The following is a 115,343-nucleotide window of genomic DNA, read 5'->3' on the forward strand; positions in this document are numbered from 1 at the left end:
GGGCGGGGGCGGGGCCGCTGGGCGGGGGGGGGTGGCTGGCGCGCGGGGCTGGGGGGGGGCGGCGGGCGGCGACGACCCGCGGGGGCGGCGGGTGGGGTGGTGGGGTGCGGGCGGTGGGCGGTGGAAAAGGGTGGCCCAGTCGTGGGGGCCGGGGGGGGGGGGGGGGGGGGGGGGGGGGCGCGGGGGGCGCGTGGGGGGCCGCGGGGGGGGGGGGCGGCGGCCGAGGTGGCGGCGTGCGTCGGGCGTCCGGGTCGCTGCCACGGTGAGGAGCCGTGGCCCCCGGGCCGCGAGAGGGCGCGGCGTCGGGTCTGCCACCCGTGGCTCGGAATGGGGCGGGTCGCCGCTCCGCGCCGCCTGGCGAGCGCCTGCCGCCGGGCTGGAGCTGGAGGGCGTTCCAGGCCAGGAGAGGCCTGAGTTGTGGGCGTCGGGGTGGGCGTGGGGTGTGTGCGCGTCCGTCGGCGTGTGGGCGGTTTGGCTTCGTGGGTGGGGTGGTGGCTGGGTGGGGGGGTGGCGTGGTGGCGCTGGTGGGGTGGCGGGGCCGCGGGTGGGCCGGCGGGGGTGGGGGGCTGGGTGGGGCGTGGGGGCGCGGTGGGGCGGGGCGGGGGGCCGTGTGGGGCGTGGCGGGAGGGCGGGGCGGTGGGTTGGCGGCGGTGTGGGGGGGGGGGGGGGGGGGGGGGGGGGGGTGGGTGGGGGGGGGCGCGGCGGGGGGGGGGGGGGGCGGGGGGGGGGGGGGGGGCGGCGGCCCGGGGGGGGGGGGCGGGGGGGGGGGGGCGGCGGCTGGGCGGTCGGCGGTGGGGGGAGGTGCGGGCGAGGTGGGGGGGGGGGGCGGGGGGGGGCGGGGGGCGGGCGGGCGGGCGGAGGGGGGGCGGATGGCGGGGGGGGGGGGGGGGGGGGGGGGGGCGGGCGGGCGGGGGGGGCCGGGGCCGGGGGGGGGGGGGGGTGGGGGGGGCGCGGGTCGATCAGGAGGCCCGCCTTGCGCGCGGCGACCTGCCCCGGCTGTGTCCTGGCCGCTCGGTGCGTTGGGCCGGTGGCCTGGCCGGGGCTGGCGTCGCGGCACGGGCGCGCTGTGCGCGTGGAGGCGCTGTTCGGCCGTGTGGGCGCGGTGGGGAGAGATGGCGCGGTGTGGGCGGCGTGGGGCGGTGGCTGGGTGGTGATGGACAGGGCGGCGGCGGCAGCGCTGGGGTGCTGGCCGTGCTGCTGGCCCGGCCGCCGGGGTGCGGCACCCTGTCGCGCGCCCGGCCGGGCGCCCGGGCAGGTGGTGCTGGGAAGGCGTGTGGGTGCTGCGCCCGCTGCTGGCCGGGTCCGTGCCCGTGCCCGATGGGGTGCGTGGCCTGTGGGGTGGGCGCCCCGGCTCGGGCTGGCGCGCTCCGTGGGCGGCTGGGGGCGGGCTCGGTGTCGGTGCCCCCGTCGGCGGGCCGGCCTGCGTGGGCGCGGGGCGCTGGGCCTGGCGGCGGGCGGTGTGCTGTGGTGCTGGGCGTGCTGGCCCTGGCCGTGCCGGCCACGAGCACCAGCACGAGGCCATGGGCACGAGACGCCCCCGCCACGATGACGGGCACCACACCACAGCCATGCGGTGATGCCGCAGGGGCCGCACGCCATGCGCACGCGCATGAGCCGCTGCGCCACGTGCACGCCCATGTGCCGGATGCGCACCACCGGCACGCACATGCGTAGATCCAGGCCTTTTCATGGCAAGGTCTTGGTGATCGGATACGCTGTGCATCCTGAATTTCGAAGGGAATCCGCCATGGGCACTGAAACGCATTGGGAATCGGTCTACGGCACGAAGTCGCCTGACGCGGTGAGCTGGTATGCGCCGCACCTGCTGCAGTCCCTGCACTATGTCAGCAGGGCGGCCCACTCGAAGCAGGCGTCCATCATCGACGTGGGCGGGGGCGAGTCCACGCTGGTCGATGATCTTCTGGCCGATGGCTACCAGGGCATCACGGTGCTGGACCTGTCGCGCACGGCGCTGGAGGTCACGCAGCAGCGGCTGGGCCCCAGGGCCGCCGAGGTGGCGTGGCTTGCGGCCGATATCCTGGAGGTGGGCCTGCCTGCGGCGTCCGTGGATGTGTGGCACGACCGCGCAGTGTTCCACTTTCTCACCAGCGATGCGCATCGCGAGCGCTATGTGGCGCAGGTGATGCACGCTCTGAGGCCCGGTGGCTTTGCGATCGTCGGCACATTCGGGCCGCAGGGGCCTGAGAGGTGCAGCGGTCTGGAGGTTTCCCGCTACGCACCCGACGAACTGCACGGCAGGTTTGGCGCACCCTTCGAACTGATCGACAGCCACACCGAGATCCACACCACGCCCTGGGGTGCGCCGCAGCAGTTCGTGTACTGCTTTTGCCGGCACCGTGCGCAGTAGGCGGGCCCTGCGAGAAACTGCGCCGGGCAGCAGCCCCGCTATCCCACAGGGCACCAGCGCATTTGGACACTTGGTTCTTGTCAAACCGGCCAAGGTGCGGGATAGTGGTGCCAGCGAGAGGCCTATGACAAGAGGGGGCGGGCGATGCCAGAAGCACCGGGAGACGCGCTGCGTCCGTTGATACTTGCCGTCGATGACTCATCCGACAATCTGTGGGTGCTGTCCGGCCTGCTCAAGGACCAGTACCGCGTGAAGCTGGCGGGTTCGGGCGAGAAGGCCCTGCAGATCGCCCGTGGCAGCCCTGCACCCGACCTGATCCTGCTGGACGTGATGATGCCCGGCATGTCGGGCCACGAGGTGTGCCGCCAACTCAAGGCGGAGCCCGCCACGCGGCACATTCCCATCATCTTCCTGACCGCCATGACCGGGACGGAAGACGAGAAGGTGGGGCTGGCCCTGGGCGCGGCCGACTTCATCACCAAGCCCATCAACCCGCCCATCGTGCTGGCGCGCGTGGTCACCCAGCTGCAGGCCAAGGCGGGCGCCGACTTCCTGCGCGACCAGAACCAGTTCCTGCAGACCGAGGTGCAAAAACGCACGCGCGAACTGGCGGCCATCCAGGACGTCACCATCCTGGCCATGGCCTCGCTGGCCGAAACGCGCGACAACGAGACCGGCAACCACATCCGCCGCACCCAGCACTATGTGCGGGCGCTGGCTACGGCGCTCAAAGACCACCCGCGCTTCAGCGCGGCGCTGAGCGAGCATGTGATCGACATGCTCTACAAGTCGGCGCCCCTGCACGACATCGGCAAGGTCGGCATCCCGGACCGCATCCTGCTCAAGCCCGGGCGCTTCGAGCCGCACGAGTTCGAGGTGATGAAGACGCACACCACCCTGGGCCGCGATGCCATCCAGCATGCCGAGGACCAGCTGGGCATGCCGGTGGAGTTTCTGCAGTACGCGAAAGAGATCGCCTACGGCCACCAGGAGAAGTGGGACGGCAGCGGCTACCCGCAGGGCCTGGCGGGCGAGGCGATTCCGCTGTCGGCGCGCATCATGGCCGTGGCCGATGTCTACGACGCACTGATCAGCCGCCGCGTCTACAAGGAGGGCATGCCCCACGCCAAGGCGGTGGACATCATGCGCGAGGGCCGGGGCTCGCACTTCGACCCCGACATCCTGGACGCCTTCCTCGGCATGCTCGACGAGTTCCAGCGCATTGCGCAGAAGTTTGCCGACAGCGATGCGGACATGGCCGAGAAGGCCCGGCACCTGGAACTGGCGACCACCCCGGCCAGCCCACCCAGTCCATCCAGCCCCCCCACGCCGTGAGCCAGTCCGGTCCCTGCGCCCTCCATGCCCTGCGCCGGGGTCGGCGGGGCAGCACCACCTGGCTCCTCGACAGAGAGGACCGCGTTTCATGAATGCGCTTGTTCAGCACTACCACCGGTCTTCGCTCACTGCGAAGCTGGCGTTTGCCTTCTTCGTGGTCCTCGTCATGGCCATCGTGCTCAGCGTGCAGGGCATGCTGGCCGTGGGCCGTGTCAACAAGGAAATCCAGGAGATGTACGAAAGGGATCTGCAGGGCGTCTCCAACGCCCGGGCGATCCAGTTCCACTACGCCAGCATGGGGCGCCATCTGCGCAATGCCCTGCTCACCACGGACACCGCAGACCGGGCCAAGGCGCTCGCGGAGCTGGACCGCTCGCACCAGGACATCGTCCGTGAAGTCGGCGAGCTGCGCCGGCGCATCGACCAGGAGGACAACCGGCGCAACCTGCTGACCTTCGACGAAAACTATGCCGCGTACCGCAAGAACGTGGAGCAGTTGCTGGAGCTTGCCAGGCAAGGGCAGCTGGAAGAAGCGCGGCGCCGCGGCGCGAGCCGCGAGTTCACGGTGGCCGGCGACACCGTGGCGCAGGCCATGGAAGCCGTGGCCGCCACCAAGGAGGACAGCGCCCGGTACACGCTCCGCTCGGTGCAGGAGCTGGCGCAGCAGACACGGATGCGCGGCGGCACGCTGCTGGCCATCGGTGCGCTGTTCAGCGTGCTCTTTGCCTGGCTGATCGCCCGCTCCATCCGCGTGCCGGCCTTCGAGCTGCGCACGGCGGTGGAGCGCATTGCCGAGGGGGATCTGCAGCAGGAGGTGCCCCATACCTCCTACCTCAATGATCTGGGGGCGCTGGCGCGCGCCGTGGCCGTGCTGCAGCAGGGGGCGCGCGAGCTGGAGGTGCAGCGCTGGGTGAAGACCCACACCGCCTCCGTCTCGGTCGAGCTGCAATCGACGCGCTCCTTCGTGGAGCTGGCGCAACGCTTCTTCGCGCTCTCGGCACCGCTGCTCGACATGGGGCACGGCGTCCTCTACATCTACGAGAAGAACCAGCGCCGCCTGCGCCTGTTGACCGGCTTTGCGCACCGCGAGCGCAAGTCGCTGGAGCAGTACATCCAGCTCGGCCAGGGCCTGGTGGGGCAGTGTGCGCTGGAGCGCGCCGCCATCACGCTCAGAGAGCCGCCTGCCGACTACGTGCGCATCGGCTCGGCGCTCGGCGATGCGGCGCCCAAGTGCATCTGCGTGCTGCCCATCCAGCGCGGCGACGACTTGCTGGGCGTTCTGGAGATTGCCAGCTTCGAGGACCTGTCGCCCGCACGCCAGGCCCTGCTGGATGCGCTGATGCCCGCGCTGGCCGCCAACCTGGAGATCCTGGAGCGCAACGTGGCCACACACCGGCTGCTGGAGGAGACGCAGGCCCAGGCGAAGACCCTGGAGCAGCAGGCGCTGGAGCTTGCCGCGCAAAAGGATTCCATCGCCGCCACCGAGGCCTGGTACCACGGCATCATCGAATCCGCCCCCGATGGCCTCATGGTGACCGACGAGCATGGCACGGTGATCATGGTCAATCCGCGCATGCTCGATCTGTTCGGCTATGCACAGCACGAGCTGGTGGGCCAGCCCATGGAGATCCTGGTGCCGCACGCCATTCGCGGCCACCATCCGGGCCTGCGCCAGGGCTTTCTGGCGGTCGGGCTGCCGCGCAACATGGGGGGCACGAATTCCAGCCTGAAAGGCGTGCGCAAGGATGGCAGCGAGTTTCCGGTAGAGGTCGGCCTGTCGCGCCTGCCGGCCATCGGCGGCCATGGCGTCTGCGTATGCGCCTCGGTGCGCGACGTGACCGATCGCAACCGGGTGGAACAGGAGGTGCGCAACAGCCAGCGCCAGATCCGCACCCTGGTGGACGGCATCGGCTCCATCATCACCCTCAAGGACCGCGAAGGCCGCTACCAGCTGCTCAACGCCACCTATGCGAAATACGTGGGCACCGGCGAGAGCGAGGTGCTGGGCAAAAGCGCGCACGACCTGTGGCCCAGGGAGATGGCAGACAAGATCGTCGAGGTGGAAAACCGGGTGCTGGAGACGGGCGAGGCCATCACCTACGAGGAGATCATCCCCACGGCCGACGGCTCGGAGCAGCGCTCGTTCATGACCACCAAGACACCGCTGGTCAACGAGGCCGGGGAGATCTATGGCATCTGCGGCATCGCCACCGACATCACCGAGCACAAGAAGTCCCAGGAGGCCATGCGCCTGGCCAACGCCGAGCAGACGGCCATGTTCGAGGCCACCACGCTAGGCATCGCCTTCATCCGGGAGCGTGTGGTCGTGCGCGGCAACAGCCAGCTCGACGCGCTGTTCGGCACCGCGCAACTGGGCCAGTCCCCCCGTGCCTGGTATGCGACCGAAGAAGCCTTCAACCAGGGGCTCAGCGAAATCTACGAGCAGCTGTCGCGCGGTGAAAAGCACCACCGCGAAGAGGAACTGGTGCGGGCCGACGGCACGCGCTTCTGGTGCCAGCTCAGCGGTGCGGCCATCGACCCGGGCGACCTGGGCAAGGGCACGGTGTGGATGCTGCTGGACGTGACCGCACGCAAGCAGGCCGAGCAGGAGGTGCAGCGCAGCCGCCAGTTCATGGAGGCCGTGCTGGAGAACATCAACTCCGCCATCTACGTCAAGGATGTGCAGGGGGCCTACACCTATGTCAACTCCGACTGGGAGCGTGCGACCGGCCTGGAACGCGCGCAGGTGCTGGGGCACTCGGCCCTCGACGTGCACCCGCGCGGGCGCGGCGAGGCCTACCATGCCATGGACCTGCAGGCCCTGGAGGCGGGGCAGCTCTTGGTCACCGAGGAGGTGGCGGGCCAGGAGGGCGAGGAGCGGCACTTTCAGGTCACCAAGGTGCCGATGCGCCAGGGCGACGAGATCTCGGGCCTGTGCAGCATTGCCTTCGACGTGACGGACCGCAAGAAGTCGGAGGAAGACATCCGCCGGGCCAAGGAGATGGCGGAGGACGCCACCCGGGCCAAGAGCGAGTTCCTGGCCAACATGAGCCACGAGATCCGCACGCCGATGAACGCCATCATCGGCATGTCGCACCTGGCCCTGCAGACGGCGCTGGACAACAAGCAGCGCAACTACATCGAGAAGGTCAACCGGGCGGCCGAGAGCCTGCTGGGCATCATCAACGACATCCTCGACTTCTCCAAGATCGAGGCCGGCAAGATGTCCATGGAGCAGGTCGACTTCCGCCTGGAGGATGTGCTGGACCACGTGGCCAACCTGATCGGCATGAAGGCCGAGGACAAGGGGCTGGAGCTGCTGTTCAGCACGGCGGACGAGGTGCCCACCGCGCTGGTCGGCGACCCGCTGCGCCTGGGCCAGATCCTGGCCAACCTGGGCAGCAATGCCGTGAAATTCGCGGAGCAGGGGGAGATCGTGCTGGGGATCGAGGTGGCTGGCCAGCACAGTGAAGGGGTGGAACTGCACTTCTGGGTCAAGGACTCGGGCATCGGCATGACGCCCGAGCAGTGCGAGCGGCTGTTCCAGTCGTTCAGCCAGGCCGACAGCTCCACCACCCGCCGCTATGGGGGCACGGGCCTGGGCCTGGCCATCTCCAAGACCCTGGTGGAAATGATGCAGGGGCGCATCTGGGTGGAGAGTGCCGTGGGGCAGGGATCGACCTTCCACTTCCATGTGCGTTTCGGCCTGCAAGCGCAGCCCATGCCCCGGCGCATGTTCGATGCCCATGAGCTGCTGGGCCTCAGGGTGCTGGTGGTGGATGACAACGCTGCGGCCCGGGAGATCCTGTCGACCATGGCGCGCCGTTTCGGCCTGGAGGTGGACATGGCCCGCGATGGCGACGAGGGCCTGCGCATGGTGGAGGGCGCCGAGAGCCGCTCGCTGGCCTACGACCTGGTGCTGATGGACTGGAAGATGCCGCGCATGGACGGTGCCGAAGCCGTGCGCCGCATGCAGGCGCTCAAGGGGGGCGCCGCCCCGGCGGTGATCATGGTGACCGCCTTCGGCCGCGAAGAGGCCATGAACGCGGTGCACAGCCAGGGCGCCCGGGTGAACGCGGTGCTCACCAAGCCGGTCACGGCCTCGACGCTGCTGGAGGCCGTGGGCGAGGCGCTGGGGCGCGGCCGCGTCGTGCCCGATCGGGTGGCGACCCGGGCCCAGGGGCAGACCGAGCACCTGCAGCAGCTGCAGGGCGCGCGCGTGCTGCTGGTCGAAGACAATGCCCTGAACCAGGAGCTGGCCATGGAGCTGCTGCGCCAGGCGGGCATGGAGGTGGTGCTGGCCAACCACGGCCAGGAGGCGCTGGACCTGCTCGCCGCCGACCCCCGCTTCGACGGTGTGCTCATGGACTGCCAGATGCCCGTGATGGACGGCTACACGGCCACCCGCCACCTGCGCTCGCTGCCGCAGTTCGCCAACCTGCCCATCATTGCCATGACGGCCAATGCCATGGCCGGCGACCGCGAGAAGGTGATCGCGGCCGGCATGGTGGACCACATCCCCAAGCCCCTGCGGGTGGAGGAGATGTTTGCCTGCATGGCGCGTTGGATCCGGCCGGCCGCGCCTGCTGCTGCCCCTGCTGTTGCGGCGCTCGACAAGGCTCCGCGCCCGGGTGCCAGCGCTGGCGCCAAGGTAGCCAAGGCGGCCAAGGCGGTCGATGTGGACCTGCCGCCCTTGCCCGGCGTGGACCAGGCCGTCGGGCTCGGCGTTGTGCTGAACGACCGGCGGCTCTACCGGCGCCTGCTGGGCATGTTCCTTGAGGAGTACCCGGGCTTCGAGCAGGCCGTCGCCGATGCCGTGCAGCAGGGCGACTGGCCGCTGGCCACGCGGCTGGCCCACACCCTCAAGGGCGCGGCGGGCACCATCGGCGCCAGGCAGCTCGCCGCGGCCGCAGGGGCGCTGGAGGCAGAAGGCGCCCATGAGGCCCGTGCGCCGGAGGCCGCACAGCTGCTGGCCGAGGTGGGGGCGCTGCTGCGCCCCCTGATCGAGGCGCTGCAGGCGAGTGGCCTGGACACCGGTGGCGGCGCCGCGCAGGCCGCGCCGCCACCGGCCGCCGCCGTGGCGCGCTCCGCCGAGGCCGAGGCCCTGCTGGCGCGCCTGCGCAAGCTGTTGGGGGACAGCGATGCGGACGCGGGCGACGTGCTGGAAGCCCTGGTGGCGCGGCTGGCTGCGGATGGCGACCCGCTCGCCGACGCCCTGTCCGCCGTGAACCGAGCCATCGAGCGCATCGATTTCGACCGCGCGCTGGAGGCGCTGGGGGCCCTGGCCCCCGCGCACCCCGGTTGAATGCCGCCGAAGGCCCGCGCATGCGATCCATCGCCTGGTTTCTGGCACTGGCTCTGGCGGCAGGCAGCGCCTGCGGCCGCACGCTGGCGGAGATCGAAAGCAGCCGCGAGCTGCGCATCTGCGTGGCGGGCTCCAGCGCCGACTACTACCGCGCGAACGGCGCAGACTTTGCCCGCTACCTGGGCGTGCAGGCCCGCACGATCACGCTGGGGCAGTGGGATCAGCAGTTCCACAACGCGCGGGGCGTGACCGTGCAGGACGAGCGCTACGAGGCGGCGCCGCTGGCCACCGGCAAGTGCGACCTGTACCCCAACGACCTGCACATCCTCGAATGGCGCAAGAGCAAGATGACCCTGGTGCCGTACTTCGCCACGCGCAATGTCGTCGTGGCGCGGCCAGAGATGCGCCCCATGTTGCGCAGCGAGGCCGATCTTGCAGGGCGCAAGGCATCGGTCCAGGCGGGGACGGCCTATGAAGGGTGGCTGCGGAATTTCAACGCCGGATTGGGGGCGAACGCACCCGTCGCCATCGAGACCGCGCCCACCGCGAAGTCCATGCAGGCGGTGGTGCAGGGCCGCGCGGACTTCACCGTGATCGCGGCCGAATCGGCCTTCCACTGGGTGCGCAACGACCTCGACAACCTGGACATGCTGTTCCAGGTGGGCGAGGTCACCCCGGCGGGTTGGGGCATTGCCTTCGGCGCCGCCGACCTGGAGCGGGCGCTGCAGCGCTATTTCGAGGACAGCCGGCGCGTGGGATCGGAGCTCGACCAGTCCTGGCGCCGCAAGTACGGTGTGTCGCTGATGGAGTACCAGCTGTTCTCCGCGTCTTTCGACGACAGCGGCAAATGGCAGCAAATGTGGCTGGCCTGGGGCATCCCCGTGGGGGCGGGCCTGGCGGGCGTGCTGCTGGCCATGCTGTTCTGGGCCACGCGGCTGCGGCGCGAGGCCGGCCGCCACCAGCTCACGCTCAAGGCCCTGCAGCACAGCCATGAGCAGTTGACCAGCGAGGCCAAGCGGCGGCAGGCCGTGTCCGACCTGTTGCTGGCGCTGCAGCAGGTGGACAGCTTGCAGGCCTTTGCGCACATCGTGCTGCGGGAGCTGGCGCGGCAACTGCCCATGGGGCAGGCGCTGATGGTGCTGGTGGACGACGACCGCTGCGTGCGCGCGCTCGCGCACTATGCGGGGTCGGGATCGACAGCGCAGCAGACGCTGTCGGACTGGCCGACGACGGCCGGCATGGCCGAGCGCTGCGCCGCCACGGGCGAGCCCGTGCTCATCGAAGCCCCGGGGGCGGACTACCTGCGCATCCAGTCGGGCCTGGGGCATTGCAGTCCCGCCGCGATCTACCTGCTGCCCATCAAGCACGCGGGGCGCGTCTCGGCCATCATCGAGCTGGCCCTGACCGCGCCGTTCAGGCAGGAGCACCAGTGGTTGCTGACGGACATGGAGCCCATCGTGGCCGTGGGCATCCAGCGTTTCGCGGGTGAAGAAACCGCAGGGGCCGCGGGCGCCGGCCCTGCCCGAACCATCCAGGAGGTGCAGGCACCATGAGCATTTTTCCGACTTCCAGTGCGTCCCCCATCGGCCAGGGCGCGCGCTGCCTGGTGGTGGACGATTTCGAGGCCATGCGCAAGGTCACCATCAACCAGCTGCGGCAGTTGGGGGTGGAGCGCATCGAGTCGGCGCGCAACGGGGCCGAGGCGCTGCGCATGCTCAAGGGCCAGCACTTCGACGTGGTGCTGTCGGACTGGAACATGCCCGTGATGACCGGCGTGGAGCTGCTGCAGGCCATGCGCGCGGACGAAAAGCTGTTTGCCATACCGTTCGTGCTGATCACCGCCGAGGCGGAGCGCAAGCGCGTGGAGGAGGCCATCGCGCTGGGGGTCACCTCCATGCTGCTCAAGCCCTACTCGCCCAAGCAGCTGGCCCAGCGCCTGGAAAAGGCCTTGCAGTGGAAGCCGCGCGGCCCGGGCAACTTCGCGGGGGAGGAGCTGCCGGCGCAGGCCTTGCCGGCGCAAGGCGCAGCCGCCGCGCCATCGGCCGAGCCGCAGGAGGCCGCCCGACCGACGATACTGATCGTGGACGACACCCCCGACAACCTGCTGCTGCTGTCCCAACTGTTCAAGGGCGAGTACCGGGTGCGGCTGGCGCAGACGGGCGCCAAGGCGATGGAGGTGCTGACCTCCAACGATCCGCCCGACCTGGTGCTGCTGGACATCATGATGCCCGGCATGGACGGCTTCGAGGTCGCCCGGCTGATGCGCGAGCACCCCACGTCGGAGACCATCCCCATCATCTTCGTCACCGCCATGGCCTCGGCCGACGCGCGCCTGCGGGGGCTGGACCTGGGGGCGGTGGACTTCATCACCAAGCCCATCGACCCCGAGACGCTCAAGCCGCGCGTGCGCAATTTCATGCGCTACGTGCAGCTGCGCAAGGACCTGCAGGACGAGTTCGACGGCATGGTCGAGACCGCCCAGCTGCGCGAGGACGTCGAGCGTATCACCCGCCACGACATCAAGGCGCCGCTGGCCGGGGCGCTGGGCCTGGTGCAGGCGCTGATCGAGGACGACTCGGTCGGGCGCCGCCAGGTCGAGCAACTGCGCCTGATGGAAGAGAGCGTGATGCAGGTGCTCAACATGATCAACCTGTCGTCCGAGCTGTACAAGATCGAATCCGGGCGCTTCGTGCTGCATGCGCAGCCCGTGCGCATCGGCGAGCTGCTGCGCCGCATTGCCGAGATGAACCGCGTGACCTTTGCCGAGAAGGGCCTGTCCATCGCGGTGGACACGGACGTGGCCGTGGGTGCAGAGCCGCCCCGGGCGCTGGCCGATGCCACGCTGTGCTACTCGGTCTTCCAGAACCTGCTGAAGAACGCCTGCGAGGCCGCGCCGGCCGACTCCCGCGTGTCCGTGCAGCTGCAGGACCAGGACCCCTTGCGCATCGCCATCAGCAACACCGGCGCGGTGCCGGCGGCCATCCGCAGCCGCTTTTTCGACAAGTTCGTGACCTCGGGCAAGGCCGATGGTACGGGCCTGGGCACCTACTCCGCGCGGCTGCTGGTGCAGGCCCAGAACGGCAGCATCGAACTCGATGTGTCGGACGAGACCAACACGACGCGCATCACCGTGGTGCTGCCGCGGGCTGCCGATTGAGCATGCGCTGTACGGTCAGAACGCCCAGCGCGCACTGAGCCGTGCGCTGCGCGGCTCCATGGGGTGCACGTGGCGCCCCTCGATGCCTCCGCCCCCGCAGTCTCCGCGGGCGCTTTCGCCCGCCGTGCACGATGCATAGAGGTACTCGATGCCGTTGCCCTTCTTGCCGGCCAGATTGAACACATCCAGGCCCAGCGTGAGCTGCTTGCTTACCGCATAGCGCACGCCGGCATTGAGCACCGTGTTGGTACGCGAGCGCACGGAGTTGAGTGTGTCCAGCGCGCGCGGGCCCAGGTAGCGCAGGCGCAGCGAGGCGGTCAGCGGGCCCTGGGTATAGACCGCGCCCAGGGCCAGCACGCGCTCCACCGCGTTGTCCACGAAGTTGCCTTCGCCCTCGGGTGCAGCACCGCGAAAGCGCGCACGCGACACGGCGGCATCGGCTTCCAGGCGCCAGCGGGCGTGGGGCTTCCAGCGCACGGTGGTCTCGATGCCGCGCCGGTAGCTGGCGCGGCCCGGCTCGGTGCTGCCGGCGTCGCCCACATACACCAGCTCGGAATCGAGCTTGAGCTGCCACAGCGCCGTGGTGATGGTCAGGTCGTCGCCAGGCTGGTAACGCCAGCCGATCTCGCTGCCCAGGCCCTTGACCAGCGCGGGCACGCGGTCTGCGGGCAGGCCGCTTTGCGGGTCGGTCTGGATGGTGGCGCCGCGCACGTCGTTGCTGTGCGAGCCCACGCCCGTGTTCAGGTACAGCTCATGCACGGGAGTGATGGCCCAGGCCAGCCCGGCCTTGGGGCTCACCAGCGCATCGTGGCCACTGCCGCTGTTGGCTGCGCCGTAGACGGCCTCGCGGCCCTGCACGTCGTAGCGCAGCAAGTCGCCGCGCAAGCCCGCATAGCCGCGCAGGCGCTCGGTGAAGCCCACGAACTGCTGCGCGTGCACCGACAGCATGTCCTGCGACACCTGGTCGTTGCGCACGGTGGACAGGCGCTGGCGGGCCGCCGTGTTGTACAGGCCCACCTCGGCGATGCGGTCGCCGCGCCACTGTGCGCCCACGCTGAGCACGCCGTCCAGCCCGGCGATCCGGTTGGGCAGGCTGTGCGAGGCCTGGGCACCGAATACGCGGCGCCGGTCCGACTGCTCGAACTGGTCACCGTTGACCGGGTCGCGCAGGAAGTAGGTGAAGTCGGAGAACAGGTCGAACCGGTAGTCGATGGCATAGGCGCTGATCTGGGTCTGGCCCTCGGGGCCCTTGTCGAACCATTTGCCTGACAGGCTCAGGCGCCGGGTGCTGCCGCCGTCGCTGGGGTTGAGCGAGCCGAAGCGCGGCAGCTCGCCGCTGTCGATCAGGCGCTCGGGGATCTGGTCGGTGGCGTTCCAGCGGTTGCGGTAGGCCATGCCCGTCACGCTGAAGCCCCGGCTGGGCGAGCCCTGCGCATAGCGCACCACGGCGTTGATCTTGCGCAGGCGCTCGGGCACGTCCCAGGGGCCGTCGTTGCCTTCGAGCTCGATGGCGCCCAGCCAGGTCTGGTCGTCCCGGGTGCGCGAGCCGGCCGCCAGCAGGCGGCGCAGCTGATGGGGGCCCAGGGTCACCTCGGCGAATGGTGCATCGAGTGCGCTCACGTAGTCGAGCGAGGCGCTGCCTGCCGCAGAGAAGTCGCCGCTGTCGGCGAAGTAAGGGCCCTTGCGGTAGCGCACGCCCGAGACCAGGTCGGGGATCAGAAAGTTCAGGTCGGCAAAGCCCTGGCCGTGGCCGTGCGTCGGCATGTTGACCGGCATGCCATCCACCGTGACCGAGAAGTCGGTGCCATGGTCCAGGTTGAAGCCGCGCAGAAAATACTGGTTGGCCTTGCCGTCGCCCGAGTGCTGGGTGGCCACGACCCCGGGCACGGCCTCGACGATGTCGCCGGGGCGCAGCTTGGGGCGCGCCTGGAACGACTCGCGCTCCACCGCGCCCTCGCTGGCGCTGTCGGCCAGGCCGATGGTGGCGTCCTTGGGGCCGCGCACATCGACCTCGGGCAGGTGCGTGGCCTGTTGGGCCCAGGCCGCCGTGGTGGCCATGCCGGCCACCAGAATGCCGAGTGCCAGGGAGCGCGGCGCTGAGAGCTCTTTCTTCTTCATGTCTGCCTTTTTCATTGTCCAGAAGTCTTGCCGCGCAGGCTGCCGGCCCACCCTCATGCGGATTTGCATTCAATCGGATAACTAGGCGGGGAGCCGCAGACAGTGCTTCAGCACGGCAAGGCGACTCAACGAAGTTATACGGTTGAAGGCAAATCCGTATCAGCCAGAGAACGCCACGCGCTGCACCGTCCAGTACAGCGACAGCACGACCAGTGCCACCGAGCCGCCCTTGACCACCACGGTGCGGTAGCCCGCCCAGCGGGCCAGCAGCAGGGAGACGGCGCACCACACGGCAACCACCATGAGCTGGCCGGCCTCCACCCCCAGGTTGAACCCCGCCAGCGCCCAGACCAGCAGGCCGCTTGAAACGCCAGCCTCGACCAGCGCGCCCGAGAACCCGAGCCCGTGCACCAGGCCAAAGCACAGCGCCAGCAGATCGCTGCGCAGCCCCTTCACCGGGAACAGGTTGAGCAGCGCCGAGATGCCGATGCTGATGGCAATTGCCGGCTCGACCCAGTTGCCCGAGACGGTGACCCAGCCCAGGCCCGCCAGCACCAGCGTGACCGAATGGCCCACGGTGAAGCTGGTCACGGTGATCAGCAGGGCCTTGACGCCGCCGCCCCATGGCCCGGCCGTGGCCTGCGCCGCGCCCTGGCGGCGCAGCAGCGTGATCGGCAGCAGCAGGGCCAGCAAAAAGGCCAGGTGGTCGTAGCCTTCGAGGATGTGGTGCACCCCCTCCGAGACAAAGTGCGCCAGCGTGGCCGGGCCGCTGCGGGCCGTTGCGGCCTCGGGTGCGGTGGTGCTGCCGCCCACCGCGCGCAGGTCGGTGCGCGAGCGGCCGTCGGGTGCCAGCACGGCGGCCAGCGGCTGGCCACCCAGTTGCCCGCTGACCAGCAGGCGGTGCGTGGGGTCGATGCCCTGCATCAGGCGGTAGTCGAGCGCCAGCGCTTGCGCGGCGGCGCAGTCGAGTGCCGCCGCCATGCGGATGTAGCGCCCGTCCGTGCGCTGCTCCAGCGCCTCGAAGCGCCAGGCCGGGGCCAGCACGGCATCGCCGCACTGCCAGCGCAGGCCTTGGCCCACCCAGGCGGCCACCGCAGGCGTGGCCTGCTGGATCTCGCCCCAGGTGAGCTGGCGGTCGCCGTCGGCATCGAGCAGGTCCAGCGCGGCATCCACGTCCTTGAGCGCCAGCGAAAGCTGCAGCGCCACGGCGTCGGCGCGGGCGGGGTCGGCCTCAGCGGCGCCGGCCACCCGCAGGTAGGCGTCGCTGGCCTTGTGCGCCCAGGCGCTGGGCGCTGCAGCGCAGGCGGCGGCCAGGGCCCCGGCCATTGCCAGCCAACGCAGAGCGCTGGCCGTTCGTTGAAAAAGCGACGGCTGCATCACTGGTCTCCCCGTGCTTGCCAGCGGGCCAGGCGCGCGTCCTGCAGGCCCGTGCGCTGAAAGCTCTGCACCACCGCGCGGTGGGCGGCGGCGTCACCGGATTGCTCGGACGTCTGCAGCGCCAGCCACCAGTCGAGCGGCTCTTTCTGCAGGGCCAGGTTGGCCTGTGCAGCCTGCCAGGCATCCCGGGGCTGGCCCTGCAGCCACAGCGCCAGCAGCGAGCGCTCGCGGGCATGGGCATCGAGCGCTTCGCCGCGCGCCGCAAGGGCTGCGAACCGGGCCTGCAGTTCGGTGGCCAGGGCCTGCGACTGCACGGTCTTGCCCATGAGCCGCAGGGCCTGGGCGCGGCGCAGCAGCACGGCATCGCTGGCGGGCTGGGCCTTGAGCACATCCACGGCGGCGGCCGGGCGGCCCAGGCGCAGCAGCAGGTCGGCATGGGCCAGGGCGGTGTAGCCGTCGGGCGCCGCAGCCAGGCTGCTGCGGTAGGCGGCATCGGCTGCGTCGTCGCGCCCGGCGCGTTCCTCGTTCTCGGCCAGCAGCGACAGCAGCCAGGCCCGGCCTGCCGGGTCTGCCGCCTGCCCGATGAGGGCGGTCAAGCCGCTGCGTGCCGCGTCGCTCTGGCCCTGCAGCGAGCGGCTTTCGAGCAGGCAGGCCGTGGCGTGCAGCGCAGCCCCATGGCGCGCCACGTTGCGGCAGGCGGTCTCGGATTCGGCATAGCGGGCGGCCACCCGCTCCAGCGTGGCCAGGGTCAGCCAGCCCTGCACCTGCGCAGGGTCGGCCTGCAGGGCACGCTTCAGGGTGGCGCGCGCAGCGTCGAATTCATGGCGGCCTTGCTCCACCGTGGCCTGCAGCACCGCCAGTTCGGCGGGCGCGTCGGGCTTGCCCCACCACAGGGCCAGCACGGCCTGGGCGCGGCCCAGGTAGCGGGGGTCGGCGGTCTCGCGGGCCAGGGTGATCCAGCGGCGCGCAGCGGTCGCTGCGGCCTGCGGCGTGGCCGGTGCAAGGCTGACCCGCTCGGGCAGCACCTCGATCACCTCGGTGTCCGACGCGGGTCGCAGCTCTTGCACGGCGGCGGCCGGGCCCAGGCAGCACAGGGCAAGGCCGATGCCCCAGAAAAGGCGGGCAGGGTGGGTCATGGGAGTCCGCAGGGTTGAAGGGATGGGCGGGCAGCGGGCGGGCGGCGAGAAACAGGCCGCAGGCCCGCGCAGTCAGCAGGCGGTGGCCGCACGCACGGGCATGCGGCCACTGCCCAGGGCGAGGTCACAGACGGGTGTCTGGCTCGTCGGTGTCGCTGGTGGACAGCACCAACTGGTCCACGGCCACGGGTTCCGCCGTGTCCTGCACGCTGGCCGCAATCGGCTGGGTGTAGGCAAAGGCATTCACCGCTCCGGCACCGCCGTCGGGCCCGGCGTTGTCGCTGCCGCCACCGCCGCAGGCGGTCAGCGCCATCGCTCCCACGGCCACCAGGGCGGCCTTTTGCATCGTGATGTTGGGCATGGTGTGCATCCTTCGCATCAGAAGTTCTTGGCGCCAGGCAGCGGCGTGTTCACGTACGGGAAGGCGGTGCGGTAGTCGGTGGCCTTGGTGCGCGCGCCGTCCACGAACTCGACCGCGCCGGCAGGCGCATCGCCGGGCTTGCAACCCACCTTGAGCGCATCGCCCGCACCGGTCAAGGTGCACAGCGCACCCATGGCCACGCGCAGCGAGACGTCGACCACGTCATCACCCAGGCGGCGCCCGTTGGGGAAGCCGGCGGCGTCGCCCGCCACCACGCCCAGCGGGTTCTGCGCGCTGGCCGGCGTGGCGGCAATGCCGGTGTTCAGGCGCAGCATTTCCGCCAGCGGCCCGCCGGTGCCCAGTGCCGTGATGTTGCCCGGGCGGTTGACGGTGGGCAGGCCCGTGAGGAACGCCGTCATCAGGTCGGTGCGCGGGAAGTTGGTGGGCGCCTGCGCGCCGAACAGCACCTGGACCAGGGCTGGCAGCGTGGGGTGGGTCACATAGTCCGCGAAGTTGGCCGCGTCGTCCTTGGGCTTGGACGCATTGAACTTGTCCTTGTCCTTGAGGCCGATGACGACTTCATTCACCAGGGGCATGCCCAGGCGCGAGACCTGGGTCCAGGCGCCGCCGGCCTTCTCGCTGGCCTGCAGTCCGGAGTCGGGCTTGCCGTTGAGCACGCGCGCCTGGCGCAGGCTGGCCGTGGTCCAGCCGCCAATGACCTTCTCGCCCGATGCAGCGGTCAGGCAAGCGGTGGGCATCTCGACGGCGAGCGAGGTGACGTTCTTGCTGGCGATCTGGCCTGCGCCGAAGGCCGCGGCATTCGATTCGCTGGTGATCACGGCGGCAGGGGCGTTGACCAGGTCGAAGATGGTGCCCAGCGACACCGGGAAGGGGTCCTGCCGCTGGCCCACGAACACCTTGCCCGGCGTGGCGCAGCCGGGCACGTTGATGCCGTACACATACTTGCCGGCATAGGCGTCGTAGGCGGCGGCGTTGCCCAGCGACTTCTCGCCGATGTAGTCGATGGGCTTGGTGAAGGTGGCTCCGCCACCGGCCATGGTGATCTGCTCGCGCTTGCCGGTGCGCCGGTCGCCACGCACGATGAACATTTCATACTCTTCACGGTACGACACCGGGTCTGCCGCAGCGCCCGTGATCCCGCCCGCATTGCGCAGCGGTATGGCCACCTTCTTGCGGGCGCCGTCCGGGCCGATGTCCAGCGTGATACCGGCCCCGCCGTTGTTCAGCGTGTTCTTGAAGCGGAACTGCAGGGTGATGTCTTCTGCCGCATCGCCGTTGTTGTCGATGTGGATCTCGTACAGCGCATTCGGGTCCAGGCTGAAGTAGTTGGGCCCGCCATAGGGGTCCTGCAGGGGCAGGTAGTTGGCGATCATGGTGACGAAGCCGTTGCGCCCCGCCTCATAGCTGCTGAAGAGGTAAAAGTCCGCACCATCGACCTTGGGCTGGGTCGTGATGAAGGGCGCCTCTCGGTGGCTGGATGCCAGACTGACGCCGGCCGTGCAGGCGGCAAGCGCCGCAAGCGCTACCAGACTGATTTTCCTGATGTGCATGGAGATCTCCTCGTGGGTGTTCGGCAGTGAGCGCAATAGCTCGCCTGCTGATACGCCCGAGGGCTCCGGGTGGATGCATCTATCTGCGGGTGCAAGGGTTAACACCTAAATGCAGATCCCTGGCCTGTACTTCACGCAGTCTTTTGCAGCGCCGACGGACCGCACCGAACGACGTCAGGACTTCGATGCCGAAGTTCCGCCCAGTATCTCCAGCGCCTCCTTCGATATCGCCAGCGACAGCTCCTCCTGCAGGATGCCGGCCTTGAGCACCAGGTGCTGCAGGCGGCGCTCGCGGCTCGGCTCCTTGCCCACAAAGTCGCGCTGCTCGATGCGCTGGTAGACGGCCAGCTTCTCCTGGTGCAGGGCCATGAGGCGGGCGATTTCCTTGTCCAGTCCGGTGGGGCCTATGGCGGCCTCGGCGCGCAGGCGCACCATGAGTTCGTTGCGCAGCGGCGTGGGGTCGTGCTGCTCGGCGATCCAGCGGCGCAGCTCCTTGCGGCCGGCGGGCAGCAGGCGGAACTGGCGCTTGCGTCCGCGGCCCGTCTCGGCCGGCAGGGCCTCGATCCACAGCGCCTCTTCAAGCCGCGCGAGCTCACGGTAGATCTGCTGGTGCGTGGCGTGCCAGAAGTAGCCGATGGACTTGTCGAAGCGCTCGGCGAGTTCCGAGCCCGAGCAGGGGTGCTCGACCAGGGCGGTGAGGAGGGCATGGGGCAGGGACATCGGGCGGAAGGAGGCGGCCAGGAATTCGGAATCTCCGATCTTGCCTGAATCGCGGAGGGCTTCATTTGTTTCTGCAACCAGTTGCATAAACAGCGCGTCGGGGCTATATTTGTGCAACTGGTTGCATAAACAAAAAGGAGACCCACGATGAACGCCGTTCTCGCACCGACCCGGGAGCCGTCCATGGCTTCCCCCTATCCCCACCTGCACGCCCCGCTGGACCTGGGCTTCACCATGCTCAAGAACCGCGTGCTCATGGGCTCCATGCACGTGGGGCTGGAAGAGGTGGCCAACGGCTTCGAGCGCATGGCCGCCTTCTATGCCGAGCGGGCGCGTGGCGAGGTGGGGCTCATCGTGACCGGCGGCATTGCGCCCAACGAGCGCGGCCGGCCCATGCAGGGCGGGGCCATGCTGGTCAACGAGCACGAGGCCGAGCAGCACCGCAAGGTGACTGCCGCCGTGCATGCCGAGGGCGGCAAGATCGCGATGCAGATCCTGCACTTCGGCCGCTATGCCTACCACCGCGACCTGGTGGCGCCGAGCGCGCTGCGCGCACCCATCAACCCCCACGTGCCGCATGCGCTCACGGCGGAAGAGGTGGAGCAGACCATCGAAGACTTTGCCCGCTGCGCCGCGCTGGCCCAGCATGCGGGGTATGACGGCGTGGAGGTCATGGGCTCCGAGGGCTATTTGATCAACGAGTTCATCGCAGCGCGCAGCAACCAGCGCGATGACGCATGGGGCGGCAGCTACGCCAACCGCATGCGCTTTCCCGTAGAGATCGTGCGGCGCACGCGCGAGCGGGTGGGGCCGAACTTCATCATCATCTACCGCCTGTCCATGCTCGACCTGGTGGAGGGCGGCTCCACGCTGGCCGAGGTGATCGAGCTGGCCCAGGCCATCGAGGCGGCGGGCGCCACCATCCTCAACACCGGCATTGGCTGGCACGAGGCGCGCATCCCCACAATAGCCACCAAGGTGCCGCGCGCGGCCTATGCGTGGGTGACCAAGCAGGTGATGGGGCAGGTGGGCATACCGTTGATCACCTCCAACCGCATCAACACGCCCGAGGTGGCCGAGCGCCTGCTGGCCGAGGGCTGCGCCGACATGGTCTCCATGGCACGGCCGCTGCTGGCCGATGCCGATTTCGTGCGCAAGGCACGCCAGGGCCGGGCCGACGAGATCAACACCTGCATCGCCTGCAACCAGGCCTGCCTGGACCACACCTTTGGCGGCAAGATCACCAGTTGCCTGGTCAACCCCCGGGCCTGCCACGAGACCGAGCTGGTCATCGCCCCCGCCATTGCCAAGAAGCGCATCGCCGTGGTCGGTGCCGGCCCCGCGGGGCTGAGCTTTGCCGTCACCGCCGCGCAACGCGGCCATGCGGTGGTGTTGTTCGACGCGGGCAGCGAGATCGGCGGCCAGCTCAACATCGCCAAGCAGGTGCCGGGCAAGGAAGAGTTCTACGAAACCCTGCGCTACTACCGCCGCCAGCTGGAGCTGCATGGCGTGGACGTGCGCCTCAATACCCGCGTGGCCGCGCAGGAGCTGGCGGGCCAGGGCTATGACGAGGTGGTGGTGGCCACAGGCATCCGCCCACGCACGCCGGACATCGAGGGCATCGCCCACCCCAAGGTGCTGAGCTACCTCGATGTGCTGCGCGACAAGCAGCCCGTGGGCCAGCGCGTGGCCGTGATCGGCGCCGGCGGCATCGGCTTTGACGTGGGCGAGTACCTCACGCACGAAGGCGAGAGCGGGGCGCTGGCGCCCGCCAAGTTCAACGATGAATGGGGCATTGACACCGGCTATGCCCAGGCCGGCGGCCTGCGCGCTGCCCAGGTGGAGCCACCTGCCCGCCAGGTGCACCTGCTGCAGCGCAAGGCGAGCAAGGTGGGCGACCAATTGGGCAAGACCACGGGCTGGATCCACCGCACATCGCTGAAGGCGCGCAACGTGGGCATGAGCTCGGGCGTGGCCTACGAGCGGGTGGACGACGCCGGCCTGCACATCACCATCGACGGCCAGCCGCGCGTGCTCGACGTGGACCACATCGTGGTTTGCGCCGGCCAGGAACCGCTGCGGGAGCTGTACGACGCGCTGCTGGCCACGGGCCAGAGCGCGCACCTGATCGGCGGTGCCGACGTGGCCGCCGAGCTCGATGCCAAGCGCGCCATCCTGCAGGGCACCACGCTCGCCGCCGCCATCTGATCCACCCACGAAAACCCAGGAGACATCCCATGACCGAAGCCTTGAAGAACATCCACCCCGCCGTCGCCCGCTCGCTCGACACCTGGCACCACATGGTGGCCAGCCGCGACCTGTCGAACCTGCTGTCCATCGTGCACCCCGATGCGGTGTTCCGCTCGCCCATGGCCAACACGGCCTACACCTCGGCCCCGGCGCTGATGCTGGCCCTGTCCACGGTGATCCAGGTGTTCGAGGACTTCACCTACCACCGCCAGCTGGCCACCGACGACGGCCTGAACATCGTGCTGGAGTTCAGCGCGCGCGTGGGCGACAAACAGCTCAAGGGGATCGATCTGGTGCGCTTCAATGAAGCCGGGCAGATCACGGAGTTCGAGGTCATGGTGCGGCCGTTGAGCGGTTTGCAGGCGCTGGGGGCGGAAATGGGGGCGCGGCTGGGGGACAAGTTGCCGGCGTTCAAGGCCAAGGCGTGAACCTGGCCCCGCAGCCCACAAGCGGCTTCAATCAGAACTCCAGCTGTGCGCAAGGCACTGCCGCCCTACGATGGCGGATGTGAGGAGCATCCTGGCTGCAAGGACCTGGGCCGCGGTGGCGTGCTCAAGCCGCTGCAAACGGCTCGATGGTCTCCAGGTCCGCAGCGATGGCTGCCCGCGCTGTGTCGGCATCGTACTGGCTCTGCAGGTTTAGCCAGAACTCCACGGTGGTCCCGAAAAAGCGTGCCAGACGCAGGGCAGTGTCTGCAGTGATCGACCGGCCCTCCTTGACGATGGCCGCGATACGCGTCTGCGGCACATGGATGGCCTGGGCCAGACGGTATTGGGTGATTCCCATGGGCTCCAAGAACTCCGTGGCGAGGATCTCGCCCGGGGTGGGGAGGGTGAGAGACTTGGTCATATTCGCACTCCTTGCTATGACGTTGGCGCTTTCGCGTCAGTGGTAATCGACGATCTCGACGTCCTTCGGTCCTTCTGGGGTCCACACGAAGCAGATTCGCCACTGATCGTTGATGCGGATGCTGTGCTGGCCCTGGCGGTTGCCAACCAGAGCTTCAAGCCGGTTGCCCGGCGGAACCCGCAGGTCGAGCAATTGAGCGGCGGCGTGGAGCATTCGCAGCTTCCGCAGTGCGGGGCCTTCGATGTTCACCCAGCGAGGAATGCGCTGCTGATGGAACAGGTCCTGTGTCTCGCTGCACTTGAAGGATTGGATCGACATAGGTAATAATAACGTGACGCGTTATTAACGTCAAACGTTATCAAAAGAGGCTGAGCAAGTCTTCCAATGGCACGTGCCTTGGTTTGGGATGGGCTGCCAGGCGCAAAGAGCGGCCAGAGCCCGCGCCATAGCGGGCATTTGCCTGACGGTCCTTGGCGCAGGTTGGCGCAGCCAAAAAAAAGGACCGGGCCTCAAAGGCGCGGTCCTCTTTTTTTAATCGTGCGCAAAAGCAGGCGTTCTACACCTTGTCCTCCGCCCGCCGGCGTGGCAACTGCCGCTTGACGGCAGGCCGCTGCAGGCGCTGCTTGGGGTCCACGCCATCAGGCAGCTCGCTGGCGCGCTGCAGCTGGATGTGGGCCACCAGGCCGCCGGTGCTGCTGTTGGCCAGCGCGAAGATGCCGCCCATGCGCTGCACCGTCTTGTCCACGATGGACAGGCCCAGCCCTGCGCCGGCAGCGGCGGTGCGGGCCGAGTCGCCGCGGAAGAAGGGCTTGGTGAGGTTGGACAGCTGCTCGGGCGGCACGCCCAGGCCGTGGTCGCGGATCTTCACCAGCACCCAGTTCTCGCGGCCCTTGGCGACGATGTCGACGTTGGCCACGCCGGTGTCGTCGCCCTTGCCGTAGCGGCGCGCGTTCTCCAGCAGGTTGGAGATCACGCGGGCCAGCTCCACCTCGTCGGCCAGCACATTCAGGTCCTCGGGGATGGCCATGGTGATCTGCAGCTCGCGGTGGTCCTGCACGGCGTACACGCACGACGAGACCACGGCATGCAGGTTGACGGGCGTGAGGGTCACGTGGTCGGGCCGCGCATAGTCGAGGAACTTGTCGATGGTGGCGTCAAGCTGCACGATGTCGGCCACCATGTGCTCGCGCGCCACGTCGTCGTTCACGCTCATCTCGGTTTCCAGGCGCAGGCGCGCCAGCGGCGTGCGCAGGTCGTGCGAAATGCCGGCCAGCATGACCGCGCGGTCCTGCTCCAGCTTGGCGAGCTTTTGCGCCATGCGGTTGAAGCCGATGTTCACCTCGCGGATCTCGCTGGTGACCACCTCTTCATCGAGGTGGCTGGCGGCGAAGTCGCCGTCGCGCACGCGGTTGGCCGCATACGACAGCTGTTTGAGCGGCCGGTTGATCAGCCGGGCAATGGCGGCCGCGCCCGCCAGCGACAGCGCGCCTGCGGTGATGAGCCAGATGAGCCAGGTGCGCCCGCCTGCGGGGCTGAAGCGCGAGCGGTCCATCAGCAGCCAGTTGGGGTCGCCGTTGATGTTGAAGCCCACCCACAGGCCGGGCTCGCCGTTGACGCTCTGGGCCACGATGGTGTCGGGCCCCAGGCGCTGGGTGAGTTCATCCGTCAGGCGGTTGCCCAGGGCCGTGCCGTCGAGCAGGGCGAACTGGTCCTTGGGTTCGCGCGGGAGGATGCGCACACCCTCCTGGTCGGCCATGGTCTTGATGAGCGATACGCGCGCAATCGCGTCCGAGTGCACCAGCGCCGCGCGGCTCAGGTTGACCAGGGATGCGATCTGCTGCGCGGTGTGCAGGGTGCGCGGCTCGAATTCGAGCGCGCGCAGCGTCTGCAGCCACGCCAGGATGCTGCCCACCAGCAGCAATGCCAGCAGGAAGAAGGTGCGCCAGAAGAGGTTGAGCCCCACGCGCGCCTTTTGCTCGCGCGCCAGGCGCACCGCTTCGAGCGGGGCCGGGCTGGTGGCATCGGTCGGCGCGGTCACGGAGGGAGAAGGGTGCGGTGCAGACCGCCCCTTGGCGCCGGAAATGGACATATCCCTCGATTATCAGCTCGTGCCGTCCGGCACGAACACGTAGCCCACACCCCACACGGTCTGGATGTAGCGCGGCGCGGCGGCGTCCACCTCGACCAGCTTGCGCAGGCGCGAGACCTGCACATCGAGGCTGCGGTCAAAGGGCTCGAACTCGCGGCCACGGGCCAGCAGGGCCAGCTTTTCGCGCGACAGCGGCTGGCGCGGGTGGCGCACCAGGGCCTTGAGCATGGCGAACTCGCCGGTGGTCAGGGGCAGCTCTTCGCCGCTGCGCTGCAGGGCACGGGTGCCCAGGTCGAACGTGAAGGGGCCGAAGTTGACCACCTCGTTGTCGCCCGAGGGTGCGCCCGGCGCCTCTTGCGCGGGGCGGCGGCGCAGCACGGCGTGCACGCGGGCCAGCAACTCACGGGGGTTGAATGGCTTGCCCAGGTAGTCGTCGGCGCCCACTTCCAGGCCCACGATGCGGTCCACGTCCTCGCCCTTGGCGGTGAGCATGATGATGGGCGTGCGGTCGTTGGCGGCGCGCAGGCGCCGGCAGATGGACAGGCCGTCTTCGCCGGGCATCATCAGGTCGAGCACGATGAGGTCCACCGTTTCGCGCAGCAGCAGGCGGTTGAGGGCCTTGCCGTCTTCGGCGACCATCACCTCGAAGCCTTCCTGCGTGAGGTAGCGGCGCAGCAAGTCCCGGATGCGTGCGTCGTCGTCCACGACGAGAATCTTGTCGGTGCGGTTGGTTGTTGTGGCCATGTTGATCCCAAGTCCAATTTGTAACAGAGCCGATTCTGACTACTTGGAACGCCAAAGTTCGGTTTTTGGGGTCATCTTTGACCAACTGTTACAAGTTTTGCGGAGCTTCGCACAGTTGCCACCCCCTGTTCACCGGGCGTGATGCCGCAGCGGTTATGGTGGCGGCCTGCGTGGCCGGTTGCCGGCCGCGCCCCATCTATCGACGAAGGTTTACCCATGAAAAAAATCGCCATCCGCCTGATCACCACCGCCGCCTTGCTGGCCTGCGCCGGCACCGCCATGGCCCAGGCCACGGCGCCGCAGGAGCTGCGCAACGTGGTGCAGCTGTCGGCCACGGGCACCGTGGAGGCGCAGCAGGACCTGCTGGTGGTCACCCTGGCCACCAGCAAGGAGGGCGCCGATGCCAGCGCCGTGCAGGCCCAGCTCAAGCAGGCGCTGGATGCCGCGCTGGCCGAAGCCAAACGCAATGCCCAGCCGGGCCAGCTCGATGTGCGCACGGGCCCCTTCGGGCTGTACCCGCGCTATGCCAAGGACGGCAAGATCAACGGCTGGCAGGGCCGCGCCGAGCTGGTGCTGGAGGGGCGTGACTTCTCGCGCATCACGACCACCGCCGGCAAGGTGCAGACCATGGCCATCAGCCAGGTGGCGTTTGCCCTGTCGCGCGAGGCCCGCGCCAAGGTCGAGGGCGAGGCCCAGACCCAGGCCATCGAGCAGTTCAAGTCGCGCGCGGCCGAGCTGGCCAAGGGCTTCGGCTTTGCCAACTACAGCCTGCGCGAGGTGGCGGTGAACAGCAACGAGATGTCCCCCGGCCCGCGCCCGCGCATGATGGCGATGGAGGCCAAGGGATCGTCGTTCTCCGACTCGGCCGTGCCGGTCGAGGCCGGCAAGGCGCAGGTTGTGGTCACCGTCTCCGGCTCCGTTCAGATGCGTTGAGGCAGCCGGTGGTCAGAGTGCCTGGCCGCCGGAGACTTCAATGCGCTGGGCGGTGACCCAGCGGTTGCCGGGTGCCAGCAGCCCGGCCACCATGGGGCCGATGTCGTCGGGCACGCCCACGCGGCCCAGGGCCGTCATCTGGGCGAGCTGCTGGTTCAGCGCGGGGTTGTCGCGCACCACGCCGCCGCCAAAGTCGGTCTCGATGGCCCCGGGCGCCACGGTGTTCACCGCAATGCCGCGTGCGCCCAGCTCCTTGGCCAGGTAGCGCGTGAGCACTTCCACGGCACCCTTGGCCGCCGCGTAGGCGGCATAGCCCGGCAGGGACAGGCGCGTGAGCCCGGACGAGAAGTTCACGATGCGCCCGCCGTCGGCGACCAGCGGCAGCAGCGCCTGCGTGAGGAAGAACACCCCCTTGAAGTGCACGTTGACCAGACGGTCGAACTGGGCCTCGCTCGTCTCGGCAAACGCGGCGTAGTCGCCATGGCCGGCGTTGTTCACCAGGTGGTCGATGGTGCCGCGCGACCAAGTGGCCTGCAGCGCGGCGCGCAGGCGCTCGGTGAAGCCGGCGAAGCTGGCCACGTCGCCCGTGTCCAGCTGCAGGGCCACGGCCTTGCGGCCCAGGGCGGTGATTTCGGCAACCACGGCCTGGGCTTCGTCGGCCTTGCTGTGGTAGGTGACGACCACGTCGCCGCCGGTGCGCGCAATGCTCAGCGCGGTGTTGCGGCCCAGGCCCCGGCTGGCGCCGGTGACGAGGGTGATGGTGGGGGTTGCGGTGGTGGTGGATGTCATGGGGTGGCTCCTGTGTGTGACGGGATTCAGTGTCTGGCGTGAGCCCCTGCCGGTGTTGCCGAAACCCCTTCAATCCTTGCCTGATTCTCCAAAACCAGTGCCAAATCTCCTACAAAGCGTTACGCTTGGCAGCATGACGTCACCTTTGCTCTTCGAGGCCGTGGGCCGCTATGCCGATGCCCATGCACGCCAGCCCGGTGTGCTGGCCACCGCCATCCCGGGCCTGACCCTGGTGCGCGCCACCGAGCCCAGCGGGCTGCTGCATGCCATCTCGCACCCGCTCATCTGCCTGGTGCTGCAGGGCAGCAAGCAGGTGAGCATGGGGCCTCAGACCTTCGAGTTCACGGTGGGCGAGTCGCTGCTGATCACGGCCGACGTGCCCACGGTGAGCCAGATCACGCGCGCCAGCGCGGCAGCGCCCTACCTGTCGATCGCGCTGGAGCTGAACCTGCCGGTGATCGCCGACCTCTCGGCCCAGATGGGCGCAGCGCCCCTGGGCGACCACGCCCCGGTGCGCGTAGACCCCACGGACGACGAGGTGGCCGACGTGGCCCTGCGCCTCATGCGCCTGCTGGAGCGGCCCGAGGCCGTGCCCCTGCTGCACGCCCCCCTGGTGCGCGAGCTGCATTACTGGCTGCTGGCGGGCCGCCACGGTGCCGCCATCCGCCGCCTGGGCTGGCCCGGCAGCCACGCCCAGCGCGTGGCCCGCGCCGTGGCCGTGCTGCGCACCGACTTCGCCCAGCCCCTGCCGGTGGAAAGCCTGGCCGCATTGGCGGACATGAGCCCCTCGTCCTTTCACCAGCATTTCAAGGCCGTCACCTCGCTGTCGCCCCTGCAGTTCCAAAAGCAGCTGCGCCTGATCGAGGCGCGCCGGCTCATGCTGTCCGAGGGCGCCAGCGCCAGCAGCGCGGCGTTTGCCGTGGGCTACGAGAGCGTGCCCCAGTTCACGCGCGAGTACGGGCGGCTGTTCGGCCTGCCGCCAGTGCGCGACACGCAGGCCGCGCGGGGCAGGGTGCGCGAGGCGGCGTGAGCCACTTTTCGCGCATGCGCAAGCGGCCGCCCTTTGGCGCCTTTACAGCCTGTGGCGCAAAAGCGCCTGCGTTACAGTGCGGTGCGCGCAATGTGGTCGTGCACCCAACGGGCCTGCTGCCATGAAACGGATACCCTTGATTGCCTTTCTCGTGGTCCTGCTGGCCGCATGTGCCACCTTGCTGTGTGTGGCAGCGCTCAAGCCCGTCAGCGCGTTGGCGTTTGCCGCCTTCGCCGCCTGGCTGCTGGCCCCCTATGGCCTGATGGCCATGGCGCTCGCCGCCTTGCGCCGCCAGCAGGCCACAGAGCTCCATGGCTACCTCGTGGCCGTGCTGGTGTCTCTGGGCGGCATTGCCTGGCTGGCCGTGATCCTCTTCTGGCGCCCGGATGCCCAGGGCGCACTCGCCGTGCTGATGGTGCCGGTGTACCAGGGGGTGGCGCTGGTGCTGCTGGCGCCGCTGGCGGCCTGGCTGGGGAGAAGCGGGAGCCGAGGGTAGGCGCATCGCCTGCGCCCTGTGTCAGGGCGGTTCCGGCACCTTCGTGCTGCGCTGCGGATGGATCGTCTCTCCGCGTGCCAGCATGTCGACGAAGACCGCTATCTTCCTCCTGCGCCCCGCCTCGGTCTTGAGGTTGTGGACCCGAAACGCCAGCGCAAAGCGGTTCTGCTCGGTCAGCGTGGCCAGCATCTTGCGCGCCTCGGGGTTGGCGTCGATGGCGGCCTGCAGGTCGTCGGGGATCTTCAGGCCCTTGCCGCTGCCGTAGGCCCGGTCCCATCGGCCGTCCGCCTTGGCTGCAGCGACGTGGGCCAGGCCGTGCGGCGTCATGCGCTTTTCCTTGACCAGGCGCGCCACGTTGTCGACGTTGATCTTGCTCCACACGCTCTTCTTGCCGCGCGGGGTGTAGCGCTGCAGGTAGCTGGTGTCGTCCAGCCCTTTGCGGATGGCGTCGATCCAGCCCCAGCAGAGCACCACGTCGATGGCTTCCTTCGGGGTGATGGAGGGCAGACCTGAAGCCACTTTGTGGATCTTGATCCAGACCTCGGTCTCCTGGTCATGGTGGCGGCCGAGCCAGGTGTGGAAGGCCTGGGCGTCGGCGAATTCATGCACCTTGGTGGGGTCGACGATGACGGCTGCCATCAGCGATTGCGCCCAGGGGGCTGCGTCCTGTCGAGGGCCATGGGAACCTTTCGCGATGCCGGCTTGCGCCAATGCAGAAATCCTAGCATTGCAAGTTATGACTGGCAAGTGATGTATTTTTTGGGTAATATGCAAGTCATGACTGACAAAATCAGGCTGCCAGACGAACTGGGTGCGCAATTGCGCGAGCGCCGGGAAGCTTTGGGCATGAGCAAGTCTGCATTGGCCGACAAGGCGGGCAAGGTGCGCGAGGTGGTCTACCGGCTGGAGGCGGGCGAGGACACCACCGTGTCTTCCCTTCTGGCCGTGCTGGGAGCCCTGGGCCTGGCGATGCGCATCGAAAGCGCGGGCCTGCCTTCTGCGCACGAGGTAGCTCGCCGTTTCATGGACGACGATGGCGATGCTCCCTGAAAAGATCCGCCTGCTGGATGTCTCGGTCGGTGGCCACCTCAACGCGGGCCAGTTGCTCAAGGCCTCCACGTATGAGTTTCGCTATCTCGCGCCGGACCCGGGCCAGCCGGCCGTGGCCCTGCTGATGCCACCCGCCGAGCAACTGACCTGGCAGGACGGCGACCTGTTCCCTGTCATGGACCAGAACCTGCCCGAAGGCGACCTGTTCATGCGCATCCGCGAGCTGTTCCCCAAGCAGCCGATGACGCCCATGCACATGCTGGCATTGGTGGGGCGCAATGGCATCGGCCGGCTGGGCTTTGGCCTGCCGGGGCAGGCCGCAGCGCCCATGCCCCGTACATTGAGCAAGAGCGAGTTGCTGGGCACGCGGTACACACCTGCGGTTTTCGACGAACTGGTGGCGGCCTACCTGAGCACGGGCGCCGGCATTGCCGGCATGCAGCCCAAGATCATGGTGCCCGACCGCCCGACGGTGCCCATTCCTTCGCTCATCGTGAAGGCCGCCAGCCCCGCCTACCCGGGCCTGGCAGCCAACGAGTTTCTGTGCCTGAGCGCCGCCAGGCAGGCCGGCATCGGCGTGCCATCGTTTGCCTTGTCCGACGATGGCCAGATGCTGGTGCTCGACCGCTTCGATCTGGTGGTGCAGGGCGATGGGCAGGTGGAGCGGCTGGGCTTCGAGGACATTGCGGCGCTGGCGGGTCTGCGCGTGCGCGACGTGCTGTCGGACCGCAAGTACCAGGGCAGCTACCAGCGCGTTGCCGAGCTGCTGCGGCAGTTGCAGCTGCACAGCGACAACCTGCACCGGTTCTTTGAGCAGGTGGCGTTTTCGGTGATGGTGCGCAACGGCGACGCGCACCTGAAGAACTTCGGGTTGTTGTACCGTTCAGCCACCGAGGCCTGGCTGGCGCCCATGTTCGATGTGGTGACGACCTCCATCTACCGCTACACCCAGTACGCGGGCGGGCCGGAGCTGGAAGACAGGACGCTGGCGCTCAAACTGTTTGCTGGCAGGCACTGCACCAAGACCTACCCGACCACCGAAGAGTTGCTGGAGTTTGGCCGCAAGGTCTGCGGCGTGGCCCAGCCCACCCTGGTACTCGCACGCATTGCCGATGCCATGCGCACCACCCTGCAAGAGGCCAGGGGGGACCCACGGGTGCCGAAGACGCTGTGGCGGGACATGTCACTGGCCTGGGACGAAGGCCTGGCGCACGCGCGCTGAAAGCGCTGCGCTACATGGCGGTGCCTGCGGCGTCCTTCGCGTACCGCCCCGGCGGCATGCCCACATGCCGCGTGAAGGCCACGCCAAAGGTGCTGACCGAGCTGTACCCCACCTGCTCGGCGATCTCGGCCATCGCCAGTGCGCCGCGCCGCAGCATCTGCCGCGCCAGCGCCATGCGCCAGGCCAGCAGGTATTCCATGGGGGCGATGCCCACCGCGCGGTGAAAGCGCCCGAAGAAGGCGCTGCGCGACATGGCGGCCTCGTGCGCCAGCTGGCCCATGGTCCAGGGCTGTGCGGGGCGCTCGTGCATGCGGCGCAGGGCCATGGCCAGCTTGGGGTCGGCCAGGCCGCGCACCAGCCCGGGCGCGGCCATGGTGCGGGCCGACGAGCGCAGCGCCTCGATCAGCAGCACTTCGAGCAGCCGCGCCATCACGATCTCGCGCGCGGGCCGGTCGCTGCGCGATTCGTCGCCCACCAGCTCCACCAGGGTGGCCAGGCGGCGCTCGCCGCGCACATGCAGCCACTGTGGCAGCAGCGGCACCAGCAGGGCCGCGTCGGGCGACTCGAACACGCAGTGGCCCACCAGCATGCGCACATCCACCGCGCCATCCGGGTCGCCCACGCGCGCGCCGCCCGGCATGGGGGCGATGGGCGTGGTGACGGCCTCGCCCTCGCGCGGCGGGTCGCGGTCCAGGCTGCTGGTGGCAAAGCTGCGCGCGGCGGGGATCAGCGCAAAGTCGCCCTGGTGCAGCGTGAGGGTGTCGCTGCGCGCGGGGCTGTCGATGGTCAGCTGGCAACTGCCTTCGAGCACCACGAAGTAGAACGGCCGCCCCGTCTCGCTGCGCCGCACGGCCCAGGGGGCCGATGCCACCACCAGCTTGGAGAACGGCGCGGCGGGCCGCAGCAGCGACACGACTTCCGCCAGGGGATCGACGGCCGGGGTGCTCATGGGGTGCTGGACTCTTTCGACAAAATGATGGACGGGCGAGTGTATTCAATCCAGGTTGGCGTTCCTACCATCCAGGCATCGTCAACCCCACGGAGCCTTTGCACCATGCCTGCCACCGCCAATCCATCCACCGTCCTCATCACCGGCTGCTCGTCGGGCTTCGGCCTCGAAACCTCGCGCTTCTTCCTGGCCCAGGGCTGGCGCGTCATCGCCACCATGCGCACGCCAGGCGAAGGCCTGCTGCCGCCGTCGGACCGCCTGCGCGTGCTGCCGCTCGATGTGGCCCATGCCGACAGCATCCGCCGCTGCATCGAGCAGGCCGGCCCCATCGACGCCCTGGTCAACAACGCCGGCATCGGCCTGCTGGCGCCGCTCGAAGGCATCGCCATGGCCCATGCCCGCGAGGTCTTCGAGACCAACGTGCTCGGCACCATCGCCATGACCCAGGCCGTGTTGCCGCAGATGCGCGAGCGGCGTGCGGGCGTGGTGGTCAACGTCACCTCCAGCGTCACGCTGCTGCCGCTGCCCCTGCTGTCCGTCTACACCGGCAGCAAGGCGGCGGTGAATGCCTTCACCGAATCGCTGGCGCTGGAGCTGGCCCCCTTCAACGTGCGCGCCCGCCTGGTGCTGCCCGGCCGCGCGCCCAGCACCCGTTTTGGCGACAATGCCCGCCCGCGCATGGGCCCGGGCAGCGTGCCCGAGGCGTATGCCGATTTTCGCGACCGCGTGTTCGCCGCCGTGCGCGACACGGCCACGCCGGTTACCCATGCGCAGGATGTGGCCGAGGCGGTGTGGCGCGCGGTGACGGATGCGGCGGCGCCGATGCGCCTGCCGGCCGGGGCGGATGCGGTGGCGCTGGCGGGGTTTTGATTTTGTGGGAGCAAGAAAAATTACTGCAGTTGGCCTGCTTGCGACCCTAATTACTATTGGACGCCTCTATGAAAAGTAGTCGCAGTAGCTTTGGCACGAAAGCCCGCAAAAACTCAAGCTTGCTAACCAGCTGTTCGGACGGAATGTGCCCTTGATGGAGCAACTTGCTACGGAGGTTGTATGTACTACGAATTTCAAGCCCAATCACTTCATAGCTTCCTAACGTCGGATGTCGCTTGGTCGATGCTTCAACGAAGTTTTGCAGGCGTTCGCCAATTGACTCTCTTTCCAGACTTTTTACTTGGCTCAGCAAGCGCTCGAGGTCGCGCGATTCGCGACTATCTTTTTCATACTGCTCGCGGCTTTTTTTAATGAGGTGAATGGCTTCGGTGATGGCTTTTCGTGACACATCTGAAACAGGGGCATCGGGCAGTAGTGCTTCCAGAGAAGTTACCAAAGCGATGAATTGAGCTCTTTCGCTGACTTCGAAACGGTGTGACATTGCGACTTCGATTGCTAGCTTCAATTTTTCATCGATAGCTATTTGTCCCAGTTTTTCGAATGACAACGCTTCCTCAAATTTTTCGAGAAATAGATTGATCGGGATGCTCGAAACCAGTTGGGGTTTTCCAAGTTCTAAGCTGGCCAAGCGCTTGTCGTCTGGAATGATGAGTGCCTTCTGTGCATCATAGTGGCCATCAATAAATGTCCATCCTGTTGTTGCACCAATGTGCTGGGTGTTTTCGGAGATTGCAGTCGGTTGATCTGACAGTTGGATGTCGCCATTTTCGGTCGGATACTGCAAGCCGATGCTCAATTCAATCGCAGACCACAAGGCTGCGGCTCTCAGTCGAGATAGGGCTTCCTCCGCTTCTTTTGAAGTGGAAAATGGCCCCAATGTGACTGCGTAACCGTAGTGCAGTTTCTCAATCTGAATCCCCATGCTGGACCCAGGAGCCAAATACTTTCCGTTGGGGATCTGTAAGACCAACCCTGGTGAAAGGGCCAGTGGCAGGCGCGCCACAAATCTAGCATCTCCCGAGCCGCTTGATCCTGCTGTAAGTGAGAAGATCATAAAAATAGATTTCAATTAAAATAGAAGGCATTTTCAGCTGGGGCATGGCATGCAGTCGCCAACGACTTGCCCAGAGCTTTCTCGCGCCATTCGATTTTCCACTTTAGGGTAGCGAAATGGGCAAGTCCAGCAAATCCAGTGCGATTGACGGCGATGTCATCGTGTCCTTTGAGTCTGCGCCGTTTGGCGACTGACCGCCGCATTGCTGGCGGGAGGACTTCCTCGCACGCGCTTCCCATGCGTGCATATCGTATGAGGCGCTGGGCGTCACCAACGCATGCAATGTCTGTCCCGCTGCGATCTGTTGGTGACCGCGAGCAAGCCACTGCTTTTGAGAGGAGCTTGACCCGCAGTCAGCCCAGCTTGTGCCGCGTGTTCAGCAGGCCCAGCCCCAGCGCGATGAAGGTGCCGCCCACCACGCGGTTGAACAGCTTGGCGCGCGCCACCACATGGCGCTTGACCAGCGAGATCAGCGCCACGTAGAAGGCGTGCGAGATCAGCGCGCAGACGGCGAAGGTGGTGGTCAGCAGCAGGTACTGCGTGAACAGCGGCTGGCCCGGCACGATGAACTGCGGAAACAGGGCCGAGAAGAACAGAATGGCCTTGGGGTTGGTGAGCGACACGCCCATGCCCTGCGCCACCAGCTGCCAGTTCTTGCGCTCGCGCCGGTCCGTGGGGGCCTGGCCTGCATCGCTGCTGATCAGCGCGTCGTTGCTGCGCCAGCGCTTAACGCCCAGCCAGATCAGGTACATCGCGCCGACCACCTTCATGGCCAGAAAGGCGTTGGCCGACATGCTGAGAATGGCGCCCATGCCGATCATCGCCAGGCCCGAGACCACGTAGATACCGGCCGAGCTGCCCACCGAGCTGAAGGCCGTGCGCTTGGCGCCGACGTCCATCGAGTTGGACACGGCCAGCAGCACGGCGGGGCCGGGGGTGAAGCACATCAGGAGGGAGACGCCGCAGAAGAGGAGCCAGTGGGTGAGGGTCATGGTCAGGGGGGCTTTTGTCGTCGTTCGTCGGCTGCAGCAGACAGTGCCAGGGGGTATTTTCGGTGAGTTGGCGTTGGCGTGTTGCCGGGGTTTTGATTGACCCCTGCAGTGGGGGATCATGTCACCGAAGGTGGAAGAGATTCTTCGCTGCGCGACGTACCATGATGCGAGCTGCATCGATTGTTGGGTGGTGGTTGCCGCATGCTTTGATTGAGGGCGGGAGCCGGGGTGTGCGCCCGGCGGCGCAGTAACTTTCTCTTGCGTCGCCAAGAGAAAGTCACCAAAGAGAAGGCGACCCCGCTGCCCGTGTCCCCCTCGCCGGTGGCGAGGGGGCAGCCTGCGATGCTCGGTCCTGGGGTGACGCCGAAGAACTCCCTGCGCTGCCTCTGCGAGGCAGCTCCGGTCAAACAGCTTCGGCGAGCCAGATGACGATGCGCGTGTCCTTCGGCACGCGCTCACCCCAGGCCCTGCGCTTCTCGGCACGGTCAGAAGGGGGTGGGATCGGGCTCCACTCGGGCCATTGCTTCGCTCGGCCCGGTGGTCCTTCGCTGCGCTTGGCTCGCCAGGGCGATCGCGATCAACACGTCGGCAGCGCACAGCGCGAACCGACACCCGGCGCAGCTGCGCAGCAGCAGCCGTGTGGTACCCGCTCCCCACCCCTGCTGGCTGCGCCGAGAAGCGCAGGAGCTGGGGTGGGTGCGTGTGCCGAAGGACACACGCACTTCGTGATCTGGCTTGCCGCAGCTGTTTGAGCGGAGTTCGAAGAACGCAGCGAGTTCTGCGGCACCACCCCAGGCCCGAGCATCGCAGGTTGCCCCCGTTCGCCCGACAGGGCGAACGGGGGACGCAGACTGGGGGCCGCCTTCTCTTTGGTGACTTTCTCTTGGCGGCCAAGAGAAAGTTACTGCGCCGCCGGGCGCACACCCCGGCCTCCGCCCTCTGCAAAGGCATGCAGCACCAACCACCAACCCCGCCCCATCCGCAGCGCCCGAACAGCGCCTGCTGTCTTACACGCTCGTGCGCAGCATTCCGGCGCGTTCCGCAGGTCGTGCCTTCCCACAATCAGCCTCATCAAACACAGCACCGCAGCCACCCGGCCCGGGCCCGAAATGAACACCGCCACCATCGCCAGCCCCAACACCATCCAGCAAACCCTGCGCAAAGTCTTCGGCCTCCAGCGCCTGCGGCCCGGCCAACTGGACGTGGTGCAGCGCGTGCTACAGGGCGCCAGCACGCTGGCGGTGATGCCCACCGGCGCGGGCAAGTCGCTGTGCTACCAGTTGCCGGCCCTGCTGCTGCCGGGCACCACCGTCGTGGTGTCGCCCCTGGTCGCGTTGATGAAGGACCAGTGCGATGCCCTGCGCGAACTCGGCGTGGCCGTGGTGCAGGTCAACAGCGCCATCGGCAGCGACGAGCTGGCCGCAGCGCGCCAGGCCATCGAGAGCGGCACTGCGCGCATCGTGCTGACCACGCCCGAGCAGATGGCCGACCCGGCGCTGACCGCGGCCCTGGCGCGGCACACGGTGAGCCTGCTGGTGGTGGACGAGGCGCACTGCATCGCCCAGTGGGGCCATGACTTTCGGCCCGCATTTCTGGAGATCGCGCCGGCCGTGCGTGCGCTGGGGCGGCCCACGGTGCTGGCGCTCACGGCCACGGCCAAGCCGGCGGTGATGAAGGAGATCGTGGCCCAGTTCGGCATTGCCGCTGGCAACGTGGTGCAGACTGGAGCCTACCGGCCCAACCTGCAGCTGGCGGTGGAGCAACTGGGCCGCGCTGCCGACCGGTTGCCGCGTGCGCTGCAGCTGGTGGCGGCCAGCCAGGGGCCGGCCATCGTCTACACCGCCACCGTGAAGAGCGCCCAGGAGCTGCACGCCAAGCTGGCTGCGGCCGGCGAAAGCGTGGGCCTGTACCACGGGCGCCTGCCGGCTGCGCAGCGCGCGCAGGCGCAGGACGACTTCATGGACGGCCGGGTGCGCGTGATGGTGGCCACCAACGCCTTCGGCCTGGGCATCGACAAGCCGGACATCCGCTTCGTGCTGCACTACCAGATGCCCGCCAGCGTGGACGCCTACTACCAGGAGGCCGGCCGCGCAGGGCGCGACGGTAACGACTCGCAGTGCACGCTGCTCTACGTGCGGCAGGACCGGGCGCTGCAGCAGTTCTTCGCCTCGGGCCGCTACCCCACGCTGGACGATGTGCAGGCCGTGCATGCCACGCTGCTGCACCCGGCACCCCAGGGCGGCTGGACGGCCGACGCCATCGTCGATGCCGTGTCGCGCCCCAGTGCCAAGGTCAGGGTGGCGCTGAGCCTGCTGCGCAGCCACAAGGTGGTGCGGCGCGACCGGGCCGGCCGCTTCACCCTGGCCCGCGAGCTGGACGACGCGGCGCTGGAACCCCTGCTGGCCGCCTACCGCAGCCGCCGCGAGCAGGACAGCGCCACGCTGGAGGCTATGGTGGCCTACGCCCAGAGCGGCCGCTGCCGCTGGCAGGGGGTGCTGTCAGCGCTGGGTGACAACGGTGCTGCTGCCGATGGCTGTGGCCGCTGCGACAACTGCCTGCGCATTGCCGCGCTGTCGCGCCTGGCGCCCGCCGTGGCCACGCCCGAGCAGCCGATCGAGGTGCGCCCGCAGCCGGCGAACGCCCGGCCAGTGTTCAATGGCGGCGACGCCGTGCGCGCCAGGCGCTATGGCGCAGGCCAAGTGGTCGAGGCCAACGCGCATTCGGTGACGGTGGAGTTCCCGAACGGGGCGCGGCGCACCTTTTTGCCGGAGTTCGTGCGCGCGGCACGGCGGTCCGCTCCGGTGGCGCTGGCGGCGTGAGGGATCCGCCATGCGACGCGGTGCAGGATCGAGCGCTTTTTAGGGGCATTGCTGGCCGTCGCACCCGGTGACAGCCCCTAGACTCCCTGGATGAACCCCACCTTCGTCAAGCTGCACGCCACCTGCCACATGACCCTGTCCGCAGACGCGGACTGTGCGGTGGTGGCGGTGCTTCGCCCAAGAAGCGGCGATGCGCAGTGGATGGTGCAGGAGCGCTACGAGCTGACGCCCGCCGTGCCGATGACGGAGTATGTGGACGACCATGGCAACCTGTGCCAGCGGCTGAAGATTCCGCAGGGGCAGATGCGCATCGAGGTCGACATGATCATGATCACCGACACGCACATCGCGGTGGATGCGAGCGCCAAGGCGGTGCCCGTGGAGGACCTGCCCTTCGAGGCGCTCAAGTACCTGCTGCAAAGCCGCTACTGCCCGTCCGACAAGATGCAGGACAAGGCGCGCGAGATCGTGGGCGATGCCTCGCCGGGCTATGGCCAGGTCGAGGCCATCCGCAGCTGGGTGCACCACAACCTGGAGTACCGCTACAACGTCAGCAGCGGCACCACCGATGCGCTGGACACCCTGAACGACGGTGCCGGCGTGTGCCGGGATTTCTCGCACGTCGCCATCGGCCTGTGCCGGGCCCTCGACATCCCGGCGCGGTATGTGGTGGGCTACCTGCACGCGCTCGACCCCATGGACATGCACGCCTGGTTCGAGGCCTTCGTGGGGGACCGGTGGTATGCGTTCGACGGTACCCAGGCCCAGGCAAGGGGCGGGCGCATCGTGGTAGCCTACGGCAGGGATGCGGCAGATGTCGCGTTCCTGTCGTACTACGGCCCGCTCGAAATCACGCTGATGGACGTGCGCGTTGAAGAGATTGCGATGGAGGCTCCGCTGACCTTTCCGATCAGCGCCTGATCCGGGTACCCACACAGGCCCGCCGGCACTGCGGCGACAGCACCATCGGTGCGGCCTCGTGCATGCACGCACCGCATTCCGACACAGGCCGTTGCGCCCTTACCCAACCATGAAGTCCATGCAGCGCCTGTGCCAGGCGCTGCATCCCCCATTGAAGATGCCTCTCGTCACCATTCTTGTAGAAGACAACAAACCCATTTGCGACACCCTGGTCCCGGCGCTGGAAGAAACCGCCAACGCGCAGGTGGTCGCCATTGCAAAGACGTCCACGGGTGCTGCACAAGCCCTTGCGCGCTGGCGCGGCAAGTGGCACCTGCTGGTGGTGGACCTGCACCTGGGCCAGGGCTCGGGCCTCGACGTGCTGCAGGCCGTGGGGCCGCGCTCGTCGGACCAGCATGTGCTGGTGCTGACCAACCATGCCACGCCCGAGATGCGCGCACGCTGCCTGGCCCTGGGTGCCGACGCGGTGTTCGACAAGCTGACCGAGCTGCAGGCCTTCTTCGATCACTGCACGCAGCTGCCCGAGGTGGTGGTCTGAAGGGAGGGCTCGGGCCTATCGGCTGCAGAGCCGATGCCGGTGGACCACCGTCGTGCCGCGCTCCCCACTGGAAATCCTGCCGGAGCAGCAGGCCCCCGGGGGCTACGAATACAGCAGTGTGACCGTGAGCCCGGCCCCCAGAACGATGGCGACCATGATCGCCTGCCCGATGTGCTGTGCGCGCCCGGGATCTATCTTGAAGGCGCGGCCGGTGACCAGGCCGATGCCCCAGGCCACGACATCCACCATGAACCACGCTATGCCTTCAGCGACCATGAACCTCTGCCCTTGAAAGTGGTTGGCAGGTTCATTATGGGCGCCGCCTCTGGCGCATGCCACCCCCGCATTGCTTCAAACTGCAACGGCCGTCCGCGCGCAATCGACCGCCGTTCGAGGCGGGGCAGGCCCCCTTACTGCGCCGCCCAGCCCCCATCCATGTTCCACGCCACCCCACGCACGTTGTTGGCCGCGGCAGAGCAGAAGAACACGGCCAGCTCGCCCAGTTCCTCCGGCGTGGTGAACTGCATCGAGGGCTCTTTTTCGCCCAGCAGCAGTTTCTTGGCGTCTTCGTTCGACAGGCCGTGCTCGGCGGCCTTGGCGTCCACCTGTTTTTGCACCAGGGGGGTCAGCACCCAGCCGGGGCAGATCGCGTTGCAGGTGACGCCGGTGGTGGCGTTCTCCAGCGCGGTCACCTTGGTCAGGCCGACGATGCCGTGCTTGGCGGCCACGTAGGCGGCCTTCTGGGCCGAGCCGACCAGGCCATGCACCGATGCCACATTGATGATGCGGCCCCAGTTGGCGGCCTTCATGGCGGGCAGGGCCAGGCGCGATGCGTGGAAGGCGCTGCTGAGGTTGATGGCGATCACGGCGTCCCATTTCTCGACGGGGAAGTCCTCCACGTTGGCCACGTGCTGGATGCCGGCGTTGTTGACCAGGATGTCCACCCGGCCGAACTGGCTGGCGGCGTACTTCATCATGTCTTCGATGTCGGCCACGCGGCTCATGTCGGCACCGTGGTAGGCCACCTGGGCGCCGGCTTCCTTGCCGGCGGCCAGCACTTCGGCACGGGGCGTGTCCACATCGCCGAAACCGTTCAGAACGATATTGGCGCCCTGTCGGGCGAGGGCTTTGGCGATACCGAGGCCGATGCCGCTGGTGGAGCCAGTGACGAGGGCCGTTTTGCCTTTGAGCATGAGTGTCACTCCGAATGAAAGATGAATATGAATTACGATGAAGGCAACGCCTTGCCAGGGCTCCTGGCCAGCGCCGATTGAACGCAGGCATTATCAAGTGCCGCTACCGGATTTCGCACCCATGATAGAACCTACGCTGAACTACGTACTGTGCCCCGGCCCCGGGGCCACAGCGGTGCCCGCCGGCCAAGACCCTGCTGCCGCAAGGCCTGTCACAGGCCCGCAGCACCGCATGGCGTATTGGGAGTGGAATGCCACGGGCAACCCGGCCCACCCCCATGTGATCGTCTGCGTGCACGGCCTGTCGCGCCAGGGGCGCGATTTCGACGTGCTGGCCCGTGAATTGAGCCAGCATGCCCGCGTGGTCTGCCCCGACGTGGTGGGCCGTGGCCAGAGCGACTGGCTGGCTGACCCCATGGGTTACCAGATCCCGCAGTACGGCGCCGACATGGTGGCCCTGCTGGCGCAGCTGCACCAGCAGGCGCCCATCGCCACGCTCGATTGGGTGGGCACGAGCATGGGCGGGCTGATCGGCATGGGCATCACCGGCCAGCCCGACCTGCCGTTGCCTGTGCCGGTGCGCCGCCTGGTGCTCAACGACGTGGGCCCGGTGATCCAGTGGCAGGCGTTGCAGCGCATCGGCCAGTACCTGGGCTTTCTGGCCACATTCGAATCGCTGCAGCAGGCGGCCGATGCCATGTGGGCCATCTCCACCAGCTTTGGCCCCCACACGCCGGCCCAGTGGCTGGAGCTGTCGCGCGCCATGGTGCGCAGCCTGCCCGAGGGCGGCGTCACGCTGCACTACGACCCGGCCATTGCCGTACCCTTCCGTTCGATGACGCAAGAGGCCGCCGCCGCGGGCGAGGCCTTTTTGTGGCAGCTGTACGACCAGATCACCGCGCGCACGCTGCTGCTGCGCGGTGCGGATTCGGATCTGCTCTCGCACGAGACCGCCCAGGCCATGGCCGGGCGCGGCCCGCGTGCGCAACTGGTGGAATTTGCGGGCGTGGGCCATGCGCCCACCCTGGTCGCGGCCGACCAGGTGGCGGCGGTGCGTGGGTTTCTGCTGGCGGAGGAAGGTGCTGCCGCCGCATGAAGACGCTTGCCCCGCCCCCCGGCCCGCCGCTGAACACGGCCGAGGCCGTGCCCCAGCTGATCGCGGCCACTGCCCACACCTTGCCCGAACAGGTGAACGCGCTGGTGCGTGCCCGCGCCTTTGCCGAGCCGCTGATCGCCAGCGAGGCACTCGACTCCGGCGAGAACACCCTGGCCCACGCCGATGCCGTGGCCGCCATCTTGAAGAGCATCGGCGGGTCCGAAGCCATGCAGGCCGCCAGCTACCTGGTGTACTCGTGCGTACACCTGAACAAGCCCGAGGAAGTGATCACCAAGGCCTTTGGCGCCAACTTCGCCGCGCTGGCGGTGGAGACCACCAAGCTCGTGCGCGTGCAGCAGCAGGCGCGCGGCGCCCAGGCGCTGGACGACCCGGCCCTGCAGACCGAGAACGTGCGCAAGATGCTGCTGGCCTTCTCGCGCGACCTGCGCGTGGTGATGCTGCGCCTGGCCTCGCGGCTGCAGACGCTGCGCTTTCATGCGGCCACCAAGCTGCCCATGTCGCCCAGCCTGGCGCGCGAGTCGCTGCAGGTGTTTGCGCAGCTGGCCAACCGCCTGGGCATCTGGCAGGTGAAGTGGGAGCTGGAGGATTTGTCCTTCCGCTTTCTGGAGCCCGACACCTACAAGGACGTGGCGCGCCTGCTCGACGAAAAGCGCGGCGAGCGCGAGGTCTACATGGAGCAGCTGCGCGCCCGGCTCGAATCGGACCTGCGCGCGCGCAGCATCAGCGCCAGCGTGCAGGGCCGGCCCAAGCACATCTACAGCATCGTCAAGAAGATGCGCGGCAAGTCGCTCAACTTCGACCAGGTGTACGACATCCGCGCGCTGCGCGTGGTGGTGCCCACGGTGAAGGACTGCTACGCCGCGCTCAGCTGGGTGCACCAGCGCTTTGCGCCCATCGTCGAAGAGTTCGACGACTACATCGCCAAGCCCAAGGCCAACGGCTACCAGTCGCTGCACACCATCGTGCGCGACGACCTCAACGGCAAGCCCATCGAGATCCAGATCCGCACCCAGGCCATGCATGAGCATGCCGAGCACGGTGTGGCCGCGCACTGGGCCTATAAAGAGGCGGGCGCCAAGGGCTATGTGGGCGTGTCCGCCACGGGCGAGTACGACGCCAAGATCGCCGTGCTGCGCCAGCTGCTGGCGTGGGAGCGCGACCTGGCGGGCCATGCGCAAAAGAGCAACGGCCTGTTCGAAGACCGCATCTACGTGCTGACCCCCGAGGCCGCCGTGGTCGACCTGCCCCAGGGCGCCACCCCGGTGGACTTTGCCTACAGCGTACACACCAGCCTGGGCCACCGCTGCCGCGGCGCCAAGGTCGACGGCGTGATGGTGCCGCTGAACACCGCGCTGCAAAACGGCCAGACGGTGGAGATCGTCACCGTGAAGGAGGGCCGCCCCTCGCGCGACTGGCTCAACGCCGAGCTCGGCTACCTCACCAGCCACCGCGCCAAGGCCAAGGTGCGCGCCTGGTTCAACGCCCAGGCCACGCACGAAACAGTCGCCCGTGGCCGCGAGGCCGTGGAGCGCCTGCTGCAGCGCGAGGGCAAGACGGCCGTGAAGCTCGACGACCTTGCCGTGCAGCTGGGCTTCAAGTCGGCCGACGCGCTGTTCGAGGTGGTGGGCAAGGACGAGTTCTCGCTGCGCAACATCGAGACCGTGCTGCGCCCGGCCGAGCCCCCGCCCAACAGCGACGACTACCTGCTGCTGAAAAAGCCGCGCGGCAATGAATCATCGAGCCCCAAGGGCGGCGTGCTGGTGGTGGGCATCGACTCGCTCATGACCCAGCTGGCCAAGTGCTGCAAGCCCGCGCCGCCGGACGACATACGCGGCTTTGTCACGCGCGGCAAGGGCGTGAGCGTGCACCGCGCCGACTGCAGCAACTTCCGCGAAATGGCCGCCAAGAACGGCGAGCGCGTGATCGACGTGGACTGGGGCCTGCCCAAGGCCACGGCCGCAGACAAGCCCGCCGTCTACCCTGTGGACGTGGCCGTGGAAGCCGCCGACCGCCAGGGCCTGCTGCGCGACATCTCCGAAGTCTTTGCCCGCGAGAAGACCAATGTCATCGGCGTGCAGACCCAGTCCGTCAAGGGCACGGCGTGGATGACCTTCACCGTGGAGGTGGCGGATTCGGGGCGGCTGAACAAGGTGCTGGGGATCGTGGCGGGGGTGCAGGGGGTGCGGTCGGCCCGGCGCCGGTAGCAGTCCCTACTCTGTGGGGTTGCGCCTGTATTCGCCCCGGTGCTTCATGAACCGGTGGTACGACATGCGCAGGTGCAGCTGCATCACCTGGCGCGCCAGCTCGCCGTCGCGCGCGCGCACGGCGATCACCAGGTCGCGGTGGTGGTGCAGGCTTTGCACCAGCTCTTCGGGCGTGTAGATGTAGAACGAGCGTTTGATGATCGGCATGTCGATCATGGTCGCCAGCATGGTTTTGAGGCGCGGCGAGCCCGATGCCTCGATCAGCGCGTGGTGAAAATCCCGGTTGGCGGACTGCACTTGCGCAATGCCATCGTGGCCGGCGGCAATGCCGGCCTCCATGCGCTGGTTGCTGGCCTCCAGCTCGTCGGCCAGCCCCTCGCCGCCGCGCGTGGCCGCGAGGAAGGAGGCATACGGCTCCAGCAGCATGCGCAGCTGGAAGGTTTCTTCCACATCCCAGTCGCTCCACTCCGACACGCGGATGCCCTGGCCCGCGCCGTCGGTGGCCAGGCCGTCTTCCACCAGGCGGTGCAGCGCATTGCGCACCGGCGTGCGGCTCAGCCCCAGGTCGCGGGCAATGGGCTCCTCCTTGAGCTGCTCGCCCGGGCGGTAGTGCCCGCCGATGAGCCGCTGCCGCAGAACCTCGTACGCCTTGTCTTTCACGTTTTGCACTGTGTTTGCACCAGGTGGGTGGGGAAGGTGCGCTGATTCTAGGTGACGGCAGGGTTTCTCGTTGTGCCCCGTGGCGGCACACAAAAAATACAAAACAGGTACAAATTGTCGCCATGCTACGGGAAATCCCTGTGAGTCATCGGGCGAGATACTCCATAAACTGCCATCAATGTTTTAAATTTGTACTTTCATGAAGCTCGCAATACTCGGTGGTGGAATGGTCGGCGCCTGCTACATGCAGGCCTTTGTGGAGCAGGGGCACAGCCTGGTGGGCCTGTGCGACCTGCAGCAGAGCGCTGCGGTGGCCGCTGCCGTGCAGGCCGCCGGTGGCCAGGTGCACACCGCGCCCGGTGCCTGGCTGGCCGGGGCCGACGTGGTGGTGAGCGCTGTGTTCGGCACCGTGGCGCGCAGCCTGTTCGAGGCCTGCCTGCCCCATCTGCAGGATGGCGCGGTGTATGTGGACATGACCACGGCCGACCCGCAGGAGATGCGCGAATGCGCCGGGCTGGCCGAGCGTGGCGCCCAGGGCAGGGCGGTGCACTTCGTGGACGTGGCCATCACCGGCGCCGTCAACCTGGGCGGCAAGAAGACGCCGCTGCTCGTGGCCGGCGGCAAGGCCGGTTTTGTACAGGAATTGTTCTTGCCCTTCGGTGGCTCCGTCCGCGTGGTGGGCGATCAGCCGGGCGATGCCGCCGCGCTCAAGCTCCTGCGCAGCATCTACACCAAGGGCACCGAGGCGCTGGCCGTGGAATGCCTGGTCACCGCCCAGCAAATGGGCCTGCGCGAGCAGCTGTATGTCGTGCTGCAGGACATCGACGAGACACCGCTGCGCACGCTGATGGAATCCATGGTGCGCACGCACATCCCGCACTCCGCGCGCCGTCGCAACGAGGTGGCCGAGGCCCGCCAGCAGATGGCCCGGCACGGCCTGGCGCCCATCGTCTTGCCCGCCGTCGAAGCGCTGTTCGCTGCCACGGCCCAGGCGCATGCGGCGCAGGCCTTCACCGGCACCTCCACCGACGAAGCCATCGCCTGGCTGGGCAGCCATGTGCTCGCCCGCCGCCCTTGACCGATCACCGCGCTACCCGAATACAAACCCATAGGAGACACCTGCAATGATGACGACTTTGACCCGACGCACCCTGGCCCTCGGCGGCCTGCTTGCACTGGCTGCCGCCACGGCAACCATCGCCCCGGCCCATGCACAGGGCACCTACCCGCAACGGCCCATCAAGTTCATCGTGCCCTTCCCGGCGGGCGGTGGCACCGACAACCTCACGCGGCTGGTCGGCACCAAGCTCACCGATGCCTATGGCTGGGCCGTCGTGGTGGAGAACAAGCCCGGCGCTGGCGGCAATGTGGCGTTGGACCAGACGGCCAAGGCCCCCGGCGACGGCCTGACCCTGGTGATGGCGCAGACCGACAACGTGGTGCTCAACCCGCTGCTGTACTCCAAGCTCACCTACAACCCCGACAAGGACCTGCGCGCCGTGGCCCTGGTCGCCGCCGGCCCCGCCGTGCTGGTGGTCAATGCCGATTCACCTTACAAGACGCTGGACGACATCATCCAGGCGGCGAAGAAAGACCCTGGGCGCCTGAGCTTTGCCACGCCGGGCACCGGCACCATCTCGCACCTCATCAGCGAGGCCTGGCAGAAAAGCTCGAACGTGAAGTTCACGCACGTGCCGTTTCGCGGCATGGCGCAGGCCATGCCCGACCTGCTGGGTGGGCGCATCGACATGTACATGGGCTCCATCCCCACGCTGCTGTCGCACATCCAGTCGGGCAAAGTGCGCGCCATCGGCGTGACCACCGCGCGCCGCTCCAAGCTGCTGCCCGACGTGCCCACCTACACCGAATCCGGCATCAAGGGCGTCGAGCTGGCCAGCGTGTGGGGCGTGATGGCCCCGGCCAGCACCCCCGACGCCATCGTCAAGCAGCTCAACGAAGCTATCAACAAGGTGGTGAACGCCCCCGACACCACCAAGAAGATCGTGGACTCCGGCGCGGAACTGATCACCGGCACGCCGGACGACATGGCCAAGCTGTATGCCAGCGACCGCGCACGCCTGGCCCCCATCGTCAAAAGCTCGGGCACCACGCTCGACTAAGGCAACGCTGAATAAGTCCTCGCGATGGCGCATGCCCTGATTTGGGATGGGCTGCCAGGCGCAAAGCGCAGCCATAGCCGGTGCTATGGCGAGCATTTGCAACGCCGCAGACCGCCGAAAGCAGGGTGTGCGACGCGTGAAGGACTTGTTCAGCGTTGCCCTAACTCCATCAACCATCATTCAAGTGAGAACCGCACCATGATCGGCTGCCAAATCCTGAAACGCAAACGCGCCGTGAGCCTGGAGCTGGCCCGGCAATTTTTGGAGGTACCCGTGGCCAACGTCAGCGACTGCATGTCGCGCATGACCGCAGGCGGCCCGCGCCTGCGACCCATGCACGACGGCACCGCCATGGCCGGCCCGGCCCTCACCATCAAGACCCGCCCGGGCGACAACCTGCTGATCCACAAGGCATTGAAGCTGGCCCAGCCCGGCGACGTGATCGTGGTGGACGCGGGCGGCGACCTCACCAACGCGCTCATCGGCGAGATCATGGTGGGCGAGGCCAAGCTCAAGGGCTTTGCCGGCATCGTCATCAACGGCGCCATCCGCGACAGTGCCGTGCTGCGCAAGGACAGCTTTCCGGTCTTTGCCGCCGGCGTCACCCACCGCGGCCCCTACAAGGACGGCCCCGGCGAGATCAACGTGCCCATCGCCATCGACGGCATGGTCATCGAGCCCGGCGACCTGGTCATCGGCGATGATGACGGCCTGCTGTGCGTGCCGTACGACCAGGCCGAGCAACTGCTGGCCGCTGCGCACCAGAAGCAGAAGATCGAAGCCGTGATGGTGGCCGAGATCGCGGATGGCACGCAGGACATTGCGTGGATCGATGCGGCGCTCAAGCGGGCGAACTGTACGATCGAGGCTTGATGCAGGAGGCTGCCATGGGTGCCCTGCAGAGCAGGGCGCTGCAACGGGCCGCAGCGCACTTTTGAATTTTTGCTGCAACTTTGCCGGGCGGCGATTTTTTGTGGCTATAATCGTGGTCTTGAACAGAACAACACAGGCGCGTAGCTCAGCTGGTTAGAGCACCACCTTGACATGGTGGGGGTCGTTGGTTCGAGTCCAATCGCGCCTACCAAGATTCCTTCTGAAGAGACCAGCTTCAGAAATCAACGGGATCTTGAAGAAGACTGCAAACAAGCAGTCTTGGAAAAAGCAAACAGCCACCTTCGGGTGGCTTTTTTGTTTGCGCATCGCTTCCCGCTTTCGCGCGACGGATGTGAAGTCAGCTGCCCGCCGCTTGGTTGGTTTGTCCATCACCCGTAGAGGTGGATACAAATTGAAACAGTGCGGTGTACTATCTCCGGCGGAAACCCGCGATTCGTGCCGTCGCAAGTGGGGCACTCGGCACTGCAATTGAGGCCGAGCCGAAATCAGGCGACGCGCAGCGCCCCGACTGCGCAGGAGGAGAACTCGATGCTCAAGAAAATAGCGGCCCTCGCGGCCATGCTCGTCGCGGGCGCAGCACAAGCAGCAGGGCCATATGACGGCATTTACTTCAACCCAAGCAGCAGCTCCTATTTTTCCGTCCATACCAACGGAACCTCGATGATTGCAGTGGGCCTTTCAGCGGTGCCGGCCAACAACCTTCAGTTCACAACCGCGCTCGGCGTCGTACGGGTGAATTCAGTCGCGACGTGGGAGGTGGCCACCGGAGGCATCTCAGGCAACAATGCCATCCTTCTCGGCACCAATCTCTACGGCGCCTGCGATGTCACCTATGACATCGATTTCGTACCGGGCGCAGCCATCGTTCGCATTGCCGGTTCCATTCAATCCGCCGTCGGCCGGCAAAGCGGGATTAACTGCGCGGCGCTGACCTCGACGCCTGTGCTGACACTTCCGAAGGCATTCTGAAGGTTTCATGCCATGTGGCGGCTCAGGATCCATGCGCACCAACCCAGATTGGCTAGAACGAGGAGAGAGGGATGAAGAAAATTGCAATCGCAGCGGCCTGCCTGGTCGTCTTTTCCGCCCTGGGCCAGAAGAAGCCCGCAGGCTGGCCGAACGAACCCACTGCCGTGTTTGGCGTGCCCATCGGTGAGAAGCTTGAAAACGACCGAATTGGCCAGTGTGGCGGCGTCAAGGCCGATGCGGAGAAGAACCCGGTTGCCGTCTGCGCAATGGAACGGCCTGGCTATGGCGGAATCATCATTGCAGGCTTCCCTGTGCCAGTGTTCGACGGCGGGTACATCGACCGAGACGATGGGGTGGTGACCTCAATCATCCTCCATGGGAAGCACTCCAACTACCGGGACATCAAGGCGTTGCTGATGGAGCGGTATGGCAAGCCCACACGAACATGGACCGAGAAGCTGCAGAACAAGATGGGAGCCACCTTCTCCTCAGAAGCTTTGGACTGGGAGGGTAAGTCGGTAACCCTGAAACTCCGCGAGCGCTCCGACACAGTTGATCAGACGTCAGTTTTCTTCACCAGCCAGTCCCATCTCAACAAGAAGGCGACCGAGCGCGAGAAGTCGCTGAAAGAGTCGGCAACGAAGATGTGACCGCCACTCTAGGGTGGCCAGAACGAGGAGAGATGGATGAAGAAAGCTTTGATTTTGACGATTGGCCTCATTGCGGGGGCTGCGGTGCAGGCCAACCTTAAAGATGCCACCAAGGTGCTGACAGTCGGCAACTGGACTGTTTTGCGAGAGTTGGACAAGATGACCGACAAGGTCAGTTGCACCGGGATCTACAAGCAGGACTACGGAAAACAGCTGGCACGTGATGGCCTGTACATCACTATCCGAGGTGGCATCTCGTCAGTGACTTTGCGATTCGACGATCAGCCGGCCCGCCAATTGCGCATGCCCACGAAGATGGAGAAAGACATCCGTGCAGTGATGCTGGAGGGGGAGGAATTCGCAGCCGCTCTAGCGTCCAGCCGACTGCGAGGCCAGGCTTTAACACTGGTCTCTGGCTTGCAGGAGTTTGAGCTTGATCTGAATGGCATAGCCGAAGCGGTCGCCAGCATTCGATCTGACTGCCCACCACCAGCCGCAATTGCCTCGGAGCCTGCGCCTTCTGTCCCCGTGGTGGCGCCAGCAGAAGCGCCGGCACTGTGTTCGGCAGTGCTGCTAGAGCGCATGAAGACCGCCAAGCTGAGTTCTCTTCAAATACAGAAAATCTGCGACAACTCTAAGCCGTAGGGCCACCCCAGAGTGGATAGAACAAGGAGGGGAAGATGTTGGACATGCCGGCCGCCGAGGCACGGGCGCTTCTTGCGCTGTCCCTCGTGTGCGAAGACGCTCCGGACTGGGCTTCTCACAAACTTAAGCCCGGACTAGAAACCATGGAGTGCGGGCTTCTTGTAGAGGGGCGCGTGAGATCAGGTCTTAGGGTATCGCTGGAGTTTGCGGTGTCGCCAAAGACGGGAGTCACGACATACAAATTCACAGTATTTCGTGTGAAACTTGGCGGCTTGCAGCGGGTCTATCAACTTCAGGTGAATGCAATTGCGCGAAAGCCCAAGTGCTGGCATGACTTCGTGCACGAGCACATGGGCCTTGAGAGAATTCCAGGCAAGCAAGAGTGGCTTGACTGGGGTTTCCGTGAGGCGCTTAATTACTTTTGCCAACAGACAAACATCACCTTTGTGCCACCATTGGCTGACCCTAGCGTGTTTGAGCTCAGGTTTTCATCATGATCTGCCATCAATTTTCATCACTGCTGGGATTCGAATGTCATCCCCTCACAGAGGATGGATCGATTGCGGTCATTTCTTCGCCATTCAAGTTCGAGGACGGCGACTCGCTGCCGTTGTTTGTCGAGTCGATCAACGGCCAGGTAAGGTTTTTTGATGACGGAGCCACACTGATGCACTTCATCGGCCGAGGTGTCAGGATCGAGAACAAAAAGAACGCCACCTTCCTTATCTCTGCGGCCCAGAGGCACGGCGGCACTTTCAATGAGGCGGGGGAAATTGAGTTTTGGGCGTCAGAGGACGCGGCGCCGATGGCCTTTGCGAAGTACCTCGCATCCCTCATGGACATCGTTTCGTGGGAGAAAGACCAACAGGGGGTGAATGCAGACATCTCGGTGTTCATTGAAGAGGTGGGCATCGCGCTGCGGGCCTGGAAGCCTGACGCTGAGATCACCAAATCGCCTGCGTTCGTTGGCGTGTCTGGCAAGCCTTACGAACTGGACTACCTGATCGACGGGCAGCCAGTGGTGGCCACAGGTCCTCGGCCCCAATCCGCAACGTGGGTGCTTCACAAACTGGTGGACATTCAAAGCACCATCGCTAACGCCGGCATGTCGCCACTTATCGTGATCGATGACCGGTTGGATCCAGAAAGCGCCGACCAGGAATCCAAGGTTTTGCAGAGCGTAGGTACTGCGATCAAGTTTACCGACCTTGAAGCGCGAGCCGCAGCCTCTTTGCACAATCATTGACATTCACCGTACCGGCCCCGCCATTCTGAGTCTCTCGCTGCCAGGGCGTTGCGCTCAAGTCCTTCATAGGAAGGCCTCTGCGGATCGATGACTGCAAGCCTTCATCCCGACAGATTAGGCCCGCTTTGGCGGGTCTTTGCTTTGTGCGCCCGGCAGTACCATTGCGGAGCCAGGCACTCCAAGCTGGCATTCTCCCTTCAGCCCGCCCTGCGCGGGCTTTTTCTTCGCGTCAGTGCGGCAGCGGCGCCTGCTTGTTCACGATGCGCAGCGTCACGTCCGGGCCGCATAGGTCCTGCACGACGGTGCATGCCTCCAGCCACGCAGCTGCAACCTCACCCATCCCGCAGAAGAAGCTGGGGATGGTGCCAGGGCGGACTGGCTTCGTCGGCCTGGTGCCGATGGCGGCGCATTGCTCAACCGTCACGCCTTTGTGCGCCAGCATTTCCTCGGCCGCCGCAATGGCCTGCCGGCGAACATCCTCAGCCAGCAGGCCTGTGGGGTTGTCGATTGCAAGGGTGTGCTCTGCCATGGCAGGCGGCTCGCCGCTTGGCGGGCCCGGCCTCGATGGAGATCACGCTGCGCTTGTCCTGCTCAGGCGTGCCCAGCTTGGTGTCGGGCTTGTGCATGCGATTCACGAGCGGGTGTATGTCCGCGTTGATGGTCAACATGGTGCAGCTCTCATGCACCTCGCAGGTTGCCTTGTCGGTCCAGGTGTTCCACAGGCCGGCCAGGCGGAAAGCCCCAATCAGTCTCGACTGGGGCCCCTTTTCGAAAAGACTTAGTTGCCGACCAAGTCGAGGTTTCCAAACTAAACCGTAGGAACCGTCCCGCCATCGATCACATGCTCTGAACCCGCCACCGATGCCGCGCGCGGCGACACCAGGAAGGTGATCAGGTCCGCAACCTCCTGCGGCCTGGCGGGCCGGCCGACGGGGATTCCCCCGAGCCAGTCCATCACCATCTTCTTGCCGCCCTCGTAGTCGGTACCCGCCTGGGCTGCCATTCGCTCGGCGAATACCACCGACGCTTCGGTCTCGATCCAGCCTGGCGAGACGCGCAGAACCCGAACACCCTTGGGCGTGACCTCTTTCGACAAGGATTTGCTGTAGGTCGAAAGGGCCCCCTTGGCCGCGGCGTAGGCGGTGGTCGACTCCGGCAGCGGAAGCACGCGCTGGATCGAGGTCACGTGCAGGATGACGCCTGCGCCCTGTGCCAGCATGGCGGGCAGCAGTGCCCGGTCAAGACGAACCGCAGACATGAGGTTCAGGTTCAGCTCACTGAACCACATGGCGTCATCAAGGGCTGCGAAACCGCCCGCTGGCGCGTTGGAGCCGCCGAGGGAGTTGATCACGATGTCCACGCCGCCCCAGCGTTCGGTGACTGCGCGCGCAAGCTGTGCCACGCCTTCTGCGGTGGTCAGGTCGGTCTGGACATACGCCACACCCTCCAGCGGCTTCTCGGGCGCAGAGCGCGCAGTGGTCATCACCTGCACGCCCGCATCCTGCAGGCTCTGGACGAGGGCCGCGCCCAAACCCTTGGTGCCGCCCGTGACCACGGCACGCTTGCCTTGAAGTTGGAGGTCGAAGCTCATGCCTTGATCTCCAGCGCTGCGATCAGCCCGCGTTCAAGGCGAAAGCGGTAGGACAGGTCGATGGGGCTGCCTGGAAAGTTGCCCGTCACCGTGGCCTTGACGATCTGAAAACCGTCCTCACGCTCCAGCGCGAACGGCACGGTGGTAGCGCTGTATTTGGCAGATGCCTCGGCCATGAATGCCTTGATGGCATCGACGCCCGTGTACGTGTGGCCATCGTCCTTCATGACGGCTTGCGCAGTGAAGCAGCGCGCCAGCGCCTCGGGGTTGTGTTCGGCCGCAAAGTACGCGGCGATGGGTTCGGGAAGGGTCAAGGCGTTCATGTCGATGGCTCCATGGGGTTGATGAAGACTTGAGGATGCGCGCCGGGGTCCATTTAGGGAATATCCTAGAATCCGCATGGGCTGTGTAGAAAGGAATACATAATGCGCGGGTTCGAATTTGCCGAGCTGAAAGCCTTCGCTGCCGTGGTCGAACGCAAGAGCTTTGCCCGGGCGGCAGAGCATCTGGGCCTGTCGCCTTCTGCGCTCAGCCAGACCATACGGCAGCTCGAAGCCCGGATTGGCACACGCCTTCTCAATCGCACCACACGCAGCGTTGCGCCGTCGGCCAGTGGCGAGCAGCTCTATGGGCGCATCGCCCCGCTGTTCCGCGAAATGGATGCGGCGGTTGCCGAAGCCAGTGAAGCCGCAGGGCAGACCACGGGCACGCTGCGCATCAACACGCTGGGGATCGCCGCCAGAACCATCATTGCGCCCAGGCTGTCACGCTTTCATCAGGCGTACCCTGACGTGGTGCTCGACATCGTGGTCGACGACGCGTTGGCCGATATCGTCGTGGGCCGCTTCGATGCGGGCATCCGCGTGGGTGGGCGGCTTGAGAAGGACATGATTGCCGTGCGCCTCACACCCGACCTGGACATGGTGGCCGTGGCGTCCCCCGGCTACCTTGCGGCCCGGGGCACACCCAGGACACCTGCCGATCTGCACCGCCACGCCTGCATCAACTGGCGGCTGCAGATGGACGGCAGGCACTATCAGTGGGAGTTCGAGAAAAAGGGGCAACGGCTTGATGTAGCGGTGGACGGCCCCGTCGTCACCAACCACGCCGACATTGGCGTTGCTGCTGCGCTCAATGGGCTTGGCATTGCCTACCACTTTGAGCGAGACGGCGTGGGTGGCTCTCCTGGCGCAGGGTCGGTTGATCCAGGTGCTGGCGGACTGGTCGATCTCGCGCCCGGGGCTGTTCCTGTATTACCCGAACAGGCAACATCGACCGGCCCTTCTCAGTGCTTTCATCGACTGCCTGCTGGACAAGGACCTGGAAGCGGCCCCCCGCAGGCCGCAGATCGCTTGATGGCGCTGTTGACCTTTGCAAAAGCATCTATCACCGCGCCGAGGTGTTCATGAAGTACGGCGGGTTGGTCAGCGAAAATTGGGTTGGCGATACCTCAAGTCCGGTGCACGCACAGGCCCCAGGAGTGGCTATCGGCCCCGGCGAAGCGCCGCCATGCCAGGGGCGGAGCAAGCAGCCACAGTTATTTCAGAGAGAACCACTATGACGAGCCCAGATATGCCAAAGGATGGAGATTTCGCCTCTTACCTCGAGGGAAAGATGAGCCGTTCGGCCGAGGTACCCGACGCTGCAGGGAGCGTTGATGTGAATGCGAGCGCGCCAGCAGCTGTGCCCCGCCAGACCATCGAACAGATTCTTGTCGAAGGCCAGGAACCGACTGAGGAGTTTCTTGAAGAGTGGATCGCCGGACAGGATGAGCCAGAGCTTTCGGACGAGGAACTTGAGCGGCAGGCGCTGGAGGCTCCAGGCGATGATGGCGATCCGAGCACCCCGGAGTGAGCGGAGTGGTGCAACGGAGACCCAATAGGTTGTTCGACGCGGATACGCAGCGGCATTTCGCCGCGAGGAGTGTTGATGAGCGTACGCCTCGCGATGCAAGGCCGCAGCATGCCAGTCAACTCCGACGTTGAGCGACTGCTTCGGAGCGTGGCCAACGGTCCTTGCGCCTCGGGACAACCTCCAGTCAGGAGTGGCCATTCAGAAACGACCCTTGACTACAAGGGGAGGCTGCGATTCGAGGGCCTATCCCGCAGGCGTCAGCGCGCAAGCAGGTCACGACCCCTCGTCATTGCGCCGCGAGAAGCCCGAGACGATGGCCACGAGCAGTAGGCTACTCACCCAGCCGAACAGGGTTTGAAACCAGGTCAGGAGCCGTGCCGCGTGGCCCCAGTGCCAGTGGCAAAAAAGCTCTTCCAGCGGGTTGGCCTTGGGCGTGGGCACAAACGCACCCCAGGTCTTCTCCTGGCCCAGATCAACTACTGGCAACATCAAGTCTAGTGAAAAGGCAAAGGGGCTGAAAGTGGCGTACTCGCCGCGTAAGGGGCCGCAAAGATACCAGTTGCCTGGTTGCCCGACTTGGTCGGGCAGGCATTCAGCGTAGCTCGCATTTTGGAATACAAGGGGGTCCGAAGGTGCCATCGCACTGCGTGGCGGCAGGGCTATCCACCAGTACGTTGCGCCGCACAGAAACCACACCATAGCCATCCATGCTACCAAGCGAATTGGTCTATACCCGTAGCCCGCCAGTTTGCCAAACGCGTAGTGCGCTACGTGCGCCACCCCGCGCTTCAACCAAGCAGACATTGCATGCGTGCCTGGCGGCGACTCGCCCAATCGGCCCATGGTGCGCAGATGGTCCTCAAAGGCGATTCCCACTTGCTTGGCGTCCTCGTTGTGACCCATCTCGCGCAACACTCGTTGCACCTGGCGCCATGGCTGAGGGCGGAAGTCCGCTCCATCCGCACCGCCAAAGTGCTTCTTAGGTTGCTTGCTCAGCCATGCCAGCCGCTCTCTCCCGCTGGTTGGCGCCTGGCCCCCGAGGGTCATGTAGCGCATGCCATCAAGTACGCTGTCATCCGCCCAAGCGGCTAAATCATCCACAAGCACGGCCACATCCGAGTGCGAGGCATTGATGCGCACCGGACGAGGACAGTTGTATAGCAGCCAAGCGCCTCGTACAACGGCGGAGTCAAGAGACAAAACATCGAACTCCCCATCGGTGCAGTCCAAGTGGTTGCCTATCTGCACGCCTGGCAATCTGACCATACCCGTTGCTTTGAAGCCGTCCCGCAAGAAGACACTCCCCGCCACACAAGCTCGATCTGTTGATAAGGCAGGTCCGGTCTTCATTTCGAACTGCCCACCAGAGCAACTCAGATCGCCACCAATCTGCGCACCAAGTAGTCTTACGGCGCCTGTCGCCTTAAAGCCATAACTGAGGGCCACATCTCCCTTGACATCCACACCATCGGCCAATAGGGCATTACCCGTCTCCACTAGGAACAGCCCGCCGTTGCAATCCAGGTTGCCGCCAATCTGCGCACCCAGCAGCCTGACCTCCCCCGTTGTTTTGAAGCCGTTGCGCAGACTTACACTGCCCCTGACATTCATTCGATCGGCTGACAATGCGTTTGCTGCCGGTACCTCGAACCTTCCCCCGGTGCAATCTAGGTTGCCCCCAATCTGCACGCCCAGCAGCCTGACCAGACCTGTCGCTCTGAAGCCGTTGCTTAGGGATACAACGCGTTTTACCTCTGCGCCATCGAGCGACACAGCGTCGCCTGCCCCCACCAGGAACTGTCCCTCCCGGCAATCCAGGTTGCCGCCAATCTGCGCGCCCAGCAGTCTGACCTCCCCCGCCGCCTTGAAACCATCGCTCATGAGCACATTGCCTTTGACGTCGATACCGTCCGCCGCCAGGGCATAGCCTTCACTCACCTCGAACAGTCCGCCTCTGCAATCTAGTTGGCCTCCAACATGTGCGCTCAGTAGCCTGACCTTTCCCGTCGTCTTGAAGCCGTTGCTCAGAGACACAGCGCCCTTGACATCCGCACCATCGAGCGACAAAGCGTCGCCGTCCTCGACCTCGAACTGCCCGCCGCTGCAATCCAGGTTGCCTCCAATCACCGCTCCAAGCAAGTTAACCTCACCCTGCGCATTGAACCCGCTCCGCAGGAACACACCGGCCGAGCAACGGAAGCGATCTGCGATAAGCCCGCGTGCTAAGTGGCTTCCATGCAGGCTGAATAGCCCATCCACCCGTGCATCCTTCGCGTAGATATGACCCTCGAAGCGACAGTGCGACAAGCTCACATTGGCTGGAATGCAGCAACCGTGCAGGTCGAGCGATCCCTCGACGAAAGCACCTCGCAACTGAACGCCCCGTTCGTGCACCGGCGCCTGTTCATCGCCGCCCAACAGCAAAAAGCGCACGAACGTGGCGCGCACGCGCTGCGCGTCGGTGGCTGATTCGGGCACTCCCTCGCCCAGGGTCGCGCAGTTGCCCTTCCTGCAGGCGTTCAGCAACTGAAGTTCACCCGAACTGAGCTGCTTGAAGTCTTTTAATGCGCGGCCCAGCGGCTTCTTGCGGTTCACGGTCTCTCCCTCATGTTTGTGGTCGTCAGCGGCACAGAATGTTAACTGGACCTTTGCCTGATTGCCTCTGAAAAAAACGGCCCATCGCTGAGTGATCCAACCCGTTGCAAGGACACGATTACCCTTGCATAGCCGCTCTGGTACAGCCGTAGGCGGCCGCTTCAACGCAGGGCTCATTGATTGAAGTAAATGCGCACCAATCTCGACAGGGCTGGATATTCAGCGGGGTGGCCGCATCTGCGGATGTCTGCGGCCCCGCCGCGCCACCTTTGCCCGCCATGCCGCTGCGCCCGCTGACCATTCTGACAAGCCTTTTGCACCTGTACATCGGCCTGCGCCTGGTGGGGGCGCTGTCTGCATGGCCCGGTGCCGGGCCCGCACTCGCGGTGGCGTTGCTGGTCTCGGCCATCGCCTTGCCGATGCCGTTCCAGCACCGCTCCGGCCGCCGTGGCGCAGCCAGCCCCGCATGGACCTGGCTGGGCCTGCTGGCCATGGGCTGGTTCTCGTCGCTCTTCTTGCTCACGCTGCTGCGGGACCTGGTGCTGGCAGGGGCGTGGGCGGGGGGCTGGCTGCCGGAGGGTGGTTCGGCACGGGCCGACAGTGCGGCAGCGGTGGTGATCCTGGCCACGCTGGCATCCCTGCTCGGGTTCTGGAACGCGCGCCGCACCGCTGGTGTGCGGCGCGTGGATGTGGCGTTGGCCGGGTTGCCTGCGGCGCTGCATGGGTTCACCATCGTGCAGCTCAGCGATCTGCATGTGGGGCCCACCATCCGGCGCGGCTATATCGCGCGCATCGTGAGCCGCGTGAATGAACTCAAGGCCGATGCCATTGCCATCACGGGCGACCTGGTGGACGGCAGCGTGGCCGAGCTGCGCGAGCACATTGCGCCGCTGGCCGACTTGGAGTCGCACCACGGCAGCTTTGTGGTGACTGGCAACCATGAATACTACGCTGGGGCGGGCCCGTGGATTGCCGAACTGCGCCGGTTGGGCCTGCGCGTGTTGCTCAACGAGCATGCGGTGCTGCGGCCGGCGGCGGGGCAGGGCGATGGGGATGCACTGGTGCTGGGCGGTGTGACCGATTTCACGGCCGGGCACTTCGATGCCAGCCACGCCAGCGATCCGCATCGCGCGCTGCTGGGTGCGCCACCCGAGGCCCTGACCCGCGTGCTGCTGGCGCACCAGCCGCGCAGTGCGCCGGCTGCGGCGCAAGCGGGGTTTCTGCTGCAGTTGTCGGGCCACACGCATGGCGGGCAGTTCTGGCCGTGGAACCTGTTCGTGCCGCTGCAGAACCCCTTTGTTGCCGGGCTGCACCGGTTGCAGACGATGTGGGTCTATGTGAGCCGCGGCACCGGCTACTGGGGGCCGCCGATGCGGCTGGGGGCGCCGTCTGAAATCACCTTGATCAGGCTGGTGCTGGCCTGAAGCGAAGCACCCCGTCCCCCCCCCTCCTGGGGGGGGGGGGGCCGCGGGGGGGGGGGGGGGGGGGGGGGGGGGGGGGGGAGGGCCTGCGCCTGCTTCATCTGGGTTAGCCCTCTGTGCGAAAGGCTGCCAAGGCCACGCACTCGGGCGGTGGAACCCACGCCCGCATCCACGCCATCAGATCCTGCAGCGGCATGGGCCTGGCAATGCCATAGCCCTGCAGGCCATCGCACCCCAGGTCGCGCAGGGCCTGGGCGTGCGCCAGGGTTTCCACGCCTTCGGCGATCACGCTCCGGTTGAAGGCGTGGGCCAGGCTGACGATGCCGCGCACCAGGGTGCGGTCGCGCTCGTTGTCCAGCATGTCCCGCACGAAGGACTGGTCGATCTTCACGGTGTGGGCGGGCAGGCGCTGCAGGTAGGTGAGCGAGGAGTAGCCGGTGCCGAAATCATCGATGGAGCACCGGATGCCCAGCTCGCTCAGCCCCTGCATGACATAGGCCACGGCAGACAGGTCGTTGAAGGTTTCGGTTTCCAGCAGTTCGACCTCCAGAAACTGCGAGGGCAGGGCGGGGTATTGACTGAGCAGTTGGGCGGCTTGCAGCTGAAAGCGGCTGTCGATGAGGGTGGATACGGTGATGTTGATGCTCAGCGGCAGCGGGTTGCCCTGGGAGGCCAGGGTGTGCCCGGCCTGGAACGCGGCGTCCAGCACCCAGTAGTCCAGCTTGTTGGCCACCGGGGTGCCCACGATGTCTTCCAGAAACGCGCCCGGCGCCAACAGCCCCCGCTCGGGGTGGTGCCACCGGATCAGGCACTCTGCACCGATGACCTGGCCGTCGGAAATCCGCACCTTGGGCTGAAAGAACAGCTCCATTTCGCCTTGCAGCAATGCGTCTTCGACCAGCTTGGCGGTGTGCCTGCGCGCCTGCACCCGTTGGCCTTGCTGCACGTCGAACACCACGATGCGGTCTTTGCCCTGTTCCTTGGCGGCGTACAGGGCCAGGTCCGCGTGGCGCAGCAGGCCGTCGGCGTCGGCCATGTCGTCGGGGTAGAAGGTGACCCCTGCGCTGCAGGTCAGGCGCAACGGGGTGCCATCCAGGGTCGCCGTCTGCGCAAGTGCCAGGCGCAGGCTTTCCAGCTGCTGCAGTGCGGCATCGGTGTGCGGGCAGTTCTTCAGCACGACGGCGAACTCGTCGCCCCCAACGCGCCCGATGAGGCTCTCGGTACCCGCCTCTTTTCTGAGGCGCTGTGCAAAGACCCGAAGAAAGCGGTCCGCCATGGGCTGGCCCCACTGGTCGTTGAGGTCCTTGAACTGGTCGATGTCCAGCAGGCACAGGGCCAGGATGCTGTCGGTCTGCGCGCCATGCTGCAGGCTGGCATTGAACTCTTTGGTGAACAGGCGCCGACTTGAAAGGCCGGTCAGCGCGTCGTAGTTGCCGAACTGCTGCAGCACCTGCTCCAGGTGCCGTTGCTCGGTCACGTCCTTGCCGACCGAGACCCACTTGCGCACCACGCCATCGGGGTCCCGGATGCCTTCGATGGTGACTTCGGAGACGAAGTCTTCGCCGTTTTTGCGGCGCCGGATCAGCTCGCCGTGCCATCGGCCCCCGCGCTCGATGGCCTGCGCCACCCGGCGCAAAAATGCGGCCTGGCCGCCCTCGTCGATGCGCAGAACGGCCGATGATTTGCCGATCAGCTCATCGCGTGAATAGCCCAGCACATGGACGTACGCCGGGTTGACATCCAGCACCGTGCCGTCCGGCTGCACGATGGCGATGGTGTCCTTGCTGTTGACGAACACGCTGGCGGCCTGGCGCGCTTCGGCGAGCATGTTTTTCAAGGTCTCGGCCGTCTGTGCCAGGGCCTCTTCGCGCTGGTTCAGCTTCTGCGTGTTGTCCAGTAGAAAACCCAGCAGGACGGTGCCGATGGGGTAGACCACCATCACGGCCAGCCACGACCGCGCGGTGACCGCGCGTGCGATGTCTGGCGGCAAGGTCTGTATGGCCAGCATGCCGCCAGCAGCCAGGCTGAAGCCAAGTCCCACCAGCCAGAGCCCGTCGGCCAGGGTGCTGCCAAGGCGCAGGGTGGAGAAGAACGGCCGGTGGCGCTGCCAGAACCAGCCGATGGCGGTGGTCAGCGCAATGCCGACCATGGCGGGGCCGCTGCCGATGCCGCCCAGGCTGAGCCGGTAGGCGCCCAGCACCGCCGCGCACAGCAAGGCGCTCAAGGGCGACAGGTAGGCCCCGGCCAGGCCGGTCATCACCAGCCGGGTGTCGACGATCACGCCCTCGGCCAGGCGCAGGGGCACCAGCATGGTCAGGATGCCGGTCACGCCGAACATGAGCCCCGTGACCCAGGGCAGCCATCTGCGCCGCCTGGCCATGACGGCCGGGTCGGGGTGGCGCTGGCCGCTGATGGCGATGCTGTACAGCGCCGCCAGAAACGACAGCAGCCCGGCATTGATTCCCATGTCCTGAATCAAAGACGTCGTGTCGATGTTCATGGAGCCCTCTGGAGCGGTTGTCCAGACATCATAGGCAAAGACGAAGCGGATGGGGCGTTATCTCGCAGCCCCTCGCACCAAGGCGGGGGCCCTGGGGCCGTGCCCGGCATGCGGGCCGGGGGCAGGCTCAGGTGGCGGTCAGAAAGAAATCCATGGGAATCAGCTCGACGCCCCAGCCGCCCGCCTCGCCCAGCGTGGCCGCCGGGTGCATGGAGGCCAGTTGCACCGCCTCTTCACGGCTGTCCGCCTCGATGATGAACAGGCCGCCCACCATCTCCTTGGACTCGGTGAAAGGCCCGTCGCTGATCTGCGCCTTGCCAGCGCGCGGGCGCAGGGTGACCCAGTCCTTGGCGTCCCCCAGCGAGGCGGACACCAGCACCTTGCCCGTGGCGCGCATCTTCTCGTCCAGCGCGGGGCACTGGCCCACCAGGGCCTGCACGTCGGCGGGCGCCATGGCGGCGAATTTTTCGGGGGCGAAGTAGGCGAGGCCGAGGTATTTCATGGCGGAATCCTTTTGCAGCTTGGTTGATGGTCCTGCCTTCACGACGAAGCAGGCCACCAGAAATCGACAGGGTGCGCAAAAAACATGCTGCGCTGCAAGAATACGCCGGTGCTGGGGCAGGGCACATGGGGCTTGCCGGGCCGCATGGCCCGATTGGGCTGCAGCAGGTTAAAATCGCGCCTTCGCTCCGGGGTGCACGCAAGTGCTGAGATCCACACCCGAGAACTTGAACCGGGTAATTCCGGCGGAAGAAGAGCTTTCACCCCTCCCGATGCGGGCGCACTTTGCTGCGCTGTGCCGTCGATGCGCAGGGTGACCTCGGAGCATCCTGTCAAAGACAACACAAGGACGCTCGCTCATGCACAAGGTCACTCCGCTGGTGGAAGACCTCCTCGAATTCATCGCGATGGATGGCTGCACGGACGCGCAGTTCGACCAGATGGCCCTGCGCCTGTTCGCGCACCAGTACGCGGCCAACCAGCCGTTCCAGAGTTTTTGCCGGTTGCGCGGCGTCAACCTGCGCAGCGTGAAGTCGTGGGCGGACATTCCCGCTGTGCCCATCGACGCCTTCAAGGCCCTGCCGCTGCGCTGCGAGCCACCGGCCGCAACCGACCGCATCTTCATGACCAGCGGCACCACGCGCGGCGGCAGCACGCGCGGGCAGCACTTCCACCCGCTGCTCGATGTGTACGATTTGTCGATGACCCGCAACTTCGCGCAGCGCTTCATGCGCGGCGCGCAGCGCATGCCCATGGGCATCCTGTTCCCCGACGAGGTGGCGATGCCCAACTCGTCGCTGGCGCACTACCTGGACCTGGCCAAGTCGGCCTTCGGTAGTACCAGCAGCGGCGACAGCCAGACCTTCGTCACGCCGCAGGGCATGGACCTCGACGGGCTGTGCGCTGCGCTGGCCGCGGCCGAGCGCAGCGGCGAGCCCTATGCGCTGCTGGGCGCGAGCTTCAGCTTCGTGCATGTGATCGACGCCCTGCGCCAGCAGGGCAGGGCCTTCAAGCTGCCGCCGGGCAGCCGCATTCTGGACACCGGGGGCTACAAGGGCCAGTCGCGCGAGCTGCCGCTCGATGCCTTCTACAGCGGGCTGTCGCAGGCGCTTGGTGTGCCGCGCAGCCACTGCATCAACATGTATGGCATGACGGAGCTGAGCACGCAGTTCTACGACGATGGCAATGCCCAGGTGCCCTCGGTCAAGTCGGGGCCGCACTGGATACGCTCGCGCCTGGTCGACCCGGTCACGGGGCGCACGGTGCCTGCGGGCGAGCGCGGCATTCTGGTGCACTGCGACCTGGCCAACTTCAATTCGGTCACCACCATCCTGACCGAGGACGTGGGCCTGGAGGCCGAGGGCGGCTTTCTGCTGCTGGGCCGGGCCGAGGGCGTCGAGGCCAAGGGCTGCTCGCTGGCGGTGGAGGAGTTCGTGGGGGCCATGGCGGCATGACTGCGCAGCCCCACCGCATCCACGCGGGCTACCTGCCGGGGCTCGATGCTGCCGAGGTCGATTGGCAGGTGCTGCCGTTTGCGCAGGGCGGCCAGGGGCAGGAGGGGCGGCCGGTGCTGGAGGTGGCGGTGCCGGTGCTGTCCGCCACGCAGATGGATGCGCTGGCAGTGCGCGTGCGCCAGGCCAGCGCCCGGCACCTCAAGACCATGGCGGTGTCGGACATCATTGCCGTCATCGACCAGGCCATCGCCCGCCTGCTGGACCGCAGCGACCCCTACCGCCAGCAGGCCGAGGCGCATCTGCCCGTGGTCAGCGGCTATGACGCCGAAATGGTGCGCCTGGGGCTCACGGGCTTTTTCAAGACCTTTCGCGCGCCGCAGCTGCACCGCTTTGTGGCAGAAGACTTTGCCAACCCCAAGCTGCTCGACGGGTTTCAGCCCACGCCCAGGGGCGGTGCGGTGCGCGCCTTCGGCCCCGACCTGCTGGTACACAACTGGGCCGGCAATGTGCCCGCGCTGGCGCTGTGGAGCATGGTCTGCGGCCTGTTGGTCAAGGCCGGCAACATCGGCAAGCTGCCCAGTGCCGAGCCCCTGTTCGCCGGCTGGTTCGCGCGCCTGCTGGCCGAGGTGCACCCGCCCATTGCCGATTGCTTTGCCGTCGTCTGGTGGCGCGGCGCAGGCGACGATGGGGCCTCGGCCCTCTATGCCCAGGCCGACACGGTGCTGGCCTATGGCGGCAACGAGGCGCTGGACGCGATCCGGCGGCGCCTGCCGGTGACCACACGCTTCCTGCCCCACGGGCACAAGCTGGGCTTTGGCGTGATTAGCGCCACAGCGCTCGACACGCTGAAGGCGCCATCCATCGCGCGGCTGGCTGCGTGGGATGTGATGCGCTATGACCAGCAGGGCTGCTATTCGCCGCATGTCTTCTATGTGCAGCGCGGCGGGGCGGTGGCGCCACGCGCCTTTGCCGGCTACCTGGCCGGCGAGCTGGCCAACCTGCACCGGCGCTTTCCGCGCCGGCCACTGGCGGTGGAGGATTCCGCTGCGGTGGCCAAATGGCAGCAGGGCGTGGAATGGAAGGCGCTGTCTGCCAGCGCCGACGGGCCTGTAGATCCACTGATCGGCTCGCCCACGGCCGCCTGGAGCGTGGCGTACAGCGACACGCTGCAGCCCCTGGCCCCCACCGCGATGCAGCGCACCATCCAGGTGGTGGGCGTGGACGCGCTCGACGATGTGGTGCCCGTGGTGGCGCCGCACAGCCGGTTTTTGCAGACCGCCGGCATCGCCGCTGCGCCGGCCGAGCTGTACCGGCTGGCCGGGCTGCTGGGCGCGGCGGGGGTCACGCGCATCAGCGCCATTGGCGCCATGAGCGCGCCCGAGGCCGGCTGGCACCACGATGGCCGCTTCAACCTGCTCGACCTGGTGCGCATGACCGAGATCGAGCAGTCTGCCGAGCTGGCTGCAGAGCCGCTGGCACCCTATGCGGATTGAGGGCACGCCATGAGCTTTCTTGCCATCGAACAGGTCGTCTTCACCTACCCCGGCCGGCCGCCCGTGGTGGATGGCATCGACTGGCGCATGCAGGCCGGTGAGTTCCATTGCCTGGTGGGGCGCAGCGGCTGCGGCAAGACCACACTGCTGCAACTGGCTGCCGGCCTGCTGCGCCCGCAGGCGGGCCGCGTGCTGCTGCAGGGGCAACAGCTGCTGGCGCCCGGGCCGCAACTGGGCTTCATGTTCCAGGCGCCGACCCTGCTCGACTGGCAGCGTGTCATCGACAACGTGCTGCTGCCCGTGTCGCTGCAGCGCCGCCCCGGGGCAGGCGATGTGGAGCGCGCCACGGCGCTGCTGGACCAACTGGGCCTGGCCGCGCATGCGCAGCACTACCCGCGGCATTTGTCCGGCGGGCAGCAAAGCCGTGTGGCGCTGGCGCGCGCGCTGGTGCTGGAGCCCGCGCTGCTGCTGCTCGACGAGCCCTTTGCCGCGCTCGACGCCATCACCCGCGCCGAGCTGCAGGACGACCTGCTGCACACCTGCCGCCAGCGCGGCACCACGGTGCTGTTCGTCACGCACGACATCAACGAGGCGGTGTACCTGGGCGACCGCATCGCCGTGATGCATGCCGGCCGCATCGTGGACGACATCCGCATCGACCTGCCGGGCCCGCATGTGCAGGCCATGCGCGACGAGGCACCGTTCAACCGCTATTGCGCGCAGGTGCGCAAGAGCATGGATGGGGCGGCCGCATGAAGCTGAGCACCTTGCAAGCCCGGCTCCTCTCCGCTGCGCTGCTGCTGGTGCTGCTGGCGGCGTGGGAGTTGGCCGTGCGCCGCTCCGGCCTGTCGGCGCTGGTGCTGCCCGCGCCTTCGTCCGTGGGCGCCGCGCTGTGGAACGGGGTGGCTACCGGCTACTTCGGGCCCCACATCCGGGCCACGGTGTCGGCGCTTGTGCTGGGGCTGGTGGGTGGCGGTGTGGCCGGCCTGCTGGTGGGCATGGCCCTGGCCGAATCGACCCTGCTCGAACGCGTGTTCAGGCCTTACGTGGTGGTCAGCCAGGTGGTGCCCAAGCTGGCGCTGGCGCCCCTGTTCGTGCTGTGGTTCGGCTTTGGCATCGCGCCCACGGCGCTGATCACGGGGCTGATCTGCTTTTTTCCGCTGATGGAGAACACGCTCACGGGCCTCAAGCACGTGGACCCGCAGCGGCTGCAACTGTTTCGCATGCTGGGCGCCACGCGCTGGCAGACGCTGCTGCGCCTGAAGCTGCCGATGGGGCTGCCGTCCATCCTGGCGGGCCTGCGCATGGCCGTGGTGCTGGCACTGGTCGGCGCCGTCGTGGGCGAATTCATCGGCGCCAGCCAGGGGCTGGGCGCCGTGGTCATCGCCTCGCAGGGAATGATGGACACCGCCCTGATGTTCGCCGCACTCGTCCTCATCGCCCTCATCGGGCTGGTGCTCTACCAGGCCACGCTGCTGCTGGAGCGCCGGCTTCTGACCCCTTACCTCGACAACCCTTGACTGCCATGAACACCTCCACTCACTCCCTGCCCATCACCCGCCGCACTGTGCTCGGCGCATCTGCGGGCCTGGCCGCCTTGCCGTTCGCCGGCCTGGCCACCGCGCAGGCCAAAGGCAAGATCACCATCGGCGGCTGGAGCAAGCCCATCAGCGAAATCACCAACCTGCTCGCCGAGCCGGAAAAGGGCTTTTTCAAGGCCCAGGGCGTCGAGTTGGGCTATGTGCCGGGTGCGGGCGGTGGCGATGCCATCCGCAACATGCTCAGCGGCCAGGCCGATGTGGCGTTCACCGACCCCGGCTCCTTCTTCACGGCGCTGGACAAGGGCGAAAAGCTCACTGCCATCTACGACATCTACCCGCAGAATGTGTTCAACGTGGTTTCGCTCAAGTCCGCCAACATCCACAAGCCGGCGGACTTGAAGGGCAAGAAGATCGGCGTGTACAGCCTGGCCAGCGGCACGCGCCAGAACCTGCTCGTCATGCTGCACCAGGCGGGGCTCAAGGAGTCGGACGTGACCATCGTCGTCACCGGCCTGCTCAACTTCGCGCCGCTGCTGCAGGGCCAGGTGGATGCCACGGCCGCCACCGACACCGGCCTGGTGGTGGGCCAGCGCAAGGGCATCGGCGAGGTCAACGTGATGCAGGTGCGCGACTACCTGAACGTGTCGAGCGACCTCTTCGTGGTGCGCGACGAGACCCTGCCGCAAAAGAAGGAGCTGCTGCGCGCCTTCCTCAAGGGCTACCGCGACAGCGCGGCGTGGATGATCGCCAACCCCGAGGAGGCCGCCACCCTGGCCGTCAAGTACGCCATCGACGGCACGCAGCGCGACATCAACCTGGAGGTGATCCGCCTGCGCAATGCCTCGTCGCTGCCGTCCGCAGCCGGCGCCAGGCTGGGCGCCTTCAACCTCGAATCCCTGCAGAAGGGCGCCGACGCCTACCGCGCGCTGGGCCTGGTGCAGCGCCAGATCAAGGTGGCGGACGTGGTGGACACCAGCCTGCTGCCAACGGCGTGAGGGCTTGCCCATGAAGTTCCAGGGCAAGGTGGTGTTGGTCACCGGGGCCAGCCGGGGCATCGGTGCCGCGATCGCGACGGCGTTTGCGCGGGAGGGCGCGACGGTGGCCATCAACCACCTCTCCAACGACGCCGCTGCCGCCGACACCGTCGCGGCCTGCCAGGCCGCCGGTGGCGATGCCTGGGCGGTGAAGGCCGATGTGGGATCGGCGCCTGCGGTGCAGGCCATGGTCGATGCGGTGGTGCGCGAGTTGGGCCCCATCGACATCGTGGTGAACAACGCCTTTCGGCCCTACGCCTTCGACCCCCAGCGCCGCACGCTGTTCGACGACCTGCAGTGGAGCGACTACCAGGCGCAGTTCGACGGTGCGGTGGGCGGCGCCTTCAACGTGTGCCGCGCGGTGCTGCCGCTGTTCAAGCAGCGGGCGCAGGGCGCCATCGTCAACATCGCCAGCAACCTGGTGGAGCACCCTGTCGTGGCCTACCACGACTACACCACGGCCAAGGCCTCGCTGGTGGCCTTCAGCCGCAACCTGGCCACCGAACTCGGGCCCCTGGGCATCCGCGTGAACTGCGTGGCCCCCGGCCTCGTCTACCCCACGCAGGCCAGCGAATCCACGAAGGAGTCGTTCCGCGAATCGCTGATGGCCGCCACGCCGCTGCGGCGCATCGCCCGGCCCGAAGACATCGCCGGGCCCGTGCTCTTTCTGGCCTCGGACTGGAGCGGGTTCATGACGGGGCAGGTGCTGTTTGTGGATGGCGGGTTGGTGATGCGGTAGGCGCTGGGCTCGTTCTGTTAAGTGCGGGGTGCATCTGGCACCAGCAGAATCTTCCCCACACTCAGCCCCGTCTCCATGCGCCGGTGCGCCCCGGCCGCATCCACCAGCGGATACGTGCTGTCGATCACGGGCCGCAGCGTGCCGTCGGCCAGCGCGCCCAGCCAGCGCTGGGCAAAGCGCTGCGTCATGGCCTGCTTGACCTCGGGCGGGCGTGATTTCATCACCGTGCCGTAGATCTGCAGGTGGCGGTAGAGCAGCACGTCGATGGGCAGTTGCGCGCCCTCTGTGGCGCCGCCCAGCAGCCCCACCACCGTCATGCGCCCGCCCACGGCCAGCGAACGCACGTTGCGTTCCAGGTAGGGGCCGCCGATGAAGTCGATCACCACGTCCACACCCTTGCCGCCGGTCTGCTCGGCCACCACCGCCTGGAAGACTTCGCTGCGGTAGTCGATGAACACGTCGGCGCCAAAGCCCCGCACGGCGTCGCGCTTGTCGGTGCTGGCCGTGGCGAACACGCGCGCGCCGGCGGCGTGGGCCAGCTGCACCGCTGCCGAGCCCACACCGCCTGCGGCGGCGTGGATCAGCACCGACTCGCCGGCCTGCAGCCGCGCCAGGTGGAACATGGCTTCGTGCGCAGTGACGAAGACCTCGGCCACGGCACCGGCCTCGGTGAGCGACAGGTTTTGCGGCACATGCATGGCCATGCGGTGGTCGATGCGCGAGTACTCGGCATACGCGCCGCCGCCCACGATGCCCATCACGCGGTCGCCCACGGCAAAGCCCTGCACCGCGGTGCCCACCTCGGCCACGGTGCCGGCGACCTCCAGGCCCATCAGGTCCGAGTCGCCGAAGTACGCGCGGCCATAGGCGCCCTTGCGGTGCGAGAGGTCGGCGCGGTTCACGCCGATGGCGGCGTTGCGCACCAGCAGGTCGTGCGGGCGCACCTCGGGGCGGGGGATGTCGCGGGCCACGAGGACTTCGGGGCCGCCGAATGCGTCTAAGACGATGGCTTGCATGGTGGGGTTCCTTTTGTCTTGTGCAGTGATGGCCTACAGCTTAGGGCGCAAATGCGCCTGTGAAATGCAGTGTTTTTGCTGTCCAGTGATGCAGAATTGCATCGCATGAACTGGGACGACACGCGCATCTTTCTCGCCTTGACCCGCGCACCCTCGCTTCGCGCCGCAGCGCGCAGCCTGGGCGTGGACCAGGCCACCGTGGGCCGGCGCCTGCAGGCGCTGGAGGCCGAGCTGGGCGCCACCCTGTTTCTGCGCGCCAAGGGCGGCTACCTGCTCACTGCGGCGGGCGAGGCGGCGCTGGGCGCGGCCCGGCGCATGGAGGCGGCGGCGACGGACCTGCGCACCCGCATCGAGGGGCAGGACGAGAGCCACGCCGGCCTGGTGCGGGTGACCAGCTCGGATTCCATCGCCATCGAATTTCTGCTGCCCGCCATCGAGCGGCTGCAGCAACGCTGGCCCGGTATCCGCGTGGACCTGGAGGTGTCCCCCCAGGTGCTCAGCCTGAGCCGCCGGCAGGCGGACATCGCGTTTCGCAATGTGCGCCCCGATGCGCCCGAGCTGGTGGTGCGCCGCGTGGCCTCGTGGCCGGTGGGCCTGTTTGCCAGCGCGGCGTATCTGGAGCGCTTTGGCATGCCTGTGCCTGACGACGAACTGCGCGGCCACCACCTTGTGGCCTATGGCCCGACCCTGGAGCAGCGGCCGTTCCCCACGGCGGCTCAGGTGCCAGCCCGCCAGGCCCGCATCGCCATGGCGGTCAATTCGGGCCTGCTGGTGCGCAAGGCGGTGGCCGCCGGCATCGGCCTGGGCGAGATGCCGGTGCACCTGGGCGAGCGCGAGGGCCTGGTGCGCGTCTGGCCCGGGCGGCGGCGCGCCAGCGACCACGAGGTCTGGCTGGTGATGCACCCCGACCTGCAGCGCACGGCCCGGGTGCGGGCGACGGCGGAGTTCTTGTCAGAGGCGCTGGGGGCAGAGCCTGTTTGAAACGGGGTGAGGGACAGATGCGTATTTCGGCTTTCCTGGACATTCGGTTCGGCACCGTGGACGCCGAGTTCGGCACTGCGAGCGGAGGTAAGTAGATGGCCGGCTAACTTCGCTGAGGAACAATTGGGGCGGTGGACTAGACTGCCGCTGTCGGCCAGGAGCTGCCATTCGGGACGTGAAAGTCAACGACCGCTTCAGGCTATTGCTGCCGCTCAACCCCCGGAGCAAAGCGCTCTTCCAGCGACATTGCACTGCTGTCATATGAAACACTTTTTGGCTTATCCAAAAGTAAATGCATATGCCAGCGCGCCTTCGTCCAAGAACTCAATCTCAAAGACGCTTTCTTTAGAACCCGCTTCATGGCGCACCAGTTGGTAAAGTCGGTGGGCGCTTATGGTGCCCAGGCCTTGCGCGTCGGTATCAAAGCCGTGGTCGCTGCCGGGCGGCTTTCCGTCGATTTTCACCCGAAAGCGCACTGGCGCACCGCCTTCAGATCCCAATACCAAGTGAAGGTCGCGGGCATGAAAACGACGCAGTAGCCGCCCATTAGGAGTGTTCAGTACAAGGCGCTCTTGCTCTGCAGTCCAAACACCGTTCAGCGCCCACTCCTCGCGCCGCAGCGCTTCAGGCGCAGTGTAGGAGTTGCGGCGATCTTTCTCCAAGCGTCCCGAAAAACCCTCTGCCCGCGCATAGCCGAGGTAGGTTTCGCCCGACAGCACCCTTGCTGCGCCCGTCGCCGCCTGAGTACCCAGGCCGCTGGGTGCTACCGAGCTACCTTGCGCCGTTGCCTGTCCGCTTTCGGCCAGCAGCTTTTGCAAGAGGCGTTCGGCGGCCTCGTATTGTCCTTCGCCGAACTGCCTGTGGCGTACTTGCCCGGTGGCATCAATGAAGTAGAACGCGGGCCACGCGCGGTTGTCGAATGCACGCCAGATGGCGAAGTCGTTGTCCTGCGCAACCGCAAAGTCGATTTCCAGATCCATGACAGCACGGCGTACGTTGGCAGGGCTCTTCTCAAACGCAAATTCTGGCGAGTGGACCCCCACCACCACCAACCCCGCGTCGCGGTATTTTTCCGCCCATGCACGCACATACGGAAGCGTGCGCAGGCAGTTGATGCATGAGTATGTCCAGAAATCCACCAGCACGACCTTGCCGGCGAGGCTTTGTGCGGTGAGCGGCTGGCTGTTGATCCAGCCGGTCGCCCCTGCCAGAGCGGGCAGCGGGCCTTTTGGGGCCGCCGTTGGTGTTTGCACCTTCTGCACAAGGGCTGTCTCCAGGCCCATCGTGTTCTCCTGCGCCACCCTCGCCAATACACCGGTATCGATGCCGAGCGCAATTGCCACCACCGATGCAAGCACCGCCGCGCCCCCGATGCGGCGCAGCACGGAGCCTGCGCCTTGAGATGACCTGAGCCTGGCGACCAGGCGGCCACCGAACAGGAGAGCGGCCGCAAGGGCGGTGCAAGCGCCAGCGGCGTACGACAAGAGCAGCAGGGAGGTGGTGACACCGGGTCCATCCAATGCAGCGCGAGTCAGCACCAAGCCCAGGATGGGCCCCGCGCATGGAGCCCACAGCAGGCCCGTGCCCACGCCCATCAGTACCGGCGACGCTCCACGCAGACCCTGGTCGGTGAGGCGGTTGCCAAGCGCCACTACTGGTGCTGCAATGGTCTGCGCCAACCGGGGAAGCAAGAGCCCTAGCCCAAACAGTGCAAACAGCGCAAGCGCCACAGCGCGCCCGTACTGGTTGGCGTGGACCGCCCACCCACCGGCAACCGCTGCGAGCGAGGCCACGAGCGCGAACGTCACGGCCATGGCCAACAGCATGGGAAGTCCATTCGCGCGAAACGGGCGGTCCGCGTGCACGAAGACGAACGGAAGCACTGGCAATACGCAAGGGCCGAACACCGTGAGCACGCCACCGATGAAGGCAAGAATGGCCAAAGTCATGGGAGTGTCCGGCCAAACCGGTCTCACTTTTTTTGGGGGTTGGAGGTGCCAGTGGCGACGCACTGGCAATAGGTGGGCGCTCGCAGCTCATGTGCTAGGCCCCCGGCGAGAAACAGAAAGGCGAACCAAAGGCTTTTCATGGATAGGAAATATGCGGTTGCAGCCGTTGACACCACGACGCCCTTGAGCAAAAGGCAAGGACTCAAGCGATGATTTCAGTGGCCGTATCTATTGATGTGGATGCAGTTGAACAACAAAAGCAATGTCGCGGCGCAGAAAGAAACATGGCGTGGTTGGCCCGGCCATGAACACTGTCCAACGCAGTTTCCACGCCCCAAGCGCCGAACACCAGTAAACGGTTGCAAATCGTTGTAGTCGAGTCTTTGGCACAGTCCAGACAGCTGCGTCTGGCTCGGCGATCAGCTGCCAGCCACGGGTTGAATGGTCTGATCGGCTGGGCAAGCTCTGAGAGCGCAGCGGCACGCTGCTGCCGAGGCAGCGCAGCGTGGTGCAGTGCTTCCCGGCCAGGGATGGCGAGCGTGTCCAGGCCGAACGGGTCCAGATCGATCTCGAACCCGCGACCGCCTGCGCCCACATAGCCTGCCCCCGCACGAGACCCGCGCAAGGCCGCCAAGTCCGAATGCTGCGCACTTGCCGTAACGCTGCGCCTACAACGATTTATATGGCTTTACTCGCGTAAACGCCCCTGCGTTCAGACACTGGCATGGCCCAAGTCGGCGAGCGTCGCCGATACAGCAAAACCCAACGCTGGAACCATTCAATGAACCATCAATTTACCGCCCGGGACGGGGCTCGCATTCACTACAAGGACTGGGGGAGCGGAGACCCGGTGGTCTTCTGCCACGGGTGGCCGCTCAACGCGGACAGCTGGGAGTCGCAGATGCTATTCCTGTCGAACAGGGGCTACCGGACGATTGCCCATGACCGCCGCGGACATGGTCGATCCAGCCAGACCTGGGACGGCAACGATATGGACACCTACGCCGATGACCTGGCGAGCTTGCTGGAAGTCCTTGATCTGCGCAATGTCGTCCTGGTGGGCTTCTCCACCGGCGGCGGCGAGGTAGTTCGCTATATCGGCCGCCACGGCACGCGGCGCGTTACCAAGGTGGTGCTGGTGGGCGCGGTGCCACCGCTGATGCTGCGCACCGAGAGCAACCCGGGAGGCGTGCCGCTCGAGGTGTTCGACGGTTTGCGCAAGGGTGAGATCGACAACCGTGCACAGATGTATCGGGACATCGCCTCGGGTCCCTTCTTCGGCTTCAACCGGCCAGGTGCCGTGCCTTCCCAGGCCCTGATCGATCGGTTCTGCGATCAGGGCTTGCAGGCCAGCCATCGCAGCACGCACGAGTGCATTGCGGCGTTCTCGGCCACCGATTTCAGCGCCGACCTTCAGCAGGTCACCGTGCCGACGCTGTTGGTGCATGGAGACGACGACCAGATCGTCCCCATCGACAACTCTGCCCGGCTTGGTGTGAAAGCCCTGCGTTCCGCCACGCTGAAGGTCTACGAGGGCGCACCTCACGGCCTTACGGACACCCACAAGGAACGGCTGAATGCCGATCTGCTCGAGTTCATTTCGAGCTGAAGCCCCACAAAAGATCACCCCATGAAAAAACTCGCTTCCCTCATCGTCGCTGCCGGCCTGCTTGCCGGTCTCACCCAAGCTAGCGCACAGGCCCAAACCATGAACAACGCCTCCACTAAACCCACCATCGTCCTTGTGCACGGCGCCTTCGCCGATTCATCCAGCTGGAATGGCGTTATCAGCCAGCTCTCGAAGGACGGGTATCCCGTGGTCGCGGCTGCCAATCCGCTGCGCAGCGTAGCCGGTGACGCGCGCTATGTGGCCAGCGTCGTCGACTCCATTCCCGGCCCGGTGGTGCTGGTCGGCCATTCGTACGGCGGGGCCGTCATCACCACTGCTGCGCTTGGTAAGCCCCAGGTCAAATCGCTGGTCTATGTGGCTGCCTTCGCGCCTGATCAGGGCGAGAGCGCAGGGCAACTGGCCGGCAAATTCCCAGGAGGCACGCTCGGTGCGGCCCTTGCCAAGCCCGTGCCCCTGCCCGCAGGCGGTGTTGATCTCTACATCGACCAGGGTAAGTTCTGGAAACAGTTCGCGGCAGACGTCGCCGAGCCTGAAGCCCGACTGATGGCTACAGGCCAGCGCCCCATCGCCGAAGCGGCGCTCGTCGAAGCCAGCGGTGAACCGGCGTGGAAAAAGTTTCCTTCCTACTTCATCTATGGCACGGCGGATCTGAACATCCCCGCTGCAGGGCTCGGCTTCATGGCGGAGCGCGCAGGCTCGCGTAAGACCGTTGTGGTGCCGGGCGCGTCGCACGTGGTGATGACTTCGCACCCAAAGGCTGTGGCCGAGCTGATCGAAGCCGCGGCCGCCGCGCACTGAGATCCGCATGACAACGAGGAGCGTACACATGAGCAAGAAGCTGACGACTGGCGCCGGGTGTCCGGTCGCTGACAATCAAAACGTCATGACAGCGGGCCCGCGCGGTCCGCAGTTGCTGCAAGACGTCTGGTTTCTGGAAAAGCTGGCCCACTTCGACCGGGAGGTGATCCCGGAGCGGCGGATGCATGCCAAGGGCTCAGGCGCTTACGGCACGTTCACCGTCACCAAGGACATCACCCGGTTCACGCGAGCCAAGCTGTTTTCGCAGGTCGGCAAGCAGACCAGCCTCTTTGTGCGCTTCTCTACGGTTGCGGGTGAGCGAGGCGCAGCAGACGCCGAGCGCGACATTCGCGGCTTCGCCATCAAGTTCTACACAGAGGAAGGCAACTGGGATCTGGTAGGCAACAACACGCCGGTGTTCTTCCTGCGCGACCCGCTGAAGTTCCCGGACCTCAACCACGCCGTCAAGCGTGACCCGCGCACGAACCTGCGCAGCGCCAAGAACAACTGGGACTTCTGGACGCGCCTGCCCGAGGCCTTGCATCAGATTACCGTCGTGATGAGTGATCGGGGCATCCCCGCCACCTATCGGCACATGCACGGGTTCGGCAGCCACACCTTCAGTTTCATCAACACAGACGGGGAGCGCTTCTGGGTCAAGTTCCACTGGCTCTCGATGCAGGGCATCAGCAACCTGAGCGATGCCCAGGCGCAGGCTGCCATCGGCCTCACTCGCGAGACGCATCAGGTCGATCTTTTCGAAAGCATCGAGAAGGCCGACTTCCCCAGGTGGAAGTTCTGCGTGCAGGTCATGCCCGAGTCGGACACCGGAAAAGTGCCCTATAACCCCTTCGATCTCACGAAGGTCTGGCCGCACGCCGACTACCCGTTGATCGAAGTCGGCGTGCTCGAGCTCAACCGCAACCCGGCCAACTACTTCGCCGAGGTCGAGCAAGCTGCATTCAACCCGGCCAACGTTGTTCCCGGCATCGGTTTCTCGCCAGACAAGATGCTGCAAGGCCGACTGTTCTCGTATGGTGACGCGCAGCGCTATCGGCTGGGCGTCAATCATCAGCATATCCCGGTGAATGCGCCGCGCTGTCCGGTGCACAGCTATCACCGTGACGGTGCCATGCGAACCGACGGCAACCACGGCGGCATTCCCGGCTACGAGCCGAATGACTCCGCCGAGTGGGCCGAGCAGTCAGACTTTAGCGAACCTCCTCTGAGCCTGAGCGGCGCAGCAGACCACTGGAATCACCGCGAGGATGACGACTATTTCTCGCAGCCTGGGGCGCTGTTCCGCTTGATGTCGCCAGAGCAGCAACAAGTGCTATTCGACAACACTGCGCGCTCACTTGGCGGCGCGGGGCTGCATATTCAGTCGCGTCATATCGAGCACTGTACCCAAGCCGATCCGGAATACGGTGCCGGCGTCGCCAGGGCGCTTGGACTGCGTTTCGACGCGGATGCGTGGCAGCGCCAGCACAACGTCGGATGAACATCATGAACACTCAAGGGCACATCACCGCTGCATTTGCGACCCTGTCCTGCCTTGGCTGGATCACCATGTTTGTCGCCAAGAAGACTGGAAGGCTCTGGCTAGGCAACTGTTTCGGCATCGTCTATCACATCGCACTGGCACCTGTCGTGCAAGCTCTTCCAGCGCCTGAATTCGTGAAAATGGCGGGCTACTTTTGGATCTTTGGTGACGCGTTGATAGACGTTGCGTCCATCAATGGAATGAGCGAGGACAACGTTTGGGCGCTTCGTATGGGTGTCCATGTCCCGGCGTGCATATGGATTATTGGGGCCTCGCTGGGGATGACGGCACTTCCGCTTGGCCTGGGCGTGGTACTCGGGGTGCTGCTTGCGCTGCATGCCATTGCCGGACCCAAGATCCCGGATGCGAAGTTCAAGCTGTTTATCTTCGTTTTGCCCTGCATGGCCGCCTGGCTCGGCCTGATTGCGATCAACGCGTGAGTGTTTACCAATGAGGCGACTGACCACCGATAATTTCCACTATCCGATCACCTTGCTTATGCCTTGAACCGCTCTCTGCAGGCGCATTTCGCCGAACATCCATGACTGACTACTGCATCCGATTCGGCGAACATGAGCTGAACCTCAAGACGCGCCAACTGCTGAGGTCGGGGCAAGAGATCACTCTCGGTGCTCGCGCATTCGATCTCTTGGTGGCCCTGGCGCAGCGCTCTGGTCGTGTTGTCTCCAAGCGCGAATTGATGAGTCTGGTTTGGCCGACCACGGTGGTCGAAGAGGCCAATTTGCGTGTGGGCATGAGTGCCATTCGCAAGGAGCTTGGCCCCGAACTTATTACCACGATTCCGGGCCGTGGCTATCAGTTCACCGCACGCATTGAAGCTGATCTGACCCTCAGCGCTAGGCCGGCCGATGCGCAGGGCGTCGCAACGCCTACGCCAACTCCGGCAGCCACTTTCGCGCACTCACTAATCGGTCGCGATGCCTTGCTCGATCAGGTTCGTACCGGGCTCGAAACGGCTCGGCTGCTGACGCTGACGGGTCATTCAGGCAGCGGCAAGACCAGCCTCGCAAGGGCAGTGCTCATGACCGAGCCCCATTGCACCCCCACGGCGATGGCGGCGGTTCATTGGGTCGATCTTGCCGCCTTGAGCGATGGCGAATTGCTTGCAGCAAGCATTGCGCAGGCCTCTGACGTGACGCTGGGCAACGGCGCAGGCCTGAAGGATCTCGTGGCCGCTCTGCGCGCATCGCAGGCCTTGCTGATTCTCGACAACGCCGAGCATCTTGTGGACGCGGTGGCTGCAATCGCCTACCAGTTGTTGGAGGGTTGCCCTCAGTTGCGCTTGCTCGTCACCAGCCAAATCCGGCTGAAGCTGGCGGGCGAAATCGTGTTGCTGGTGCCGCCGCTCGATGCAGCATGCGTGGGAACCGAGTTCGGCATCGCCCAGCATTGGCCCGCACAGGCCCTGTTTCTGCGGCATTGCCAGCAAGCGGGGCGACCGCTGGCCATCGATCAGCGAACCCTTGATCTGGTGGGCGACATCTGCCTTCGTCTCGACGGCGTTCCCTTGGCCATCGAGTTCGCGGCGGCAGCCGTCCCACTGCTGGGCCTGCAGGGGGTTGCAAGCTCGCTGGAACAGCGGCGGCTGGTGCTGAGCGCGGGTCGCCGCGATGCACCGAAGCGCCACAAGACCTTGCGGGCGGCGCTGGAGTGGAGCGTGTCCTTGCTCGGCCCGTTCGAGCAACTCGTGTTTCGCCGCCTGGGGGTATTCGCCGGTGGTTGTTCCATGGCGCTGCTGGATCCAGTCGTCAACGTCGAAGGCGAGGATCCGTGGCGACTCATGGAGGCCATTTCCGAGCTGATCGATCGCTCGCTAGTTGTTCCCGAGGACGGCCTGTCGCCGCGTTACCGTTTGCTGGAAAGCTCGCGTGCCTTTGCGATCGAGCGCTTGAACGAGTGTGACGAGGTCTCTGTCCTTCGCGCTCGCCATGCGAAAGCACTCGAGCATCTGTATGGGCAGGCGCGCGACTCCGCGCTGCATGGCGAATTGTGTGTCGACGCTGCGGTCGACCTTCTTCAGGCCGAGATTGGCAATGCCCGCGCCGCTTTTCAGTGGGCGCTGGAGCACGAGAGCACACTGGCCCTGAGCCTGGCCGCCAGCTTGGCATTCCTGATGCGGCGAACTCGTGGTCTAGGCGAGGCTGCACGCTACCTGACCCAGATGGAGCCCCTGGCGGAAATCGCCCCCACAGACGCCCTGCACGGCGGATGGGTTCGGGAGGCGATTCTCCACTGGACGTATACGGACAACCCACGAGCTCAGAGATGGATTGGCATCGCCGAGGCCGCATATCGGCACGCGAACAACGCCCACGGACTTTTCGAAACCCTGTCGCTGAAGGCCAACTGCATCGACCAGGCGCAGGGTGATTCCGCAGTCCTTGCCGAAGTGCTCGACGAAGTGCGCACCCTCGATGTCCCGACCTTGCCGAACCGTCTGCGCACCTTCGGTGCTACTGCCATTCTCCTTGCCGCTCAGCGGCTGGGGCGAGACGACGATCTGCGCTGGGTCGAGAACTGCGCCGCGGATTGCCCTCCGGGCGATGAGCATGGGCGAATGATTCTGGTATGCCGTCTGATGGGCATTCAACTTGCGCGAGGGCGGGCCAAGGAGGCAGTCGACTTGGGCGAGCCTCTCTATGCACGGCTTCGGGTTGGCAAGTACCGACATGCTCTGCTCCCAATCAGTCTGGTGCACGCTCATCTGCTCACCAACGACATTGCCCGCGCAGCGGCCATCGCGAGCGACTGCTTCGAGTCGGACATGGGCAATGGCTTCATTTATGTATGGGGGGATGCCCTGGCTCACATGGCTTGTCACTCCGGCCAGTATCAAAAAGCCGCACAGATGAATGGCTATGCGGACGGCTGTTACGCAGCCACTGGCGGCGCGCGGGGAGAAGTCGAGAACCACTTTCGCGAGGTGTCACAGGCCTCGGCTCAGCAATTTTTGGGGCAGCAGGCTTACTGTGCGGCCCGTGAAGCGGGTGCGCGTTGGAGTCAGGACACCATGCGTACGGTCATCCTGCATTTGTTGCGAAGCCTGCGAGCGCAGAGGCAGGAGGTCGAGTTAATCGAAGTGCGCCTTCAGGGCTGACGCTTGTCCAGTGATATTGTTGGCGAACTACATTTGGGCGACTCCAAGCAGGACATCTACAAGGCTGGCGGTCGCGAATTTCGGCTCCTGGCCAACTCTCGCCAGCCAGCACTTCGGGCGCGACAGGCAGCAATCGCTGCAAAGCGGTCACTCAGGTTAGCTGACGCAAAGTCGGCTTTTGGCCGATAGCGGCAGTCTAGCCGCGTGCGCCTGTGCCCTGTATCACCCAAGAAGGCGACTCAGCGAAGCGGAGCAGATGCTCATCGTCAACAACCTGGAAATGCCGACGAGAGTCGATCAGTTCACGCCGCTCCCGCCGTCCAACGCATGTCGCCCCCACGGTCTGGCAACGACCGAACAGGCGACAGGCGCGGGCTTGCCTGATGGCACCGCACCTGGCTGCTATGCGGGCACCAGGCCCAGGCGGTAGCGTGCGGTGTCCAGCGACATTTTCAGCGCTGCGGCGCGGTGGCTGTCGGGCGCGCCCCCCTGGGCCAGCCGGGTGGACTCTGCCTGCCATTCCTCCAGGGCCCTGGCCCAGAGGGCAAGGGCGGTGTTTCGCGGCAGGGAGGGGGTGGAGACCATGGCCCATGGTGGCAGAACGGGGCTGGGGTGGATGTAGCCCATTCGGGTGGGCCGCTGCCGAAGCCGCTCGGGCGGCGCGTCGGCATATCCGCAGCAGGACCGTGTTCACGATGTGCTCAGTGGGCCAGGGCCGGGGCGGTGCAGCTCAGGCATTGCGCAGCAGGGCATAGGACTTGTACAGGCACACCACCCCGAGGCCCATGAAGGCGATGGCCGGGCCGTAGTCACCCAGGAGCCAATAGGCCAGATAGATAAGGATGGCACCGCCCTTGCCCCCGCCAGCGGCAGGCTCCCCGGGTGAGAAGCACATCGCCACGCCCGCCGCAAGAAACACGATGCCGAACAGCGAGCAGGCGATCCAGGCCATCGGGTGCGGCGGCTTGCCATCGGCAGGTGGGTGCCTGGGCCCATCTGGGGATGAGGCGGTCTTGTTGCCTTGGCGAGAGGCCCAGATGATCGCGGCGGCCACTGCGATGACGCCAAAGAGAACGTGGAAGTTGGGCACTTGGGAAGGGGAATGAACTGGCGTCGCATTGTGGGCCCTGATGCGTGTGCGCCTCCAACGGAAAATTGCCTGGTGGACTTTCACTGAACGCGGCGCCCCCAGCCCCGGCAGGGTGTAGCAGGTTTGCCATGGTTTTCGAGTATCGGGATTCCGACAAGCCAAACTTTTATCTTGGCGCCTGGGTCGTGCCTGCGGGCAGAATGGGGTACATGACACGCACCCCGGACATTGACCTTACCGATCAGGAACAAGCATGGCTGGGCCAGATCGACTTCAGCCGCAGGCACGACGACGCCACGGTGCGTTCGCTGGAGCCCATGGCAGCGCTGTACCAGTCGCTGGTGGCGCGCGGCGGCATTCCTGTGGAGCGCCTGCGCTACTACACGCTGCCGGACCGCTACCCTGGGGGGCAGGGGCGCTCGCGCGAGGCGTGGTTCGAGGCCAATGGCAGCCCGGTCGGCGGGGCGCATCTTGAAGCCAGCTTTCTGCCCCGGCTGGAGTACTACCTGCATGGGCCCAACCTGCCGGCCGATATCGTCGCTGCGTTCCGGCAGGCCGCGCTCTCGGATGGTCGGCTCTCCAGCTGGGAGATCGAGCGGCTCAAGCCCGGCGCCATGCAGGTGGTGAGGGCGCTGCCGCAGGAAATCGCGCTGTCTGCCGAGGAATTCCTGAAACTGGCATTCGAATGCGGTGCGCAGCCGACTGCGGCTACCGCGCTGTGGGAAGCGCTGTGCAAGGTGCGGCGTTAAAAACGCGTCTTTCACAAGAGGGCCGCGCGAACGCCGGGCGCCAAGACCCGCCACGCCGAAAGGGCAGCCCGTGCCCCGGTGCCCGGGGCTTGTGGCGCACAATGGCCTGCACCTGTGCGATTGCCGCGGGGCTGGCCTTTGTTTCCCTGCGAAAGTGAACCGACATGAATGATTTTGAACAGCGCCTGCTGGCCACGGCGCAGGTGCGCGCGCTGGCGGTGGAGATCCGCGAAGAGGCCGCCGAGGCCGCCGAGCGCATTGCCAGCAAGACCGCGCAGACCTTCAACCGGATTGCCTGGAACGCGAGCAACCCCGTGATCGATTTCGTTCCGCGCGCCCTGGACGAATTCATGAAGGTGTCGGACATCATTCGCAGCCACGCGGTCACCCAATCGGCGTAGCCGCTGGTGCGCCCCGGTGCGCCCGGGGCCTGACTTTCTGGAGCGTCTGCTGCTGCAGGAAATGCACCGCGAGTGGAAGCGGGTGCGTCCGTAGCATCCAGGCGGCCCTGGTCCTGCCCGGGCTCCACGCGTGGCAGGTCTGGCTGCGCCGGCGCAAAGAGCCGCGCGCGGTGGTTTTGTAGGCGTTGGCTGACGTGGGCGGCGGCGCACCCGCCGTACAGTGGTCCATCGATGTGCTGGCGCCTAGGAGGCTGTCGGACTTGGAACGTCGAAAGCGAAAATCGGCCCCAGCGAGGACAGTTTTTGCCGGATTTGCAGCCCCATAGCCGGGCTATGGGGCAAGAAGACGGTGAAAAATGGACCGCTGCGGCCGATTTGCAGCCGACGATTTCCAAGTCCGACAGCCTCCTATGTGGCTTCCAGCGTGGACAAAGGATGTGCCGATGGCCATGGTGACAACGGAGCACCGTTTGCGGTGCAGTGATTCGGACAGCTGCTGGGTGACCCTGGTGCGTGGACAGAAGTGGTCGGTCGTGTCGGTGGAGCTGACGGGGGGCGAGGTGCTCCACGTGGCTCCCGAGGACCGGTTCGATACCGAGGACGAGGCCCTGGCCCACGCCCGAAGCTGGGTGTGCGAGCACAGCGGCAAGGTGTTCGAATAGCCGGTAGGGCATCGCCCCATGGGTCTGCGCCCCAGGCCCGCGGGGTAGGGTGCGCGAGCGCGCGCCGCGGGTTGCCGCCCGGGCCCTTCTCCTTTTCGTGCGCTCTTCGTGCGGTATGTCACATCCGCACCCATTTCAAAAACGCCACCGGCCCCGTCTGCTGCGAGGATGGGAACTTGTCTGACACGGACGGCTGGGCCAGCCAGCTACCTTTGCATACATTGATACCGGGAGAGCACCATGAACACCAGCAAACCATTCCAGCACCAGATGTCCTTTGCCGATGCCGGCCTGGCGGATGGCGGTGAACTGGAGTTTGGCCAGTACAGCCCCCGCGTGATGTGGCTGGCGGCTGCCGCAGTGCTGCTGTTGGTGGCGGTGGTGGCGTTTGCCGCTGGCTGACGGTGCCCCCGCGCAGCACGGGTTACCGTGCGCAACGCAGCTTGCCGCAGGTGCGGCCGGCGAGCACACTGCAGGCTCGCTGCAGGGACCGCACCCCTGCATGGACCAACACCAACAAGACCCCCGGGGGAAATCGACCATGAAGACCATGCCACCACTGGCACGCGGTGCTGCGCTTGGCGCCGCGCTGCTGTTTGCATCTGCCGCCATGGCGCAGGACTATCCCCAGCGCTCGCGCGAGGACCTGGGCCCCAGGGCGCGGGCGCAGTACGACCGCTGCGTCGAGAAGGCCACCGAAAAACCCACGCCCACGGGCATCCACATCGCGCTGCGCGTGTGCGATGAAAACTTCCTCATGGGCAAGGCGCCGTCGGAGAAGGGCGCACGCCTTTCCGCCGAGGCGCTGGCCAAGCGCCTGGCCGAGGAGTACAACGCGGACGCGCGCGAGCGGCGCGACGAGCGCATATTGACCACCTCGGCCACGCATGCGGGCCGGCATGTGACGGTGAAGTTCCTGGTCAGCCCCGCCGGTGTGCGGCCGGATTTCGAGGCCGTGGTGGAGCGCGAGCTGCTGGGCACGCTGTGCCGCGACCCGCATGTGGCACCCGACCTGCAGGCCGGTGTGCGCCTGAGCTACATCTACGACGACACCGCCATGCGCCGCCTGGCGAATGTGACGGTGTCGCAGGCCAAGTGCGGTGAGTGGCCGTGGAACCGGATGTGAACTGGCCCTGCATTTGCGCCCCCCGAAGCCGCCTTTCCAGGCGGCTTTTTTCATGGCGCGAGGGGCTCGCGGGGCTGGGCGGCGGATGCGGGTTTTCGACAGCCAGGAATGGCATTTGTCCGACAGCCCGGGCGAGCGCCGGCCGTTACCTTCACTGCAACACACAGCCAGGAGCAACCACATGAAAACCTTGAGCAACACATCGGGCAATTACGGCATGCTGCAGGGTGCCGACAGCGCGGGTGACTCGCGGGTGTTTGGCATCTCCGCGGTCATTGCGGTGCTGGTGGTGTCTTGCGTGGTGGCCTTCAAGATGGCCGCGCCAGAGATCAAGGCCGCCCTCGCCAGCCAGTTGCCGGCCGCCACGCAGCTGGTCTCTTCGCAGTCCGCGCCCAGCGTGGATGCCTCCGCCCCGCGCGCCGTGGTGGGCGAGCACTGAGAGTCTTTCAAGGCTGGCTCGGAGCGCCTTCGGACGCCGCCAAGAGGCAGACCAGGGCGACAGGTCTTTGCCGCCCGTCACAGCGCGGTAGCAGATGCGCGGGCACGATGGAGCCCTGTTGTCTGCAGGCACAAGGGTGTCCTGCAATGCCCTTTGCTTCTTCCCACCCCCATGGTTCTGTACAAGCCCGGTTCCCGATTTCTTTACAAAGGCCGCGTCGTCACCGTCGACTACATCATCATCCGCAAGACCGGCATGTGGATCCGCCTCGTAGGGCATGAGGAGTCGTGCCTGCCCGAGGCGCTGACGCCGCTGTAAGACGCCCGCGCCGGCGCGCCATGCCATCGGCCGGGGCGTCGCGCCCCGTCAGGGGGAATTGATGCTCGCCGGGGTCTCCGGGTCCACGTCCGACTCGGGTGGGTGGGGTGCAGGGGCGGTGGGCGTGGTGTCCCCGCGTTCGGGCGCCGAGTCCGCAGGCTTGCGTTGACCGACAGAGGCGTCGGTTTCCGTGAAGGCCGGGGTGGGGCGGTCGGGGTCCTTGCGGGGCTTGCCGTCGGGTGATGGGGGTGGTGTGGCCATGGGGCCTCCGCTGCAAAAACCCCAGTGTGCGCACCGGGTGGCGGCACGGCTGTAGGACGATGCCGCCGTCCCGGCGGGCGTCGCACGGGGTGGCGGCACGCCGGCTATTTTTTTGCGGCGGCTGCTGCAGCGGCGGCAGCGGTTTGCTGGGCATCGATCTCGCGCAGCAGGTCGTTGGATTTTTCGAGCGCTTCGGCGGTCTCGCTGAGCTGTTGCTCCAGCTCGTCCGTGCGTTCCACGGCGGCCTGCAGGTCGCCCTCGAGCGCCTCGGACGGGATTTGCGTGGACAGCACGGCGTGCACCACGTTCAGCTCGCTGGCCGTGGCCTTGATCTGCTCGGCGGCCTCGACATTCTGGTTCAGCACATCGGCGATTTCAGCTGCCTGGGGCGTTTTCGTGTCGCGGGACATATTTCAGGCTCTGTGGTGGAAAAAAATCACACATTCGTGTAGCAGTCCCTGCAACCGGGGCAATTGCCTACACGCAGGGTTCGGCTGTGCGCTTAGATTGTAGGCAGCTTCCCAATAACCGGTGTAACCGGCACGGTCCACGATGCCTTTCATCACCATCCTTGTCGAAGACAACAAAATGATCAGTGAGACCCTGGTCCCGGCATTGGAGGAGTTGGCCAATGCGCGCGTTGTTGCCACCGTCGCCACTGCCACCGGCGCCAGGCAGGCGATGGAGCTTTGGCGCGGCCAATGGCAATTGATGGTGGTGGACCTGTTCCTGGCCGCAGGCTCCGGCCTGGAAGTGCTGCAGGCCGTGCGCGAGCGCAGCACGGGCCAGCATGTCTTTGTGCTCTCCAACTATGCCACCCCCGACATGCGCCGCCGCTGCCTGGCACTGGGCGCCGATGGCGTGTTCGACAAGTCCACCGAGCTCGATGTCTTTTTCGAGCACTGCATGGGGCTGCCCGATCCGGAACCCGGTTGAGGTTCCAGGGGCTGCCCACTGCCTGAAACACCTGGTGGTTCAAACGGGCTTGAGAAGGTACAGTGGGCCATTCCCGAGCGGGGAGCCATCTGCCCACCAGAACGTGTCCAACAAGCCACAGCCCATGCAACTGAGCGCAGCCGCGTTATCCACCGTCATCAACAGCGCCACCGACACGGCCATCATCGCGCTGGACAGCCATGGCGCCGTGCTCAGCTGGAACCCCGGTGCCGTGCGGCTGCTGGGCTGGCGCGAGCAAGAGATGCTGGGCCAGACCCTGCTGCGCATCTTTCCTGAAGAAACCAACCCCCAGGCGCGCGTGACCGAGGAAATGGCCGATGCCCTGGCCAAGGGCCGCGGCGGCCACGAGGGCTGGCGCATGCGCGCCGATGGCTCGCGCTTTTGGGCCGTGGGCGAGCTCACGCCCGTGACGGACCCCGCCGCCGCGCCCGTGGCCTTCGTCAAGGTGCTGCGCGACCGCACGCAGTGGAAGGTGTCAGAGGATGCGCTGCTGGAAGAAAAGCGCACGCTCGAAATCCTCAACCGCGTGGGCGCCACGCTGGCGCGCGAGAACGACCTGGCCCACGTGGTGCAGGCGGTGACCGATGCGGGCGTGGAAGTCACCGGCGCGCAGTTCGGTGCCTTCTTCTACAACCTGGTGAACGAGGCCGGCGAGAGCTACACGCTGTACACCCTGTCCGGCGCGCCGCGCGCGGCGTTCGAGGGCTTTCCCATGCCGCGCAACACGGCCCTCTTCGGCCCCACGTTTGCGGGTGAGGGCATCGTGCGCTCGGACGACATCACCCAGGACCCGCGCTACGGCCAGAGCGCCCCGTACCACGGCATGCCCCAGGGCCACCTGGCCGTGACCAGCTACCTGGCGGTGCCGGTGGTCGACCGGGCCCGCCATGTGATCGGCGGCCTGTTCTTCGGCCACGCGAAAGCAGGGGTCTTCACCGAACGCTCGGAGCGCTCGGTGGCCCTGCTGGCGGCCGAGGCGGCGATCGCCATCGACAATGCGCGCCTGTTCGAGGCCGCCCAGCGCGAGATCGAAGAGCGCCGCAAGGCCGAGGCCGCGCTGCAGACGCTCAATGCCACGCTGGAGTCGCAGGTGGCCGAGCGCACCGAGCAGTTGCGCCTGCACGAGGAAGCGCTGCGCCAGGCGCAGAAGATGGAGGCGGTGGGCCAGCTCACCGGCGGCATCGCGCACGACTTCAACAACCTGCTGCAGGGCATCATGGGCAACCTGCAACTGCTGCGCAAGCGCATCGGGCAGGGTGTGCAGGGCACGCCAGCCGACCTGGACACCTACGTCACGCGGGCGCTGGCCTCCACCTCGCGCGCGGCCGGGCTCACCCACCGGCTGCTGGCCTTCTCGCGGCGCCAGCCGCTCAGCCCCAAGGCCGTGCGGGCCAATCCGCTGGTGCTGTCCATGCAGGACCTGCTGCGCCAGACCATCGGCGAGAAGGTGGAGCTGTCGCTGCAGCTCGCGCCCGACCTGTGGACCACGCTGTGCGACGAGAACCAGCTCGAGAGCGCCATCCTCAACCTGGCCATCAACGCCCGCGACGCCATGCCGGGCGGCGGCAGGCTCGTCATCGACACCCAGAACGCCGAGCTCGACGCGACCTATGCCGCCGCCCTGCACGGCGTGCAGCCGGGCCCGTACGTGTGCATCAGCGTGACCGACACCGGCACGGGCATGACGGCCGAGACCCTGGCCCACGCCTTCGAGCCCTTCTTCACCACCAAGGCGGTGGGCGAGGGCTCGGGCCTGGGGCTGTCCATGATCTACGGCTTCACCCGCCAGTCCGAAGGCCATGCGCGCATCTTCAGCGAGTACGGGCAGGGCACCACGGTGCGCATCTACCTGCCGGCCCATTTCAGCGCCGAGGACGGGCCGGCGCAGCTGCTGCCCGCACCCATGGCCTCGCCAGCGGCCCGGGGCGAGGTGATTTTGGTGGTGGAGGACGAGGCGCTGGTGCGCGAGATGGTGGCCGAGGTCCTGCGCGACCTGGGCTACCAGGTGCTGGAGGCGCATGACGGCCTCTCGGGGCTGGACCAATTGCGGGTGCGAGAGCGGCGCATCGACCTGCTCATCACCGACGTCGGCCTGCCGGGGCTCAACGGCCGGCAGGTGGCCGAGGCGGCCAGCGCCGAACGGCCGGACCTCAAGATCCTGTTCATGACGGGCTACGCCGAGAAGGTCTCGGCCTCGCAGCCCTTTGTCTCGCCCGGCATGGAGATCCTGACCAAGCCCTTCGCGGTGGACGACATGGCCCGCCGCGTGCGCGCGCTGCTCGATGGTGGCGCCAGCCGGTAGGCCCGGACCTCACGCGCTGGCTGGCGTCTCGTCGACGGCAAAGCCCGCGCGGCCCTGGCCCTTGGCCTGGTAGAGGGCCATGTCCGCACGCCGTGTGAGGGTGGCGGGCCTGCCGTCTGCCGATGGCGCTACACAGGCCACGCCAATGCTCAGCGTGACCCAGGGCCCCAGGGGCGAGGCCCCGTGCGCGATGCGGGCAGCGGCCATCGCGTCCAGCAGCCGCTGCGCCACCAGGCGCGCGCCCTCCATCGTGGTCTCGGGCAGCAGGATGGCGAACTCCTCGCCACCGTAGCGCATGGCGCGCTCGTGCGAGCGCCACATTGCCTCGCGCAGCACACCGGCCACGCGCTTGAGGCACTCGTCGCCAGCCTGGTGGCCGTGCCGGTCGTTGAAGCGCTTGAAATAGTCGATGTCGATCATCAGCAGCGACAGCGCCGAGCCCTGGCGCGCGTTGCGCGCCCACTCGGCCTGCAGCGTGTCGTCGAACAGGCGGCGGTTGCCCAGGCCGGTGAGTGCGTCCTGGTAGGACAGCTCGGACAGGGTGGCGTTCAGGCGCTCGAGCTCCAGCGCGGCCTGCTTGCGCGCCGTGATGTCCTGGAAAGCCCCTGCCAGGCGCACGATGGCCCCGTCGCGGCGGATGGCCTCGCCCTGCGTTCGCACCCACAGCAGGCGCCCCTTGGCAGAGACGATCTGCAGTTCCAGGTCCCAGGGCGTGCCGTCCTGGATGCATTGGGCCACCGCGGCCTCGATCAGGGGCCGCGAGGTCGGGGTGTAGAAGTCCAGCGCATGCCGCTGGTCGGGCGCAGCGCCGGGCGCGAGGTCGTGGATGCGCCAAACCTCGTCGGTCCATTGCGACTGGCCGGTGGTCAGGTCCCGCGTCCAGCCGCCGATCCGGGCGATCTCGCCGGACTTCTTCTGCAGCAGCACGGCATCCGCCAGGGCCGCCTCATTGGCCTTGCGCGCGGTGATGTCCATGAAGGTGCCGATCATGCGCAGGGGGGCGCCGTCCTCGGCACGCTCGGTCACCTTGCCGCGGCTGAACAGCCACACGAACTGCCCCCCGTCGCCCACGCCTACGCGGAATTCGCTTTCGTAGGCGGGGCTCGCCCCGCGCAGGTGGCTGGCGAAGGCGGCGGTGTTGCCGGCCCGGTCGGCGGGGTGCAGCGTGGCGGTCCATTCTTCGACCGAGCGCACCACCTCGGCATCACCGTAGCCCAGCATGCGCGCGCCCCGGGCGTCGATGCGCAACTGGCGCGCATCCACCTGCAGCTCCCACAGGCCCAGTTGCGCGCCGTCGAGGGCGCGCTCCAGGCGGGTCGCCGTCAGCTGCAGCGCGGCCTGCGAGGCCTCCTCCTGCACCATGAGCCGGCGCAGGCGCCGGCGCTCGAACAGGCGCAGGCCCGTGGCCAGCACCAGCACGGTGGCATACAGCATGGCATACAGGTGCACCTGGGCGTACCAGGGCGCGTAGACCTCCGAGCGCTCGCGGCTCACGGCCAGCACCACGGTGTTGTCCAGCCCCAGGCCCTGCGGCTTGACGCTGGCCAGCACCACCAGCCGCTGGCGGTCGGTGGCCGGCACCATGCCCTCGAACACCGTGCTCTGCCGCTGGCTCTTGACATGGGCCTCGAACGCGGAGCCCGGTCTGGAGAGGTTGGCCATGCGCTCGGCGCCTGTGCTGGGCACGGACACGAAAACCTCGCCGTCGGCATGCGCCATGGTGGCCCGCATGTCGGGCGCGAACAGCGCCGCGCGCAGGGTGAAGGCAAAGAACTCGTCGTCCAGCGTGGCGGTGACCACGCCCGTGAACTGCCCCGCGGCGTCGAACACGGCGCGCGACAGGTGCAGTGCCACGCCCTCGTCGTCCGAGGCCGAGGGGCGCGAGAGATAGAGAACATGCGGGTCGGGCCGGCCCTGCACGGTGCGAAAGAACTCCTTGGCAAAGAAATCGCTGCCCACGTCGATGGCCCGGTCCGAAGCCACGGCCGTGCCGTTGGCGTCGAACACCGCCAGGCCGCGCACGGCCTGTAGCACATCGGTGAGCAGGTGCAGTTGCCGCGAGGAGTCGGCGCTGGACGCCGCGAGCGCCGAGGCGCGGTAGTCCCGGCTGATGCGTGTGAGCGCTTCGTTCAGGCCCTTGAGCTGGCGCGTGAGGTTTTCCGAGACGTAGTGGCTCACATCCTGCAGGCGGGCCACCTCGACCTCGCGGATGGCATGGCGCACCGTGAACAGCTGCAAGGCGATGGCCACCCCGGCCAGGGCGAACACGAACAAGAACACCCGCCACGGTTCGAGCCGCAGCGCGGAGCGGGCCCGGGCAGACCCGGGGGAGTCGGTTCGCGGGGAAAACACCTGCGGGGCCTTGCCTTTCATCCATCCCTGTTGAAAAGGGGCCCGCGCGCTGGCTGTCTGGGCAGCAGGGGGTGGCGCGAGTTCACGGGGGATGCATCACCTGCGCAATATACGACCGATAGGGCTATTGGGGGGAGGTCCATACTCAGCGCTTTCCCTCTGCGAAAGCGCTCCATGTCCTTCACCATCCGCGATGCTGCCCCCAATGAAAAGCGCGGCAACGCCATGTCTGCGGCGCTGGCCAAGGAGCAGCTTCAATACGCTGTGCAGATTGTCAAGGACGTGCTTCCCACCCATGCGGGGGATGCCGCGCTGATCGGTGCCGTGCTACAGGCCATCGCTTCCAACTACGCAGCCGTGCCGCAGCCCAACCGGTAAGCGGCCGCAACACGACCCGCTCCCGACCCCAGGGTCTGCACAGGCCCTGCGGCCGGGCAGGCACAGGTGCGCCTGGGTGCATGCGGCGCAGGGGAGCTGCGCCCTCCTGCATTGGCTCAAAAATGGGGCGGCGGGTCCTGCACCGGCGACTCGGCCGGGCCGGGAGGCGGGTCGCCCTGGGGCGGCTCGGGTGCCCAGGCCGGCTGGGGCGGCTGTTCGAGCGGCGGGGTGTCGATGGGCGGCAGGGGTTGGGGTGCGGGTGCGGGCATGGAGAGCTCCTTTGGCGGGTTGGTGGTCTGGAAACCACCGTACCTCCATCGCAGGGCCACGTATGCCAGCCAATGCCTATACCTGGGGCGGGTTGGGTCACCCGTCGGCGCGTTATTGGCAATGGTCCAGTGCCTTATGTGTCTTTCTGGCACTCATTGTTGTATTGAGTGATGCGAATGGTGGCCTTTGGTGCTGAAAAATGAGGCGCGTTCTGCATGCGGATGTGTCCTTGGTCACCAGCAGTCAGAGACACGGTGGCGGACAATACACCCATTACGGTGTGGTGCATGCGCTACGCCCCCAGCCAGGCACCAACAGATAGTTGGCCGACCCGGTTGGTTACGATGTACGTTAACGGTTACAGGTCCGGCAAGGGCCTTCCAGGAGAGATCAGACGTGAAACCGAACCCCAAAAACCTCGCGGTTGCGGCGTTTCTCGTGAGCGCCATGGCAGGGGCCCAGGCAGCCGATCCGGCGGTGTTCGACGGCGCCACCGGCACGCTGCGCATGCCCATGCTGCAGATCGACAACGCGAACTACTTCAATGTGGTGATCAAGCTGCTGGATACCGGCCTGATCAAGGCCGGCGACCCGGCCGTGGTTGGTGAGGACAACCAGTTCATCAACACCGGCAATCTGCTGCACCTGCCCAAGCTGGCCCTTGGCCAGGACATCTTCACCCAGGTCAGCCTGGGCAATCCTGTCTTCACCTTGGTGAGCTATGACGGCGTGGTGACGAAGCCGCCCTTCAACGGTACCGGCTCCGCCGGCCACCTGCTGGACGTGCGGGTGACGGCCTTGAGCACGGCGCAGAACCCGGTCACCCTGGTCAATGTGGCCCGGCCGCTGAGCCAGCAGGAGTTCTGCGGCGATGCGTCGCTGCGCCTGCCCATCACACAGAGCCAGCAAAACGCGCTGGCCAACAACTGGACGCTCAATGTCTGCACCTTCGATGTCATCTCGGGCACGGGCTCCATCAAGATGACGCTGAGTGTGTCGGGCCTGGCCGTGCCCTACAGCGCCACCTACGTCTATCACTGATACCGGCGAATTTGCCTTCAACCAGCTAACGTCGTTGGGGAGCCTTGCCGTGCTACAGCACTGTATGCGGCTCCCCGCCTGGTTATCCGGCTGAATGCAGATATTCGCAGAAGCCGCGCCACGCAGGGCGGCATCCAGGGGCGGCACACAGTGCGCGCCCCTTTTTCATTGTGGAGGCGTTGGGCGCCGTTTTTGACGGGACCGTGCTGTCAACTGCGCGACTCTCGAGAATCAGGGTATTCCTTTGCCGGTGCAGGGGCCGGCACTGCCTAGAATCTGTTGCACTGCAATAGATTGACAGATACCACACATGATGGGCCCGTGCGCCCGAGGAGTCCGTAGTGCCCGACAAGAAGAGCAGCGCCCCCGCTGGAGCCACCGCATCCGCATCTGCCCCCGGCAAGTCTGCACAGCGCGTGATCAAGAAGTACCCCAATCGCCGCCTGTACGACACCGACACCTCCACCTACATCACGCTGTCCGAAGTGCGCGAGCTGGTGATGGCCCACCACACCGTGGTGGTGCGCGATGCCAAGACGGGTGAAGACCTCACACGCAGCATCCTGCTGCAGATCATCCTGGAAGAAGAGGCCGGCGGCGCCCCCATGTTCACCGAGGCCGTGCTGGCCAACATCATCCGCTTCTACGGCCATGCCATGCAGGGCTTCATGGGTGCCTACCTGGAGAAGAACGTGCAGGCCTTCACCGACGTGCAGGCCAAGCTGGCCGAGCAGTCGCAAAGCGTCACGCCCGAGATGTGGGCGCAGTTCATGAACCTGCAATCGCCCATGCTCAAGGGCATGATGGGCAACTACGTCGAGCAGTCCCAGTCCATGCTCACGCAGATGCAGGAGCAGATGCAAAAGCAGACGGAGCAGATGCTGGGGGCCTTCGGCCTCAAGCGCTGAACCGAACGGAGCGGAGGTTGCCATGGGCTTTCTGCAACGCCTTTTGGGGGGAGGGGGCCGCAAGCTCGAACACCCCGTCTTCGGCGGCCTGCTGCTCATCCGCGCCAAACACGGCGCCTACTGGGAAGGCGAGACCCAGCTTGCAGGCCGCCCCCTCACCCTGGCGATCGAGGCCCCGGGCGAGGCCGAGCCCGTGCCGGGGCAGGTGGCGTTTTTCGAGCGCTACACGCAAGACCCCGACCTGGCCTTCCACAAAGGGGAGGACCTGCTGATCGGCGAGTACGAACAGTGGCTGCGCAAGCCGTTTCCGGCCGACTGGCGGGAGGCGTTTGCCTGGGTGGCCCTGTCGATTCCGGCCGATGGCGATGAACTGAAGCCCTGGGACCTGTCGTTCGAGTGCCTGCAGGGTGTGGCGGCGCGGCGCCATTTCACCTGCTACATCGAGCGGGGGCATGTCGTGCGGGTGGAGATGAGTGGGTAGCGGTGGTGGCCTTTGGGTCAAGCTGCAGTGCCCATTTTCACTTGCAAGGTGATTTTCAGCAGATGCTGAAAATGGGGTTCAGGTTGAAAGTGGCAGCCCAGTACTTGGGCGAACAAAACCCGGGCATCGTGGCGCCTCGGGCCTGCGTGCAACGCCTGGAGAGCCCCCTCCATACCCCTTTGTCCCCGGAACTGGGACAATACGGGGATATGAGCGAAGCACTGTCCCCCACGAAAACACCCAAAGTCGGCTTTGTGAGCCTTGGCTGCCCCAAGGCCCTCACGGATTCCGAACTGATCCTGACGCAGTTGAGCGCCGAGGGTTACGAGACCTCCAAGACCTTCCACGGGGCCGACCTCGTCATCGTCAACACCTGCGGCTTCATCGACGATGCCGTCAAGGAAAGCCTGGACACGATCGGCGAGGCGCTGGCCGAGAACGGCCGGGTCATCGTGACCGGCTGCCTGGGTGCGCGCGAAGGTGCGGACGGCGGCAACATGGTGCGCCAGATGCACCCCAGCGTGCTGGCCGTGACGGGCCCGCATGCCACGCAGGAGGTGATGGACGCGGTCCACCTGAACCTGCCCAAGCCGCACGACCCGTTCATTGACCTAGTGCCGGGCAACTTCGGCATTGCCGGCATCAAGCTCACGCCCAAGCACTACGCCTACCTCAAGATCAGCGAGGGCTGCAACCACCGCTGCACCTTCTGCATCATCCCCTCGATGCGCGGCGACCTGGTGTCGCGCCCCATCGGCGACGTGCTGAGCGAGGCCAAGGCCTTGTTCGAAGGCGGCGTGAAGGAGCTGCTGGTGATCAGCCAGGACACCTCTGCCTACGGCGTGGACGTGAAGTACCGCACCGGTTTCTGGGACGGCAAGCCCGTGAAGACGCGCATGCTCGAACTGGTGCAGACTCTGGGCGAGATCGCCGAGCCCTACGGCGCCTGGGTGCGCCTGCACTACGTGTACCCCTACCCGAGCGTGGACGACGTGCTGCCGCTGATGGCCACCGGCCGCGTGCTGCCCTACCTGGATGTACCTCTGCAGCACAGCCACCCCGATGTGCTCAAGCGCATGAAGCGCCCGGCCAGCGGCGAGCGCAACCTGGAGCGCATCCAGCGCTGGCGCGAGGTCTGCCCCGAGCTGGTCATCCGCAGCACCTTCATCGCCGGCTTCCCGGGCGAGACCGAAGAAGAATTTGCCCACCTGCTGGACTTTGTGCGCGAGGCGCAGATCGACCGTGCCGGCTGCTTTGCCTACAGCGACGTGAACGGCGCTGCCGCCAACGAGCTGCCCGGCATGCTGCCCATGGAAGTGCGCGAAGAGCGCCGCGCCCGCTTCATGGCCGTGGCCGAAGAGGTCTCCATCGCCCGCCTGCAGCGCCGCGTGGGCGCCACCATGCAGGTGCTGGTCGACTCCGCCCCCGGCCTGGGCCGCAAGGGCGGCGTGGGCCGCACCTATGCCGATGCGCCCGAGATCGACGGCACGGTGCAACTGCTGCCGCCCGAGAAGATCAGCAAGACCATGAAGGTGGGCGAGTTCACGCGCGCCCGCATCGTGGGCGTGCGCGGGCACGATTTGATCGCGCAGCCGATCTGAACCCATGGATGGCCCCCGCGCCCGCCTGCCTCCACCCGGCGAGCCGGGCTGAAAACGCAGGCGCGGCCGGGCGTGCCGCGCGAATTCCTGGAGCGAGCCATTGATCGAGCCGGGGCCGCATTTCCTCAAAAAATCGCGATGCCGATGCTGCGCACTCTGATCGTTCTCTGGTTCTGCCTTCTCGCAAACATCTCGCTTGCAGCGCCCGCAGCCGCACCGGTGCGCGGCGAGATCGACGCCCTGCTGGCCGCGCTGCAGTCCTCCAATTGCGAGTTCCAGCGCAATGGCTCCTGGCACGGCGCTGCGGAGGCCAAGACCCACCTGCTGCGCAAGCTGGAATACATCGAAAAGCGAAGCACGCTGCCCAGCGCAGAAAAGTTCATCGAGCTGGCCGCCTCGTCGAGCAGCGCCTCGGGCCGGGCCTACCAGGTCCGGTGCAACGGCACCGTGCAGCCCAGCGCCCAGTGGTTTGGCAGGCAGCTGGAAAAAATCCGCGCTCCCGGCGGCGCGAACGCCCCATCCACAGGCAAGTGATGAGTGCACGGGGCCCGCAGCGGCAGGCGTGAAGCGGCTGCTTGCCCATCAAGGGGATGACGGGCATGTCGATCTGCCACCGGCGCTGCTGCGCCGCCCAGGCGCGCCTGGCCGCAGGGCCGCTGGCTACATAAATCTTTACACATTCACGCGCTGCCGCCGGGCGCGCAGTACCTGCGAACCCGCACGGTTCAAGGCACACTGCGGGTCATCAGAGCGGCTAACAAAACTCTTCTGGCGTGGTTGCAGCGTCTTGTCGTACTACTCGTACTGCCTGCGACGCAGCGCCTAGCCAGAACCGCTTCGCTGAGTTTTGTTATCCGCTCTGAAAAGGCAAGGTGCCACCAGGCTTGCGGCGCCGCGCCGCAAGGGCCGGCTTCACCTTGCCTTGCCAAACACAACACCACAGAACCCGACCCGCTGCTCATGCGCCTGTTCAGCAACGCATTGCGCGTCTCGATGCTCGAGGCGCGGCTGCTGCGCAGCTTTCCAAAGCTGCGCTGGTCGCTGCTGGGGGTGGTGGTGATACCGGCGTTCTATGCCTTCATCTACCTCGAATCGGTGTGGGACCCTGTCAGCCACACCGGCAACCTGCCGGCCGCCATCGTCAACCTCGACCGCGGTACCCTGGCCAACGGCCAGGCGGTGAACCTGGGGCTGGAGCTGGCGCAGACGCTCAAGGACAAGCAGCAGTTCGGCTTCTACGAAGAGGGCGACCCCGATGCGGCGCGGCGCGCCGTGCGCCAGGGCAAGAGCCTGTTTGCGCTGGTCATACCGGCCGACTTCAGCGCCGGGGCCATGGCGGCGGGCTCGCCGGGGGCGGGCAAGCTGGTGGTGTTTGCCTCGGAGGGCAACAACTACGCGGGCGCGGGCTTCGCCAAGCGTTTTGCCGAAGAGCTGGGCCACCAGGTCAACGAATCGCTCAACGAAAAGCGCTGGGAGGTGGTGCTGGGCGCCAGCTCTTCGGCGGCCGACAGCCTGCAGCGCCTGCACGAGGGCGTGGCCCGGCTGCGCGAAGGGGCGGCGGCGCTGCACGGCGGCATGGGCAAGGCCGAGGGGGGATCGCTGCAACTGGCCAAGGGGGCTGCCGAGCTGTCCACCGGCGTGGCGCAGCTGGGCGACGGCATGAAGCAACTGGGCGCGGGCGCGCGCACGCTCGATGCGAAAAAGCCCGAGGCAGCCGACCTGCAGGCCCTCAAAACCGGCGCCGCGCAACTGGCCACCGGGCATGGCGAGCTCAAGCAGGCCCTGCCGCAACTGGAAGACGGTGCGCAGCGCCTGGCCGATGGAGCAGGGCAGTTGCGCGACGAGTCCAAGTCACTGCTGTTTGGCGGCGACAAGGTGTCTGGCGCGGCCGGGCAACTGGCCGACGGCGCCAGCCAGTTGCGCGGCGGCCTGCAGCAGGCCGGCCAGGGCGAGGCCCAACTGGCCGAGGGCGCGCAGGCCCTGTCGCAAGGCGTGGCCCAGATGGCCGACGGCTTTGCCGCCTATGCGGCCGGCGCTTCCACCCTGGCCGCCAAGGTGCCGGCCGATGCCAAGGTGGAGCAGCTGGTGGACGGCAGCAAGGCCCTGGCAGGCGCCGCCAGCGAGCTGCGCACGGGCCTGCTGAAGGTGAAGGACGGCGCCTCGCAGCTCGCGCTGGGGCTCGAGACGCTGGAGGCCTCGCTGCCCTCCGGCGGCCCCGGGGTGGAGGGCACGGCCAGCGGCCTGGCGATCTCGGTCCAGCCGCAGATCGAGATCGATGCGCCGGTCAAGAACAACGGCATGGGCCTGGCGCCCAACTTCATCCCCATCGCGCTGTGGCTGGGCGCGGTGATGACGGCCTTCATCTTCCACCTGCGCCGCCTGCCCGACGAGGCCGCAGGCTACTCGCGCGTGTCGCTGCTGCTGGGCAAGCTCGCTGTGCTGTGGAGCGTGAACCTGCTGCAGGCCGCCTGCGTGCTGCTCATGGTGTGGCTGGTGCTGGGCCTGCAGGCCGTGAACATGGCGGGCCTGGCGCTGTCGATGGCGCTCACCTCGCTGACCTTCATGCTCGTCATCCTGGCGCTGGTGCGCGGCTTTGGCGACGTGGGCAAGGCCATTGCGCTGATCCTCATGGTGCTGCAGCTGTCGTCTGCCGGCGGCGTGCTGCCGGTGGAGCTGACCAGTGCCTTCTACCGCGACATCAGCCCCTGGCTGCCCTTCACCTGGTCCATCAAGGCCGTGCGCGCCAGCGCCTTCGGGGCCCTGGGCGGCGAGTGGGGCATGGCGCTGGCCGTGCTGGGGCTGTTTGCGGTGGGTGCCTTCGTGTTCTCGCTGCTGGTGGGGCAGTGGAAGTTTGTGACGCCAGAGGAGCACCGGCCCGCGATGGACATCTGACGCCTGCGCCGCCGGCCGGGCCGGGTGGGGTGACAGAAGGGCGCTGGGGCCCTGGGGGCGGGTGGTAGATTCGTCTGGCCCCACATTCCCTTGCCGCAAGCGCCCATGTCCGCCATCCTGTTCCTGCTGGTCGTCCTGTTCTGGGCGGCGGTTGCGTCGGCACTGGCGTTCAAGCTGGTCAGGCGGATTCCCATCGCCGTGGCCGCCAGGGTGGCGCTGGGGCTGGTGGTTGCGCCGCTGCTCTTCGTGGCGCCCATGGCCGACGAGATCGCCGGGGCGCGGCAGTTCGAGGCGCTGTGCCGGCCGGAGAACGCCGTCCAGGTCCACTTCAAGGTGGGCCACTTGCGCGACCTGCGCCAGGTCCACAAAGGGAACGGCACGGTGGCGGGCCGGCTGATCCCCATCGGCGTGCAGCAGACGGACTACCTGGACCGCAAGACCGGCGCCGTGGCCGCATCGGTCAAGGCCTACAGTACCGAAGGGGGCTGGTTCTCGCGCAAGATCCTGCAGGGCTGGGGCCCCTGGTTCGGGCGGGGGGAATGCGCGCTGAAACCGGGCCAGGTGCGCCAATTGCTCACCACCGCCGGTACGGTGTGATACGAATTTGCTTTCAACCGTCTAACGTCGTTGGGCAGCCTTGCCGTGCCAAAGCACTGTCTGCGGCTTCCCGCCTAGTTATACGATTGAAAGCAAATCCGTATGATGCGGATTTGTCTTCCACAGTGAGCCATGGTGGGTCACCTGGCCGGGCTGCAGCCCTTGTGGCAGCCCATCAGGGCAGCGGCTGCTGCGCCTCTGGCGGGACGCCCTTGGCCGTGATCACGCTGGCGCGGCTACCCGCCTGGTCGTGCCAGAACGACAGCTTGCCGTACTGCTCGAAGAGGTCGGGTGGCAGAATGGTCTCGCGCCGCTCCAGGCCCACGGTGGGCCGCACCTTGTGCAGGCCGTGCAGGCCCAGGGCCTCGTCGAAGTCGGGGGCGTCGTACTGCACCTTGCCAAAGTCGTGCTCGAAGGCCGGCTCACCGAGAAACCGGTAGATCAGCGGCAGCACCTTGTGCGGTGCCTGGGCCAGCAGGTCGTAGTCGACCAGCAGCAGCGAGGCGGCATGCTCGCCGTAGAAGGCCTCCTTGAGCGCCGTCCACGGGTAGCCCACCATGCGGTTGCGCTGTGCCAGGGTGTCCACGCGGCTGTAGACGGTGTTGCGCTCGGTATCGTCGTTGAACAGGCGGGTGATCTCGAAGGGGTTGGCACGGTAGCGCCGCTCGATGCTGTCCATGACCCAGGCCACGTTGCGCACGCAGGCGATCAGCTTGGCGCCGGGGAACATCTCCATGAGGGCGGGCATCTGCGCGCTCCACATGCGGTTGGTGTCGAAGATGACTTGCTTCTCGGCCGCCTGGTCCGCGTAGTAGCTGTCGAACAGGCCACGCGCCAGGCGGTGGCGCTGCGCGCGGGTGACCACGGGGCCGAACTCGCTGCCCGCGCCCAACTGGTTGAGCATGCCGCGAAACAGGCCGCCCACCGGGCTGCTCATGCCGGCGTGAAAGCGCGGGTTCTGCAGCAGCAGGGCCGACAGCAGCGTGGAGCCCGCGCGCGGCAGGCCGGTGATGAAGTGGTAGCGGGGCGAGGGGGCTGTCACGGCGGCAAAGGGATGGTTGGATTGGGAGGGACTATCTCACACGGACACGATCCCCTCCTTCATGCGAACTCGATGCCCTCGGCGTCAGGCGAACTCGATCCCCTTGGCCGTGAGGCCTACGAGGTCGATACGCACGGCATTGGCATCCAGATTCGCGGCCATCACCACCAGCTCCCCGGCCGAGACCCCGCCGGCCATCAGGTCGGTAAGCAGCTTGAGCTCGCCCTCTGTGCCCGCCTGCCCCACCACATTGGTCCACAGCGTCTGCGCGATCTGCGTGGGCGTGTTCGCCCCCAAGAGCTGCAGCCCCAGCCCCGCGATGGTCTGGCTCGTGGCTCCGGCATCGAGCAGGCGAATCACCTCGCCCACCACCCCCTTGTTGCCCAGCAGGGCCGGCCCGCCCAGGGCACCGAGCAGCTTGGCCGCCTGGCCGGCATTCCCATCGAGGTCCAGCGCCAGCCTGGTGTCGTTGAAGGTGACCCGCTCCACCCGCGTGGTGTCCAGCATCGCGCCATCGGTCAGGCGCTGCAGGGTGAACGATCCATTGCCGTTGGCCTGCACATGGGTCTGGCCCAGAGTTGCGGGGATCACCACGGTATCGGTGCCCGCACCGCCATCGACATACCGCGCCAGGCCCAAGGTGGGGTTGATGGTGTTGTGGCCGGCATCGCCGGTCACAGTGACGTCGCGAATGGCATCCACGCGGACCGCTCCTGCACTCGCCATGCCTTCCAGCAACTGCGCCGGCGTCCTGCCCCCACTCTGCTCGGGGAAGAACTGCGCAAACAGCGTCGCCACCTCCAGCGCCGTCTTGCCCGTCAGGCTCTGAATGATCGCCCCCTCGCCCTGGTTCAGATCGCGCCCGATCCACTTCTGGAACAGATAGGCCCCGGCTTCTTCGGCCGCACTGTGCGCCACCGTCAGGCTCGGCCCGGTCGCAAACCGCACCTGCTCCACATCCACCAGCCAGTCCGACACGCCACTGGCGGTATGGGTCAGCTTGATGCCGGCCCCTTCGAGGGTCACGGTGTAGTCCGTCTTCTGCCCTTCCTGGATCGCCACGTCAAATCCCGTGCCGCCATTGAGCCTGTCGCTGCCCGTGCCGCCCGAGAGCAGGTCATTGCCGGCCCCACCAAACACGATGTCGTCCCCGGCATCGCCATAGACCTGGTCATCACCCCCTTCACTGCCGACCACGTCGTTCCCCCCACCGCCGTGGATGGTGTCATCGTCCGGGCCCAGCACGATCCACTGGTTCGCACTGTCACCGCTGGCCGCATTCTGGCCCGCGCCGCCGATGATGCGCACGGCCCCCACGACCGCCAGGAACTCCACATCATCCACCTGGATGACCGTGCCCGAAGGCAGGCTGCGCGCATCCACGATCACCGCCTGCTTGCCATCGGCAGGGTTGTTGCTGCCGGTGATCACCAGGGGCTGGGTGCCGTCATAGCCCACGCCGATGGTGGGCTTCAGGATCTGCACGCTCAAAGGCTCATTGGGCGCCAGGGTGGCATAGAACACCTGGCCGGCATTGGTCAGCTCAGGGCTGTCGCCGGCAATGCGCTCGATGCGGAAGCCCAGCTCGGCCAGGGCGGCAGAGCCCGTGGTCGTGGTAGTCAGTCCCTCGGCCTGCAGCCCGACGCCGGTGGGCACACCCACCGAGACGATGGGCGTACCGCTGGGCGAAGTGACCAGGGGGATATCGGCCAGTGGGGAGGGCGTACCAGGGGTATCGGGCCGGGTGGGCACCACCACCGGGATGGTGATGATGGTCGAGCCACCAGGGCCCGGCTCGGTGACGACGGGAACGCCATCGATGGGGGTGATGGGAGGCGTGGGCCCGGGGCCTGGATCAGGGGCGGCGGTGTTGTTGGTCACCGCCGTGGCGGCCAGCGTGGCGGCATCGTTGCCGGCCGCATCCTGGACCGCGTTGGCATCGTCGCCCCCCGTCGGGTCGGCATAGGCCACCGTCACCACCTGGCCATTGGTCACGGCCGTGGTGAGGGTCAGGGTCACGGTCTTTGCTGCGGCATTCACCACTGCCGCCGTGACCACATTGGGCGTGACCCCCACCATCACGGTAAAGGCCCCGGGCGCAGCGGCATTGACCGCATCGAGCGTACTGGACTCGGTATAGGTCAGCACCAGGGTGCTGCCATTGACGGTGGCCGAGGCCAGCACCGGGGCCGTGGGATCGATGGTGACCGACAGGCCGAACGATGCCGTGCTGAAATTGCCCGCCGCATCCGAGGCCTTGGTGGTCAGGGTATGCGCGCCAGCGGCCAGGGCCGCACCGGGGGTGATGGACCAGTTGCCCGCGCCATCGGCAACCGTGCTGCCCAGCACCGAGGTGCCATCGGTGTCGTACAGCGTGACATTGGCGTTCAGCCCCGCCGTGCCCGTGAACGTGGGCGTGGTGACCGCCGTGATGTTGTCGGTGCTGGAGGCGCCGGTATCGCTGGCCGCATCCAGGTTGGGCGGCGACGCGGATGCAGGTGCCGTGGTATCGATGGTGAGGTTCAGCCCCGCCGAAGCCACGCTCACATTGCCCGCCAGATCCGTGGCCTTGGCGGTCAGGGTGTGCGCGCCCGCCGACAGGGCCGTGCTGGTGGTGATGGACCAGGCGCCTGCGCCATCGGCAGCCATGCTGCCCAGAATCGTCGTGCCATCGGTGTCGTACAGCGTGACGGTGCTGCCCGCCTCGGCCGTGCCGGAGACGGTGGGCGTGGTGACATTGGTCAGGTCATCCGTGGACGAGGTGCCCGAATCGCTGCCCACCACCAGATCGGGGGCCGAAGGGGCGGCCACGGAGGTATCGATGGTGACCACCAGCCCCGCCGAGGCCACGCTCACATTGCCCGCAGCGTCGGTGGCCTTGACCGTCAGGGTGTGCGCGCCGGACGACAGCACCGAGCTGGTGAGCGACCAGGCGCCTGCGCCATCGGCCGCCGCAGTGTCCAGCACCGTCGTGCCATCGGTGTCGTACAGCGTGACGGTGCTGCCCGCCTCGGCCGTGCCGGTGACGGTGGGCGTGGTGTCGCTGGTGGTGTTGTCGGTGGAAGACGCGCCCGAATCGCTGCCGGCATCCAGGTCCGGGGCCGAGGGGGCAGCCGGGGCCGAGGCATCGATGGTGACCACCAGCCCGGTGGAGGCCGTGCTCACATTGCCCGCCGCATCGGTGGCCTTGACCGTCAGGGTGTGCGCGCCGGACGACAGCACCGAGCTGGTGAGCGACCAGGCACCTGCGCCATCGGCCGCTGCGGTGTCCAGCACCGTCGTGCCATCGGTGTCGTACAGCTGCACCGTGGCGTTGGCCTCGGCCGTGCCGGTGAGGGTGGGCGTGGTGTCGGCAGTGATGCGGTCGGAGTTGGAGCTGCCGGTGTCGCTGGCGGGGTCCAGGGCGGTGATGCTGGGGGCTGGGGGGGCTACGGTGTCGATGGTGAAGGTCTGGCCTGCGGTGAAGCCCGTGGCAATCGCATTGCCCGGCGCGTCGATGATGCCCGTGCCCGCGTTATTGAGGTCCAGGCGCAGCGTGCCGGTGCCGGTGATGCCGTTGACCGTCACGGTGTAGGTGCTGCCCGAGCCGGTGATGCCGGCCACGGTGCCGTCGGCAGTGCCGGTCTTGGTCAGCGCAAAGTCCGTGGCGTCCACCCCCATCACCGACTCGCTGAAGGTGACGGTGTAGTCCACGCTGGTGGCATTGGTGCTGGCGCTGCCCACACGGTTGATGCTGCTGACCGTGGGGGCGGCCGCATCCACCAGCACACCGGCGGTGCTGGCGAAGGTGATGCCGGTGGCGGCCGCGTTGTTGCCGGCGGCGTCGCGCACCGTGCCCCCGTTCAGGGTGATGGCAGGGGCTGCGCTGATGCCGTTGGTGTCCTGGTTGCCTGCGGCCACGGTGTAGCGGAAGGTCAGGGTGTCGGTGCCCGAGCCCGACACATAGGCCGCCTGCACCGTGCCCCCGGTGTCCAGCGAGAGGGCGATGTACGGCGTGCCCCCGCCGGTGGTGACGGTCACCGCCTCGCTGTACGTCACCGTGAAATCCAGCTGCTGGCCGGCCGAGTAGGTGGCATCGGCAGGCACGGTATCGGCCGTGAGCGAAGGGGTCACGCCGTCGATGACGAGGGCCTTGTTGGCGCCCAGGGAGCCGGCCGCGCCCGGGGCGGGCAGCGTGAGCGTGGCATCGTTGCCTGCGGCATCGCGCAAGGTGCCGCCATTGAGCGCCAGGGCGTTGGTGGCCAGGTAATCCAGGTCGAGCGTGGTGTCGCCGGCCTGCACGGTGTAGTTGAAGACCAGCGTGCCGCTGCCGCTGCCCGAGGCGTAGGTGGCCACCTGGTCGGTGCTGCCGGTCTCCAGCGTGAGCTGGGGCGCGCCGGTGACGGTGATGCTCTCGCTGAAGCTGACCTGGATGGCGATGGTGTCGCCCACCCTGTAGGTGCCATCGGCGGTGCTGGCGTTGACGCCGGTGACGCTGGGGGCCGCCGTGTCGATGGCGTAGTTGCTGGAGTCGGCTGTGCCTGTACCCGCAATGCCGCCGCTCACGCTGGTGACCCCTGCCAGGTTCACCGATATGACGTTGGTGGCGCTGGCCACGCCGGTATCGGGGGTGAGGGTGCCCGTCCAGGTGATGCCGCCATCGCTGCTGGAGAGGCCCGTTACCGCGCCATTGGACACCGTGAGGTCGGTGGTGTCGAAATTGTTGACGGCCGTGGAAAAGACAAAGGTGACGGTGGCGGTGTCGCCGATCTTGAGGGCGCTGTCGTTGAAGGTGGCGGAGGTGAGGGTGGGACTCGGAGCGTTGTCCACCACGAAGCGATCGAACTGCAAATGCAGGCCCGGCTGGGTCGGGTCCCAGGCCGGGGTATTGGCCGCGTCGAGGTATACGCGTATTTCATCGACGTTCTGGAACGCCGGGGCCGACATGGTGATGGTGGAGTACCAATCGGGTGAGTTGGAGTTGGCGTAGACGTTCTCGGTTCCGACCTTGGTCCCGTCGCGGTAGGCGTCGACAGTCAGGAAAGCTCCGTAGTTGGCGAAAAGGCCGTAGTCAAGTTGCTCAGCGTTGAAACCTATGAATGCGAATTCGCTGCCGTCGGCTGTCTTGAATGTCAGCGCCACTGGCACCTTGTATTGGTCCACCCCATCGCCCGAAGCGTTGGCAACCCCATCGTTGGCCCCCGCCGTGGGCATCTCGGTGGGATACCAGGTGCCAGCCCAAGGACCGGTGCCATCAGCGCGGTTGTAGCGCAACGGATGGGCGGCATCGATAACACCTGAGAGGTCGCTCGTGAAGATGTTGAAAGTCTTGGTCAGGGCCGAATGGTTGACGGCGTTGAGGTTCTGCTCGGGCGCGAAGCCGCGGTCGCCAAATTCGATGGTTGCGGCGGCGAGAACCGCTTCGTAGTCCCGAAGTGCTTCGCCGTTGAGCGCATTGGCAAAGTTGACGCTGCCGGAGGTCCATTCAAGAACCCAATCCCCCCCTTTGCCAGCGCTGCCCGTGAGGTTGTCGGATGCAGCGATATCCGCGCGGGTCGCATAGGCAAGCGACTGCAGCAATGGCTCGCCCTGGCCAGTGGCGCCGATGTTGCAGCCATACAGCAGAATGTCCCCATCGGCGGTGAGCGAGTCTCCAATGCGTGACAGCAACTCGGAGCGGGCCTGCACTTCATCGGCCCCCACCGAGCTGCTGCCCAGCTGCACGCGGCCGGCTTCGCCATGGCTCAGGATGTGGAGGGCCTCGATGCCGCTGCGCCCCTGCAGATGGGCGGCGATCTGGTCCAGCCCGTCCTTCGTGCCATCAAGCACCACGACCTCGGCACCCTCGGGCGCGGCGGCTGCCAGCGTCTGCCAGTCGGGCAGGTCATCGAACACGAAGACCACTTGCTGCGCAGGCGGCAGGGCGCCCGTGGGCAGTGGGGTGTCGATGGTGGTGCTGCGGGTCATGGGGCGCTTCCTCGGGGCTGTGGCGGGCCGCTGCGCTGGACAGGGGCCGTGCCATGGGTTCTGGATCTCCTGGGGAGCACATGGCGCAGGCCGGGGAAGGACTGGTGGTGCTTGAGCCGCATTTGCGCGCGGCATCCCGGGACATGGGGCGTCACAGCGCAGCTCTGGGTCAGCGCCAGCCTGACGGTGGGCTGCACCATGTTGGTGATTGCTGGCTGTGAAGCCGTTTTTTAACAGAAAGTAAGAATTCTTACGAACAAAATTCTTCATTCAGAGGGCTGGCACACGGCATTTGCACTTGCGGCTGTCCCCCATGCGACAGACCGGCAACCCGGCGGGGCTGCCAGCCATGTCGGGCGCAGGCAATCGCCGACTTGCCCGGGGCAGGCCGGGTATCGGTTCAAGGAAACGGGCGGCTGCGCCCGCAGCCGCCTCTGCCGTCAGGCGAACTCGATCCCCTTGGCCGTGAGGCCTACGAGGTCGATGCGCACGGCATTCATCTCCAGATTGGCCGCCATCACCACCAGCTCCCCGGCCGACACCCCGCCGGCCATCAGGTCGGTAAGCAGCTTGAGCTCGCCCTCCGTGCCCGCCCGGCCCACCACACTGGTCCACAGCGTCTGCGCGATCTGCGTGGGCGTGTTCGCCCCCAGGAGTTGCAGCCCCAGCCCCGCAATGGTCTCGCTTGTGGCCCCTGCATCGAGCAGGCGGATCACCTCGCCCACCACGCCCTTGTTGCCCAGCAGGGCCGGCCCGCCCAGGGCACCGAGCAGCTTGGCCGCCTGGCCTGCATGGCCATCGAGGTCCAGCGCAAGCTTGCTGTCGTTGAACGTGACCCGCTCCACCCGCGTGGTGTCCAGCATGGCCCCATCGGTCAGGCGCTGCAGGGTGAAATTGCCATTGCCGTGGGCCTGCACATGGGTCTGGCCCAGCGTGGCAGGGATCACCACGGTATCGGTGCCCGCACCGCCATCGACATACCGCGCCAGGCCCAAGGTGGGGTTGATGGTGTTGTGGCCCGCATCGCCGGTCACGGTCACATCGCGGATGGCATCCACGCGGATGGCGCCTGCGGCACCCATGCCCTCCAGCAATTGCGCAGGCGTCCTGCCAGCACTCTGCTCGGGGAAGAACTGCGCGAACAGCGTCGCCACTTCCAAGGCCGTCTTGCCCGTCAGCGTCTGGGTGATCGCCCCCTCGCCCTGGTTCAGATCGCGCCCGACCCACTTCTGGAACAGATAGGCCCCTGCTTCTTCGGCCGCGCTGTGCGCGACCGTCAGGCTCGGCCCGGTGGCAAACCGCACCTGCTCCACATCGACCAGCCAGTCGGAGACACCCGAAGCGGTGTGCGTGAGCTTGATGCCTGCGCCTTCCAGGGTCACGGTGTAGTCGCTGCGCGCCCCCTCCTGCACGGCCACATCAAAGCCCGTACCGCCATTGAGTTTGTCGCTGCCCGTGCCGCCCGAGAGCAGGTCATTGCCCGCGCCCCCGAACACGATGTCGTCTCCGGCATCGCCATGGACCTGGTCATCCCCGCCCAGGCTACCGACGACATCGTTGCCCCCGCCGCCGTGGATCACATCGTCATCGGGCCCAAGCACGATGTACTGGACGCCGCCATCCCCGCTGGCGGCGTTCTGGCCAGCCCCGCCGATCAGGCGCACATTGCCCACCACGGCGATGAACTCGATGTTGTCCACCTGGATGGTGGTGCCCGAAGGCAGGCTGCGCGCATCCACGATCACCGCCTGCTTGCCATCGGCCGGGTTGTTGCTGCCGGTGATCACCAGGGGCTGAGAGCCGTCATAACCCGCACCGATGGTGGGCTTCAGGATCTGCACCGACAGCGGTTCATTGGGCGCCAGGGTGGCATAGAACACCTGGCCGGCGTTGGTCAGCTCAGGGCTGTCGCCGGCAATGCGCTCGATCCGAAAACCCAGTTCGGCCAGGGCCGCAGAGCCCGTGGTCGTGGTGGTCAGCCCCTCGGCCTGCAACCCGACGCCGGTGGGCACACCCACCGAGACGATCGGCGTACCGCTCGGCGAAGTGACCAGCGGGATATCGGCCAGCGGAGAAGGCGTGCCGGGAGTATCGGGCCGGGTGGGCACCACCACCGGGATGGTGATGATGGTGGACCCACCGGGGCCGGGTTCGGTGACAACCGGTACCCCATCGACAGGGGTGCCTGGCGGGGTCGGTGGCGTGCCTGGATCGGGGGCGGCGGTGTTGTTGGTCACCGCCGTGGCGGCCAGCGTGGCGGCATCGTTGCCGGCCGCATCCTGGATGGCACTGGCATCGTTGCCGCCCGTCGGGTCGGCATAGGCCACCGTCACCACCTGGCCATTGGTCACCGCCGTGGTCAAGGTCAGGGTCACGGTCTTTGCTGCCGCATTCACCACTGCCCCAGTGACCACGTTCGGGACCACCCCCACCATCACGGTAAAGGCCCCGGGCGCAGCGGCGTTGACCGCATCGAGCGTGCCCGCATCGGTATAGGTCAGCACCAGCGTGCTGCCATTGACCGTAGCCGAGGCCAGCACCGGGGCCGTCGGATCGATGGTCACCGACAGGCTGGGCGAGGCCGTGCTCAGATTGCCTGCGGTATCCGAGGCCTTGGTGGTCAGGGTATGCGCGCCAGCGGCCAGGGCCGCACCGGGGGTGATGGACCAGTTGCCCGCGCCATCGGCAACCGTGCTGCCCAGCACCGTGGTGCCATCGGTGTCGTACAGGGTCACGCCCGCGTTGGCATCGGCCGTGCCCGTCAGGGTGGGCGTGGTGTCCGTGGTGATGCCGTCTGCATTGGAGGCCCCGGTATCGCTGGCGGCATCCAGGATCGGTGTGGGCAGGGCCGCAGGCGGGGTGGTGTCGATCGTGAGGACCAAGTCCGCAGATGCCACGCTCACATTGCCCGCCGCATCCGTGGCCTTGGCGGTCAAGGTGTGTGCGCCCGCCGACAGGGCGGTGGTGCTGGTGATGGACCAGGCGCCGCCGGTGGCCACCGCAGTGCCCAGCACCGTCGTGCCATCGGTGTCGTACAGTGTGACGGTGCTGCCCGCCTCGGCCGTGCCGCTGAGGGTGGGCGTGGTGGCGTTGGTGATGTTGTCCGCAGACGAGGTGCCCGAATCGCTGCCCACCACCAGATCGGGGGCCGAGGGGGCGGCAGGGGCCAGCGTGTCGAAGCTCAGCCCAGGCGTCGGGCCGGCACCGCCACTGTTGCCTGCGGCATCGGTGTAGGCGCCGGTGGCCACCGTGATGCTGGCCGTGCCACCATTGCTGGCGGCCGTGGGGGTAAAAGTGGCGGTGCGGGTCAGGCCAGAGCCGGAGATGGCGCCCAGGGTGCCGCCGGTGACCACCACGTCGCCCACGGTGCCGTTCCAGCTGAACGTGGCGCCGGGGTCTTCGCTGAAGGTGAAGGTGATGGTGGCCGTCTCGCCGATCTTGAGGCTGGGCACATTGCTGGTGATGGCCAGCGTGGGCGCCGAGGCATCGAAGGTGACCACCAGCCCGGTGGAGGCCGTGCTCACATTGCCCGCCGCATCGGTGGCCTTGACCGTCAGGGTGTGCGCGCCAGACGACAGCACCGAGCTGGTGAGCGACCAGGCTCCTGCGCCATCGACAGCCGCGGTGTCCAGCACCGTCGTGCCATCGGTGTCGTACAGCTGCACCGTGGCGTTGGCCTCGGCCGTGCCCGTGAGGGTGGGCGTGGTGTCGGCGGTGAGGAGGTCGCTGTTGGAGGTGCCGGTATCGCTGGCGGTGGCCAGAACCGGGGTTGCGGGTGCTGCCGGGGCGGTGTGGTCCAGGGTATAGGTGCTCCCTACGGCATAGCCGCCCACGACGGCCAGGCTGGAGCCGTTCTCGATGCCGGTGCCGCTGGCCTTGAGGTCCAGCCGCAGGGTGCCGTCGCCGGTGATGCCGTTCACGGTCACGGTGTAGGTGGTGCCCGAGCCGGTGACACTGGCCACGGTGCCAGAGGCCGTGCCCGAAGGGGTCACGGCGAAGTCGCTGGCGTCCACACCCGTCACCGCCTCGCTGAAGATCACGGTGTAGTCCACGCTGGTGGCAGCACTGGCGACCGTGGCCGATGCACCGCCTGCGCGCACGATGCTGGTGACCGTGGGGCCGGCAGCGATCACCAGGGCAAAGGTGTCGTTGGCGGTGAGGAGGCCATCGCTGGCCGTGACGCGTACCTGCAGCGTGCCCGCATCGCCCAGGGCCGGGATGCCGCTGAAGGTGCGCGTGGCCGGATCGAAGGCAAGCCATGCGGGCAGGGCACCGCCGCCGTCCAGCGTGGCCGTGTAGGTCAGCGTGGTGGCGGCGTCCGGGTCCTGGAAGGCATTGGATGCGAAGGTGAAGTTGAATGCCTGCGTGGCCGTGGCTGCCTGGTCAACGATGGGCGTGGCCACCGTGGGGGCCTCGTTGGCGTTGGTCAGGTTGACGGTGAACGCCTTGTCGGTGAACAGGCCCCCGCTGTCGGTGGAGCGCACGGTGACGGCGTAGCTCGCCTTGGCCTCGAAGTCCAGCGTGGTGCCGGCCTTGAACTGCAGATTGCTGCCGCTGATCTCGAACACACCCAGGTCCGCACCGCCAGCGATGCTGTAGGTGAAGGCGCCCGCTTCCACGTCGGTGGTGGAGAGGGCACCAATGGTCAGGGGCGCGACGGTGGAGGTGTTCTCCGCCACGGTGCTGGGCGACAGCGCGATGTTGGTGGGCGTGTCGTTGACGGGGGTGGCGTCCAGCGTGATCGTGCCGTTGGCCGGGCCGGCGTTCGCGGCATCGCGGATCTGGGTGGTGATCGTGACGTCCTGGTCCCAGTTGGCCGCGGGCGTGAAGGCGACTGCGGCAAGGGCTGCGTTGACGTTGGCGAGCGTGCCGCTCACCGTCCAGGCGCCGGTGCCGGCGTTGTAGGTGGAGGTCGATGCACCGAACGTGCCGGTGCTCAGGGAGCCGGCAGCCGCATTGCTCAGCGTCAGCGTGGCGGTGAGGGTGTCGCCGCTGTCCGGGTCGGTGATGACGATGTCGCCCAGGGGCACGGCGGCGCCGGGGTCTTCGGTGTAGGGCACCGTCTGGGTCAGGTTGGTGGCCGTGGGGGCGACGTTGGACACGCCCGTCGTGAAGTTGAGCTGGGTCTTGTCCGAGATACCGGCAAACACCATGCCGTCCGCGTCGCGAAAGGCCTGCTTGTCGATCAGCAGGTAGTAGCCCGTGAGGTCCGCCAAGGAGGTGGTCGGGTTGATGGTGATGGTGGTCGTGCCCGTGCCCGTCACGCTTGCGCCATTGGCGGCGATGGTATGGACCAGTACGTTGTCGCTGCTGCGGTAGATGCGGATGGAACCCGTGCCTGCCGTGACGGCCTCGTTGAATTGCAGCACCAGGTTGTCGCCGGGGTGCACAGCGGTGCCGTTGTCCACCGGGGTCGACGCCGTGAGCTTGGGCGGCGAGCCTCCTTGCCGGTCGAAGATGCCGGCGCTCTGGCCGGTGAAGTCCCAGATGTCGACATCGCCATCGTTGTCGAAGTCGGCCACATGGGTGGCGGGCAGGGTCCAGAAGGGCGTGGCAATCGCCGCGAACGGGCTGGCGCCATGCGCGATCTTGGTGAACTGCCCGCTGCCGTTGTTCTGGAAAAACTCGGGCGTGGCGCCATCGGTTTGGTAGGCCAGCACATCGATGTCGCCATCGCTGTCGAAATCGCCCACCTTGGCGTAAGACAGGTTGAAGGTGATAGCCACATCCTTGAGCGGATTGTTCACACCCGTCTGGCGGCTGTAAACACCGTTGTTGTTCTGCAGGTAGACCGCCGTACCGGGAGGGCTGGCATTGTTGTTGGTGATGCCCGTGGCATCCCAGATGTCCAGGTCGCCGTCACCGTCGAAGTCGGCCACGTGGGTGTTGGATGCGTTGTAGAACTGGTCGGCCAGGGCCACGCCGGCAAAGGGGCTGCTGCCGTAGCTGACCGAGGTGAACACGCCCGAGCCGCTGTTGCGGAAGTACTCGAGCCCGGTGCTGTTCTGCATCCAGGACAGCACGTCGATGTCGCCATCGCTGTCGAAGTCGCCAATGATGGCGACGTCCTTGAACGAGTCCACATCCTTCAGGGGGTTGGCGGCGATGCCGAGCCGCACGTAGGTGCCGTTCTGGTTTTCCAGGTAGAAGCCCGGGCCGTTCACCGAGGGGTTGGCGCTGATCAGGTGGTCATCGCCCGCGTAATCCCAGATGTCCATGTCGCCGTCGCCATCGAAGTCGGCGACGTAGGTGGTTTCCGAGTTGTAGAAGTGGTCGGCGACGGCCACGTTGCGAAATGGGCTGCTGGGGTCGGCAGCGCTCACCGCGTTGAAAGTGCCCGAGCCATTGTTGCTGTAGAGCCAGACCGTGTTGTCGCTCACGCGGTAGTTCAGCACATCCACATCGCCATCGCCATCGAAGTCGCCCACGATGGTGGATTGGGCTGTGCGGGGCACGGCAGACAGCGGATTGGTGGCGCTGGAATAGGTCACCGCCAGCAGGTGCGCATAGTCCTGCAGCGCCTCTTGCGCGGCGATGGCATGGGCGGACTCCACCGTCCCGGCCTGGGCCTCCAGCTGCCAGTTGCCCGCTTGCAGTGCAGAGCCGGTGGCATCCACCGATGCCGCCACATCGGCCTGGGTTGCCTGGGCCAGTTGCTCGATGAACTGGCGGCCCGCGTCGCCGCTGGCCACGTCGCAGCCATACAGCAGAATGTCCCCATCTGCGGTGAGCGAGTCCCCGATGCGGGCCAACAGGTCCGACCGGGCCTGCACTTCGTCCACCCCCACCGAACTGCTGCCCAGTTGCACGCGGCCAGCCTCGCCGTGGCTCAGGATGTGGATGGCATCGATGCCGCTGCGCCCCTGCAGGTGCGCGGCGATCTGGTCCAGCCCGTCGCGGGAGCCATCGAGCACCACCACATCGGCACCCTCGGGCGCGGCGGCCGCCAGCGTCTGCCAGTCGGGCAGGTCATCGAACACGAAGACCACTTGCCGCGCGGGCGGCAGGGCGCCCGTGGGCAGTGGGGTGTCGATGGTGGTGCTGCGGATCATGGGGCGCTTCCTCGGGGCTGTGGCGGGCCGCTGCACGGGGCAGGGGCCATGGCCATGGGTTCTGGATCTCCTGGGGGCGCACCGGCACAGGTCGGGAAAGGCCTGGTGGTGCTGAAGCCGCATTGCGCGCGGCATCCCGGAGTATGGGTCGTCACAGCAGACCCCTGGGGCAGCGCCAGCTTTGCGGCGGCGGCACCATGTTGGTGATTGCTGGGTGTGCAAGCCTTTTCTAACAGAAAGTAAGAGTTCTTACTAACAATATTGGGCACGCGAGGGGCCGCGCATGCCGCTTTGCAATCCCGTATCGGGTTGGGCAGCGGTTACAGGAAGCGGGTGGCTGCGCGCGCAGCCGCCTCTGCCGTCAGGCGAATTCAATGCCCTCGCCGTCAGGCGAACTCAATGCCCTTGGCCGTGAGGCCTACGAGGTCGATACGCACGGCATTGGCATCCAGATTGGCCGCCATCACCACCAACTCCCCGGCCGATACCCCACCGGCCATCAGGTCGGTGAGCAGCTTGAGCTCGCCCTCCGTGCCCGCGCGCCCCACCAGATTGGTCCACAGCGTCTGCGCGATCTGCGTGGGCGTGTTCGCCCCCAGGAGCTGCAGCCCCAGGCCTGCAATGGTCTGGCTCGTGGCCCCGGCATCGAGCAGGCGGATCACCTCGCCCACCACGCCCTTGTTGGCCAGCATGCCAGGCCCGCCCAGGGCACCGAGCAGCTTGGCCGCCTGGCCGGCATTGCCATCGAGGTCCAGCGCCAGTTTGGTGTCGCTGAACGTGACCCGCTCCACCCGCGTGGTGTCCAGCATCGCGCCATCGGTCAGGCGCTGCAGGGTGAACGATCCATTGCCGTGGGCCTGCACATGGGTCTGGCCCAGCGTGGCAGGGATCACCACGGTATCGGTGCCCGCGCCGCCATCCACGTAGCGCGCCAGGCCCAGCGTCGGGCTGATGGTGTTGTGGCCCGCATCCCCGGTCACGGTCACATCGCGCACGGCATCCACGCGCACAGCTCCCGCCGCACCCATGCCCTCCAGCAATTGCGCAGGCGTCCTGCCAGCACTCTGCTCGGGGAAGAACTGCGCGAACAGCGTCGCCACCTCCAGGGCCGTCTTGCCCGTCAGGCTCTGGATGATCGCCCCCTCGCCCTGGTTCAGATCGCGCCCGACCCACTTCTGGAACAGATAGGCCCCGGCTTCTTCGGCGGCACTGTGCGCCACCGTGAGGCTCGGGCCGGTCGCAAAGCGCACCTGCTCCACATCGACCAGCCAGTCGGAGACACCCGAAGCGGTATGCGTGAGCTTGATCCCGGCCCCTTCCAGAGTCACGGTGTAGTCCGTCTTCTGCCCTTCCTGCATCGCCACGTCAAATCCCGTACCGCCGTTGAGCTTGTCGCTGCCGGTACCACCCGAGAGCAGGTCATTGCCCGCCCCACCAAACACGATGTCGTCGCCGGCATCGCCATAGACCTGGTCATCACCGCCTTCGCTGCCCACAGTGTCATTGCCACCACCCCCATGGATGGTGTCGTCGTCCGCCCCCAGCACGATCCACTGGTTCGCGCTGTCACCGCTGGCCGCATTCTGGCCCGCGCCGCCAATGACGCGCACGGCACCCACGACCGCCAGGAACTCCACATCGTCCACCTGGATCACCGTGCCCGAAGGCAGGCTGCGGGCATCCACAATCACCGCCTGCTTGCCATCGGCCGGGTTGTTGCTGCCGGTGATCACCAGCGGCTGCGATCCGTCATAGCCGGCACCGATGGTGGGCTTGAGGATCTGCACGCTCAATGGCTCGTTGGGCGCCAGGGTGGCATAGAACACCTGGCCGGCATTGGTCAGCTCAGGGCTGTCGCCGGCAATGCGCTCGATCCGAAAACCCAGCTCGGCCAGGGCGGCAGAGCCCGTGGTCGTGGTGGTCAGCCCCTCGGCCTGCAACCCGACGCCGGTGGGCACACCCACCGAGACGATGGGGGTACCGCTGGGCGAAGTGACCAGGGGGATATCTGCCAGTGGGGAGGGCGTACCAGGGGTATCGGGCCGGGTGGGCACCACCACCGGGATGGTGATGATGGTGGAGCCGCCAGGGCCCGGCTCGGTGACGACGGGCACGCCATCGATGGGGGTGCCGGTGGGCGGGGTGGGGGTGCCGCCCCCGTCGTCCGAAGGAAAGCCCGCAGCCGTGACCGCATTGCCCGTGAGATCGGCGATCACCACGGCCGCATCGGCCCCGGCATTCCAGTCTTCGGCCAGAGCGATGTTGTAGGTGGTGTTGTCCACCGAGCTGGTGCCGGCCTTGTCCAGCAGCAGGTTCACGCCCGCCTTGTCGGTGGTGCTCAGGGTCAGGCTGAAGGCCGTGGCGCTGGTGACATCGGCATTGGCGGTATCTGTCAGCGTGTAGGTGCTAGCCGCCTTGCCGGTAAAGGTCAGCCGGTTGGCGAGGATGTCGTTGGCAGCGCCATGGGCGCCCAGCAGCCCGGTGCCCGTGACCACCAGCACGCCGGTGGCCACGTTGTAGGTGGCGCTGGTGACGGTGGGTGCGGCCACATTGGCCACCGTGACGCCATTGCTGGCGTCGGCCACCGCCACGACGGCATCCGTCCCGGCGGCCCAGTCCTCGGCAGCAGCCAGGTTGTAGGTATTGGCGCTGGTAGAGCTGGTGCCGTTCTTGTTGGCCAGGGCATTGACGGCGGCCTTGTCCGCAGCGCTCAGGGTCAGCGTGAACGACGTGGCGCTGGTGATCTCCACATTGCCGGTGGTGGTCAGCGTGTGGCTGGCGCCGCCTTCGCCCTGCAGGCTGAACCGGTTGGCCACGATGTCGTTGGCGGCCCCGGACGCCCCCGAGAACCCGGTGCCCGTGACCACCAATGCGCCGGTGGCCGCGTCGTAGGTGGCACTGGTGATGGTGGGCGGGGGAACATTGCTGACCGTGATGGCCGACGTGGCGTCGGCGATGCTGCCGCCGGTGACCACGCTGTTCCAGTCGTCGGCCGCAGCCAGGTTGTAGGCGGTGCCACCGGTGGAGGTGCTGCCGTTCTTGTTGAACAGGGCCTCGACGGCAGCGACATCGGCACCGGCCAGGGTCACGGCAAAGCTGGTGGCCGAGAGCACCTCCACATTGCCCGTGGTGGACAGGGTGCGGGCAACACCGCCCTCGCCGGTGATGGACAGGGCACTGACGGTGATGTCGTTGGTGGCGCCCAGGGTCTTGACCAGTCCCGTGCCGGTCACGGTGAGGATGTGGGTGGTGGCGTCGTAGGTGGCACTGGTGATGGTGGGAGCACTGACATTCGATACCGTCACCGCATTGCCGGTGGGGTCGGCACCGGTGGGACGGCTGGCATTCCAACTGGCCAGGGCGGCCAGGTTGAAGGCGGTGGCATCCACGGCAGAGCTGCCGTTGGTGTTGAGGATGCCGCCCACGGCCAGTTGGTCTGCCGCGTTCAGCGTGATGGAGAACGCCGTTGCGTTGGTCGCCGTGGTGTTGGCGGTGGTCAGGGTGTAGGAGCCCCCGGCCTGGCCGACGAGCGACAGTTGGGAGACATCGATGGTGTCGCCCGCGACCATGTTGACGGCCGAGACCGAGAGGATGCCGGTGGCGGCATCGTAGGTGGCGCCCACGATGCTCGGCGCCGCGTTGCTGACGGTGATGCCGTTGCCCGTGAGGTCGGCGATATCGCCGCCCGTGACCACGCTGTTCCAGTCGTCGGCGGCGGCGATGTTGTAGGTGGTGGCGCTGCTGGCCGAGGAAGTGCCGTTCTTGTTGAGCAGCGAGGCCACGGCCGATGCGTCGGCACCGGCCAGCGTGAGCGTGAAGCTGGTGGCCGAGGTGACTTCGACATTGCCCGTGGTGGACAGGGTGCGCGTGGCGCCGCCCTCGCCGGTGATGGTCAGGGCGCTGACGGTGATGTCGTTGGTGGCGCCGATGGTCTTGACCAGGCCCGTGCCGGTGACCA

At 66.8% G+C, this 115,343-nt stretch carries 93 protein-coding genes, 1 tRNA gene, 1 pseudogene and 1 riboswitch (1 of these 96 only partly in view); of the genes and pseudogenes, 59 read left to right on the plus strand and 36 right to left on the minus strand.

What is annotated here, in order from left to right; all coding sequences use genetic code 11:
* Positions 1-1,747 precede the first annotated feature (1,747 nt).
* The 5 genes from U5N23_RS08465 to U5N23_RS08485 all read left to right on the plus strand — a co-directional run bounded on the left by U5N23_RS08465 (position 1,748) and on the right by U5N23_RS08485 (position 12,165).
* On the plus strand, positions 1,748-2,368 hold the full coding sequence (locus tag U5N23_RS08465) for a class I SAM-dependent methyltransferase (RefSeq protein WP_322592376.1): 621 nt from the start codon (positions 1,748-1,750) through the stop codon (positions 2,366-2,368).
* A 144-nt stretch (positions 2,369-2,512) separates the two neighbouring features.
* Complete coding sequence (locus tag U5N23_RS08470) at positions 2,513-3,703, plus strand: two-component system response regulator (protein WP_322592377.1); 1,191 nt, start codon at positions 2,513-2,515, stop codon at positions 3,701-3,703.
* Between the two features lie 88 nt (positions 3,704-3,791).
* Positions 3,792-9,008 carry a PAS domain S-box protein gene (locus U5N23_RS08475; RefSeq protein ID WP_322592378.1) on the plus strand — a complete coding sequence of 1,739 codons (5,217 nt, stop codon included), beginning with the start codon at positions 3,792-3,794 and terminating at the stop codon, positions 9,006-9,008.
* 20 nt (positions 9,009-9,028) lie between these two features.
* Positions 9,029-10,561 (plus strand): GAF domain-containing protein, encoded by a 1,533-nt coding sequence (locus U5N23_RS08480; protein WP_322592379.1) that lies wholly within the window; start codon positions 9,029-9,031, stop codon positions 10,559-10,561.
* A complete protein-coding gene (locus U5N23_RS08485) occupies positions 10,558-12,165 on the plus strand; it encodes a response regulator (protein WP_322592380.1) in 1,608 nt (535 codons plus the stop codon). Before U5N23_RS08480 ends, U5N23_RS08485 begins: the two co-directional genes overlap by 4 nt.
* A 15-nt stretch (positions 12,166-12,180) precedes the next feature.
* On the opposite strand, the gene U5N23_RS08490 is transcribed toward U5N23_RS08485, so the two are convergent.
* The 6 genes from U5N23_RS08490 to U5N23_RS08515 all read right to left on the minus strand — a co-directional run bounded on the left by U5N23_RS08490 (position 12,181) and on the right by U5N23_RS08515 (position 19,448).
* A complete protein-coding gene (locus U5N23_RS08490; RefSeq protein ID WP_416208592.1) occupies positions 12,181-14,223 on the minus strand; it encodes a TonB-dependent receptor in 2,043 nt (680 codons plus the stop codon).
* Between the two features lie 219 nt (positions 14,224-14,442).
* Positions 14,443-15,660 (minus strand): HupE/UreJ family protein, encoded by a 1,218-nt coding sequence (locus tag U5N23_RS08495; RefSeq protein ID WP_322592382.1) that lies wholly within the window; start codon positions 15,658-15,660, stop codon positions 14,443-14,445.
* Positions 15,660-16,796: a hypothetical protein gene (locus U5N23_RS08500; RefSeq protein ID WP_322592383.1), complete on the minus strand. Its 1,137-nt coding sequence runs from the start codon at positions 16,794-16,796 to the stop codon at positions 15,660-15,662. The genes U5N23_RS08495 and U5N23_RS08500 overlap by 1 nt, the downstream gene beginning before the upstream one ends.
* Before the next feature lie 124 nt (positions 16,797-16,920).
* A complete protein-coding gene (locus U5N23_RS08505; protein ID WP_322592384.1) occupies positions 16,921-17,157 on the minus strand; it encodes a hypothetical protein in 237 nt (78 codons plus the stop codon).
* A gap of 17 nt (positions 17,158-17,174) precedes the next feature.
* On the minus strand, positions 17,175-18,728 hold the full coding sequence (locus U5N23_RS08510; RefSeq protein WP_322592385.1) for a DUF4331 domain-containing protein: 1,554 nt from the start codon (positions 18,726-18,728) through the stop codon (positions 17,175-17,177).
* 174 nt (positions 18,729-18,902) lie between these two features.
* Positions 18,903-19,448, minus strand: a complete 546-nt coding sequence (locus U5N23_RS08515) for a PadR family transcriptional regulator (RefSeq protein ID WP_322592386.1) — start codon at positions 19,446-19,448, stop codon at positions 18,903-18,905.
* 183 nt (positions 19,449-19,631) lie between these two features.
* Between U5N23_RS08515 and U5N23_RS08520 the strand changes: the two genes are divergently transcribed.
* Positions 19,632-21,656, plus strand: coding sequence for an NADPH-dependent 2,4-dienoyl-CoA reductase (locus U5N23_RS08520; RefSeq protein WP_322592751.1), 2,025 nt, complete (start codon positions 19,632-19,634; stop codon positions 21,654-21,656).
* Positions 21,657-21,685: 29 nt separating this feature from the next.
* Complete coding sequence (locus U5N23_RS08525; protein ID WP_057264405.1) at positions 21,686-22,126, plus strand: nuclear transport factor 2 family protein; 441 nt, start codon at positions 21,686-21,688, stop codon at positions 22,124-22,126.
* Positions 22,127-22,250: 124 nt separating this feature from the next.
* Here U5N23_RS08525 and U5N23_RS08530 read toward each other — a convergent pair whose 3' ends face one another.
* The 4 genes from U5N23_RS08530 to ompR all read right to left on the minus strand — a co-directional run bounded on the left by U5N23_RS08530 (position 22,251) and on the right by ompR (position 25,380).
* Positions 22,251-22,547 carry a HigA family addiction module antitoxin gene (locus tag U5N23_RS08530; protein ID WP_322592387.1) on the minus strand — a complete coding sequence of 99 codons (297 nt, stop codon included), beginning with the start codon at positions 22,545-22,547 and terminating at the stop codon, positions 22,251-22,253.
* Between the two features lie 36 nt (positions 22,548-22,583).
* Entirely contained in the window at positions 22,584-22,865 is a 282-nt protein-coding gene (locus U5N23_RS08535) for a type II toxin-antitoxin system RelE/ParE family toxin (RefSeq protein WP_322592388.1), read from the minus strand.
* Between the two features lie 238 nt (positions 22,866-23,103).
* On the minus strand, positions 23,104-24,636 hold the full coding sequence (locus U5N23_RS08540; RefSeq protein WP_322592389.1) for a sensor histidine kinase: 1,533 nt from the start codon (positions 24,634-24,636) through the stop codon (positions 23,104-23,106).
* A gap of 12 nt (positions 24,637-24,648) precedes the next feature.
* Entirely contained in the window at positions 24,649-25,380 is a 732-nt protein-coding gene (gene ompR / locus U5N23_RS08545) for a two-component system response regulator OmpR (protein ID WP_007859588.1), read from the minus strand.
* Between the two features lie 216 nt (positions 25,381-25,596).
* Between ompR and U5N23_RS08550 the strand changes: the two genes are divergently transcribed.
* Positions 25,597-26,313 carry an SIMPL domain-containing protein gene (locus tag U5N23_RS08550; protein WP_057204784.1) on the plus strand — a complete coding sequence of 239 codons (717 nt, stop codon included), beginning with the start codon at positions 25,597-25,599 and terminating at the stop codon, positions 26,311-26,313.
* 12 nt (positions 26,314-26,325) lie between these two features.
* Here U5N23_RS08550 and U5N23_RS08555 read toward each other — a convergent pair whose 3' ends face one another.
* Positions 26,326-27,102 carry an SDR family oxidoreductase gene (locus U5N23_RS08555; protein WP_322592390.1) on the minus strand — a complete coding sequence of 259 codons (777 nt, stop codon included), beginning with the start codon at positions 27,100-27,102 and terminating at the stop codon, positions 26,326-26,328.
* Between the two features lie 133 nt (positions 27,103-27,235).
* Here U5N23_RS08555 and U5N23_RS08560 point away from each other — a divergent pair, with 133 nt between their 5' ends.
* Both U5N23_RS08560 and U5N23_RS08565 read left to right on the plus strand, forming a co-directional pair.
* Positions 27,236-28,132: an AraC family transcriptional regulator gene (locus U5N23_RS08560; protein ID WP_322592391.1), complete on the plus strand. Its 897-nt coding sequence runs from the start codon at positions 27,236-27,238 to the stop codon at positions 28,130-28,132.
* A gap of 121 nt (positions 28,133-28,253) precedes the next feature.
* The gene (locus U5N23_RS08565) at positions 28,254-28,628 is read left to right on the plus strand and encodes a hypothetical protein (protein ID WP_322592392.1); all 375 of its coding nucleotides are present in this window, start codon (positions 28,254-28,256) and stop codon (positions 28,626-28,628) included.
* 21 nt (positions 28,629-28,649) lie between these two features.
* Here U5N23_RS08565 and U5N23_RS08570 read toward each other — a convergent pair whose 3' ends face one another.
* Positions 28,650-29,267 (minus strand): YdeI/OmpD-associated family protein, encoded by a 618-nt coding sequence (locus U5N23_RS08570; protein WP_322592393.1) that lies wholly within the window; start codon positions 29,265-29,267, stop codon positions 28,650-28,652.
* A gap of 138 nt (positions 29,268-29,405) precedes the next feature.
* Here U5N23_RS08570 and U5N23_RS08575 point away from each other — a divergent pair, with 138 nt between their 5' ends.
* Both U5N23_RS08575 and U5N23_RS08580 read left to right on the plus strand, forming a co-directional pair.
* Positions 29,406-29,678, plus strand: a complete 273-nt coding sequence (locus tag U5N23_RS08575) for a helix-turn-helix transcriptional regulator (protein ID WP_322592394.1) — start codon at positions 29,406-29,408, stop codon at positions 29,676-29,678.
* Entirely contained in the window at positions 29,662-30,900 is a 1,239-nt protein-coding gene (locus U5N23_RS08580; RefSeq protein ID WP_322592395.1) for a type II toxin-antitoxin system HipA family toxin, read from the plus strand. Before U5N23_RS08575 ends, U5N23_RS08580 begins: the two co-directional genes overlap by 17 nt.
* Positions 30,901-30,910: 10 nt before the next feature.
* On the opposite strand, the gene U5N23_RS08585 is transcribed toward U5N23_RS08580, so the two are convergent.
* Entirely contained in the window at positions 30,911-31,849 is a 939-nt protein-coding gene (locus U5N23_RS08585) for an AraC family transcriptional regulator (RefSeq protein WP_322592396.1), read from the minus strand.
* A 105-nt stretch (positions 31,850-31,954) separates the two neighbouring features.
* Between U5N23_RS08585 and U5N23_RS08590 the strand changes: the two genes are divergently transcribed.
* On the plus strand, positions 31,955-32,719 hold the full coding sequence (locus tag U5N23_RS08590) for an SDR family oxidoreductase (protein ID WP_322592397.1): 765 nt from the start codon (positions 31,955-31,957) through the stop codon (positions 32,717-32,719).
* Positions 32,720-32,765: 46 nt separating this feature from the next.
* Here the strand turns inward: U5N23_RS08590 and U5N23_RS08595 are convergent, their stop codons facing one another.
* Together U5N23_RS08595 and U5N23_RS08600 are read right to left on the minus strand one after the other, a co-directional pair.
* The gene (locus U5N23_RS08595) at positions 32,766-33,794 is read right to left on the minus strand and encodes a hypothetical protein (RefSeq protein ID WP_322592398.1); all 1,029 of its coding nucleotides are present in this window, start codon (positions 33,792-33,794) and stop codon (positions 32,766-32,768) included.
* Between the two features lie 353 nt (positions 33,795-34,147).
* The gene (locus U5N23_RS08600; protein WP_322592399.1) at positions 34,148-34,786 is read right to left on the minus strand and encodes a LysE family translocator; all 639 of its coding nucleotides are present in this window, start codon (positions 34,784-34,786) and stop codon (positions 34,148-34,150) included.
* Positions 34,787-35,895: 1,109 nt separating this feature from the next.
* Here U5N23_RS08600 and U5N23_RS08605 point away from each other — a divergent pair.
* From U5N23_RS08605 to U5N23_RS08615, 3 genes are all read left to right on the plus strand, one after another.
* On the plus strand, positions 35,896-37,605 hold the full coding sequence (locus U5N23_RS08605; protein ID WP_322592400.1) for a RecQ family ATP-dependent DNA helicase: 1,710 nt from the start codon (positions 35,896-35,898) through the stop codon (positions 37,603-37,605).
* Between the two features lie 90 nt (positions 37,606-37,695).
* Positions 37,696-38,526 (plus strand): transglutaminase family protein, encoded by an 831-nt coding sequence (locus U5N23_RS08610; RefSeq protein WP_322592401.1) that lies wholly within the window; start codon positions 37,696-37,698, stop codon positions 38,524-38,526.
* Positions 38,527-38,683: 157 nt separating this feature from the next.
* Positions 38,684-39,064, plus strand: a complete 381-nt coding sequence (locus tag U5N23_RS08615; protein WP_322592752.1) for a response regulator — start codon at positions 38,684-38,686, stop codon at positions 39,062-39,064.
* A gap of 102 nt (positions 39,065-39,166) precedes the next feature.
* On the opposite strand, the gene U5N23_RS08620 is transcribed toward U5N23_RS08615, so the two are convergent.
* Both U5N23_RS08620 and U5N23_RS08625 read right to left on the minus strand, forming a co-directional pair.
* On the minus strand, positions 39,167-39,340 hold the full coding sequence (locus U5N23_RS08620; RefSeq protein WP_322592402.1) for a hypothetical protein: 174 nt from the start codon (positions 39,338-39,340) through the stop codon (positions 39,167-39,169).
* A 134-nt stretch (positions 39,341-39,474) separates the two neighbouring features.
* Positions 39,475-40,257: a 3-hydroxybutyrate dehydrogenase gene (locus U5N23_RS08625; protein WP_322592403.1), complete on the minus strand. Its 783-nt coding sequence runs from the start codon at positions 40,255-40,257 to the stop codon at positions 39,475-39,477.
* A gap of 121 nt (positions 40,258-40,378) precedes the next feature.
* Here U5N23_RS08625 and U5N23_RS08630 point away from each other — a divergent pair, with 121 nt between their 5' ends.
* Both U5N23_RS08630 and U5N23_RS08635 read left to right on the plus strand, forming a co-directional pair.
* Entirely contained in the window at positions 40,379-41,353 is a 975-nt protein-coding gene (locus tag U5N23_RS08630; protein WP_322592404.1) for an alpha/beta hydrolase, read from the plus strand.
* Entirely contained in the window at positions 41,350-43,578 is a 2,229-nt protein-coding gene (locus U5N23_RS08635) for a bifunctional (p)ppGpp synthetase/guanosine-3',5'-bis(diphosphate) 3'-pyrophosphohydrolase (protein WP_322592405.1), read from the plus strand. Before U5N23_RS08630 ends, U5N23_RS08635 begins: the two co-directional genes overlap by 4 nt.
* A 6-nt stretch (positions 43,579-43,584) precedes the next feature.
* On the opposite strand, the gene U5N23_RS08640 is transcribed toward U5N23_RS08635, so the two are convergent.
* Entirely contained in the window at positions 43,585-44,247 is a 663-nt protein-coding gene (locus U5N23_RS08640; RefSeq protein WP_322592406.1) for a GntR family transcriptional regulator, read from the minus strand.
* Positions 44,248-44,437: 190 nt separating this feature from the next.
* On the opposite strand from U5N23_RS08640, the gene U5N23_RS08645 reads away from it, so the two are divergent.
* The 9 genes from U5N23_RS08645 to U5N23_RS08685 all read left to right on the plus strand — a co-directional run bounded on the left by U5N23_RS08645 (position 44,438) and on the right by U5N23_RS08685 (position 50,762).
* Complete coding sequence (locus U5N23_RS08645) at positions 44,438-45,316, plus strand: NAD(P)-dependent oxidoreductase (protein ID WP_322592407.1); 879 nt, start codon at positions 44,438-44,440, stop codon at positions 45,314-45,316.
* 49 nt (positions 45,317-45,365) lie between these two features.
* Complete coding sequence (locus U5N23_RS08650) at positions 45,366-46,358, plus strand: tripartite tricarboxylate transporter substrate binding protein (RefSeq protein WP_322592753.1); 993 nt, start codon at positions 45,366-45,368, stop codon at positions 46,356-46,358.
* A 198-nt stretch (positions 46,359-46,556) separates the two neighbouring features.
* On the plus strand, positions 46,557-47,231 hold the full coding sequence (locus U5N23_RS08655; protein WP_322592408.1) for an RraA family protein: 675 nt from the start codon (positions 46,557-46,559) through the stop codon (positions 47,229-47,231).
* Positions 47,232-47,365: 134 nt separating this feature from the next.
* Positions 47,366-47,442, plus strand: a tRNA-Val gene (locus tag U5N23_RS08660).
* A 338-nt stretch (positions 47,443-47,780) separates the two neighbouring features.
* Complete coding sequence (locus U5N23_RS08665) at positions 47,781-48,221, plus strand: hypothetical protein (protein ID WP_322592409.1); 441 nt, start codon at positions 47,781-47,783, stop codon at positions 48,219-48,221.
* 71 nt (positions 48,222-48,292) lie between these two features.
* Positions 48,293-48,871, plus strand: a complete 579-nt coding sequence (locus tag U5N23_RS08670; RefSeq protein ID WP_322592410.1) for a hypothetical protein — start codon at positions 48,293-48,295, stop codon at positions 48,869-48,871.
* A 36-nt stretch (positions 48,872-48,907) separates the two neighbouring features.
* Positions 48,908-49,516, plus strand: coding sequence for a hypothetical protein (locus U5N23_RS08675; protein WP_322592411.1), 609 nt, complete (start codon positions 48,908-48,910; stop codon positions 49,514-49,516).
* Between the two features lie 35 nt (positions 49,517-49,551).
* Entirely contained in the window at positions 49,552-50,013 is a 462-nt protein-coding gene (locus U5N23_RS08680; RefSeq protein WP_322592412.1) for a hypothetical protein, read from the plus strand.
* Positions 50,010-50,762, plus strand: a complete 753-nt coding sequence (locus tag U5N23_RS08685; protein WP_322592413.1) for a DUF1828 domain-containing protein — start codon at positions 50,010-50,012, stop codon at positions 50,760-50,762. The genes U5N23_RS08680 and U5N23_RS08685 overlap by 4 nt, the downstream gene beginning before the upstream one ends.
* 229 nt (positions 50,763-50,991) lie before the next feature.
* Here the strand turns inward: U5N23_RS08685 and U5N23_RS08690 are convergent, their stop codons facing one another.
* The 3 genes from U5N23_RS08690 to U5N23_RS08705 form a co-directional block, all read right to left on the minus strand.
* Positions 50,992-51,291, minus strand: a complete 300-nt coding sequence (locus tag U5N23_RS08690; RefSeq protein WP_322592414.1) for a hypothetical protein — start codon at positions 51,289-51,291, stop codon at positions 50,992-50,994.
* A 279-nt stretch (positions 51,292-51,570) separates the two neighbouring features.
* Positions 51,571-52,353: an SDR family oxidoreductase gene (locus U5N23_RS08700; protein WP_322592415.1), complete on the minus strand. Its 783-nt coding sequence runs from the start codon at positions 52,351-52,353 to the stop codon at positions 51,571-51,573.
* Complete coding sequence (locus U5N23_RS08705; RefSeq protein ID WP_322592416.1) at positions 52,350-52,676, minus strand: nuclear transport factor 2 family protein; 327 nt, start codon at positions 52,674-52,676, stop codon at positions 52,350-52,352. Before U5N23_RS08705 ends, U5N23_RS08700 begins: the two co-directional genes overlap by 4 nt.
* Before the next feature lie 102 nt (positions 52,677-52,778).
* Here U5N23_RS08705 and U5N23_RS08710 point away from each other — a divergent pair.
* Together U5N23_RS08710 and U5N23_RS08715 are read left to right on the plus strand one after the other, a co-directional pair.
* Positions 52,779-53,709 (plus strand): annotated as a pseudogene (locus tag U5N23_RS08710) (LysR family transcriptional regulator).
* Positions 53,710-53,910: 201 nt separating this feature from the next.
* On the plus strand, positions 53,911-54,207 hold the full coding sequence (locus tag U5N23_RS08715; RefSeq protein WP_322592417.1) for a hypothetical protein: 297 nt from the start codon (positions 53,911-53,913) through the stop codon (positions 54,205-54,207).
* Between the two features lie 273 nt (positions 54,208-54,480).
* Here the strand turns inward: U5N23_RS08715 and U5N23_RS08720 are convergent, their stop codons facing one another.
* Positions 54,481-56,802 (minus strand): hypothetical protein, encoded by a 2,322-nt coding sequence (locus tag U5N23_RS08720; protein ID WP_322592418.1) that lies wholly within the window; start codon positions 56,800-56,802, stop codon positions 54,481-54,483.
* A gap of 278 nt (positions 56,803-57,080) precedes the next feature.
* Between U5N23_RS08720 and U5N23_RS08725 the strand changes: the two genes are divergently transcribed.
* On the plus strand, positions 57,081-58,226 hold the full coding sequence (locus tag U5N23_RS08725) for a metallophosphoesterase (RefSeq protein ID WP_322592419.1): 1,146 nt from the start codon (positions 57,081-57,083) through the stop codon (positions 58,224-58,226).
* Positions 58,227-58,329: 103 nt separating this feature from the next.
* Here the strand turns inward: U5N23_RS08725 and U5N23_RS08730 are convergent, their stop codons facing one another.
* Both U5N23_RS08730 and U5N23_RS08735 read right to left on the minus strand, forming a co-directional pair.
* Complete coding sequence (locus U5N23_RS08730; RefSeq protein WP_322592420.1) at positions 58,330-60,723, minus strand: putative bifunctional diguanylate cyclase/phosphodiesterase; 2,394 nt, start codon at positions 60,721-60,723, stop codon at positions 58,330-58,332.
* Between the two features lie 127 nt (positions 60,724-60,850).
* On the minus strand, positions 60,851-61,225 hold the full coding sequence (locus tag U5N23_RS08735; RefSeq protein ID WP_322592421.1) for a YciI family protein: 375 nt from the start codon (positions 61,223-61,225) through the stop codon (positions 60,851-60,853).
* Between the two features lie 178 nt (positions 61,226-61,403).
* Positions 61,404-61,495, plus strand: a riboswitch (TPP riboswitch).
* Positions 61,496-61,583: 88 nt separating this feature from the next.
* Between U5N23_RS08735 and U5N23_RS08740 the strand changes: the two genes are divergently transcribed.
* From U5N23_RS08740 to U5N23_RS08765, 6 genes are read left to right on the plus strand one after another with little or no spacing between them, the layout of a single operon-like run.
* Complete coding sequence (locus tag U5N23_RS08740) at positions 61,584-62,678, plus strand: long-chain fatty acid--CoA ligase (protein WP_322592422.1); 1,095 nt, start codon at positions 61,584-61,586, stop codon at positions 62,676-62,678.
* On the plus strand, positions 62,675-64,171 hold the full coding sequence (locus U5N23_RS08745) for an acyl-CoA reductase (protein WP_322592423.1): 1,497 nt from the start codon (positions 62,675-62,677) through the stop codon (positions 64,169-64,171). The genes U5N23_RS08740 and U5N23_RS08745 overlap by 4 nt, the downstream gene beginning before the upstream one ends.
* 9 nt (positions 64,172-64,180) lie before the next feature.
* The gene (locus tag U5N23_RS08750) at positions 64,181-64,927 is read left to right on the plus strand and encodes an ABC transporter ATP-binding protein (RefSeq protein ID WP_322592424.1); all 747 of its coding nucleotides are present in this window, start codon (positions 64,181-64,183) and stop codon (positions 64,925-64,927) included.
* Positions 64,924-65,691: an ABC transporter permease gene (locus tag U5N23_RS08755; protein WP_322592425.1), complete on the plus strand. Its 768-nt coding sequence runs from the start codon at positions 64,924-64,926 to the stop codon at positions 65,689-65,691. The genes U5N23_RS08750 and U5N23_RS08755 overlap by 4 nt, the downstream gene beginning before the upstream one ends.
* Before the next feature lie 5 nt (positions 65,692-65,696).
* Positions 65,697-66,707 (plus strand): ABC transporter substrate-binding protein, encoded by a 1,011-nt coding sequence (locus U5N23_RS08760; RefSeq protein WP_322592426.1) that lies wholly within the window; start codon positions 65,697-65,699, stop codon positions 66,705-66,707.
* Between the two features lie 10 nt (positions 66,708-66,717).
* Positions 66,718-67,485, plus strand: a complete 768-nt coding sequence (locus U5N23_RS08765; protein WP_322592427.1) for an SDR family oxidoreductase — start codon at positions 66,718-66,720, stop codon at positions 67,483-67,485.
* Positions 67,486-67,502: 17 nt separating this feature from the next.
* Here the strand turns inward: U5N23_RS08765 and U5N23_RS08770 are convergent, their stop codons facing one another.
* The gene (locus tag U5N23_RS08770; RefSeq protein ID WP_322592428.1) at positions 67,503-68,501 is read right to left on the minus strand and encodes an NAD(P)H-quinone oxidoreductase; all 999 of its coding nucleotides are present in this window, start codon (positions 68,499-68,501) and stop codon (positions 67,503-67,505) included.
* 105 nt (positions 68,502-68,606) lie between these two features.
* On the opposite strand from U5N23_RS08770, the gene U5N23_RS08775 reads away from it, so the two are divergent.
* Complete coding sequence (locus U5N23_RS08775; RefSeq protein ID WP_322592429.1) at positions 68,607-69,482, plus strand: LysR family transcriptional regulator; 876 nt, start codon at positions 68,607-68,609, stop codon at positions 69,480-69,482.
* A 278-nt stretch (positions 69,483-69,760) separates the two neighbouring features.
* On the opposite strand, the gene U5N23_RS08780 is transcribed toward U5N23_RS08775, so the two are convergent.
* The gene (locus U5N23_RS08780) at positions 69,761-71,431 is read right to left on the minus strand and encodes a cytochrome c biogenesis protein DipZ (protein ID WP_322592430.1); all 1,671 of its coding nucleotides are present in this window, start codon (positions 71,429-71,431) and stop codon (positions 69,761-69,763) included.
* A 781-nt stretch (positions 71,432-72,212) separates the two neighbouring features.
* Here U5N23_RS08780 and U5N23_RS08785 point away from each other — a divergent pair.
* The 5 genes from U5N23_RS08785 to U5N23_RS08805 all read left to right on the plus strand — a co-directional run bounded on the left by U5N23_RS08785 (position 72,213) and on the right by U5N23_RS08805 (position 78,520).
* A complete protein-coding gene (locus U5N23_RS08785) occupies positions 72,213-73,040 on the plus strand; it encodes an alpha/beta hydrolase (RefSeq protein WP_322592431.1) in 828 nt (275 codons plus the stop codon).
* A gap of 21 nt (positions 73,041-73,061) precedes the next feature.
* A complete protein-coding gene (locus U5N23_RS08790) occupies positions 73,062-73,859 on the plus strand; it encodes an alpha/beta fold hydrolase (RefSeq protein WP_322592432.1) in 798 nt (265 codons plus the stop codon).
* 28 nt (positions 73,860-73,887) lie between these two features.
* Positions 73,888-75,360, plus strand: a complete 1,473-nt coding sequence (locus tag U5N23_RS08795; RefSeq protein WP_322592433.1) for a catalase — start codon at positions 73,888-73,890, stop codon at positions 75,358-75,360.
* A complete protein-coding gene (locus U5N23_RS08800; RefSeq protein ID WP_322592434.1) occupies positions 75,357-75,842 on the plus strand; it encodes a hypothetical protein in 486 nt (161 codons plus the stop codon). Before U5N23_RS08795 ends, U5N23_RS08800 begins: the two co-directional genes overlap by 4 nt.
* 101 nt (positions 75,843-75,943) lie before the next feature.
* Positions 75,944-78,520, plus strand: a complete 2,577-nt coding sequence (locus tag U5N23_RS08805; RefSeq protein WP_322592435.1) for an ATP-binding protein — start codon at positions 75,944-75,946, stop codon at positions 78,518-78,520.
* Between the two features lie 402 nt (positions 78,521-78,922).
* On the opposite strand, the gene U5N23_RS08810 is transcribed toward U5N23_RS08805, so the two are convergent.
* Together U5N23_RS08810 and U5N23_RS08815 are read right to left on the minus strand one after the other, a co-directional pair.
* Complete coding sequence (locus U5N23_RS08810) at positions 78,923-79,105, minus strand: hypothetical protein (RefSeq protein ID WP_322592436.1); 183 nt, start codon at positions 79,103-79,105, stop codon at positions 78,923-78,925.
* 145 nt (positions 79,106-79,250) lie between these two features.
* Positions 79,251-79,472 (minus strand): hypothetical protein, encoded by a 222-nt coding sequence (locus U5N23_RS08815; protein WP_322592437.1) that lies wholly within the window; start codon positions 79,470-79,472, stop codon positions 79,251-79,253.
* 347 nt (positions 79,473-79,819) lie between these two features.
* Between U5N23_RS08815 and U5N23_RS08820 the strand changes: the two genes are divergently transcribed.
* The 7 genes from U5N23_RS08820 to U5N23_RS08850 all read left to right on the plus strand — a co-directional run bounded on the left by U5N23_RS08820 (position 79,820) and on the right by U5N23_RS08850 (position 83,305).
* Complete coding sequence (locus tag U5N23_RS08820) at positions 79,820-80,359, plus strand: hypothetical protein (RefSeq protein ID WP_322592438.1); 540 nt, start codon at positions 79,820-79,822, stop codon at positions 80,357-80,359.
* Between the two features lie 164 nt (positions 80,360-80,523).
* Complete coding sequence (locus U5N23_RS08825; RefSeq protein WP_322592439.1) at positions 80,524-80,760, plus strand: hypothetical protein; 237 nt, start codon at positions 80,524-80,526, stop codon at positions 80,758-80,760.
* A 443-nt stretch (positions 80,761-81,203) separates the two neighbouring features.
* Positions 81,204-81,422: a hypothetical protein gene (locus U5N23_RS08830; protein ID WP_322592440.1), complete on the plus strand. Its 219-nt coding sequence runs from the start codon at positions 81,204-81,206 to the stop codon at positions 81,420-81,422.
* A 240-nt stretch (positions 81,423-81,662) separates the two neighbouring features.
* Positions 81,663-81,824, plus strand: a complete 162-nt coding sequence (locus U5N23_RS08835) for a hypothetical protein (protein ID WP_322592441.1) — start codon at positions 81,663-81,665, stop codon at positions 81,822-81,824.
* A 139-nt stretch (positions 81,825-81,963) separates the two neighbouring features.
* A complete protein-coding gene (locus U5N23_RS08840) occupies positions 81,964-82,548 on the plus strand; it encodes a hypothetical protein (protein WP_322592442.1) in 585 nt (194 codons plus the stop codon).
* Positions 82,549-82,729: 181 nt separating this feature from the next.
* Entirely contained in the window at positions 82,730-82,987 is a 258-nt protein-coding gene (locus U5N23_RS08845; protein ID WP_322592443.1) for a hypothetical protein, read from the plus strand.
* Positions 82,988-83,140: 153 nt separating this feature from the next.
* Positions 83,141-83,305, plus strand: coding sequence for a hypothetical protein (locus U5N23_RS08850; protein ID WP_322592444.1), 165 nt, complete (start codon positions 83,141-83,143; stop codon positions 83,303-83,305).
* A 48-nt stretch (positions 83,306-83,353) separates the two neighbouring features.
* Here the strand turns inward: U5N23_RS08850 and U5N23_RS08855 are convergent, their stop codons facing one another.
* Complete coding sequence (locus U5N23_RS08855) at positions 83,354-83,566, minus strand: hypothetical protein (protein WP_322592445.1); 213 nt, start codon at positions 83,564-83,566, stop codon at positions 83,354-83,356.
* Positions 83,567-83,670: 104 nt separating this feature from the next.
* Positions 83,671-83,976: a hypothetical protein gene (locus U5N23_RS08860; protein ID WP_322592446.1), complete on the minus strand. Its 306-nt coding sequence runs from the start codon at positions 83,974-83,976 to the stop codon at positions 83,671-83,673.
* A 142-nt stretch (positions 83,977-84,118) separates the two neighbouring features.
* Between U5N23_RS08860 and U5N23_RS08865 the strand changes: the two genes are divergently transcribed.
* Together U5N23_RS08865 and U5N23_RS08870 are read left to right on the plus strand one after the other, a co-directional pair.
* A complete protein-coding gene (locus tag U5N23_RS08865; protein ID WP_322592447.1) occupies positions 84,119-84,502 on the plus strand; it encodes a response regulator in 384 nt (127 codons plus the stop codon).
* A gap of 124 nt (positions 84,503-84,626) precedes the next feature.
* Positions 84,627-86,825 (plus strand): response regulator, encoded by a 2,199-nt coding sequence (locus tag U5N23_RS08870; protein ID WP_322592448.1) that lies wholly within the window; start codon positions 84,627-84,629, stop codon positions 86,823-86,825.
* A gap of 9 nt (positions 86,826-86,834) precedes the next feature.
* On the opposite strand, the gene U5N23_RS08875 is transcribed toward U5N23_RS08870, so the two are convergent.
* The gene (locus U5N23_RS08875; protein WP_322592754.1) at positions 86,835-89,093 is read right to left on the minus strand and encodes a GGDEF domain-containing protein; all 2,259 of its coding nucleotides are present in this window, start codon (positions 89,091-89,093) and stop codon (positions 86,835-86,837) included.
* A 258-nt stretch (positions 89,094-89,351) separates the two neighbouring features.
* On the opposite strand from U5N23_RS08875, the gene U5N23_RS08880 reads away from it, so the two are divergent.
* Positions 89,352-89,555 carry a hypothetical protein gene (locus U5N23_RS08880; RefSeq protein ID WP_322592449.1) on the plus strand — a complete coding sequence of 68 codons (204 nt, stop codon included), beginning with the start codon at positions 89,352-89,354 and terminating at the stop codon, positions 89,553-89,555.
* A gap of 116 nt (positions 89,556-89,671) precedes the next feature.
* Here U5N23_RS08880 and U5N23_RS08885 read toward each other — a convergent pair whose 3' ends face one another.
* A complete protein-coding gene (locus U5N23_RS08885) occupies positions 89,672-89,824 on the minus strand; it encodes a hypothetical protein (protein ID WP_322592450.1) in 153 nt (50 codons plus the stop codon).
* 397 nt (positions 89,825-90,221) lie between these two features.
* On the opposite strand from U5N23_RS08885, the gene U5N23_RS08890 reads away from it, so the two are divergent.
* The 7 genes from U5N23_RS08890 (at position 90,222) to U5N23_RS08920 (ending at position 97,345) form a co-directional block, all read left to right on the plus strand.
* A complete protein-coding gene (locus U5N23_RS08890; protein ID WP_322592451.1) occupies positions 90,222-90,866 on the plus strand; it encodes a hypothetical protein in 645 nt (214 codons plus the stop codon).
* Positions 90,867-91,207: 341 nt separating this feature from the next.
* The gene (gene phaR / locus U5N23_RS08895) at positions 91,208-91,774 is read left to right on the plus strand and encodes a polyhydroxyalkanoate synthesis repressor PhaR (RefSeq protein ID WP_322592452.1); all 567 of its coding nucleotides are present in this window, start codon (positions 91,208-91,210) and stop codon (positions 91,772-91,774) included.
* 22 nt (positions 91,775-91,796) lie between these two features.
* On the plus strand, positions 91,797-92,255 hold the full coding sequence (locus U5N23_RS08900) for a hypothetical protein (protein WP_322592453.1): 459 nt from the start codon (positions 91,797-91,799) through the stop codon (positions 92,253-92,255).
* A 209-nt stretch (positions 92,256-92,464) separates the two neighbouring features.
* Positions 92,465-93,856 carry a 30S ribosomal protein S12 methylthiotransferase RimO gene (gene rimO / locus U5N23_RS08905; protein WP_322592454.1) on the plus strand — a complete coding sequence of 464 codons (1,392 nt, stop codon included), beginning with the start codon at positions 92,465-92,467 and terminating at the stop codon, positions 93,854-93,856.
* 144 nt (positions 93,857-94,000) lie between these two features.
* Positions 94,001-94,390, plus strand: coding sequence for a DUF5329 family protein (locus U5N23_RS08910; RefSeq protein ID WP_322592455.1), 390 nt, complete (start codon positions 94,001-94,003; stop codon positions 94,388-94,390).
* 426 nt (positions 94,391-94,816) lie between these two features.
* Positions 94,817-96,748, plus strand: coding sequence for a YhgE/Pip domain-containing protein (locus U5N23_RS08915; protein ID WP_322592456.1), 1,932 nt, complete (start codon positions 94,817-94,819; stop codon positions 96,746-96,748).
* Positions 96,749-96,853: 105 nt separating this feature from the next.
* On the plus strand, positions 96,854-97,345 hold the full coding sequence (locus U5N23_RS08920) for a hypothetical protein (protein WP_322592457.1): 492 nt from the start codon (positions 96,854-96,856) through the stop codon (positions 97,343-97,345).
* A 175-nt stretch (positions 97,346-97,520) separates the two neighbouring features.
* On the opposite strand, the gene U5N23_RS08925 is transcribed toward U5N23_RS08920, so the two are convergent.
* The 4 genes from U5N23_RS08925 to U5N23_RS08940 form a co-directional block, all read right to left on the minus strand.
* Positions 97,521-98,387, minus strand: coding sequence for a sulfotransferase (locus U5N23_RS08925; protein WP_322592458.1), 867 nt, complete (start codon positions 98,385-98,387; stop codon positions 97,521-97,523).
* 84 nt (positions 98,388-98,471) lie between these two features.
* A complete protein-coding gene (locus tag U5N23_RS08930) occupies positions 98,472-104,333 on the minus strand; it encodes an Ig-like domain-containing protein (protein WP_322592459.1) in 5,862 nt (1,953 codons plus the stop codon).
* A 440-nt stretch (positions 104,334-104,773) separates the two neighbouring features.
* Positions 104,774-111,385 carry an Ig-like domain-containing protein gene (locus U5N23_RS08935; protein ID WP_322592460.1) on the minus strand — a complete coding sequence of 2,204 codons (6,612 nt, stop codon included), beginning with the start codon at positions 111,383-111,385 and terminating at the stop codon, positions 104,774-104,776.
* Positions 111,386-111,771: 386 nt separating this feature from the next.
* Positions 111,772-115,343 carry the final stretch of a DUF4347 domain-containing protein gene (locus U5N23_RS08940; protein WP_322592461.1) on the minus strand. 3,646 nt of this gene lie beyond the right edge of the window, so only the last 3,572 of its 7,218 coding nucleotides appear in the window; its start codon lies beyond the right edge, outside the window; it ends in the stop codon at positions 111,772-111,774.

The sequence above is a fragment of the Acidovorax sp. genome, assembly GCF_034519795.1.
Classification (GTDB): Bacteria; Pseudomonadota; Gammaproteobacteria; order Burkholderiales; family Burkholderiaceae_C; genus Acidovorax.

Bases quoted from the DNA above. Each gene is read 5' to 3' on its own strand.
- U5N23_RS08465 (WP_322592376.1), top strand. From the start codon at position 1,748: ATGGGCACTGAAACGCATTGGGAATCGGTCTACGGCACGAAGTCGCCT.
- U5N23_RS08470 (WP_322592377.1), top strand. From the start codon at position 2,513: ATGCCAGAAGCACCGGGAGACGCGCTGCGTCCGTTGATACTTGCCGTC.
- U5N23_RS08475 (WP_322592378.1), top strand. From the start codon at position 3,792: ATGAATGCGCTTGTTCAGCACTACCACCGGTCTTCGCTCACTGCGAAG.
- U5N23_RS08480 (WP_322592379.1), top strand. From the start codon at position 9,029: ATGCGATCCATCGCCTGGTTTCTGGCACTGGCTCTGGCGGCAGGCAGC.
- U5N23_RS08485 (WP_322592380.1), top strand. From the start codon at position 10,558: ATGAGCATTTTTCCGACTTCCAGTGCGTCCCCCATCGGCCAGGGCGCG.
- U5N23_RS08490 (WP_416208592.1), bottom strand. From the start codon at position 14,223: ATGGCCACCACGGCGGCCTGGGCCCAACAGGCCACGCACCTGCCCGAG.
- U5N23_RS08495 (WP_322592382.1), bottom strand. From the start codon at position 15,660: ATGCAGCCGTCGCTTTTTCAACGAACGGCCAGCGCTCTGCGTTGGCTG.
- U5N23_RS08500 (WP_322592383.1), bottom strand. From the start codon at position 16,796: ATGACCCACCCTGCCCGCCTTTTCTGGGGCATCGGCCTTGCCCTGTGC.
- U5N23_RS08505 (WP_322592384.1), bottom strand. From the start codon at position 17,157: ATGCCCAACATCACGATGCAAAAGGCCGCCCTGGTGGCCGTGGGAGCG.
- U5N23_RS08510 (WP_322592385.1), bottom strand. From the start codon at position 18,728: ATGCACATCAGGAAAATCAGTCTGGTAGCGCTTGCGGCGCTTGCCGCC.
- U5N23_RS08515 (WP_322592386.1), bottom strand. From the start codon at position 19,448: ATGTCCCTGCCCCATGCCCTCCTCACCGCCCTGGTCGAGCACCCCTGC.
- U5N23_RS08520 (WP_322592751.1), top strand. From the start codon at position 19,632: ATGGCTTCCCCCTATCCCCACCTGCACGCCCCGCTGGACCTGGGCTTC.
- U5N23_RS08525 (WP_057264405.1), top strand. From the start codon at position 21,686: ATGACCGAAGCCTTGAAGAACATCCACCCCGCCGTCGCCCGCTCGCTC.
- U5N23_RS08530 (WP_322592387.1), bottom strand. From the start codon at position 22,547: ATGACCAAGTCTCTCACCCTCCCCACCCCGGGCGAGATCCTCGCCACG.
- U5N23_RS08535 (WP_322592388.1), bottom strand. From the start codon at position 22,865: ATGTCGATCCAATCCTTCAAGTGCAGCGAGACACAGGACCTGTTCCAT.
- U5N23_RS08540 (WP_322592389.1), bottom strand. From the start codon at position 24,636: ATGTCCATTTCCGGCGCCAAGGGGCGGTCTGCACCGCACCCTTCTCCC.
- ompR (WP_007859588.1), bottom strand. From the start codon at position 25,380: ATGGCCACAACAACCAACCGCACCGACAAGATTCTCGTCGTGGACGAC.
- U5N23_RS08550 (WP_057204784.1), top strand. From the start codon at position 25,597: ATGAAAAAAATCGCCATCCGCCTGATCACCACCGCCGCCTTGCTGGCC.
- U5N23_RS08555 (WP_322592390.1), bottom strand. From the start codon at position 27,102: ATGACATCCACCACCACCGCAACCCCCACCATCACCCTCGTCACCGGC.
- U5N23_RS08560 (WP_322592391.1), top strand. From the start codon at position 27,236: ATGACGTCACCTTTGCTCTTCGAGGCCGTGGGCCGCTATGCCGATGCC.
- U5N23_RS08565 (WP_322592392.1), top strand. From the start codon at position 28,254: ATGAAACGGATACCCTTGATTGCCTTTCTCGTGGTCCTGCTGGCCGCA.
- U5N23_RS08570 (WP_322592393.1), bottom strand. From the start codon at position 29,267: ATGGCAGCCGTCATCGTCGACCCCACCAAGGTGCATGAATTCGCCGAC.
- U5N23_RS08575 (WP_322592394.1), top strand. From the start codon at position 29,406: ATGACTGACAAAATCAGGCTGCCAGACGAACTGGGTGCGCAATTGCGC.
- U5N23_RS08580 (WP_322592395.1), top strand. From the start codon at position 29,662: ATGGCGATGCTCCCTGAAAAGATCCGCCTGCTGGATGTCTCGGTCGGT.
- U5N23_RS08585 (WP_322592396.1), bottom strand. From the start codon at position 31,849: ATGAGCACCCCGGCCGTCGATCCCCTGGCGGAAGTCGTGTCGCTGCTG.
- U5N23_RS08590 (WP_322592397.1), top strand. From the start codon at position 31,955: ATGCCTGCCACCGCCAATCCATCCACCGTCCTCATCACCGGCTGCTCG.
- U5N23_RS08595 (WP_322592398.1), bottom strand. From the start codon at position 33,794: ATGATCTTCTCACTTACAGCAGGATCAAGCGGCTCGGGAGATGCTAGA.
- U5N23_RS08600 (WP_322592399.1), bottom strand. From the start codon at position 34,786: ATGACCCTCACCCACTGGCTCCTCTTCTGCGGCGTCTCCCTCCTGATG.
- U5N23_RS08605 (WP_322592400.1), top strand. From the start codon at position 35,896: ATGAACACCGCCACCATCGCCAGCCCCAACACCATCCAGCAAACCCTG.
- U5N23_RS08610 (WP_322592401.1), top strand. From the start codon at position 37,696: ATGAACCCCACCTTCGTCAAGCTGCACGCCACCTGCCACATGACCCTG.
- U5N23_RS08615 (WP_322592752.1), top strand. From the start codon at position 38,684: ATGCCTCTCGTCACCATTCTTGTAGAAGACAACAAACCCATTTGCGAC.
- U5N23_RS08620 (WP_322592402.1), bottom strand. From the start codon at position 39,340: ATGGTCGCTGAAGGCATAGCGTGGTTCATGGTGGATGTCGTGGCCTGG.
- U5N23_RS08625 (WP_322592403.1), bottom strand. From the start codon at position 40,257: ATGCTCAAAGGCAAAACGGCCCTCGTCACTGGCTCCACCAGCGGCATC.
- U5N23_RS08630 (WP_322592404.1), top strand. From the start codon at position 40,379: ATGATAGAACCTACGCTGAACTACGTACTGTGCCCCGGCCCCGGGGCC.
- U5N23_RS08635 (WP_322592405.1), top strand. From the start codon at position 41,350: ATGAAGACGCTTGCCCCGCCCCCCGGCCCGCCGCTGAACACGGCCGAG.
- U5N23_RS08645 (WP_322592407.1), top strand. From the start codon at position 44,438: ATGAAGCTCGCAATACTCGGTGGTGGAATGGTCGGCGCCTGCTACATG.
- U5N23_RS08650 (WP_322592753.1), top strand. From the start codon at position 45,366: ATGACGACTTTGACCCGACGCACCCTGGCCCTCGGCGGCCTGCTTGCA.
- U5N23_RS08655 (WP_322592408.1), top strand. From the start codon at position 46,557: ATGATCGGCTGCCAAATCCTGAAACGCAAACGCGCCGTGAGCCTGGAG.
- U5N23_RS08665 (WP_322592409.1), top strand. From the start codon at position 47,781: ATGCTCAAGAAAATAGCGGCCCTCGCGGCCATGCTCGTCGCGGGCGCA.
- U5N23_RS08670 (WP_322592410.1), top strand. From the start codon at position 48,293: ATGAAGAAAATTGCAATCGCAGCGGCCTGCCTGGTCGTCTTTTCCGCC.
- U5N23_RS08675 (WP_322592411.1), top strand. From the start codon at position 48,908: ATGAAGAAAGCTTTGATTTTGACGATTGGCCTCATTGCGGGGGCTGCG.
- U5N23_RS08680 (WP_322592412.1), top strand. From the start codon at position 49,552: ATGTTGGACATGCCGGCCGCCGAGGCACGGGCGCTTCTTGCGCTGTCC.
- U5N23_RS08685 (WP_322592413.1), top strand. From the start codon at position 50,010: ATGATCTGCCATCAATTTTCATCACTGCTGGGATTCGAATGTCATCCC.
- U5N23_RS08690 (WP_322592414.1), bottom strand. From the start codon at position 51,291: ATGGCAGAGCACACCCTTGCAATCGACAACCCCACAGGCCTGCTGGCT.
- U5N23_RS08700 (WP_322592415.1), bottom strand. From the start codon at position 52,353: ATGAGCTTCGACCTCCAACTTCAAGGCAAGCGTGCCGTGGTCACGGGC.
- U5N23_RS08705 (WP_322592416.1), bottom strand. From the start codon at position 52,676: ATGAACGCCTTGACCCTTCCCGAACCCATCGCCGCGTACTTTGCGGCC.
- U5N23_RS08715 (WP_322592417.1), top strand. From the start codon at position 53,911: ATGACGAGCCCAGATATGCCAAAGGATGGAGATTTCGCCTCTTACCTC.
- U5N23_RS08725 (WP_322592419.1), top strand. From the start codon at position 57,081: ATGCCGCTGCGCCCGCTGACCATTCTGACAAGCCTTTTGCACCTGTAC.
- U5N23_RS08730 (WP_322592420.1), bottom strand. From the start codon at position 60,723: ATGAACATCGACACGACGTCTTTGATTCAGGACATGGGAATCAATGCC.
- U5N23_RS08735 (WP_322592421.1), bottom strand. From the start codon at position 61,225: ATGAAATACCTCGGCCTCGCCTACTTCGCCCCCGAAAAATTCGCCGCC.
- U5N23_RS08740 (WP_322592422.1), top strand. From the start codon at position 61,584: ATGCACAAGGTCACTCCGCTGGTGGAAGACCTCCTCGAATTCATCGCG.
- U5N23_RS08745 (WP_322592423.1), top strand. From the start codon at position 62,675: ATGACTGCGCAGCCCCACCGCATCCACGCGGGCTACCTGCCGGGGCTC.
- U5N23_RS08750 (WP_322592424.1), top strand. From the start codon at position 64,181: ATGAGCTTTCTTGCCATCGAACAGGTCGTCTTCACCTACCCCGGCCGG.
- U5N23_RS08755 (WP_322592425.1), top strand. From the start codon at position 64,924: ATGAAGCTGAGCACCTTGCAAGCCCGGCTCCTCTCCGCTGCGCTGCTG.
- U5N23_RS08760 (WP_322592426.1), top strand. From the start codon at position 65,697: ATGAACACCTCCACTCACTCCCTGCCCATCACCCGCCGCACTGTGCTC.
- U5N23_RS08765 (WP_322592427.1), top strand. From the start codon at position 66,718: ATGAAGTTCCAGGGCAAGGTGGTGTTGGTCACCGGGGCCAGCCGGGGC.
- U5N23_RS08770 (WP_322592428.1), bottom strand. From the start codon at position 68,501: ATGCAAGCCATCGTCTTAGACGCATTCGGCGGCCCCGAAGTCCTCGTG.
- U5N23_RS08775 (WP_322592429.1), top strand. From the start codon at position 68,607: ATGAACTGGGACGACACGCGCATCTTTCTCGCCTTGACCCGCGCACCC.
- U5N23_RS08780 (WP_322592430.1), bottom strand. From the start codon at position 71,431: ATGACTTTGGCCATTCTTGCCTTCATCGGTGGCGTGCTCACGGTGTTC.
- U5N23_RS08785 (WP_322592431.1), top strand. From the start codon at position 72,213: ATGAACCATCAATTTACCGCCCGGGACGGGGCTCGCATTCACTACAAG.
- U5N23_RS08790 (WP_322592432.1), top strand. From the start codon at position 73,062: ATGAAAAAACTCGCTTCCCTCATCGTCGCTGCCGGCCTGCTTGCCGGT.
- U5N23_RS08795 (WP_322592433.1), top strand. From the start codon at position 73,888: ATGAGCAAGAAGCTGACGACTGGCGCCGGGTGTCCGGTCGCTGACAAT.
- U5N23_RS08800 (WP_322592434.1), top strand. From the start codon at position 75,357: ATGAACATCATGAACACTCAAGGGCACATCACCGCTGCATTTGCGACC.
- U5N23_RS08805 (WP_322592435.1), top strand. From the start codon at position 75,944: ATGACTGACTACTGCATCCGATTCGGCGAACATGAGCTGAACCTCAAG.
- U5N23_RS08810 (WP_322592436.1), bottom strand. From the start codon at position 79,105: ATGGTCTCCACCCCCTCCCTGCCGCGAAACACCGCCCTTGCCCTCTGG.
- U5N23_RS08815 (WP_322592437.1), bottom strand. From the start codon at position 79,472: ATGGCCTGGATCGCCTGCTCGCTGTTCGGCATCGTGTTTCTTGCGGCG.
- U5N23_RS08820 (WP_322592438.1), top strand. From the start codon at position 79,820: ATGACACGCACCCCGGACATTGACCTTACCGATCAGGAACAAGCATGG.
- U5N23_RS08825 (WP_322592439.1), top strand. From the start codon at position 80,524: ATGAATGATTTTGAACAGCGCCTGCTGGCCACGGCGCAGGTGCGCGCG.
- U5N23_RS08830 (WP_322592440.1), top strand. From the start codon at position 81,204: ATGGCCATGGTGACAACGGAGCACCGTTTGCGGTGCAGTGATTCGGAC.
- U5N23_RS08835 (WP_322592441.1), top strand. From the start codon at position 81,663: ATGAACACCAGCAAACCATTCCAGCACCAGATGTCCTTTGCCGATGCC.
- U5N23_RS08840 (WP_322592442.1), top strand. From the start codon at position 81,964: ATGAAGACCATGCCACCACTGGCACGCGGTGCTGCGCTTGGCGCCGCG.
- U5N23_RS08845 (WP_322592443.1), top strand. From the start codon at position 82,730: ATGAAAACCTTGAGCAACACATCGGGCAATTACGGCATGCTGCAGGGT.
- U5N23_RS08855 (WP_322592445.1), bottom strand. From the start codon at position 83,566: ATGGCCACACCACCCCCATCACCCGACGGCAAGCCCCGCAAGGACCCC.
- U5N23_RS08860 (WP_322592446.1), bottom strand. From the start codon at position 83,976: ATGTCCCGCGACACGAAAACGCCCCAGGCAGCTGAAATCGCCGATGTG.
- U5N23_RS08865 (WP_322592447.1), top strand. From the start codon at position 84,119: ATGCCTTTCATCACCATCCTTGTCGAAGACAACAAAATGATCAGTGAG.
- U5N23_RS08870 (WP_322592448.1), top strand. From the start codon at position 84,627: ATGCAACTGAGCGCAGCCGCGTTATCCACCGTCATCAACAGCGCCACC.
- U5N23_RS08880 (WP_322592449.1), top strand. From the start codon at position 89,352: ATGTCCTTCACCATCCGCGATGCTGCCCCCAATGAAAAGCGCGGCAAC.
- U5N23_RS08885 (WP_322592450.1), bottom strand. From the start codon at position 89,824: ATGCCCGCACCCGCACCCCAACCCCTGCCGCCCATCGACACCCCGCCG.
- U5N23_RS08900 (WP_322592453.1), top strand. From the start codon at position 91,797: ATGGGCTTTCTGCAACGCCTTTTGGGGGGAGGGGGCCGCAAGCTCGAA.
- rimO (WP_322592454.1), top strand. From the start codon at position 92,465: ATGAGCGAAGCACTGTCCCCCACGAAAACACCCAAAGTCGGCTTTGTG.
- U5N23_RS08910 (WP_322592455.1), top strand. From the start codon at position 94,001: ATGCTGCGCACTCTGATCGTTCTCTGGTTCTGCCTTCTCGCAAACATC.
- U5N23_RS08915 (WP_322592456.1), top strand. From the start codon at position 94,817: ATGCGCCTGTTCAGCAACGCATTGCGCGTCTCGATGCTCGAGGCGCGG.
- U5N23_RS08920 (WP_322592457.1), top strand. From the start codon at position 96,854: ATGTCCGCCATCCTGTTCCTGCTGGTCGTCCTGTTCTGGGCGGCGGTT.
- U5N23_RS08930 (WP_322592459.1), bottom strand. From the start codon at position 104,333: ATGACCCGCAGCACCACCATCGACACCCCACTGCCCACGGGCGCCCTG.
- U5N23_RS08935 (WP_322592460.1), bottom strand. From the start codon at position 111,385: ATGATCCGCAGCACCACCATCGACACCCCACTGCCCACGGGCGCCCTG.